This is a genomic window from Bradyrhizobium ferriligni (assembly GCF_056837965.1).
Map to the genome: position 1 here is coordinate 1 of NZ_JBXEJO010000027.1, position 105,408 is coordinate 105,408.

106 protein-coding genes, 1 tRNA gene and 2 pseudogenes are annotated in these 105,408 nt (G+C 64.4%); 40 read left to right on the forward strand and 69 right to left on the reverse strand.

Features of this window, described 5'->3' with window-relative positions:
- On the reverse strand, positions 1-1,015 hold a 1,015-nt coding region (locus AC1VNY_RS17505; protein ID WP_482406106.1), incomplete at its 3' end, for a glycoside hydrolase family 17 protein.
- A gap of 245 nt (positions 1,016-1,260) precedes the next feature.
- Between AC1VNY_RS17505 and AC1VNY_RS17510 the strand changes: the two genes are divergently transcribed.
- The 4 genes from AC1VNY_RS17510 to AC1VNY_RS17525 all read left to right on the forward strand — a co-directional run bounded on the left by AC1VNY_RS17510 (position 1,261) and on the right by AC1VNY_RS17525 (position 6,086).
- On the forward strand, positions 1,261-1,872 hold the full coding sequence (locus AC1VNY_RS17510) for a beta-1-3, beta-1-6-glucan biosynthesis protein (RefSeq protein WP_482406107.1): 612 nt from the start codon (positions 1,261-1,263) through the stop codon (positions 1,870-1,872).
- 194 nt (positions 1,873-2,066) lie between these two features.
- The gene (locus AC1VNY_RS17515; RefSeq protein ID WP_038388784.1) at positions 2,067-4,916 is read left to right on the forward strand and encodes a glycosyltransferase; all 2,850 of its coding nucleotides are present in this window, start codon (positions 2,067-2,069) and stop codon (positions 4,914-4,916) included.
- Between the two features lie 194 nt (positions 4,917-5,110).
- Positions 5,111-5,186 (forward strand) — tRNA-Lys (locus tag AC1VNY_RS17520).
- 768 nt (positions 5,187-5,954) lie between these two features.
- The gene (locus tag AC1VNY_RS17525) at positions 5,955-6,086 is read left to right on the forward strand and encodes a hypothetical protein (protein ID WP_259243485.1); all 132 of its coding nucleotides are present in this window, start codon (positions 5,955-5,957) and stop codon (positions 6,084-6,086) included.
- A gap of 365 nt (positions 6,087-6,451) precedes the next feature.
- Here the strand turns inward: AC1VNY_RS17525 and AC1VNY_RS17530 are convergent, their stop codons facing one another.
- The 3 genes from AC1VNY_RS17530 to AC1VNY_RS17540 form a co-directional block, all read right to left on the reverse strand.
- Complete coding sequence (locus tag AC1VNY_RS17530; RefSeq protein WP_482406108.1) at positions 6,452-6,757, reverse strand: hypothetical protein; 306 nt, start codon at positions 6,755-6,757, stop codon at positions 6,452-6,454.
- Between the two features lie 76 nt (positions 6,758-6,833).
- Positions 6,834-7,739 (reverse strand): ribonuclease Z, encoded by a 906-nt coding sequence (locus AC1VNY_RS17535; RefSeq protein WP_482406109.1) that lies wholly within the window; start codon positions 7,737-7,739, stop codon positions 6,834-6,836.
- 213 nt (positions 7,740-7,952) lie between these two features.
- Positions 7,953-8,147 carry a hypothetical protein gene (locus tag AC1VNY_RS17540; protein WP_482406110.1) on the reverse strand — a complete coding sequence of 65 codons (195 nt, stop codon included), beginning with the start codon at positions 8,145-8,147 and terminating at the stop codon, positions 7,953-7,955.
- A 268-nt stretch (positions 8,148-8,415) separates the two neighbouring features.
- Here AC1VNY_RS17540 and AC1VNY_RS17545 point away from each other — a divergent pair, with 268 nt between their 5' ends.
- Positions 8,416-8,634, forward strand: coding sequence for a hypothetical protein (locus tag AC1VNY_RS17545; RefSeq protein WP_482406111.1), 219 nt, complete (start codon positions 8,416-8,418; stop codon positions 8,632-8,634).
- 39 nt (positions 8,635-8,673) lie between these two features.
- Here AC1VNY_RS17545 and AC1VNY_RS17550 read toward each other — a convergent pair whose 3' ends face one another.
- From AC1VNY_RS17550 to AC1VNY_RS17560, 3 genes are all read right to left on the reverse strand, one after another.
- The gene (locus AC1VNY_RS17550; protein WP_482406112.1) at positions 8,674-9,132 is read right to left on the reverse strand and encodes a hypothetical protein; all 459 of its coding nucleotides are present in this window, start codon (positions 9,130-9,132) and stop codon (positions 8,674-8,676) included.
- A gap of 35 nt (positions 9,133-9,167) precedes the next feature.
- Positions 9,168-9,329 carry a hypothetical protein gene (locus AC1VNY_RS17555; protein ID WP_162832439.1) on the reverse strand — a complete coding sequence of 54 codons (162 nt, stop codon included), beginning with the start codon at positions 9,327-9,329 and terminating at the stop codon, positions 9,168-9,170.
- 88 nt (positions 9,330-9,417) lie between these two features.
- Positions 9,418-9,678 carry a DUF3551 domain-containing protein gene (locus AC1VNY_RS17560; RefSeq protein WP_028340725.1) on the reverse strand — a complete coding sequence of 87 codons (261 nt, stop codon included), beginning with the start codon at positions 9,676-9,678 and terminating at the stop codon, positions 9,418-9,420.
- A 340-nt stretch (positions 9,679-10,018) separates the two neighbouring features.
- Here AC1VNY_RS17560 and AC1VNY_RS17565 point away from each other — a divergent pair, with 340 nt between their 5' ends.
- Complete coding sequence (locus AC1VNY_RS17565; protein ID WP_482406113.1) at positions 10,019-10,810, forward strand: anthrax toxin lethal factor-related metalloendopeptidase; 792 nt, start codon at positions 10,019-10,021, stop codon at positions 10,808-10,810.
- A 156-nt stretch (positions 10,811-10,966) separates the two neighbouring features.
- On the opposite strand, the gene AC1VNY_RS17570 is transcribed toward AC1VNY_RS17565, so the two are convergent.
- From AC1VNY_RS17570 to AC1VNY_RS17580, 3 genes are all read right to left on the reverse strand, one after another.
- Positions 10,967-11,818: a 3-hydroxybutyryl-CoA dehydrogenase gene (locus AC1VNY_RS17570; RefSeq protein WP_018271573.1), complete on the reverse strand. Its 852-nt coding sequence runs from the start codon at positions 11,816-11,818 to the stop codon at positions 10,967-10,969.
- 137 nt (positions 11,819-11,955) lie between these two features.
- A complete protein-coding gene (locus AC1VNY_RS17575; RefSeq protein ID WP_482406114.1) occupies positions 11,956-12,147 on the reverse strand; it encodes a hypothetical protein in 192 nt (63 codons plus the stop codon).
- Between the two features lie 412 nt (positions 12,148-12,559).
- Positions 12,560-12,706, reverse strand: a complete 147-nt coding sequence (locus AC1VNY_RS17580) for a hypothetical protein (protein ID WP_482406115.1) — start codon at positions 12,704-12,706, stop codon at positions 12,560-12,562.
- Between the two features lie 53 nt (positions 12,707-12,759).
- On the opposite strand from AC1VNY_RS17580, the gene AC1VNY_RS17585 reads away from it, so the two are divergent.
- The 6 genes from AC1VNY_RS17585 to AC1VNY_RS17610 all read left to right on the forward strand — a co-directional run bounded on the left by AC1VNY_RS17585 (position 12,760) and on the right by AC1VNY_RS17610 (position 16,730).
- Complete coding sequence (locus AC1VNY_RS17585) at positions 12,760-12,975, forward strand: hypothetical protein (RefSeq protein ID WP_028340727.1); 216 nt, start codon at positions 12,760-12,762, stop codon at positions 12,973-12,975.
- Positions 12,976-13,104: 129 nt separating this feature from the next.
- Positions 13,105-13,362, forward strand: a complete 258-nt coding sequence (locus AC1VNY_RS17590) for a hypothetical protein (protein ID WP_028340728.1) — start codon at positions 13,105-13,107, stop codon at positions 13,360-13,362.
- A gap of 305 nt (positions 13,363-13,667) precedes the next feature.
- A complete protein-coding gene (locus AC1VNY_RS17595) occupies positions 13,668-14,957 on the forward strand; it encodes a hemolysin family protein (RefSeq protein WP_482406116.1) in 1,290 nt (429 codons plus the stop codon).
- Between the two features lie 121 nt (positions 14,958-15,078).
- Positions 15,079-15,678 (forward strand): formyltransferase family protein, encoded by a 600-nt coding sequence (locus AC1VNY_RS17600; protein WP_018271570.1) that lies wholly within the window; start codon positions 15,079-15,081, stop codon positions 15,676-15,678.
- A 193-nt stretch (positions 15,679-15,871) separates the two neighbouring features.
- Positions 15,872-16,231 (forward strand): hypothetical protein, encoded by a 360-nt coding sequence (locus tag AC1VNY_RS17605; RefSeq protein ID WP_245288714.1) that lies wholly within the window; start codon positions 15,872-15,874, stop codon positions 16,229-16,231.
- A 121-nt stretch (positions 16,232-16,352) separates the two neighbouring features.
- On the forward strand, positions 16,353-16,730 hold the full coding sequence (locus AC1VNY_RS17610; protein ID WP_482406171.1) for a hypothetical protein: 378 nt from the start codon (positions 16,353-16,355) through the stop codon (positions 16,728-16,730).
- Between the two features lie 70 nt (positions 16,731-16,800).
- On the opposite strand, the gene AC1VNY_RS17615 is transcribed toward AC1VNY_RS17610, so the two are convergent.
- On the reverse strand, positions 16,801-17,199 hold the full coding sequence (locus AC1VNY_RS17615) for a RidA family protein (RefSeq protein WP_482406117.1): 399 nt from the start codon (positions 17,197-17,199) through the stop codon (positions 16,801-16,803).
- Positions 17,200-17,341: 142 nt separating this feature from the next.
- Here AC1VNY_RS17615 and AC1VNY_RS17620 point away from each other — a divergent pair, with 142 nt between their 5' ends.
- On the forward strand, positions 17,342-18,217 hold the full coding sequence (locus tag AC1VNY_RS17620; protein ID WP_482406118.1) for a DMT family transporter: 876 nt from the start codon (positions 17,342-17,344) through the stop codon (positions 18,215-18,217).
- A gap of 87 nt (positions 18,218-18,304) precedes the next feature.
- Here the strand turns inward: AC1VNY_RS17620 and AC1VNY_RS17625 are convergent, their stop codons facing one another.
- Positions 18,305-18,544 (reverse strand): BrnA antitoxin family protein, encoded by a 240-nt coding sequence (locus tag AC1VNY_RS17625; protein ID WP_018271567.1) that lies wholly within the window; start codon positions 18,542-18,544, stop codon positions 18,305-18,307.
- 18 nt (positions 18,545-18,562) lie between these two features.
- Entirely contained in the window at positions 18,563-19,537 is a 975-nt protein-coding gene (gene cysK, locus AC1VNY_RS17630; RefSeq protein ID WP_482406119.1) for a cysteine synthase A, read from the reverse strand.
- 226 nt (positions 19,538-19,763) lie between these two features.
- On the opposite strand from cysK, the gene AC1VNY_RS17635 reads away from it, so the two are divergent.
- Complete coding sequence (locus tag AC1VNY_RS17635; protein WP_028332087.1) at positions 19,764-19,979, forward strand: hypothetical protein; 216 nt, start codon at positions 19,764-19,766, stop codon at positions 19,977-19,979.
- Positions 19,980-19,988: 9 nt separating this feature from the next.
- Here the strand turns inward: AC1VNY_RS17635 and tgt are convergent, their stop codons facing one another.
- Positions 19,989-21,122: a tRNA guanosine(34) transglycosylase Tgt gene (gene tgt / locus AC1VNY_RS17640; protein ID WP_482406120.1), complete on the reverse strand. Its 1,134-nt coding sequence runs from the start codon at positions 21,120-21,122 to the stop codon at positions 19,989-19,991.
- A gap of 248 nt (positions 21,123-21,370) precedes the next feature.
- On the opposite strand from tgt, the gene AC1VNY_RS17645 reads away from it, so the two are divergent.
- The 4 genes from AC1VNY_RS17645 (at position 21,371) to AC1VNY_RS17660 (ending at position 25,584) form a co-directional block, all read left to right on the forward strand.
- Positions 21,371-22,504, forward strand: coding sequence for a patatin-like phospholipase family protein (locus AC1VNY_RS17645; protein WP_482406121.1), 1,134 nt, complete (start codon positions 21,371-21,373; stop codon positions 22,502-22,504).
- A 96-nt stretch (positions 22,505-22,600) separates the two neighbouring features.
- Positions 22,601-23,350 (forward strand): TetR/AcrR family transcriptional regulator, encoded by a 750-nt coding sequence (locus AC1VNY_RS17650; RefSeq protein ID WP_482406122.1) that lies wholly within the window; start codon positions 22,601-22,603, stop codon positions 23,348-23,350.
- 262 nt (positions 23,351-23,612) lie between these two features.
- Positions 23,613-24,230 carry a PepSY domain-containing protein gene (locus tag AC1VNY_RS17655; RefSeq protein WP_051003186.1) on the forward strand — a complete coding sequence of 206 codons (618 nt, stop codon included), beginning with the start codon at positions 23,613-23,615 and terminating at the stop codon, positions 24,228-24,230.
- A 316-nt stretch (positions 24,231-24,546) separates the two neighbouring features.
- Positions 24,547-25,584, forward strand: a complete 1,038-nt coding sequence (locus tag AC1VNY_RS17660) for an aspartate-semialdehyde dehydrogenase (RefSeq protein WP_482406123.1) — start codon at positions 24,547-24,549, stop codon at positions 25,582-25,584.
- A gap of 193 nt (positions 25,585-25,777) precedes the next feature.
- On the opposite strand, the gene queA is transcribed toward AC1VNY_RS17660, so the two are convergent.
- The 5 genes from queA to coaD form a co-directional block, all read right to left on the reverse strand.
- The gene (queA, locus tag AC1VNY_RS17665) at positions 25,778-26,854 is read right to left on the reverse strand and encodes a tRNA preQ1(34) S-adenosylmethionine ribosyltransferase-isomerase QueA (RefSeq protein WP_482406124.1); all 1,077 of its coding nucleotides are present in this window, start codon (positions 26,852-26,854) and stop codon (positions 25,778-25,780) included.
- A 135-nt stretch (positions 26,855-26,989) separates the two neighbouring features.
- Positions 26,990-27,454 carry a peptidylprolyl isomerase gene (locus AC1VNY_RS17670; RefSeq protein ID WP_028340742.1) on the reverse strand — a complete coding sequence of 155 codons (465 nt, stop codon included), beginning with the start codon at positions 27,452-27,454 and terminating at the stop codon, positions 26,990-26,992.
- The gene (locus AC1VNY_RS17675; RefSeq protein WP_028340743.1) at positions 27,430-27,870 is read right to left on the reverse strand and encodes a hypothetical protein; all 441 of its coding nucleotides are present in this window, start codon (positions 27,868-27,870) and stop codon (positions 27,430-27,432) included. Before AC1VNY_RS17675 ends, AC1VNY_RS17670 begins: the two co-directional genes overlap by 25 nt.
- A 6-nt stretch (positions 27,871-27,876) precedes the next feature.
- Positions 27,877-28,440 (reverse strand): peptidylprolyl isomerase, encoded by a 564-nt coding sequence (locus AC1VNY_RS17680; RefSeq protein ID WP_028340744.1) that lies wholly within the window; start codon positions 28,438-28,440, stop codon positions 27,877-27,879.
- 46 nt (positions 28,441-28,486) lie between these two features.
- Entirely contained in the window at positions 28,487-28,984 is a 498-nt protein-coding gene (gene coaD / locus AC1VNY_RS17685) for a pantetheine-phosphate adenylyltransferase (RefSeq protein ID WP_482406125.1), read from the reverse strand.
- A 267-nt stretch (positions 28,985-29,251) separates the two neighbouring features.
- Between coaD and AC1VNY_RS17690 the strand changes: the two genes are divergently transcribed.
- The 3 genes from AC1VNY_RS17690 (at position 29,252) to AC1VNY_RS17700 (ending at position 32,664) form a co-directional block, all read left to right on the forward strand.
- Positions 29,252-29,509, forward strand: coding sequence for a hypothetical protein (locus tag AC1VNY_RS17690; RefSeq protein WP_038387125.1), 258 nt, complete (start codon positions 29,252-29,254; stop codon positions 29,507-29,509).
- A 165-nt stretch (positions 29,510-29,674) separates the two neighbouring features.
- The gene (locus AC1VNY_RS17695) at positions 29,675-31,573 is read left to right on the forward strand and encodes a potassium transporter Kup (RefSeq protein ID WP_482406172.1); all 1,899 of its coding nucleotides are present in this window, start codon (positions 29,675-29,677) and stop codon (positions 31,571-31,573) included.
- Between the two features lie 119 nt (positions 31,574-31,692).
- Positions 31,693-32,664, forward strand: a complete 972-nt coding sequence (locus AC1VNY_RS17700) for a phosphotransferase family protein (protein ID WP_482406126.1) — start codon at positions 31,693-31,695, stop codon at positions 32,662-32,664.
- Between the two features lie 107 nt (positions 32,665-32,771).
- On the opposite strand, the gene gyrA is transcribed toward AC1VNY_RS17700, so the two are convergent.
- The 3 genes from gyrA to AC1VNY_RS17715 all read right to left on the reverse strand — a co-directional run bounded on the left by gyrA (position 32,772) and on the right by AC1VNY_RS17715 (position 36,860).
- The gene (gene gyrA / locus AC1VNY_RS17705; protein WP_482406127.1) at positions 32,772-35,498 is read right to left on the reverse strand and encodes a DNA gyrase subunit A; all 2,727 of its coding nucleotides are present in this window, start codon (positions 35,496-35,498) and stop codon (positions 32,772-32,774) included.
- A 213-nt stretch (positions 35,499-35,711) separates the two neighbouring features.
- Positions 35,712-36,110: a DUF2306 domain-containing protein gene (locus AC1VNY_RS17710; protein ID WP_482406128.1), complete on the reverse strand. Its 399-nt coding sequence runs from the start codon at positions 36,108-36,110 to the stop codon at positions 35,712-35,714.
- A gap of 258 nt (positions 36,111-36,368) precedes the next feature.
- Entirely contained in the window at positions 36,369-36,860 is a 492-nt protein-coding gene (locus AC1VNY_RS17715; RefSeq protein ID WP_028332103.1) for a single-stranded DNA-binding protein, read from the reverse strand.
- Positions 36,861-37,307: 447 nt separating this feature from the next.
- On the opposite strand from AC1VNY_RS17715, the gene AC1VNY_RS17720 reads away from it, so the two are divergent.
- The gene (locus tag AC1VNY_RS17720; protein ID WP_482406129.1) at positions 37,308-38,054 is read left to right on the forward strand and encodes an outer membrane protein; all 747 of its coding nucleotides are present in this window, start codon (positions 37,308-37,310) and stop codon (positions 38,052-38,054) included.
- Here AC1VNY_RS17720 and AC1VNY_RS17725 read toward each other — a convergent pair.
- Positions 38,048-38,386, reverse strand: a complete 339-nt coding sequence (locus AC1VNY_RS17725; protein WP_482406174.1) for a hypothetical protein — start codon at positions 38,384-38,386, stop codon at positions 38,048-38,050. The two genes, AC1VNY_RS17720 and AC1VNY_RS17725, sit on opposite strands and share 7 nt — an antisense overlap.
- Between AC1VNY_RS17725 and AC1VNY_RS17730 the strand changes: the two genes are divergently transcribed.
- Both AC1VNY_RS17730 and uvrA read left to right on the forward strand, forming a co-directional pair.
- A complete protein-coding gene (locus AC1VNY_RS17730) occupies positions 38,313-38,972 on the forward strand; it encodes an outer membrane protein (RefSeq protein ID WP_461191386.1) in 660 nt (219 codons plus the stop codon). The genes AC1VNY_RS17725 and AC1VNY_RS17730 overlap by 74 nt on opposite strands.
- 351 nt (positions 38,973-39,323) lie before the next feature.
- Complete coding sequence (uvrA, locus tag AC1VNY_RS17735; RefSeq protein ID WP_028340754.1) at positions 39,324-42,311, forward strand: excinuclease ABC subunit UvrA; 2,988 nt, start codon at positions 39,324-39,326, stop codon at positions 42,309-42,311.
- A gap of 3 nt (positions 42,312-42,314) precedes the next feature.
- On the opposite strand, the gene AC1VNY_RS17740 is transcribed toward uvrA, so the two are convergent.
- The 9 genes and pseudogenes from AC1VNY_RS17740 to AC1VNY_RS17780 form a co-directional block, all read right to left on the reverse strand.
- On the reverse strand, positions 42,315-43,073 hold the full coding sequence (locus AC1VNY_RS17740) for a hypothetical protein (protein ID WP_482406130.1): 759 nt from the start codon (positions 43,071-43,073) through the stop codon (positions 42,315-42,317).
- Complete coding sequence (locus AC1VNY_RS17745) at positions 43,073-43,672, reverse strand: hypothetical protein (protein WP_482406131.1); 600 nt, start codon at positions 43,670-43,672, stop codon at positions 43,073-43,075. Before AC1VNY_RS17745 ends, AC1VNY_RS17740 begins: the two co-directional genes overlap by 1 nt.
- Entirely contained in the window at positions 43,669-44,160 is a 492-nt protein-coding gene (locus tag AC1VNY_RS17750) for a hypothetical protein (RefSeq protein ID WP_482406132.1), read from the reverse strand. Before AC1VNY_RS17750 ends, AC1VNY_RS17745 begins: the two co-directional genes overlap by 4 nt.
- 343 nt (positions 44,161-44,503) lie before the next feature.
- The gene (locus AC1VNY_RS17755) at positions 44,504-44,872 is read right to left on the reverse strand and encodes a VOC family protein (protein ID WP_482406133.1); all 369 of its coding nucleotides are present in this window, start codon (positions 44,870-44,872) and stop codon (positions 44,504-44,506) included.
- A 118-nt stretch (positions 44,873-44,990) separates the two neighbouring features.
- Positions 44,991-45,323 (reverse strand): PRC-barrel domain-containing protein, encoded by a 333-nt coding sequence (locus tag AC1VNY_RS17760; RefSeq protein ID WP_482406134.1) that lies wholly within the window; start codon positions 45,321-45,323, stop codon positions 44,991-44,993.
- 439 nt (positions 45,324-45,762) lie between these two features.
- On the reverse strand, positions 45,763-46,701 hold the full coding sequence (locus tag AC1VNY_RS17765) for a YVTN family beta-propeller repeat protein (RefSeq protein WP_482406135.1): 939 nt from the start codon (positions 46,699-46,701) through the stop codon (positions 45,763-45,765).
- A 2-nt stretch (positions 46,702-46,703) separates the two neighbouring features.
- Positions 46,704-47,243, reverse strand: coding sequence for an SRPBCC family protein (locus tag AC1VNY_RS17770; protein ID WP_482406136.1), 540 nt, complete (start codon positions 47,241-47,243; stop codon positions 46,704-46,706).
- Between the two features lie 157 nt (positions 47,244-47,400).
- On the reverse strand, positions 47,401-47,943 hold the full coding sequence (locus AC1VNY_RS17775; RefSeq protein WP_482406173.1) for an AAA family ATPase: 543 nt from the start codon (positions 47,941-47,943) through the stop codon (positions 47,401-47,403).
- Positions 47,941-48,045 (reverse strand): annotated as a pseudogene (locus AC1VNY_RS17780) (AAA family ATPase); the annotation flags it as partial. The gene AC1VNY_RS17775 and the pseudogene AC1VNY_RS17780, both read right to left, overlap by 3 nt.
- Positions 48,046-48,329: 284 nt before the next feature.
- On the opposite strand from AC1VNY_RS17780, the gene AC1VNY_RS17785 reads away from it, so the two are divergent.
- Complete coding sequence (locus tag AC1VNY_RS17785; protein ID WP_482406137.1) at positions 48,330-48,770, forward strand: hypothetical protein; 441 nt, start codon at positions 48,330-48,332, stop codon at positions 48,768-48,770.
- 172 nt (positions 48,771-48,942) lie between these two features.
- Here AC1VNY_RS17785 and AC1VNY_RS17790 read toward each other — a convergent pair whose 3' ends face one another.
- The 4 genes from AC1VNY_RS17790 to AC1VNY_RS17805 form a co-directional block, all read right to left on the reverse strand.
- On the reverse strand, positions 48,943-49,818 hold the full coding sequence (locus tag AC1VNY_RS17790) for a PCC domain-containing protein (RefSeq protein WP_482406138.1): 876 nt from the start codon (positions 49,816-49,818) through the stop codon (positions 48,943-48,945).
- 4 nt (positions 49,819-49,822) lie between these two features.
- On the reverse strand, positions 49,823-51,463 hold the full coding sequence (locus tag AC1VNY_RS17795) for an acyl-CoA synthetase (protein WP_482406139.1): 1,641 nt from the start codon (positions 51,461-51,463) through the stop codon (positions 49,823-49,825).
- 210 nt (positions 51,464-51,673) lie between these two features.
- Positions 51,674-52,075, reverse strand: a complete 402-nt coding sequence (locus tag AC1VNY_RS17800; RefSeq protein WP_304495310.1) for an SPW repeat domain-containing protein — start codon at positions 52,073-52,075, stop codon at positions 51,674-51,676.
- Between the two features lie 180 nt (positions 52,076-52,255).
- Complete coding sequence (locus AC1VNY_RS17805) at positions 52,256-53,200, reverse strand: tetratricopeptide repeat protein (RefSeq protein WP_482406140.1); 945 nt, start codon at positions 53,198-53,200, stop codon at positions 52,256-52,258.
- A 100-nt stretch (positions 53,201-53,300) separates the two neighbouring features.
- Here AC1VNY_RS17805 and AC1VNY_RS17810 point away from each other — a divergent pair, with 100 nt between their 5' ends.
- A complete protein-coding gene (locus tag AC1VNY_RS17810; protein WP_461191241.1) occupies positions 53,301-53,573 on the forward strand; it encodes a GNAT family N-acetyltransferase in 273 nt (90 codons plus the stop codon).
- Positions 53,574-53,689: 116 nt separating this feature from the next.
- Here the strand turns inward: AC1VNY_RS17810 and AC1VNY_RS17815 are convergent, their stop codons facing one another.
- Positions 53,690-54,481, reverse strand: a complete 792-nt coding sequence (locus AC1VNY_RS17815; protein ID WP_482406141.1) for a fumarylacetoacetate hydrolase family protein — start codon at positions 54,479-54,481, stop codon at positions 53,690-53,692.
- A gap of 104 nt (positions 54,482-54,585) precedes the next feature.
- Positions 54,586-54,999, reverse strand: coding sequence for a DUF3597 domain-containing protein (locus AC1VNY_RS17820; protein ID WP_482406142.1), 414 nt, complete (start codon positions 54,997-54,999; stop codon positions 54,586-54,588).
- Between the two features lie 289 nt (positions 55,000-55,288).
- Between AC1VNY_RS17820 and AC1VNY_RS17825 the strand changes: the two genes are divergently transcribed.
- Positions 55,289-56,200 (forward strand): DUF2189 domain-containing protein, encoded by a 912-nt coding sequence (locus AC1VNY_RS17825; RefSeq protein ID WP_482406143.1) that lies wholly within the window; start codon positions 55,289-55,291, stop codon positions 56,198-56,200.
- Positions 56,201-56,431: 231 nt separating this feature from the next.
- Positions 56,432-57,247, forward strand: coding sequence for a lytic murein transglycosylase (locus AC1VNY_RS17830; protein WP_482406144.1), 816 nt, complete (start codon positions 56,432-56,434; stop codon positions 57,245-57,247).
- Positions 57,248-57,381: 134 nt separating this feature from the next.
- Here the strand turns inward: AC1VNY_RS17830 and AC1VNY_RS17835 are convergent, their stop codons facing one another.
- Positions 57,382-57,666, reverse strand: a complete 285-nt coding sequence (locus AC1VNY_RS17835; RefSeq protein ID WP_482406145.1) for a hypothetical protein — start codon at positions 57,664-57,666, stop codon at positions 57,382-57,384.
- A gap of 733 nt (positions 57,667-58,399) precedes the next feature.
- Between AC1VNY_RS17835 and AC1VNY_RS17840 the strand changes: the two genes are divergently transcribed.
- The 4 genes from AC1VNY_RS17840 (at position 58,400) to AC1VNY_RS17855 (ending at position 61,578) form a co-directional block, all read left to right on the forward strand.
- The gene (locus AC1VNY_RS17840; protein ID WP_016846063.1) at positions 58,400-58,552 is read left to right on the forward strand and encodes a DUF1127 domain-containing protein; all 153 of its coding nucleotides are present in this window, start codon (positions 58,400-58,402) and stop codon (positions 58,550-58,552) included.
- A 110-nt stretch (positions 58,553-58,662) separates the two neighbouring features.
- Positions 58,663-60,096: a methylenetetrahydrofolate--tRNA-(uracil(54)-C(5))-methyltransferase (FADH(2)-oxidizing) TrmFO gene (gene trmFO / locus AC1VNY_RS17845; protein ID WP_482406146.1), complete on the forward strand. Its 1,434-nt coding sequence runs from the start codon at positions 58,663-58,665 to the stop codon at positions 60,094-60,096.
- 5 nt (positions 60,097-60,101) lie between these two features.
- Positions 60,102-61,205: a serine/threonine protein kinase gene (locus AC1VNY_RS17850; RefSeq protein ID WP_482406147.1), complete on the forward strand. Its 1,104-nt coding sequence runs from the start codon at positions 60,102-60,104 to the stop codon at positions 61,203-61,205.
- A gap of 88 nt (positions 61,206-61,293) precedes the next feature.
- Entirely contained in the window at positions 61,294-61,578 is a 285-nt protein-coding gene (locus AC1VNY_RS17855; protein WP_461191244.1) for a DUF1488 family protein, read from the forward strand.
- Here AC1VNY_RS17855 and AC1VNY_RS17860 read toward each other — a convergent pair.
- From AC1VNY_RS17860 to yajC, 5 genes are read right to left on the reverse strand one after another with little or no spacing between them, the layout of a single operon-like run.
- Positions 61,575-62,438 carry a phytoene/squalene synthase family protein gene (locus AC1VNY_RS17860; RefSeq protein ID WP_482406148.1) on the reverse strand — a complete coding sequence of 288 codons (864 nt, stop codon included), beginning with the start codon at positions 62,436-62,438 and terminating at the stop codon, positions 61,575-61,577. The two genes, AC1VNY_RS17855 and AC1VNY_RS17860, sit on opposite strands and share 4 nt — an antisense overlap.
- Complete coding sequence (locus AC1VNY_RS17865) at positions 62,435-62,818, reverse strand: Mth938-like domain-containing protein (RefSeq protein WP_038387097.1); 384 nt, start codon at positions 62,816-62,818, stop codon at positions 62,435-62,437. Before AC1VNY_RS17865 ends, AC1VNY_RS17860 begins: the two co-directional genes overlap by 4 nt.
- A gap of 6 nt (positions 62,819-62,824) precedes the next feature.
- Entirely contained in the window at positions 62,825-63,859 is a 1,035-nt protein-coding gene (gene secF / locus AC1VNY_RS17870) for a protein translocase subunit SecF (protein WP_038387096.1), read from the reverse strand.
- Positions 63,860-63,869: 10 nt separating this feature from the next.
- The gene (gene secD / locus AC1VNY_RS17875) at positions 63,870-65,471 is read right to left on the reverse strand and encodes a protein translocase subunit SecD (RefSeq protein ID WP_028342067.1); all 1,602 of its coding nucleotides are present in this window, start codon (positions 65,469-65,471) and stop codon (positions 63,870-63,872) included.
- 40 nt (positions 65,472-65,511) lie between these two features.
- On the reverse strand, positions 65,512-65,868 hold the full coding sequence (gene yajC / locus AC1VNY_RS17880) for a preprotein translocase subunit YajC (protein WP_026192737.1): 357 nt from the start codon (positions 65,866-65,868) through the stop codon (positions 65,512-65,514).
- A gap of 190 nt (positions 65,869-66,058) precedes the next feature.
- Here yajC and AC1VNY_RS17885 point away from each other — a divergent pair, with 190 nt between their 5' ends.
- Positions 66,059-67,042 carry an ATP-binding protein gene (locus tag AC1VNY_RS17885; RefSeq protein ID WP_482406149.1) on the forward strand — a complete coding sequence of 328 codons (984 nt, stop codon included), beginning with the start codon at positions 66,059-66,061 and terminating at the stop codon, positions 67,040-67,042.
- Positions 67,043-67,285: 243 nt separating this feature from the next.
- On the opposite strand, the gene AC1VNY_RS17890 is transcribed toward AC1VNY_RS17885, so the two are convergent.
- On the reverse strand, positions 67,286-68,677 hold the full coding sequence (locus AC1VNY_RS17890; RefSeq protein ID WP_482406150.1) for a peptidoglycan DD-metalloendopeptidase family protein: 1,392 nt from the start codon (positions 68,675-68,677) through the stop codon (positions 67,286-67,288).
- Between the two features lie 110 nt (positions 68,678-68,787).
- Positions 68,788-69,444 (reverse strand): protein-L-isoaspartate(D-aspartate) O-methyltransferase, encoded by a 657-nt coding sequence (locus AC1VNY_RS17895; protein ID WP_482406151.1) that lies wholly within the window; start codon positions 69,442-69,444, stop codon positions 68,788-68,790.
- Between the two features lie 377 nt (positions 69,445-69,821).
- Between AC1VNY_RS17895 and AC1VNY_RS17900 the strand changes: the two genes are divergently transcribed.
- A complete protein-coding gene (locus tag AC1VNY_RS17900) occupies positions 69,822-70,199 on the forward strand; it encodes a response regulator (RefSeq protein WP_482406152.1) in 378 nt (125 codons plus the stop codon).
- A gap of 102 nt (positions 70,200-70,301) precedes the next feature.
- Here AC1VNY_RS17900 and surE read toward each other — a convergent pair whose 3' ends face one another.
- From surE to AC1VNY_RS17960, 12 genes and pseudogenes are all read right to left on the reverse strand, one after another.
- Positions 70,302-71,069 carry a 5'/3'-nucleotidase SurE gene (surE, locus tag AC1VNY_RS17905; protein ID WP_482406153.1) on the reverse strand — a complete coding sequence of 256 codons (768 nt, stop codon included), beginning with the start codon at positions 71,067-71,069 and terminating at the stop codon, positions 70,302-70,304.
- 82 nt (positions 71,070-71,151) lie between these two features.
- On the reverse strand, positions 71,152-72,222 hold the full coding sequence (locus AC1VNY_RS17910) for a hypothetical protein (RefSeq protein WP_482406154.1): 1,071 nt from the start codon (positions 72,220-72,222) through the stop codon (positions 71,152-71,154).
- 16 nt (positions 72,223-72,238) lie between these two features.
- Positions 72,239-73,570: a serine--tRNA ligase gene (gene serS / locus AC1VNY_RS17915; RefSeq protein WP_482406155.1), complete on the reverse strand. Its 1,332-nt coding sequence runs from the start codon at positions 73,568-73,570 to the stop codon at positions 72,239-72,241.
- A gap of 204 nt (positions 73,571-73,774) precedes the next feature.
- The gene (gene tatC / locus AC1VNY_RS17920; protein ID WP_028342074.1) at positions 73,775-74,581 is read right to left on the reverse strand and encodes a twin-arginine translocase subunit TatC; all 807 of its coding nucleotides are present in this window, start codon (positions 74,579-74,581) and stop codon (positions 73,775-73,777) included.
- Positions 74,578-75,078, reverse strand: coding sequence for a Sec-independent protein translocase protein TatB (tatB, locus tag AC1VNY_RS17925; protein ID WP_482406156.1), 501 nt, complete (start codon positions 75,076-75,078; stop codon positions 74,578-74,580). Before tatB ends, tatC begins: the two co-directional genes overlap by 4 nt.
- Before the next feature lie 160 nt (positions 75,079-75,238).
- Positions 75,239-75,472: a twin-arginine translocase TatA/TatE family subunit gene (locus AC1VNY_RS17930; protein WP_016846882.1), complete on the reverse strand. Its 234-nt coding sequence runs from the start codon at positions 75,470-75,472 to the stop codon at positions 75,239-75,241.
- Between the two features lie 153 nt (positions 75,473-75,625).
- Positions 75,626-76,519 (reverse strand): annotated as a pseudogene (gene scpB / locus AC1VNY_RS17935) (SMC-Scp complex subunit ScpB); the annotation flags it as partial.
- 22 nt (positions 76,520-76,541) lie between these two features.
- Positions 76,542-77,363, reverse strand: coding sequence for a segregation and condensation protein A (locus AC1VNY_RS17940; protein WP_482406157.1), 822 nt, complete (start codon positions 77,361-77,363; stop codon positions 76,542-76,544).
- A complete protein-coding gene (gene nagZ / locus AC1VNY_RS17945) occupies positions 77,360-78,382 on the reverse strand; it encodes a beta-N-acetylhexosaminidase (protein WP_482406158.1) in 1,023 nt (340 codons plus the stop codon). Before nagZ ends, AC1VNY_RS17940 begins: the two co-directional genes overlap by 4 nt.
- Positions 78,383-78,428: 46 nt before the next feature.
- Positions 78,429-79,895 carry an SPOR domain-containing protein gene (locus AC1VNY_RS17950; RefSeq protein ID WP_482406159.1) on the reverse strand — a complete coding sequence of 489 codons (1,467 nt, stop codon included), beginning with the start codon at positions 79,893-79,895 and terminating at the stop codon, positions 78,429-78,431.
- Positions 79,896-80,013: 118 nt separating this feature from the next.
- Entirely contained in the window at positions 80,014-81,810 is a 1,797-nt protein-coding gene (argS, locus tag AC1VNY_RS17955; protein ID WP_482406160.1) for an arginine--tRNA ligase, read from the reverse strand.
- A 9-nt stretch (positions 81,811-81,819) separates the two neighbouring features.
- Entirely contained in the window at positions 81,820-83,028 is a 1,209-nt protein-coding gene (locus AC1VNY_RS17960; RefSeq protein ID WP_482406161.1) for a deoxyguanosinetriphosphate triphosphohydrolase, read from the reverse strand.
- Between the two features lie 138 nt (positions 83,029-83,166).
- Between AC1VNY_RS17960 and erpA the strand changes: the two genes are divergently transcribed.
- A complete protein-coding gene (gene erpA / locus AC1VNY_RS17965; protein WP_016846874.1) occupies positions 83,167-83,496 on the forward strand; it encodes an iron-sulfur cluster insertion protein ErpA in 330 nt (109 codons plus the stop codon).
- A gap of 63 nt (positions 83,497-83,559) precedes the next feature.
- On the opposite strand, the gene AC1VNY_RS17970 is transcribed toward erpA, so the two are convergent.
- Both AC1VNY_RS17970 and AC1VNY_RS17975 read right to left on the reverse strand, forming a co-directional pair.
- Positions 83,560-86,688, reverse strand: coding sequence for an efflux RND transporter permease subunit (locus tag AC1VNY_RS17970; protein WP_482406162.1), 3,129 nt, complete (start codon positions 86,686-86,688; stop codon positions 83,560-83,562).
- A gap of 3 nt (positions 86,689-86,691) precedes the next feature.
- Positions 86,692-87,825, reverse strand: coding sequence for an efflux RND transporter periplasmic adaptor subunit (locus tag AC1VNY_RS17975; protein WP_482406163.1), 1,134 nt, complete (start codon positions 87,823-87,825; stop codon positions 86,692-86,694).
- 162 nt (positions 87,826-87,987) lie between these two features.
- On the opposite strand from AC1VNY_RS17975, the gene xth reads away from it, so the two are divergent.
- Positions 87,988-88,779, forward strand: a complete 792-nt coding sequence (xth, locus tag AC1VNY_RS17980; RefSeq protein WP_411779958.1) for an exodeoxyribonuclease III — start codon at positions 87,988-87,990, stop codon at positions 88,777-88,779.
- A gap of 22 nt (positions 88,780-88,801) precedes the next feature.
- Here xth and AC1VNY_RS17985 read toward each other — a convergent pair whose 3' ends face one another.
- The 3 genes from AC1VNY_RS17985 to AC1VNY_RS17995 all read right to left on the reverse strand — a co-directional run bounded on the left by AC1VNY_RS17985 (position 88,802) and on the right by AC1VNY_RS17995 (position 93,463).
- Positions 88,802-89,638, reverse strand: a complete 837-nt coding sequence (locus tag AC1VNY_RS17985; protein WP_482406164.1) for a tetratricopeptide repeat protein — start codon at positions 89,636-89,638, stop codon at positions 88,802-88,804.
- Positions 89,625-91,349 (reverse strand): dihydroxy-acid dehydratase, encoded by a 1,725-nt coding sequence (gene ilvD / locus AC1VNY_RS17990; protein ID WP_482406165.1) that lies wholly within the window; start codon positions 91,347-91,349, stop codon positions 89,625-89,627. The genes AC1VNY_RS17985 and ilvD overlap by 14 nt, the downstream gene beginning before the upstream one ends.
- A gap of 497 nt (positions 91,350-91,846) precedes the next feature.
- Positions 91,847-93,463, reverse strand: coding sequence for a sensor domain-containing diguanylate cyclase (locus AC1VNY_RS17995; RefSeq protein ID WP_482406166.1), 1,617 nt, complete (start codon positions 93,461-93,463; stop codon positions 91,847-91,849).
- A gap of 231 nt (positions 93,464-93,694) precedes the next feature.
- Here AC1VNY_RS17995 and AC1VNY_RS18000 point away from each other — a divergent pair, with 231 nt between their 5' ends.
- Positions 93,695-93,877 carry a hypothetical protein gene (locus AC1VNY_RS18000; protein ID WP_016846867.1) on the forward strand — a complete coding sequence of 61 codons (183 nt, stop codon included), beginning with the start codon at positions 93,695-93,697 and terminating at the stop codon, positions 93,875-93,877.
- Positions 93,878-94,129: 252 nt separating this feature from the next.
- On the opposite strand, the gene AC1VNY_RS18005 is transcribed toward AC1VNY_RS18000, so the two are convergent.
- The 4 genes from AC1VNY_RS18005 to AC1VNY_RS18020 all read right to left on the reverse strand — a co-directional run bounded on the left by AC1VNY_RS18005 (position 94,130) and on the right by AC1VNY_RS18020 (position 99,976).
- Positions 94,130-95,044 (reverse strand): hydroxymethylglutaryl-CoA lyase, encoded by a 915-nt coding sequence (locus tag AC1VNY_RS18005; protein WP_482406167.1) that lies wholly within the window; start codon positions 95,042-95,044, stop codon positions 94,130-94,132.
- Positions 95,041-97,050, reverse strand: coding sequence for an acetyl/propionyl/methylcrotonyl-CoA carboxylase subunit alpha (locus AC1VNY_RS18010; protein WP_482406168.1), 2,010 nt, complete (start codon positions 97,048-97,050; stop codon positions 95,041-95,043). Before AC1VNY_RS18010 ends, AC1VNY_RS18005 begins: the two co-directional genes overlap by 4 nt.
- A 14-nt stretch (positions 97,051-97,064) precedes the next feature.
- Positions 97,065-98,669, reverse strand: coding sequence for a carboxyl transferase domain-containing protein (locus tag AC1VNY_RS18015; RefSeq protein WP_038386820.1), 1,605 nt, complete (start codon positions 98,667-98,669; stop codon positions 97,065-97,067).
- 134 nt (positions 98,670-98,803) lie between these two features.
- Positions 98,804-99,976: an isovaleryl-CoA dehydrogenase gene (locus AC1VNY_RS18020; protein WP_304495281.1), complete on the reverse strand. Its 1,173-nt coding sequence runs from the start codon at positions 99,974-99,976 to the stop codon at positions 98,804-98,806.
- A 192-nt stretch (positions 99,977-100,168) separates the two neighbouring features.
- Between AC1VNY_RS18020 and AC1VNY_RS18025 the strand changes: the two genes are divergently transcribed.
- Together AC1VNY_RS18025 and AC1VNY_RS18030 are read left to right on the forward strand one after the other, a co-directional pair.
- The gene (locus AC1VNY_RS18025; RefSeq protein ID WP_482406169.1) at positions 100,169-100,822 is read left to right on the forward strand and encodes a TetR/AcrR family transcriptional regulator; all 654 of its coding nucleotides are present in this window, start codon (positions 100,169-100,171) and stop codon (positions 100,820-100,822) included.
- Between the two features lie 2 nt (positions 100,823-100,824).
- A complete protein-coding gene (locus tag AC1VNY_RS18030) occupies positions 100,825-101,319 on the forward strand; it encodes an Lrp/AsnC family transcriptional regulator (protein WP_028332152.1) in 495 nt (164 codons plus the stop codon).
- A 34-nt stretch (positions 101,320-101,353) separates the two neighbouring features.
- Here the strand turns inward: AC1VNY_RS18030 and AC1VNY_RS18035 are convergent, their stop codons facing one another.
- The gene (locus AC1VNY_RS18035; protein ID WP_016846428.1) at positions 101,354-101,659 is read right to left on the reverse strand and encodes an ETC complex I subunit; all 306 of its coding nucleotides are present in this window, start codon (positions 101,657-101,659) and stop codon (positions 101,354-101,356) included.
- Positions 101,660-101,902: 243 nt separating this feature from the next.
- Here AC1VNY_RS18035 and AC1VNY_RS18040 point away from each other — a divergent pair, with 243 nt between their 5' ends.
- Positions 101,903-103,066: an OpgC domain-containing protein gene (locus AC1VNY_RS18040; RefSeq protein WP_304495280.1), complete on the forward strand. Its 1,164-nt coding sequence runs from the start codon at positions 101,903-101,905 to the stop codon at positions 103,064-103,066.
- A 6-nt stretch (positions 103,067-103,072) separates the two neighbouring features.
- On the opposite strand, the gene AC1VNY_RS18045 is transcribed toward AC1VNY_RS18040, so the two are convergent.
- Complete coding sequence (locus tag AC1VNY_RS18045; RefSeq protein ID WP_482406170.1) at positions 103,073-104,893, reverse strand: carbamoyltransferase family protein; 1,821 nt, start codon at positions 104,891-104,893, stop codon at positions 103,073-103,075.
- Positions 104,894-105,408: the final 515 nt, after the last annotated feature.

Consider the following 105,408-nt stretch of genomic DNA (forward strand, 5'->3'; position numbering starts at 1 on the left):
CGAGGAAGGTGGCGACGGACAGCGCCATGCCGCCCGCCATCTGCAGCTTCCAGTCCGGATAGTTCGTGATAGCAACGCCGGGCGGATATTTCACCTGCCGCTTGACCGAATCGAACAGGCCCCAATTGCCGCCTACGGTGCCCTCGAGCTTGCGCTTCCAGGGCTGGTCGTAGGCCTCGATCAGGTTGACCCGAAAGCCCTCGCGCTTGGCGAGGTCGAGGATCTCGGACACCACCCGCGCCTGGTTGGTGCGCGACGGCAATGCGCCCTCCCGCATCCGCCCCTGGCTCGGCCAGCCGGTCTCGCCGATCAGGATCTCCTTGCCCGGGAATGTCACCGCCATCCGCTTGCGGATATCGTCGACATGCGCCGCGGCGTACTTCGCCTTGACCGGGATGTCCTCCCAATAGGGCAGGATGTGGATGGTGACGAAATCGACCGCGTCATAAATCTCGCGGTTCTTCACCCAGTATTCCCAGACGTCGGCATAGGTGACAGGAAGATTGCCCGCCGCCGCCTTCACCGCGCGGATGTTGCCGGCAAGATCGGTGGCGGTCATCTCGCCGCGCAGCAGCACCTCGTTGCCGACGATCAGCGAGGTGACGACGCCGGGATACTCCTTGGCGAGCCGCACCGCGATCGCGATCTGCTGCAAATTCTTGAAGCGGTTGCTGCTGAGCCAGATGCCCTGCATCACCTTCAGCCCGACCTTGGCCGCAACGCCGGGGACCTGGTCGAGGCCGTTTTCGATCGAATAGGTGCGCACGCAGTCGGTGACCTTGGCGAGATCGGTCAGATCCTGCTCGATCTGCTCGACTGGAATCTGCGTGGTGGGATCCAACGGCGTCTGCGCGCCGCGGAACGGCGTATAGGACACGCATTGCAGCTTTGCAGCGGGATCGATCGGCGCGCGCACGAGCGTAATCGGCGTGGCGAGCCACCACCACACGGATGCAATCACGGCGAGCGAGATCAGGAGAAGCGCCAGCGGCGTACGAAGCGAAATCGGTTCCATCCTCCGGGGGACCGTCGAATTAGCCGGTCACAGCCCATCTGCCAAGAGCGGGATTAGGTCAATACCATGGTTGTCCTGCGACAGTTTTGCGCTGGGTCGATAAAGTTGTGAGTTTGCTGGACAAAATACCAAATTCCAGTCATGGGATTCCGCCAGAGTCTCCGCCGCACTGGAGACCTATTTGGACGGCATCACGCGAGCCGTTAGGATGATCCCGCGGGGGCAGGAACATTATCGGGGAATACATGCGTCGACGGCTGCTTGAGTTGAAGAACACTGCTTTGCGCCACCTTGCCGTAACCGGCCTTGTCACGGGCCTTGCGCTCCTCATTGGGGCCGGCGGCGCGTTCGCCCAGAGCGGCACGCCGAATCCGCCGGATCAGGCCAAACAGCAGCCTGGACAGGCCGACGCGAACGCCAATGCGGCGCGCGAGGCCAACCAGCGCAAGGTCGAGGAATTCGTCGAGGCCCAGCAGGCCATCAACGGCCCGGCCGGCAACCCGGAATGCGTCTGGCTCGGCCGCCGCGTCGTCCGCCTGATGTGGAACGACGACCTCGACACCGCGTTCCGCCATCTCGACCTCTACGATCGGTTCGGCTGCCCCGGCGGCCACGTCCAGGCGGCGTTCCGCTGCCTGACCCGGTTCGGCGCCCAGATCGACGACAAGGTCCGCGGCAGCCTCGACGGCCGCATCCACGCCTGCTGGATCAACCCGGGCGCGCAGCCCCAGGCCGCGGCGGCCGCCGCGGCTCCCACCCCGGCGCCCGCGACGGCCGGCACCGCGGCACCGGCACCGGCAGCGTCACCCTCGCCTGCACCGACCCCGTCGGCATCACCTGCGCCGGCGTCGAAATAGCCCTATCCCGCGACCGGGTCCGGCCGCGATTTTTTTTCGCGGCTGGAACGGCTTGCGCCCTTAAAACGCCATCGCGGCACACCAGTTGTTAAATCGGATGGCGGAGATATCTTTCCCTCCGCCATCGTATTGGTCGAACCCAGGGGACGGGTTCGCTTAGTCCTCAATCTCAGGCCCCGTATGGTTTAACCGCGATGCGCGCCGTCGTCGCCGTCCTGTTGCTTGTCACCGCCGCCCACGCCGCCCTGTGGGGTCTCTTCCAGGAGAAGCAGTCGGCGCCCGATTTCCGTGGCACGCTGCCGAGCCTGTCCTACGCCCCGTTCGAGTCGGGTCACACGGTCGCCGACGTTGCCGCCGACACCGAGAAGGTGCGCACCGACCTGAAGAAGCTCTCCACGCTCACCAAAGCGGTCCGCCTCTATTCGTCGACGGAAGGCAACGAGCTGGTGCCGCCGGTTGCCGCCGAGTTCGGCATGAAGGTCACGGTTGGCGCGTGGATCGACAAGGACGCCAACCGCAACAACCGCGAGATCGAAGCCGCGATCAATCTGGCCAAGCGCAACAGCAATGTCATCGGCATCGTGGTCGGCAACGAAACCGTGTTCCGCGGCGAGCAGGTGCCGCTGGAAAACCTTGGCTCGGTTCCGGAGATCGGCGTGCCGCCCGAGGAGTCCGAGCGCATCCTTCGCGAGGAAGCGCAGCGCCTTCACGACGCGGAAATGCAGCCGGATGAAAGCGGCAGCAGCGGCTTGAGCAAGCGCGCTGAAGCGATCAAGTGGGCAGTCGCCGAAAACAACGTGCACCGGCTGATCAAGGTGATCCAGCGGGTCAAGAAGTCGGTCAACGTTCCCGTCACGACCGGTGAAATCTGGAACATCTGGCGCGACCATCCGCAGCTCGCCAACTCGTCCGACTTCGTCGCCGCGCACGTGCTGCCCTATTGGGAAAACTTCACCGACAAGCAGGCGGTGGACCAGGCGGTCGACCGCTACAATTTGTTGCGCGACTCCTTCCCCGGCAAGCGCATCCTGATCGCCGAATTCGGCTGGCCGAGCCAGGGCTACAATCTGCGCAGCGCCGTTCCCGGCCCGTTCCAGCAGGCCACCGTGCTGCGCAACTTCGTCACCCGCGCCGAAGCCATCGGCATGGACTACAATATCGTCGAGGCGATCGATCAGCCCTGGAAGTTCTTCGAAGGCGGCGTCGGACCCTATTGGGGCATCCTCAATGCCGACCGCGAGCCGAAGTTCGCCTGGACCGGTCCGGTCACCGATCCGAACTACTGGAAGATCGCGCTGGTCGCCGTCCTCGTCGGCCTGTTCATGTCGCTGCCGATCCTGCGGCTGGACCAGCCGACCGTGATGCAGGCGCTGCTCTTGTCGGCGGCCGCCAACGGCGTCGGCGCGTGGGTCGCGACCGTGTTCTCCTACTGGACCACGCACTACTTCGTCTGGGGTTCGGCCTTCGCGCTCAGCCTCGGCCTGGTGCTGCTGGTTCCGCTGGTCCTGATCGCGATGGCGCGAATCGAGGAGATCGCGGCGGTGGCGTTCGGCCGCGGCCCGCGCCGGCTGATCGGCAAGAGCGCGCCGCTCGCGCCCGCCACGATCGGCGAGAATGTGAAGTTTCCGAAGGTCTCGATCCACATCCCGGCCTATTTCGAGCCGGTCGAGATGCTGAAGCAGACGCTCGATGCCGTGTCGCGGCTCGACTATCCGAACTTCGAGTGCGTCTGCATCATCAACAACACGCCCGATCCCGACTTCTGGCGGCCGATCCAGGATCACTGCCGGCTGCTTGGCGAGCGCTTCAAGTTCATCAATGCCGAGAAGGTGCAGGGCTTCAAGGCAGGCGCGCTGCGCATCGCGATGGACCGCACCGCGGCGGATGCCGAGATCATCGGCATCATCGACGCCGACTATGTCGTGCATCCGGACTGGCTGAAGGATCTCGTGCCGGCGTTCGCCGATCCGCGCGTCGGCCTCGTGCAGGCGCCGCAGGAGCATCGCGACGGCGATCGCTCGCTGATGCACTACATCATGAACGGCGAATATGCCGGGTTCTTCGACATCGGCATGGTCCAGCGCAACGAGTTCAATGCCATCATCGTGCACGGCACGATGTGCCTGATCCGCCGCGCCGCGATGGACAAGGCCGGCGGCTGGTCCTCTGACACGATCTGCGAGGACACCGATCTCGGCCTCTCGATCCAGCAGCAGGGCTGGCTCACGCACTACACCAATGTGCGTTACGGCGAAGGCCTGCTGCCCGACACCTATGAGGCCTTCAAGAAGCAGCGCCACCGCTGGGCCTATGGCGGCTTCCAGATCGTCAAGAAGCATTGGCGGCGCTTCCTCCCCGGCGCCAGCCGGCTGACGCCCGATCAGCGCCGCGAGTTCTCGCTGGGCTGGCTCAACTGGCTCGGCGCCGAGAGCCTCGGCGTCGTGGTTGCGATCCTCAATCTGATCTGGGTGCCGATCGTTGCCTTCGCCGACATCGCGATCCCCGACAAGATTTTGACGCTGCCGATCATCGCCTCCTTCATCGTCTCGCTGGTGCATTTCGTCGCGCTCTACCGGCTGCGCGTGAACATCAAGGCAGGCCAGATGTTAGGGGCCATGATCGCGGCGATGAGCGTGCAGTGGACGGTGTCGCGCGCGGTGGCGCAGGGCCTGATCACCGAGCATCTTGCGTTCGCCCGCACCTCCAAGGGCGGCCTGTCGCGGATGTCGATCGAGTTCCAGGCGTTCTGGGAAGCCGTGATCGGCGTGTTGCTGCTGATCGGCGCCGTCGTGCTTGTCGTCACCAACGGCTACAAGCAGGTACGCGAGATCTACATCTTTGCCGGCGTCCTGGTGTTGCAGAGCCTGCCATTCCTGGCGGCGGTCTCCATCGCGATCCTGGAAAATTCGCGGATCAACGAGTTCGCATTCTGGCGCAACAGCGCGATCCGCACCGCGGAACTGATCGGGTTGCGCCCGGTCAGCCTGCCCTCGGTCGCCGCCCCGTCGCAGCCGGTCGGCTCGGAAATCCGCCGCGACAACTAGCGACGGATCTAGCCGACTTCAAGAAACGGCCCTAACCGCAGGCGCCGGAACGGCAAATCCGGCGCAGCGGTGCACAATTGACCGCCCCTCGGCTATTGACCCGATCGGCCCTGCCCCCTACACAGCGCGGGCTGGAGCACGATCCCGAGATGCGGGTTAACCCGCTGACGTCCGGATCCGCTGTTCAGGTGAGTGAGCGCGTAGCTCAGGCGGTAGAGCACGTGACTTTTAATCATGGGGTCGAGGGTTCGAGTCCCTCCGCGCTCACCAAGCAAATTCAGATATTGAAGCCAGAAATACAGCCTCCAAGCCGGTTTCAAAGCTTCGTCTTGCACATGCGTTGCACACAGTAGTGCGGCAATGGCGATAGCCCTCATGGTGCTCGGCGCAGCTGCGCCGGCGCCGTTCATGGCCGCGGGGACCGCGATCGCCAAGATCAACAGCTTCGGCAAGCCCGGTTAGCAGATCGGTAACCGTACCCGTGGACGCTTCTCACGGGACGGGACCGATTGGGATGCAGAAGACGGTCACCGTTTCACGAGGAGCTGGCGCCCGGGCCCTGGCGCCGGCTCTTCTTAATTTTGTGTGAACCAAGCCACAGTTGTTCGGCGTGATCTTTAGTAGGTTTTCGGCGCTGGGGATTTCAGGGCCCAGAGGCTGGAAGAACAGGGCGCCGCCGGGACAAACCATTTCGGGCCCGGCGGCGTAATTTTTGGGAATGGTCACCGCAACCCCAATGCTCGGATCAGACGCATTCGGACGCCAACGGCTCGTTGCTCTCCCTGTCGCGGTCATCATGCTCGGCGTCGCCCACGTCGGGCCCGCCTGCGGTTCTCCGGACCGGTCGGCGGCGGGTGTATTGCGGCATAAGCCTTGCTCTTTACGTGGCGCAGGGAATTTCAGTGTCCCGGTTCAGGAACAAGCTGTCGCCGGATGTGTCTTTTGGAGACGGCCAGCTGGATTCATTGGGAGGTATCGTTGAGATACGCAGCGCCCCTACCGTCAAGGTTTATCGTTCGGAGAGGAAGCACCGACTGGATGGTCTATGATCGAGAGCTCAAGGGGCCAGCGCAGTTGAAGAAAGACGGCCGCTTCGCCGAGAAGCTGACGAAGGAACAGGCCGAACACATCAAGCAGGCATTGACGGACGCCCTGAAGCCCGAGCCGTAGGCAGAGCTAGCTCGAATACCCCGATCGGCGACGACACAAACCGCGAACAGATGACATCTGTGTTACCTCGTAAGGTATATGAACAGAGTTGGGCAAAGCGAACGAGGCGCGGCAAAACCGCGGCGCATCAGTGGAGCAAATTAGGCCGTTGCGGAATTCAGCTTTGACTACCGGCCATTTAGTCGAGCCACCGCGCGTCGCCGCGAAGGAACGATCAGTGAACAGCTCAAAGGCATAGCGGAAGCCGCCCGCGCCGGTGAAGACCACCTGCGCACCAAGAGAGCGTGAACGCAGGATGCCGAAAGCGCACGAAGCTCAGCGGCCAATTCGGAGCGAACATTCGGAGCGCTGCAAGAGTTCAGCCATCAAGCCAACGGCAATTCGCCCTGACCGCCTGTCCAGTCGATGATGTCGATCTGAAGTCCTCGCTTCAACATCTCGGCCTCGAGACTGCCGGCATGCCGTTTCCATTCGGGCGTTGCGCGGACGCGGAATCTTGGATCTTCGCCGGCTGCCTCGAATTCGTCGTCGGCCTTGAGCGCGCCGCGGACGGCTTCGTACATCATCTTCAGGCTGGCGTCGGTGAAGGCGCCGTAGTCCATCGGTCGTCTCCCTTGGCACTGTGACACGCAAAAGGCCGCCACGTAGTCACTCGTGGCGGCCTTCTGCAAGCGGCCCATCCAGACGGCCTAGGACAACGTTGCGTGAGTCGGGTTAATGAAACGTTGTTCGTGCGGCGGCGCGCACTCAGATCGCGATGCGGTCGAAGTCGATGGCTATCCGGCTGTTCGGGAAAATCCTCGTCGCCTCCGCCAGAATGTCCTCGTCCGGGTAGCGGCCGGAGATGTGCGTGAGGATGAGCTGCTTGACTCCGCTCCGCGCCGCAAGCGCGGCGGCTTCGCTGGCCGTCAGATGCCCGTAGTCGCGCGCGATGGCCGCATCACGCTCGAGAAACGTCGCTTCGATCACCAGCAGGTCGGCGTCCCCGACGCGTTCGGCGAGCCCGTCGGTGGTTTCGGCATCACCGACGATGACGAGCTTCCTTCGCCCCTGCGCGCGGCCGAGCACCTGCTCCGGATCGATGGTGCGACCATCGTCCAACTTCACCTGCCGTCCCTCCGCCAGCTCCCGCCGAACCGGCCCATCGGGCACGCGCAGCGCGAGGAGCCGGTCCGGGAGGAGATGCCGGCGCATCGCGCTCTGAAACGAGAAGGCGAAGCTGTCCGTATCCCGGTGGCGGACCGGAAAGCAATCGATGGTGAATTCGCCGGCGTCGAGCACTCGCCCCTCGCTCAACGGCACCAGATCAAGCGGGATCGGCGCTCTGCCTTCGCCCCAAAGGCCTGCCAGCATGCGGACGACGACGTCGAGCGTGCCAGGCCCGGCATGAATCGTCATCGCATCCGAGCTTTGCCGCAACCGGAGGGTCGAAAACAGCCCGGGGATGCCGAGCACATGATCGAAATGCCCGTGGGTCAGCAGCAGGCGATCAAGCCGTCGAAAGCCGGCGCCACTCCGCAGCAGCTGGCGCTGCGTTCCCTCGCCGCAATCGACCAGAATACGACTGCCGGCTGCGTCGACGAGGATGCCCGGGTGATTGCGCTCGGGAGACGGCACGCTTGCCGACGTTCCCAGAAAAGTCAGCGAGAACATCGCAGCACCTCGCCTTCCGACTGCCGACGGCGCCATGCCGCCGAGACCGCGCAATCTGATGGCAGCGTCGCCCGGTGTGTTCAAGCATTTCGACGCCGACGACGCGGGACCAAAGCGTCCCGAAGCCGGTGGCTTAAAGGGCAAGCCGCATCTGCGCCATCGGGATCGGTTGTCGTGACCGGCGCACGCGGCGCCTGTCACGCCATCAACCGGTCACAGCCTCAAACATCGAAAGATCTGCGCGAGCGCGGTGTTGGCGGATTGCGCGCGCCGTTCGACGATTTCGGCCGCAGCGGCATAGTTGCGTGCGAGGATCTGGAGCGCGCGGCGGGCATCCGGCAGCGTGGATTGCTCCGCCATCTCCAGGCACTGATGCTCGAAATATCTGAGCTCCTCAAGTTCGGTCATTCGCGAATCGTCCGATCGGTTCCTGCATTTTCGAACTCAGTGCGCCGGCGGCCTAGTGAAAGTTTGGCAAGTTTGTTGCGGGGGTCGGGCAATCTGGTCGGAGTGTTTCTGGACGCATGATTTGATAGTCACCGCTCCGTGACCGATGCGAGGATGAGCTGCGCGGATCGACAACCGCGTGCAATCGTTTCACAATGCGGCTGTCTCGCTTGGCGAGATTTGGAACATGCGCCGTTGATGCGGCATCGAATTGGCTTTGTTGGACCAGATGAGGAAACGCGATTGGGCTTTCGTGGCGGCCTGTGTGGCAGGCGCGCTGCTGTTCGGTGTCTGGAGTTTCCAGATGGGTATCGCGTTTCATCGATCCCAGCACGGCGCGACCGACCTCTCCAGTTCGCATCGGCGGAGCCAGGACGGCGCTTCCGCGCGCAGCCCGGCCGGGCTCCAGGCGGATGACGGCGATCAGCAGGCCGGACTGCCGCGATAGGCGCCGTGATCACGTTCGTCACCACCACATCGCTTCGGACTAGGCCCACGCCAGGCCTGCCATGCCGGCGGCGCCATCGTCATCTGTCTTGGCATGCGTGAGCCGCCTGCGGCGCGGACTGTCCTTGGCGCGACGGTGACGAGCGCCAAATCTGTGCAGCGCCATCGGCACCTGCCGCATCACGCCGCGGACGAGATCGATGGCCTGCCTGACGACGGCCACCACCGTCGCAACGCGGGTAAAGAAGCCGATCAGGAAGATCATCGAGAAGATGTCCATATAGGCCAGCACATCGCCAACCAGCATCAGCTCGGGAGGAAGCGGAATCCGGTGCCAATAGGCGCCGATCACGATGGCAACCGGGATCAGCGCGATCAGCTTCCGTAACGTCAGCCGATCGAGCAAGGCGGCGAGCTCAACGACCAGGATCTGCCACAGCCAATCGCCAAGCGCGGCCGGCTTGTCGATCGTCCAAGTCTGCCACAAACGCTGCCACATCGCCGCTCCGCCTCCCCTTGCGCGCATGACCTGCGCTACGGCTTCGACGACGCCTCGCTGCTGCCTTCGTCTGCGGCGCCTTGCGCATCAGCCGGATCGGCCGATGGAAAGATGCGCTCATAGTTCGCACGCGCCTCGCGGATCAGACGCGCGCGCTCGCGTTCGGACTTCGAGATGAACCTGATGATCTCGCCCATGTTCGCTCCAAGGCAAAAAAAATGATCCGACCGTCAGCTATGCAACCATCGTGCCCGACGGTCGCTTGGCCCGACCTTCTCGCACCGCTCAGCGGAACGCCCGCGGCGCCATCCGCTGCTGGCTGAAGGCAACGCGCGGATTGATGCCGCAATAGGCGTCGCGGCCCGACGCGGATGCCTGGCACTGCTGATAGGTCTGGTAGCCGCAATAGCCGGGATATCCCTCCTGCCGGCCCTGGATGCACCAGGGATACTCATAGGGATCGGCCGCCGCAGGCGACGCGGAACCGACAATCCAGCTCGTTCCGAGCGCCGCGAACGCCAGAATTGCCCAATTCGTCCTGCGCATGATCGTGTTTCCTTGCTCAATCGGCACCCAGCCGCTGATTTAGGTACGCCGGCAAGATCTGCGAGGTTTCCGGGCACCGCCTCAAGAAGCTGTGACGATGGTTCAACGCCCGGTCGCGGCACGGTGAGGACCGGCTGACCGGTCATCGGCCCTCGCGGCCTCCAGACCCGCTTGCCCGCTGCCCGCCGGGCCATCCCAGCGCATGTAGTTAACCGACGCCTAATCGGGGATGCGCGGTTGAAATGTACGACTTAAGCACGCCGCAAGGCGGCTGCCCTAGTCTCCCGCGCGGCTCAATGGACGACGACACCCGGAGAGGCTCGTCGCACGGGGGATAATCATGCGCAGCGCGCTCATTGCTTCAACGATCCTGTCACTTGCGGTCGGGCCGGCCGTTGCCGGACCACGAACGTCGGGGCCGTCCGAGGCGGCACCGGGCAGCGTCGAGAAATATCGCGGCTATGTCTTCGATCTCTCCGAGAACGCCGACCGCAAGGACGTCACCAGCATCGCCGATATGGTCCGCCGCCAGCTCGACGTCGTGGAAACCGCAGGCTTCAGCCCGAAGGTGCTGCAGTTCTTCCATCGCGTGCCGATCGTTGCCAGCGAGATGGCGTGTCTCGATGAAGCCGCGGCGGCGGCCTGCTATGGCTTGACGCCGCCGGAATGGGACCGCGGCACGACGCGCGACGTCACCATCTGGGATCACGACAAGCAGCAATGGACCAATTCGGATCCGCTCGCGCTTGCGCTCGATTCCGGCATCGGCATCATCAGGATGCGTCCGAACATGATGCGCTACGCGAAGGAACCGGTGCTGCTGCACGAATTCCTTCATGCCTATCACGCCCGGCTGTTGCCGAACGGCTATGAGAACAAGGGCATCAAGGCTTTCCTCAGCCAGGCGAAGTCGAAGGAGCTGTTCGCCAAGGAGGCCTACGCACTGAAGAACCAGCAGGAGTTCTTCGCGGTGACAGCGAGCATCTTCCTGGCCGGCAAGGATTCCGAGCACGAACCCTATACGCGCGCCACGCTGAAGGAGAAGATGCCGGACTACTACAAGTATCTCGTCGGCCTGTTCGGCGCCGATCCCGAGGAAACCAGCGTCACGCCGGTCGCATCGGCCGACTGAGCCCGGTATCCCACAAAAAAACGAGGCCCGGTGTGCCTAGGAGACCGGGCCTCGTTTCTGATGTCCCCCGCCTCGTGGCGGATCAGGTCTTGTCGATACGCGACCTTGTCCGCGCGATCCATCCCGGATGATTACGGGGTCAGGCGCGCGCCGGCCTCACTTGCTGTAGCTGTAGAACCCCTGCCCGGTCTTGCGGCCGAGATGGCCGGCATCGACCATCTCCTTCAGCAGCGGCGCCGGCCGGTATTTGGGGTCGTTGAAGCCGGTGTAGAACACCTCCATCACCGACAGCATCGTGTCGAGCCCGATCAGATCGGCAAGCGCGAGCGGGCCGATCGGATGATTGCAGCCGAGCTTCATGCCGGCATCGATCTCCTCGGCGGTCGCAATGCCTTCCTGCAGCGCGAAGATCGCCTCGTTGATCATCGGGCACAGGATGCGGTTCACCGCGAAGCCGGGGCTGTTCTTCGCCGTGATCGCGACCTTGCCGACCCGCTTGGCGAAGGCTTCGGCCTTGGCGACGGTGTCGTCGGAAGTCTGCAAGCCCCGGATCAATTCGAGCAGCGCCATCACCGGCACCGGGTTGAAGAAATGCATCCCGATGAAGCGGTCGGGACGATCGGTCGAGGCCGCAAGGCGAGTGATCGAGATCGACGAGGTGTTGGTTGCGACCAGCGCGCTCGGCTTCAGCCCCGCACAGAGATCCTTCAGGATCTTGATCTTCAGCTCCTCGTTCTCGGTCGCGGCTTCGATCACGAGATCGCAGGCGGCGAGCTTGGCCTTGTCGGTGGTCGCGTTGATGCGCCCGAGCGTCGCGTCGCGATCGGCCGCGGTCATCTTCTCCTTGGCGACCAGCCGATCGAGACTGCTCCCGACCGTCTTCAGGCCGCGCTGGACCGCCGCGTCGGAGATATCCACCATGGTCACGCCGAGGCCTGCCGCCGCGCAGATCTGCGCGATGCCGTTGCCCATGGTCCCGGCGCCGATAATGCCAACCGTCTCAATCATCGCATTCGTCCCTCGTCGCTTGCGCGGCCGCGCGGCCGCATCGTCAAAAACGGCGGACCGGAGGGGTCCGCGGATGGGGCATGAATAGCAGTCCGGCCGCGCGGCCGATACAGCGGAAGCCGGTATTCCGGTGGGGTCTATTCGGGCCGCGGCGAGACAGGTCGCCGTGGCGGAACGGCCGGCCGCGGCGGCAATTGGGTGCGCGGTGGTTCGGCCGCGCGCGACGGTTCGAGCACGCGGTTAAGTCGTACGATCCACCAGGCCAGCCGCCCGTAGCTGCGGCGCAGCGCCGATCCGAATCCCTCGTCGATGTCCTGATCACGATCCATACCCCTATCATTAACGTGCATCCTTGAAGGAACGGTGAGCGCCATCACGTGCTGCGCCGGCAATCGTTAGGAGCTCGGCAACCATCCACGCGCAGGCTGTACGCGGGTGCCGGTAGTCTCCCGGATTGCGCCGGGAAGTCCCCGCGCTGCAACATCACAGTGCCGGTCCGACTCGCATTTTGTTGATCGAATTTTTCCGCCGAGCGCCGCGACATAAGGACATTAGACGACGAGGGCTACGCCCATGCTTGCCGAGAAATTCATTCTGTTGCTCGAGACATTGCTTAACGGCCAGACCCATTCCGACGGAAGTCCCCGCGTGGTGAGCACCTCGCCCCACATTCCGGTGAAGCTTCCCGGTGGAAGCCAACCGCAAGGCAGCCTGCCTCGCTAGGCCCCTGCTGCCGGCAGATTAGGTCGCCGCGAGACTTTCGAGGGCGTCGCAGCCACGTCGCTGCGGAATGCTGGTCGCCAGATTGCCGCGCGTGCTGACCAGATGATCGTCGTGACGCACGAAGCCATTTGGCCGGCGCAACCCCTTGCCCGTGATGCAGCTCATAGGTGGTGAAGCCGAGCCACGCTACACCGCTCCGGCAACGACGTGGTGCCGCCGTGGACGATAAGACCGACAGCAAGACCGATTTCGGAAGCATCGCCGTCGCAATCTGCGTCGCCGCCTACATCGCGATCATGCTGGCCTATCTCGCCCAATACGATCTCGGCCTGACCGCCGCGCAGACGCGTCATCTCTCGATGCTGGCAGCGCTGTTCCTCGCGCTGCCCGTCGCGCTGGATTTGCTGCGCACCGGACCCGGCGACGCTCGCTGACGCGGACACGAACGCGCCCGCCGCCTCCGATCTCCCCCTGCCGCAGACACGCCTGCGCAACATAGCGCTAGGTGAAGCGACGCGAATCAGCGTTACTTTGCAACTGATCGCTTCGTGGGATTTGGCGGCATGACCCAGCCCGACGTGTTTGATCAAAAGGTTCTGGATCAGAACATTCGCGAACTGCAGGAATGGCTGCGCAGGGCCTGGCAGCAACTCGCGGACCCCTCACTCACTGCCTTCTCCCGCCGCGAATTGCGCAACCAGATGAAGCAATGCAACGCCGATTTGCGCGTGCAACTGCAAGCCGCCTCCAAACGAATGCTGGTGCAGCCCGCCTCATCGGGCAGGACGTTCGCCAAGCCGGCGCTGCGGATCCTCGCCTAGAGCATGATCCGGAAACGTGCGAAGCGGCTTTCCCTCGCGACAAACGCAGGGCGCTTGCGCGGAGATTTATGCTCAAACAATGGGCTGAAGCGCGATGACGATTCAAGCCAATCTCATCGCGCTTCAGCGTTTGTCTGGCTGTCACACATGCCAGCGCGCCAAAATGCCGCGATCTCCTGCTGCATGCTGGCCATACGCACCCTCTGCTTGTGCAGGAACGCCCGACAAGGCACAGCAAAACCGCTCCGGTATGCCTATATTGGGCGTCGTGTAGCGGCCGACGCCGCCAATGTTTAGGGACTCCCGTGTTATATCTGGAACTTGCGATCGTGGCGATCTTGATCGTCGTCAACGGTCTGTTGGCGATGTCGGAGCTCGCGATCGTCTCCTCGCGTCCGGCGCGCCTTGCGGCGCTGGTCGAACGAGGCGTCAGCGGCTCGCGCCGCGCACTTGCACTGGCCTCCGATCCCGGCAAGTTCCTCTCCACGGTTCAGATCGGCATCACGCTGATCGGCGTGCTGTCGGGCGCCTTCTCGGGCGCAACGCTTGGCCAGCGTCTGACCCAATGGCTGCTTGAGCTCGGCGTGTCCGCAAGCATCGCCGACGCGGTCGGCGTCGGCCTCGTCGTCGGCGTGATCACCTATGCCTCCCTGATCGTCGGCGAGCTGGTGCCGAAGCAGATCGCATTGCGCGATCCCGAGTCGATCGCGGTCAAGGTCGCTCCGGCGATGACCATGATGGCGCGGTTGTCGCTGCCGCTGGTGTGGCTGCTCGACCGTTCCGGCAAGCTGCTGCTGTGGGTGCTCGGCCATCGCGAGGATGCGCAGGACCGCGTCAGCGAGGACGAGATCAAGACGCTGGTGGTGGAGGCCGAGAACGCTGGTGTGCTCGAGCCCGGCGAAAAGGAGATGATCGCCGGCGTGATGCGGCTCGGCGATCTGCCGGTCGGCGCCGTGATGACGCCGCGTCACGAGGTCAGCCTGATCGACCTCGCCGCCCCCGCGGCCGAGATCCTGGCGACGCTGCAAAGAAGCAGTCACTCGCGCTGCGTGGTGTTCGACGGCAATCGCGATCATGCGCTCGGCATCGTGCAGGCCAAGGACGTGCTCGACGTCTACCTCGCGGGCCAGACGCCCGACATCCGCGCGCTCACGCGCGATGCGCCGATCATTCCGGAGACCGTCGACGCCCGCGACGTGGTCGCGATCCTGCGCGACTCCAGAGTGCATATCGGCCTCGTCCACGACGAGTACGGCACCTTCCAGGGCGTCGTCACCAGCGCCGACATCCTCGAGGCCATCGTCGGCGCCTTCCACACCGAGGAAGGCCCGGCCGAACCCGCCTATGTCCGGCGCGCCGACGGCTCCTATCTGATCTCGGGCTGGATGCCGGCGCTGGAATTCAGCGAACTGCTCGGCATCGCGTTGCCATCGCCGCGGCCGTACCAGACCGCGGCCGGCTTCCTGCTGCATGAATTCGGCGCGATCCCCGATGTCGGCGCGAAAACCACCGCGCAGGGCTGGGAATTCGAGATCGTCGACCTCGACGGCCGGCGCATCGACAAGGTTTTGGCCAGCAAGCAGCCGGCGGCCTGACATTTGCCACCCGGCCGTCCTGTTGATAAGCGGCAAGACCGCGAAACAGGCGGCTGCGGTGTGCTATCGGCATAGCGGCGGCCCGAGCAATCCCCGAGTGAACCCCACGGAATAGATCCCCATGCGCATTACCCTTGTCGGTTCCCGCCATTTCGGCGTGACGACCCTGAACATGCTGCGCGAACACCACGTCACGCTGGTCAGGGTGGTCGTCCATGACGGCGAGGACCGGCTGGCGGCAGCGGCCAGGGCAGCCGGCATCGAGGTCGTTGTCCAGGCCGATCCCAAGCTGGTGACGGCCGCCGAGATCGCGCCGGACACCGACCTTATCGTGACCGCCCACAGCCACGCCCGGGTCAGCAGGGAGGCGCTTGCCGCGTCCAGGCTCGGCGGCATCGGTTACCACCCGTCGCTGCTGCCGCGCCACCGCGGCATCGCGGCGGTGGAATGGACCATCAAGGAAGGCGATCCGATCGCCGGCGGCAGCATCTATCACCTCGCCGACCGCATGGACGCCGGCGCGATCGCCGCGCAGGACTGGGTGTTCGTCAAGAAGGGCGAGACGGCCCGCGAGCTGTGGGAGCGCGCGCTGGCGCCGCTCGGTTTGCGTCTGCTCGCCCAGGTCATCGACTATGGTAAGGTCAACGGCTCGCTGCCGGCCAAGGTCCAGGATGAGCAGTTTGCGACCAAGGCGCCGAATCTGAGCCCTGGCAAACACTAATCCGAGCTAGGGTATAGAAATACCTCGTTCGGAAAAGCCATGCTCGGATTTTCCGTTCCTGATCCGGAACCGAATTCACCATGATGTGTTTGAGTTCACAGGAACATTTGGGGACTCTCGCGACGCAGCAAATTTTGAACACATTGTGACAGGATAAGCCGCGTCATCACACGAAATTACAGGGATTTGATTCATGCGTTCGATCCGCATTCGCGACCTGATTTTGGTCACTACGGTCGCCTCGGCCGCCGCCCTCACCGCTGCTCCCGTGTCTGCCCAGCAGCCTTATGACGGCCTTTGGAACGTCACCGTCGTCACCAAGACCGGCAGCTGCGAACCGTCGCAGAGCTCGACCGTGACCGTCGCTGAAGGAAAGATCTCGGCCCAGGGCGCGGCGATCTCCGGCACCGTCGGCAGCGGGGGACTTGTGCGAGTCTCGATCAATGGTGCATATGCGAACGGACAACTCAGTGGCAACTCCGGATCGGGGAAGTGGAATGGGGCATCAGCTGGCGTACCGTGCAGCGGCCGATGGGAAGCGTCCCGTCAGTAAGATCACCAGCCTATCAAGTTTCTTCGCCATCGCGCGGCGGCCCGCATTTGCAGCCGCCGCGTTTTTCGTGACCGCACTCGCAAGCACCACGGGCCATGCCCAGTCCGGCCCGTTCGCCGGCATGGCGGGCACCTGGTCGGGCGCCGGCTCGGTCACACTGGACGACGGCTCCAGCGAGCGCATCCGCTGCCGCGCCACCTATCACGTCGGTGGGCCCCGCATGACCATGAGCCTCACCTGCGCCAGCGACGCCTACAAGTTCAACCTGGCGGCCGATGTGCAGGCCGAAGGCAGCGCGGTCAGCGGCAATTGGAGCGAGTCCAGCCGCAATGTCAGCGGCTCGTTGCAGGGTCGCGGCGGCGGCGGCAATTTCCAGGTTGTTGCCAGCGCTCCCGGCTTCAATGCCGACATCTCGATGCGCACCACCGGCAACAAGCAGGCCGTTACCATCAGGGCCGACAGCCAGTTCCGCGGCGCTAGCATCACGCTGTCGAAGTAATCGATCCGCGCTCCAACGTGAAGAGCCCTCGGGTCATCCCCGAGGGCTTTTTGTTTGCGCCCCAGCGGTGCTATGCCGCAGGCACGAATGCCGTGACCTCGATCTCGACCTTGGCCCGCTGATCGACCAGCCCGCCGATATAGAGCAGCGTCGACGGCGGGAAATTGCGCCCGAGCGTCTCCTTCCACGCCGCGCCGATACCGGCGCCCGCGGCCTCGTATTCGCTGCGGCTGGTCAGGTACCAGGTCAGGCGGACGATGTGCTCGGGGCCGGCACCGGCTTCGTTCAACAGCTTGATGATGCGCTTCAACGCGATGCCGACCTGGGCGGCCATGTCGGGGGCGTAATCGCCCTTCTCGTCGCCGCCGGTCTGCCCCGCCAGCACGATCCACTTGCCGGGCGCGTCGAACGCGACACCGTGCGCGAAGCCGCGGGGTTTCGACCATTCGGCCGGTTGCAAGACACGCATGAGCAGATCCTCCTGATTTGATTTCCCGATCTGCTTAGCAGAGATCACGCGGGTGACGCATCACCGCGCAGGCAGAATTGCGCGTTGCAAATTCATGGCAGCTCGCCGATACCGGGCACCCCTCCTCCGCTCGTTCCCCGCCATGGATCGCACGCCCTCAAAGACCCGCGCAGCATTGTGGATGTCCGGCTGGCTCGCGCTGATGTTGATCGTGGCGGTGGCCGGCCGCGAGGCGACGCGCGAGGTCAACGTCTTCCAACTGATGGCCGTTCGCGGCGTGCTCGGCTTCGCGATGCTCTATCCGCTGATCCACATGAATGGCGGGTTTGCGATCGTGAAGACGGCACGGGTGCACGTCCATATCGCGCGCAACCTGATCCATTTTTGCGCGCAGCTCGGCTGGTTCTTTGCGCTGACATTGATCCCGATCGGCCAGGTGGTTGCGATCGAGTTCACGATGCCGATCTGGACCGCGATCCTTGCGGCGAGCTTTCTCGGTGAGCGCATGACGGCGTGGAAGATCGTCGCGATCGTGCTTGGCCTTGTCGGCGTATTCGTGATCGTGCGGCCGGCGGCCGGCGCGATCAATCCGGGCCAGCTGATCGCGCTTGCCGCGGCGGTCGGCTTCGGCATCTCGGTCGCCGTGGTCAAGTCGCTGACGCGGACCGAGCAGACGCTGACGATCATGTTCTGGATGCTGGTGGTGCAATCGCTCGCGAGCATCGGGCCTGCGCTCTACGTCTGGATCTGGCCGCCGCTCTCGACCTGGGGCTGGCTTGCCGTGATCGCGTTCTGCGGCACGTTCTCGCACTATTGCATGGCACGCGCCCTGCTCCACGCCGACGCGACTGTCGTGATCCCGATGGATTTCGTCCGCGTGCCGCTGACGGCGATCGCCGGCTGGCTGATCTATGCCGAAAGGCTCGATGTCTACACGGTGCTCGGCGCGGCCATGATCCTGGCCGGCAACCTCATGAACCTGAAACCGACCGCAAGGAAGCCGGCGCGCGCAAGGTAACGCCCGCGCCGTGCGAGCGTAGCGCCGCCGCGCCCTGCCAGCGAAAGGCCCGGGGAACGTCCCGGGGCCCCTGGTTTCGAAAGCGAGTTACTTTCCGGCGGCCTTGCGCAGCGCCGCGTTGATGCGGTCCTGCCAGCCGGGGCCGCCCGCCTGGAAATACTCCAGCACGTCCTGATCGATCCGCAGCGTGACTTGCTCGCGGACGCCGGGGACAGCGACGGTCTTTGGCACCGCGTCCGCGACCTTGGTGGTGGCGCGCTTGAACGCCGCCTCGGCTTCGCTGCGGGCATCGTTCAGGGTTCGCGGTCGCCTCGGCTGGTCGGCCATATGTCGGATTCCTGTGTCTCAGATTCCTTCAAACAGTACCGTGGAGAGATAGCGCTCCGAGAATGACGGCACAATCGCCAGAATGGTTTTGCCCGCCGCTTCCGGCCGCTTGCCGATCTGCAAGGCGGCCGCGATCGCGGCACCCGACGAGATACCGCCGGGGATGCCTTCGTTGCGCGCCAGCTCGCGCGCGGTCTCGATCGCGGTCGCGCTGTTGACCTTGACGATCTCGTCGATCACGGAGCGGTCGAGGATGTCAGGGATGAAGCCTGCGCCGATGCCCTGGATCTTGTGCGGCGTGTGCTGGCCGCCCGACAGCACCGGGCTCTCTTCCGGCTCCACCGCGACGACGCGCAATGACGGCTTGCGCGGCTTCAGCACCTGGCCAACGCCGGTGATGGTGCCGCCGGTGCCGACGCCGGCGACGAAGTAATCGATGTTGCCGCCGGTGTCGTTCCAGATCTCCTCGGCGGTGGTGCGGCGATGGATCTCGGGATTGGCGAGGTTCTTGAACTGCTGTGGCATGACAGCGTTGGGCGTCGTGCGCACCAATTCTTCCGCGGTCGCGATCGAGCCCTTCATGCCCTGCGCGGCCGGCGTCAGCACAATCTCCGCGCCGAGAAAGGCGAGCATCCGCCGCCGCTCGATCGACATCGATTCCGGCATGACGAGCTTGAGCCGATAGCCGCGCGAGGCCGCGACATAGGCAAGCGCGATCCCGGTGTTGCCCGAAGTCGGCTCGATCAGCACCGTGTCGGCGTTGATGATGCCGGCCTTCTCCATCGCCACGATCATCGCCGCGCCGATGCGGTCTTTCACGCTGGCCGCCGGATTGAAGTATTCCAGCTTGGCGAGGATCGTCGCGTTGGTGCCAGCCGCCTGCGGCAATCTGCGCAGCCGCACGATCGGCGTAGAGCCGATCGCATCGACGATGGAGTCAAAGACGCGGCCGCGTCCGGGTTGCACTGCACTCGTTGTCGACGGCGCGTCCATCAAGCGGCTCCTGTAGCGGGATGTGCTGGAAATATGCGGTCTTGTCTCATTAGAAGCAGCGCATCATGACGCGCAAGTGAGAAACCGCCGTGGCGCGAATTCGTTGCATCGCAAAATAAGAACCTACGCAAATTACGTAAAACCTACGCATTTGTGTTGCGACAAGGTCAAACAAATGCGTCTATATACTTTCGTCAGGTGCAGCTCAGAACGCAAAGGAGGTCACATGCCAGCTCTCGCTGAAGTTCTGTCGACCACAGCGTCCAGGCCCGATCCGCGCGGCTGCGATTTGCCGACCTGTCCGGTGTGTGCTGACTCCATGGTGGCGGCGGAAGCCTCCGCGTACCTGTTCGACAATCTGATCAGCTATCTCTGGACCTGCGACAACTGCGGTTACGGGTTCGTGACCAAACACGCGGTGAAACCGATCGTGTGCAACTGATCACACAGCTCACCTTGGAGCGATGTCACCGCGCGCCCAACCGGCGCGCGTTTTCGTTCTGAAGTCCTCGAACGTGCCGTTCGCCACCGCATCGCGGATGCCCTGCATCAGCTGCTGGTAATAGGCGACGTTGATTTCGGACAGCAGCATTGCCCCAAGTGTTTCGCCCGATCGCACCAGATGATGCAGATAGGCGCGCGAATAGCCGTGCGCCGCCGGCCACGGGCTCTCGTCGTCGAGCGGGCGCGGATCGTCGACGTGCCGGGCGTTGCGCAGGTTGATCTGCCCGAAGCGGGTGAACGCCATGCCGTGGCGTCCGTTCCGTGTCGGCATCACACAGTCGAACATGTCGACGCCGCGCGCCACCGCCTCGAGGATGTCTTCCGGCGTGCCGACGCCCATCAGATAACGCGGCCGATCGATCGGGAGCGCCGGCGCGGTCTCCTCGATCATCGCCAGCATCACCGCCTGCGGCTCGCCGACCGCGAGGCCTCCGATCGCATAACCGTGAAAGCCGATGTCGGTCAGCCCGCGCGCGCTGGCGTGCCGCAGATCCGGGACGTCGCCCCCCTGCACGATGCCGAACAGCATGTAGCCGTCCGGCGCCGCCTCGAAGGCGCGCTTGGAGCGCTCGGCCCAGCGCAGCGACAGCTGCATCGCGCGCTCGATGTCGGCGCGCTCCGCCGGGAGCCGGACGCACTCGTCCATCTGCATGGCGATGTCGGAGCCGAGCAGCCGCTGCACCTCGATCGAGCGCTCCGGCGAGAGCTCGACCTTGGTGCCGTCGATATGCGAGCGGAAGGTCACGGCCTTCTCGGTCACCTTGCGCAGCTCCGACAGCGACATCACCTGGAAGCCGCCGGAATCCGTCAACGTCGGGCCGCCCCAGCCGGTGAAGCGCTGCAGGCCGCCAAGCCCGGCAATGCGCTCGGCGCCGGGCCGCAGCATCAAGTGATAGGTGTTGCCGAGCACGATGTCGGCGCCGGCATCGCGCACCTCGCGCCAATGCATGCCCTTCATCGCGCCCGCGGTGCCGACCGGCATGAAGGCCGGCGTCCGCACAAGGCCGTGCGGCGTGGTCAGGCGCCCGGTGCGGGCGGCGCCGTCGGTTGCCAACAGCTCGAAATGGTTGGGAAGATTCATGCGGCTGCTTATTGCGTGTCGCCGGTGCCCGATCAACCCGTCGGATAACGGCCCTCGCGCGACTTCGTGAACACCGACAACGGGCCGGACGCTTGCCTTGCATCGTCCGCCCCGTTAAACAAAACGAAACAGTGTCGTTTTATGACGACAATATGGCAACCGGCTTCCGCAGCGACGTCAATCCGCGAACGTGACTGGCAGAGATGGTCTCACCCCCTAGCGCCCGGCCCGCCGGCGCCGGCCCTCGGATGACGGCCACCCGCACGATCCGGCACGCGGTCCTGCTGTGCGGCCTCGCCTTGGCGCTGGCTGCCTGCAGCTCGCTGCCGCGGATGCCCTACACGGCCGCCGACGCCGCCAATGCGCGGGTGCTCGACCTCGACGGGCTGCGCCGCTATGCCGACGAGCCCGCGTCAAAATTCAAGCTCGAGAAGAGCGACCTCGCCCCGATCAAGACCTACCTCGCCCTCTCCGGCGGCGGCGCCGACGGGGCCTATGGCGTGGGCGTCCTCAACGGATGGACTGCGGCCGGCAACCGCCCGGCCTTTTCGGTTGTTTCCGGCGTCAGCACCGGCGGACTGATTGCGCCCTTTGCCTTCCTTGGCCCGCGCTACGACGACACGCTGAAGGAGGTCTACACCTCGGGCATCGCGGAAAGCCTGCTGCAGGATCCGAGCCTGATGCGGGTGCTGTTCGGCTCCGGCCTGTTCGGCAACAAGCGGCTGCGCGAACTGGTGGCGCGCTACGTCGGGCCGGACATCCTGAGCGAGGTGGCGCGCGAAAACGCCAAGGGCCGAAAGCTCCTGATCGTCACCACCGATCTCGACACCCAGCGCACGGTGATCTGGGACATGGGACGGATCGCAGCCGTCGGAACGCCCGAGGCGCTGCAGCTGTTTCGCGACGTGATGGCCGCCTCCGCCAGCATCCCGCTGGTGTTTCCGCCGATCATGATCGACGCCGAGGGCCAGGGCCGGCGCTTCCAGGAGATGCATGTCGACGGCGGCGTGACCGCGCCGGTGCTGACGCTGCCGGACGCGCTGCTGTTCCGCGAGCGAGGCTGGCCCGCCAATGGCCGCATGAACATCTACATCCTCGTCAACAAGAAGCTCGAGGGCAACTTCGAGCTGGTGTCGAACTCGACGATCGACGTCGCCTCCCGCAGCATTTCCGCGATCACGCAGGCGCAGACGCGCTCCGTCATCCTCTCGACCTATGACTTCGCCCGGCGCAACCGGCTGGGTTTCCATCTGTCCTACATCGAGCGCGACTATCCGGCGCCGGAAACGCAGGGTTTCGACACCGCCTATATGCGCGCGCTCTACCAGTACGGATACGACAAGGCCGCCGCCGGGCAGGCCTGGACCGCGACGCCGCCTTGAGCGGCCTGCTCCCGGTACCGCCGAATGGACGAATCCGCATCGCGCGGGTTATAGACCGGACAGACCCGTCCGACACACAACGAGATGAATGGGCAAATGGGATTGACGGCAACCAAGGCCAAAGCGGCCAAGCGCAGCGTGATCAAGTCACGCGGCGGCCGGCCGACGCGGGATGCCGCGATCGAGCGCGACCAGCGGCTGATCGAGGTCGCCACCCGCCTGTTCCTCGAGCGCGGCTTCGATGCGACGTCGATCGACGCGGTGGCCGAGGCCGCCCGCGTCAGCAAGCCCACCGTCTACGGTCAGTATGGCGACAAGCGCGGCCTGTTCGCCGCGGTGCTCCGTCGCGAGATCGCCCGCTGGCTGGCCCCGCTCGCCGCCGCGGCGGCCGAAGCGCAGACCGGCGGCAACTGCGACGGTTCGGTCGAGGAACGGCTGACCGAGCTCGGCCGCCAATTGTTGGTGCTGAATTGCAGCGCCGACTCCATCGCCTTCAGCCGGATCCTGACCGCGCAGGCGATCAATTTCCCCGAGGTCGCCAAGCTTGCCGTCGACGAGGGCTGGTCGAAGGCGGTTTCCACCACGGCGGATTTCTTCGACCATCTGGTCGATAAAGGCGTTCTCGACCTCGAGGACACCACGATCGCGGCCGAGACATTCCTGAACATGGTGGTCGGCCACACCCACCGGATGGCGACATTCGGAATTCCGATCGACATGAAGACCGCCGAGACCCGGATGGAAGTCTCGATCCGGCTGTTTCTTGCCGGCGCCGTCGGGCCGCAGGACCGGCTTCGCGATACGGCCAAGGAAACGACGAAGGCGCGCCGCCGCCCGGCCCGCTAACAGTTTTAGGATCGTTGCATCGCCTCACACGTTGTCGTGATGAGCCTTGAAGGAAACAGAACGAAACCGTATTGTTTAGTTGCAATGAGACGCGGAACCCAAGTTCAGCCCCCCAACGGTTTCGTGTCGCCTTGTAACTTCGATCGTCACGACGGAGCTGCCGCCATCGCTCCGTCTGAACGTTCGGCGGCCGACCTCTGACTAACAAAGGTCGGCCGCACTTTCTCTGCCCGGGCGGCGGTTCGACGCGACGGATGCGACCATGACGACGGGACGATTACACGCACTGCGGCATTGGGCATTCGGCACGCGGCTGCTGGCAACCGCGCTCATTGCCCTGCCCTTCGCGACGCCGGCTTACGCGATCACGAGCTCAACGGCCGCGGCGCTCACCCCGCAGGACAACGACACCGCGCTCGACGTGCACGCGGTTCGCCGCGAGCTCGACAGCTTCCAGGCGGCCCAGATCTCGCTGCGCAAGGCGATGGCGATTGCGGAGGCGCTGCACTCGGGCTCGATCACCGCCGACATCAGCTTCGACGGCGCGTCGGAGCCCGCGGTCTACCGGGTCAAGACCATGCAGCAGGACCGCATCTGGCGCCACGCCATTGACGCGGCGACCGGCGAAGTGGTGGGTGGCGAGGCCGCCGCGCCGCTGAAATCGCTTGGCGCCGAAGACCGTGACAACCTCGCCGTGCTCAGGGCGCTGCGGCATCGCCTCGCCGACGCCGTGCGGGTGGCCGAGCGCACGACCTCGGGAAAGGCGATCAGCGGCGGCCTGATGCGCGAACGCGGCAAGCTCAATTTCGTCATCGTCGTGCTCGCCGGCAGCGATCTGAAAGAGGTGATCCTCGAACCGCCCGGCGCGCGCAGGCGCTGAGGCCGGCGCGGGACTCGCCAAGCTTTCCCTTGCCGAGTTTTCCCTCGCCAAGTTTTCGCCCAAAAGCCGTTGACGGACGCCGATCTGTCCCGCATAAGTCCGAGCCATGATCACCGCGACCAAACGCACCAGCAAAACCACCAAGCCCTCCGGGGCCTCGGGAGGCGTGCGCGCGTAGTCGGTCGAACCGCATCATCTCTACCCGAAGCCCCGCCTGATGAAGGTCCGGGGCTTTTTTATTGCCTGCAGCACAACAGCATGATCCGGAAGAGTGGGAACCGGTTTTCCGATCAGATCATGCTCAACCGAGACTGAAATGGAGGACAAAGTGAGTAACGATCCCGTCGTCGCGATTGTCGGCGTCACCGGCGCCGTCGGCGCCGAATTCATCGCCACCATGGACAAGCGCGGCTTCCGCGTCGGCAAGCTGAAGGCGCTGGCGAGCGCCCGCTCGGCCGGCAAGACCGTCAGCTTCCGCGGCAAGCCGGTCGTGATCGAGGAACTGACCGAGCGCGCCTTCGAGGGCGTCGACATCGCGCTGTTCTCGGCCGGCGGCGGCATCTCCAGGAAGTTCGCGCCGCTTGCGGTCAAGTCCGGCGCCGTCGTGGTCGACAATTCGTCGGCGTTCCGGATGGATCCGAACGTGCCGCTGGTGATCCCCGAGATCAACGCCAACCGCATCCGCGACCACAAGGGCATCATTGCCAACCCGAACTGCGCCGCCATCACCGCGCTGGTGCCGCTGTGGCCGATCCACCAGAAGAACCGCATCAAGCGCATGATCATCTCGACCTACCAGGCCGCGAGCGGCGCCGGCGCAGCCGCGATGGAGGAGCTCGTCGAGTCGACCCGCGCCAGTCTCAACGGACAGGTCTACACCCCGAAGGTGATGCCGCACCCCTACGCCTTCAACCTGTTCAACCACAACACCGCTGTCGATCCGGAGACCGGCTACAACGACGAGGAGACCAAGGTCATCAAGGAGACTCACAAGATCTTCGAGGACGAGAAGATCGCGGTCGGCGTCACCTGCGTGCGGGTGCCGGTGCTGCGCGCGCATTGCGAGGCGATCACCTTCGAATGCGAAAAGCCGATCACCGAGGACCAGGTGCGCGCGATCATGGCGCGGGCGCCGGGCGTCAAGGTCGTCGACGATCGCGCCAAGAACTACTTCCCGATGCCGATCGACGCCTCCGGCCAGGACGACGTGCTGGTCGGCCGCATCCGCAAGGATCTCAGCGATCCCAGCGGCCACTCGATCTCGATGTTCGTCGCGGCCGATCAGCTGCTCAAGGGCGCAGCCCTCAACGCGGTGCAGATCGCCGAGCTGCTGCCCGAACGCGCGATGGCGTGAATGCAAGAACCGTCATCCCCGCGCAATGGCGCAGCCATTGTCGCTGGAGGAGCCCGCGCGGCGGGCGTCTCGAAGGATGCATCGGCCCCAGTCGGGCCGTCGCCCTTCGAGGGCCGCTGAAGAAGCGGCCGCCTCAGCGACAAAGGCGAAGCCTTTGCGCGGGGGTGACGGTGAAGCAGCCGTGCTTGCGGAGCTAGCCTCGCGCGCGAAACAGCAAACACGCATCGCCGTACGAATAGAACCGGTAGCCATCCCTGATCGCGTGGGCGTAGGCGCGTTGCATCGTCTCGAGGCCGGAGAACGCCGAGACCAGCATGAACAGCGTCGAGCGCGGCAGATGGAAGTTGGTCAGCAAGATATCGACCGCGCGGAAGCGGTAGCCCGGCGTGATGAAGATCGAGGTGTCCGCCGCAAACGGCTCGATGGTGCCGTCGGCATTGGCGGCGCTTTCCAGCAGCCGCAGCGACGTGGTGCCGATCGCGACGATCCGGCCGCCTCTTGCGCGCGCGGCATTCAAGGCGGAAGCGGTCTCGGCGGTGATGCAGCCCCATTCGGCATGCATCTTGTGCTCTGAGGTCTCCTCGGTCTTCACCGGCAGGAACGTCCCTGCCCCGACATGCAGCGTCAGGCGGTGCAGCTCGACGCCGCGGCTCTTCAGCGCGGCCTCCAGCGCGGGCGTGAAATGCAGCCCCGCCGTGGGCGCTGCGACCGCGCCCTCATTGGCGGCGAACATGGTCTGGTAGTCGCTGACGTCCTGGTCGTCAGGCGTGCGCTTGGAAGCGATGTAGGGCGGTAGCGGCGTGGCACCGACATCGGCGATCGCCTGGTCGAGCACCGGACCATGGAACGAGAATGACAGCGTCACCTCGCCCTCCTGCCCCTTGGCCTCGACCTCTGCATCGAGATTGCCGAGCAGGCAGACCCTGCCCTCATTGCCGAAGCGGATGGTGTCGCCGGGGCTGAGCTTCTTCGCCGGCTTCACCAGCGCCCGCCAGCGCGAGCCGTCGAGCCGCTTGATCAAGGTCGCCTCGATCTTCGGTTCGGTGTCGCGCCCGATCCGGCGGCCCTTGAGTTGCGCCGCGATCACCTTGGTGTCGTTGACGACGATCTGATCACCCGGCTCCAGCCACTGCGGCAGGTCGCCGATCGCGGCGTCGCGCAGCACGCCGTCCGGATGCACCACCAGCATCCGCGCGGCACCGCGCGGGCTCGCGGGGCGAAGCGCGATGCTTTCCGGGGGGAGTTCGAAGTCGAAGAGATCGGTGCGCATGGCGGTGACTAATACTTCAGCGCCGTCATTCCGAGGCACGCGAAGCGTGAACCCGGAATCTCGATATTCCACAATGCGCAATTGCGCATTGGGGTTCGATGCTGCGCATCGCCCCGGAATGACGGAGTGTTTGACTTACGCCGCGTCGACGGCCATGCGCGCCTTGACGATCTTGTCCGGATCCTTCACCGGCTCGCCGCGCTTGATCTTGTCGACGTTCTCCATGCCCTCGGTGACCTTGCCCCAGACGGTGTATTGACCATTGAGGAAGGAGGCGTCGTCGAAGCAGATGAAGAACTGGCTGTCGCCGGAATCCGGATTGGCGGCGCGGGCCATCGAGGCGGTGCCGCGGACATGCGGCTCCTTGTTGAATTCGGCCTTGAGCTTCTTGCCGGAGCCGCCCATGCCGGTGCCCTGCGGACAGCCGGTCTGCGCCATGAAGCCGTCGATCACGCGGTGGAACACGATGCCGTCGTAAAAGCCCTCGCGCACCAGCTCCTTGATCCGCGCGACGTGGCCGGGCGCGAGATCCGGGCGCATCTCGATCGTGACCGGGCCCTGGGTGGTTTCGAGGATCAGAGTATTTTCGGTAGCAGCCATGCTCGCTTCTCCTGGCTTCGGGGTGGATACTTCTTATTCCTGAACGGGATTGCGAATGGGCGGCCGGCCACCGCGCCGCCCAGGCTCTCGGTAAATGGCAACGGCGTGCAGCGTTGCAACGTCTCCATCACCGCGATCCGGTATGCAATCCGGTCGTTGTCGGTCGCCTCCTGCGATTCGTAGCTGATCCTGGGATGTCCGAGGATCGCGCCCTCGCGGTTGAAGCTGACAATGACGGTTATGTCGATCGGGCCGGCCTTGTCCGCCGGCGGCGGCCGCCAGCAGCGGTGGATGGCAAGAACAACGTCCTTGATCGTATTGAGTTGCTCCGGCTCGGCCGCCGCTGATCCGGTCAGCGCGAGCCACACCAGCAGCGGCGCGGCGAACCAGGCACGTGGTTTGCTGCGCGCCGCCATCGCGGATCACTTGATGTCGGACGCGACCTGCACCTTCACCATCTTGTCGGGATCGGTGACGGCTCCGCCAGGAGAGCCCGCAGACGCCTTCTTCAGCTTGTCGACCACGTCCATGCCCTGCACCACCTCGCCGATCACGGTGTACTGGCCATTCAGGCTCGATCCGTCGGCGAACATGATGAAGAACTGCGAATTGGCGCTGTCGACGCTGTCGCCGCGCCGGGCCATGCCGACGATGCCGCGCTTGAACGGGACCTGGGAGAATTCCTGCTTCAGGTTCGGATATTTCGAGCCGCCGGTGCCGTTGAAGTTCTGGCCGTCGCCGGTCTGCGCCATGAAGCCGTCCATCACGCGATGGAACGGCACGTTGTTGTAGAATCCCTCGCGCGCCAGCTGCTTGATGCGCTCGGCATGCTTGGGCGCGATGTCGGTGCGCAGCTTGATGACGATGCGGCCCTTGGTGGTGTCGATCACGATCGCATCGGCCTTGTCGAGATTGGCCGGCAGCGGCTGCGCGACCGCGGGCACGACGCAGAGCAGCGCGGCAACGAATGCGAGAATGCGGATCATGGCAACTCCGGAGCTTTAACGTTCGGGGTGTGGCAGGCCGCCGGGATCAGCCGGCGAACTTGGCCTTCAGGCTAGCGGCGACCGATGACGGCACGAATGAAGAGAAGTCGCCGCCCATCTGGGCGATTTGGCGCACCAGTGTGGCGGTGATCGGGCGGACCATAACCGACGCCGGAACGAACACGGTGTGCACCTCGGGCGCCATCGCCTCGTTCATGCCGGCGAGCTGCATCTCGTAGTCGAGATCGGTGCCGTCGCGCAGACCGCGAATCATCAGCGTGGCCTTGGCCGCGCGCGCCGCCGCGACCGTGAGATTGTCATAGGTCGCGCTCTCGAAGGCGCAGCCCGCTTGCTGGGCGATGGGGCCGAACACCTCATGGACCATGGCCAGCCGTTCCTCGGTGGAAAACAGCGGCTTCTTGCCGGGATGGACGCCAATGGCGACGATCAGGCGGTCACAGAGGAAGACGGCCTGTTTCACCACGTCCAGATGGCCGTTGGTGACGGGATCGAAGGAGCCGGGATAGATCGCGATACGGGACATAGTCCCTCCTAACCCGCCCGGCTCTCCCCGGCAAGCCGCCCGGGTTCCATCGCCTGCTCGAAACAAATTTCCAATCGTCCAGTGAACGAGTCCTGGGATGCCAGCGTCTACGTGGGTGAATGTTTCGTCGGCCGTTGGCGGACGAAACAAAACCGGCCCGCGACGAAACCATTTCCCGCGGTGGCGAAGACACCAGGAAACTTGCGGCCGGTAGAGGTTGGACAACGAAACGACGGGCCCGGGCGGCCCGATCAACTGGGGACCGTCATGATCAAGGCACTTTCCGCCATCGCTGTCGCCGCGTTCATTGCCGCCGCGCTCACCGTACTGCCGGGCTTTGCGCCGCAGGTCGAAGCCTCCACGCCGCAGCCGCTGGCCAAGAGCGACCGTCTCGACGTCCACCCGGTCGGCAAGGACTGCTCGCAGCAGGCCTGGCCGAATTTCGAGGCCTCGTGCCTGCGCACCGCCGGCAACAAGACGGTGGTTCGCGAAGCCCGCCTGGTTACCGCCGACCGTACCCCGTAGCGCATTCAAACGAAGTCGATCGTCAGCCTGGCGTAAGGCCAGGCCGTCACACAAAACCCAATGGTAATTTGCGACGTCCCGTCGCAGACTATCGTCTAAGGCGCCCGGCCGGATAACCCGGCGCGCGCAAGACATCGGGGGATTGCCGTGACGAGTACGCCCGCCATCGTTTCTTCTGGCCACCCCCCGTCCAGTCCGATCCCGGTTGCCGTCACGCTCGGTGCCCTCGGCGTCGTCTATGGCGACATCGGCACCAGCCCCCTCTACGCACTGAAGGAAGCCGCCAAGGCCGCCACCCATGGCGGTCCGCTCACCGAGAGCGCGGTGCTCGGCGTGGTCTCGCTGATCCTGTGGGCGCTGATCCTCATCATCTCGATCAAATACGCGATGCTGATCCTGCGCGCTGACAACCGCGGCGAAGGCGGCATCGTCGCGCTCTTGGCGCTGCTCTCGGCGCGCAACGCGGCGCCCGGCACCTGGCGCGCCCACCTTCTGGTGGTCGGCCTGATCGGCGCCGCCCTGCTCTATGGCGACGGCGCGATCACGCCGGCCATCTCGGTGCTGTCGGCGATCGAGGGCCTCAAGGTCGACGCGCCCTCGCTGACGCCTGCGGTGGTGCCGATCACCGTCGTCATCCTGATCGGCCTGTTCATGATGCAGAAGCAGGGCACCGGCTTCATCGGGAGGATCTTCGGCCCGGTGATGCTGTTCTGGTTCGCCGTGCTGGCAGCGCTCGGCATTCACGGCATCGTCAAGGCGCCCGGCGTGCTGGTTGCGCTGAGCCCGCTCTATGCATTCGATTTCCTGATCCATCAGGATTTTCACGTCAGCTTCGCCATCCTCGGCGCCGCCTTCCTCGCGGTGACCGGCGGTGAGGCGATGTATGCCGACATGGGACATTTCGGCCGCTTTCCGATCCGGCTCGCCTGGTTCGCCATCTGCCTGCCCGCCTTGGTGCTGAACTATTTCGGCCAGGCCGCGCTGTTGATCACCGACCCGACCGCGATCGAAAACCCGTTCTTCCAGCTCTCGCCGGACTGGTCGCATTACCCGCTCGTGCTGCTCGCGACCATTGCCACGGTGATCGCCTCGCAGGCCATCATCTCGGGTGTGTTCTCGCTGACCCAGCAATCGATCCAGCTCGGCTTCCTGCCGCGCATGCACATCGAGCACACCACGAGCGATGCGATCGGGCAGATCTACGTGCCGCTGGTGAACTGGCTGCTCGCCGCCGGGACACTCGGCGCGGTGCTGGCCTTCGGCACCTCCGACGCACTCGCCGGCGCCTACGGCATCGCAGTGTCGCTGTTGATGGCGATCACCACGCTGCTTGCAGCGCTGGTCGCGATCCAGTGGGGCTATTCGCCGATCATCGTGATCGCGGTGAACGGCTTCTTTTTCGTGATCGACGCGATCTTCTTTGCGGCGAACTCGACCAAGCTGTTCGAAGGCGGCTGGTTCCCGCTGCTGCTCGCCGCTGCGGTGGCCTTCCTGATGCTGACTTGGCGCGGCGGCGTGAAACTGGTCGAGACGGCGCGCAGCAAGCTGCGTCAGCCGGAAGAAGATCTGATCGAGACCGCGGTCAACAAGTGCCACAGCCGGCTGCCGGGCACCGCCATATTCCTCGCCTCCGCCCCTAACGGCGTGCCGCTCGCCTTGACCCAGTTCGTCAAGCACAATCACGTGCTGCACCAGCGCGTGCTGCTGGTCACCGTACAGATCGAGGAATCCCCGCGCATCTCGGACGAGGATCGCGTTGTGGTTCACGACGTCACCCCGGGCATCATCCGGGTCATCCTGCGTTACGGCTTCATGCAATATCCGACCGTTTACGAAGGGCTGAAGCTCGCCTGCCGTCAGGGCAAACTGCCCGGTCTCCGTCTGACCGATGTGACCTACTACATCGGTCGCGAGACCATCATTCCGCGGGAAGACATTCCGGGCATGTGGGTGTGGCGGGAATCGCTGTTCGCCTTCCTGCAGCGCAACGCCGAAAGGTCGGCAGCGTTCTTCGGCGTGCCGACCGGACAGGTCGTGGAGTTCGGGACGGAGATCGAGATTTGATCCCGCCGCCTGCGTAGCTGCGTAGCCCGGATGGAGCGAAGCGCAATCCGGGACAATCGAAACCGCACCGCCAGCTCCCCGGATTTCGCTTCGCTCCATCCGGCATATGGCATTTGCAAATGTCCGACGATCCGCCTCTTCAGCTGAAGCCGCGCCTGGCGATTTCGATCGACCAGGCGCAGGCGATCGTCGATCGGGTTGCGCCGGGATCGCGCGTGGCAGGCATCACCGAACTGCGCGGCGGCGAGATCAGCACGATCCTGGAGATCACGCGGGCGGACGCGCCAAGCTGCATCCTCAAGGTCTACCCCACCCAGCTGCAATGGAAGATGGCGAAGGAGGTCCATGTCCTTGGACTTCTGCGCGATGCCGGCATTGCCATTCCGCGCATCCTCATGGCCGACGACAGCCGCGCGCTGATCGACTTCAATTTTGTGCTGATGAGCAAGCTCGACGGCGTCGTGCTCGGCAACCGCGAGGCGGCGCTGACGGATCAGGAGCTGTTTTCGATCTACGCCGCCATGGGCGCGGCGCTCCGCCATATCAATGCCACCACGCTCGACAGCTTCGGCTATATCGGCCCGCACGGCGTCTGGACGTCGTACCCGACCAACCGCGCCTACATGTCCGCGCAGTTCGAGCGGAAGCTGACCGAGTTTTGCACGCGCGGCGGGGACGAAGCGCTGGCCGCGCGGCTGCGGGCCGGCGTCCTGGCGCGCAGCGTCCTGCTCGACGCAGCCGACACGCCCCGCCTCTGCCATTATGACTTCCACGCCGGCAACGTGCTGGTGACACCGGCGGGGCAGCCGCGTCTCACCGGCATCGTCGATTTCGAGAATGCCACCGCCGGCGATCCGCTGATGGACGTCGCCAAGGCGCTCTATTACTTCACGCCGAAGGATGCGCCGAAGCGCGACGGATTGCTCGCGGGCCACGGCACAAGCGAGCGGCCGGACTGGGAGGCCACGATCGCGCTCTACCGGCTGGCCTGCACGCTCGAGCTCTGGTGCTGGTTCGCGCAGATCGGCAACGCGGATGCGCTTCCGAAGATCACCACGGAGTTGGAACGCGCCGCGAATACCCTGGCGTAGCCCGGATGGAGCGAAGCGCAATCCGGGACGACCGACGCCGCGTCAACAGCCCCGGATTTCGCTTCGCTTCATCCGGGGCTACAGGAAATCAAATCGAAACGACGGCGCTAGCCGCCGTTGCCGTTCTCGCCGTTTTCCTCTTCCGGAATGTGCTCGACCGAGACCACGTGCTCGTCCTCGGCGGTGTCGAACACGATCACGCCCTGGGTCGAGCGGCCGGCGACGCGGATGTCGGCGACCGGGCAGCGAATCAGCTGGCCCTTGTCGGTGACCAGCATGATCTGGTCGGCGTCCTCGACCGGGAACGACGCCACCAGGTTGCCGTTGCGGTTGTTGACGCTCATCGCGACGATGCCTTTTCCGCCGCGGCCGGTGGTGCGGTACTCGTAGGACGAGGTCCGCTTGCCATAGCCGTTGACGGAGACCGTCAGCACCACCTGTTCGGCCGCCGACAGTTCGGCATAGCGCTCCTGCGACAGCTGGATCGCATTCGCGGTCTCCTCGCCCTCGGCCTCGACCGGCTCCTCGGCCGCGGCCTCGCCGGCTACGGCGCGGCGCATCTTCAGGTACGCCGAGCGCTCGTCCGAGGTGGTCTCGACATGGCGCAGGATCGCCAGCGAGATCAGCTTGTCGGCCTCGGCCAGCGCAATGCCGCGCACGCCCATCGAGGTGCGGCCGGTGAAGACGCGCACATCGGTGACGGGGAAACGGATGCACTGGCCGCCGGCGGCGGTCAGCAGCACATCGTCACGCTCGGTGCAGATCTGGACGTCGACGATCGCCTCGCCTTCCCCAAGCTTCATGGCGATGATGCCGGAACGGCGCACGTCGACGAAGTCGGACAGCTTGTTGCGGCGAACGGTGCCGCCGGTCGTCGCAAACATCACGTCGAGATTGGCCCAGGAGGATTCATCCTCCGGCAGCGGCATGATCGTGGTGATACGCTCTCCCTGCTCCAGCGGCAGGATATTGATCAGCGCCTTGCCGCGCGCATTCGGCGCTGCCATCGGCAGCCGCCAGACCTTCTCCTTGTAGACCTGGCCGCGCGACGAGAAGAACAGCACCGGCGTGTGCGTGGACGCCACGAACAGGCGCGAGACGAAATCTTCGTCGCGGGTCTGCATGCCGGCGCGGCCCTTGCCGCCGCGGCGCTGCGCCCGGTAGGTCGACAGCGGCACGCGCTTGACGTAGCCCGCATGTGACACGGTGACGACCATGTCCTCGCGCTGGATCAGGTCCTCGTCCTCGACCTCGCCTTCCTGCTCGATGATCACGGTCTTGCGCGGGGTGGCGAACTGCTGCTTCACCTCGGCCAGCTCGGTCTTGACGATGCCCTGCACGCGGGCACGCGAGCGCAGGATGTCGAGATAGTCGGCGATCTCGGCCGCCAGCTTGTCGAGCTCTTCGGAAATCTCGTCGCGGCCCAGCGCGGTCAACCGCTGCAGGCGAAGGTCGAGGATGGCCCTGGCCTGCTCCATCGACAGTCGCAGCGTGCCATCCTCGTTGATGCGATGCCGGGGATCGTCGATCAGCGTGATCATCGCCTCGACGTCGCGCGCCGGCCAGTCACGCGACATCAGCGACTCGCGCGCGGTGTTCGGATCCGGCGAGGTCCGGATGACGCGGATGATCTCATCGATGTTGGCGACCGCGATCGCGAGGCCGACCAGGATGTGGGCGCGATCGCGCGCCTTGCCGAGCAGGAACTTGGTCCGCCGGGTCACCACCTGCTCGCGGAACGCGACGAAGATGGTGAGCAGGTCCTTCAGATTCATGGTCTGCGGACGGCCGGAATCCAGCGCCAGCATGTTGGCCGGGAAATTGGTCTGCAGCGGCGTGAACCGGTAGAGCTGGTTCAGCACCACGTCGGGCACCGCTTCGCGCTTCAGCTCGATGACGACGCGATAGCCGTCGCGATCGGACTCGTCGCGCAGGTCCCCGATGCCCTCGATCTTCTTCTCTTTGACGAGATCGGCGATACGCTCGACCATCGTCGCCTTGTTCACCTGATAGGGAATCTCGGTGATGATGATCGCTTCACGATCTTTCCTGATCGTGTCGATGGTCACCTTGCCGCGCATCACGATCGAGCCGCGGCCGAGGTGGTAGGCGCTGCGAATGCCCTGGCGGCCCAGGATCACGCCGCCGGTCGGGAAGTCCGGTCCGGGAATGATGTCGATCAGCTCGTCGATCGTGAGCGCCGGATTGTCGATCAGCGCCACGCAGGCGTCGACCACCTCGCCGAGATTGTGCGGCGGGATGTTGGTCGCCATGCCGACGGCGATGCCGCCGGCGCCATTAACCAGAAGGTTCGGGAACCGGGCCGGCAGAACCGACGGCTCTTTCTCGGAGTTGTCGTAGTTCGGCTGGAAATCGACGGTCTCCATGTCGATGTCGGCCAGCACGGCCAGCGCCGCCTTGGTCAGCCGCGCTTCGGTATATCGATAGGCCGCCGGCGGATCGCCGTCGACCGAACCGAAATTGCCCTGGCCGTCGATCAGCGGCACGCGCAGCGAGAAATCCTGCGCCATGCGGACCATCGCGTCGTAAATCGACTGGTCGCCATGCGGGTGATATTTACCGATCACGTCGCCGACGACGCGGGCGGATTTCACGTATTTCTTGTCCGGCGTATGTCCCTGCTCATGCATCGAATAGAGGATGCGCCGGTGCACCGGCTTGAGCCCGTCGCGCGCATCGGGCAGCGCACGCGACACGATCACGCTCATCGCGTAATCGAGGTAGGACTTCTTCATCTCGTCGAGAATGGAAACGGGACGAATATCTGAGGGTCCCGGCGGCTCGCCGGGCTTGTGGTCGTCGTTATCGGACAAAGGGGAAATCCGGTCAGTTCTACTGGGGAATCATATAGCCCATCGGGGCCCTGATAACCACCCTTGCGCGGCTCCCGCAAGCCGTTTTTCCCTTCGTTTTTTCATGCACTTACCGGCCGCATTGCAGGCCTGCGACGGGCCCGCTCCCACTGCGATCGCTAGGTGGCGAAGGCCCGACGGAACCGGCTCTTCAGAACGCCGTCGATCCCCCATTCAGTGGCCGAAAATCACCGCGTGCATAATCCGCCCCGGCATGAAGGTGAACAGCCCGGCAATGACCAGCGCGCCGAAGAAAATGCCGATCATCGTGAACCTGTGGCGGCGGACATCGTGGCTCCGCGCCGCCGTCACGCCGAGCACCAGCATGGCGAGCGAGAAGATCGACAGCAGGTGGATCGGGCTCCAGGGACCGACCAGCTGGATCTGATGGATCCAGAACGAGCTTCCGGCGACCACCAATATCAGGACCACCCAGAGCCAGCCCAGGGTCCGGTGCGGCAGCGTGCCCTTGGGGGCGGCGAGCTGGATGGAGCCGAGCACGAAGGCGGCCATCGCGGCAAAGGCGTGAAGCGGGATCGCAGGCGCTGCGTCGAGCAATGGCGCGAGGCTCATGATGGCGGCCCTCGAGTAAAGCTCGCGGCCAGACATCAAATGCCGCAGGCAAATGTAAATACCATTTACATCGGCCTGTGTCAAAGTTCAGGGAACCCGCATCCCCGCACGTCGGATCGCCACCATTTTTGCAGACGGTTACGGGGTTATCCTCATAGTCCACACGAAGAGATTGCCGCTCCGGATCGCAACGACCATTCCGGGAAATGATCTTCACGGAACGGCGCCTGACGGCATCGGTGGAAGCGCGATCGCTGCTCAGAACGGGATGTCGTCGTCCATGTCGCTGTTGCGGCTGCCGCCGCCCGCAGCGACGGCGCGGCGCGGCGCCGAGCTGACCGGTCCGGCCGAGCCGAAATCGCTGCCGCCATCATCGGAGAAGCTGCTGCCTCCGCCGCCGCGCCCGTCGAGCATGGTGAGGTTGGAGTTGAAACCCTGCAGCACGACTTCGGTCGAGTACTTCTCGACGCCGCTCTGGTCGGTCCATTTGCGGGTCTGCAGCTGACCCTCGATGTACACCTTGGCGCCCTTCTTCAGATACTGCTCGGCGACCTTGCAGAGACCCTCGTTGAAGATCACGACGCGGTGCCACTCGGTCTTTTCCTTGCGCTCGCCGGTGCCCTTGTCGCGCCAGGTTTCCGAGGTGGCGATGGAAAGGTTTGCGATCGGACGGCCGTCCTGCGTCCGCCGGATTTCCGGATCCTTGCCGAGATTTCCCACCAGGATCACCTTGTTCACGCTTCCTGCCATCGCATCATCTCCACTCAAAAACCGGGCGTCCGGACATCGGCCGCCACTCTCAACCTTCGCCACTTACGTCGCAGGCGTCGTGGATGACCCTATACGCCGGTGCCGGCTCGCCGCCTTTGCCCTCGCGCCGGTTATCCACGATATTCGAGATATAGCATCGCGTCCGGAATTGTTCCAGTTTTGTTCGCACAACCAGCCGTAGAAGCCGTCCAGTGCCGACCGAGCGGCAGTCGCTCTCGGCACCGGCCGACGCCCGGCAGCGAGATTTGGAAAACAACAAACAAATCAGTGCCTTGCATCATCACCACTTCTCCCGGGAGTGTTGCATTTGGGAGACTGCGTTTCCGGTTGAATCAGCGTATAGCTCCAACCATGGCGCGGGCGCTCGCGTCTGGGATCGTGCTTCGGGACCGTTTGGAAGCCGATCGGGGAATTGGGGGACTGATAATGAAGAAGTTTTTGCTCGGTACGGTTGCTCTGATTGCGTTTGCTGCGCCTGCCGCGGCCGCCGATCTCGCTGCGCGCCCCTACACCAAGGCGCCGCCGCCCGTGGTTACCCCGATCTATGACTGGACCGGTTTCTACATCGGCGCCAACGGCGGCTGGGGCTCGAGCCACAATTGCTGGGACCAGCTCCCGGCCGGCATCTTCCTCGCCTCGGACGGTTGCCATGACGCAACGGGCGGCGTCGCCGGTGGCCAGATCGGCTATCGCTGGCAGGCCGGCGCCTGGGTGTTCGGCCTTGAAGCGCAGGGCGACTGGGCTGACCTGAAGGGAAGCAACGGCAGCGCGATCTTCCCGGGCCTGTTCACCAACCAGTCCAAGATCGACGCGTTCGGCCTGTTCACCGGCCAGATCGGTTACGCCGTCAACAACGTGCTGCTCTACGCCAAGGGCGGCGCGGCGTTGACCGACAACCGCTTCAACACCTACTTCACCCCGACCGGCGTGCTGGTCGGCAGCGCAAGCGATACCCGCTGGGGCGGCACCGTCGGCGCCGGCATCGAAGTCGGCTTCGCGCCGAACTGGACCGCTGGCATCGAATACGATCACCTGTTCATGCAGGACAAGACCTACAACCTGATCGCCCCCAACGGCACGCTGAACAGCACCATCCGTGATCGCCAGGACGTCGACCTCGTCACCGTCCGCGTGAACTACAAGTGGGGTGGCCCGGTCGTTGCGCGCTACTGATCGCGCGAAGCCGATTGATCCAGACGAAAGGCCGGCCTCGCGCCGGCTTTTTTGTTTATGCGCCGGCTTTTTCGTTGCGTGTGCGCGTGCACCTCACCGCGGCCGTTTTCGGTGCATTGTGGTTTCGCGGATACACAACTTCCGGCATTTCTCTGTAGAAGCACCGGCACGTCACGCGACACTGCTGTGACGCTCTCTTCAAAAGTTTGAAGGGACAACAAGAAAATGGGCAAGAAAAACGGGACTCGGACTTTGAAAATCAGGAATGTTTTGCTGGCATCGGCCGGCTTGTTTGCACTGAGCGCTTTTGCACCTGCGATGGCCGCCGACATGGCGGCTCGCGCCCCCTACGTGAAGGCTCCGCCGCCGGCCGCGATCTACAACTGGACCGGCTTCTACGTCGGTGGCTTCGGCGGCTACGCCAGCGAGAACTCCGGCACCCCGAGCATGGAAGGCGGCTTCGGCGGCGGCACTATCGGCTACAACTGGCAGGCCGGCAACATCGTGTACGGCCTCGAGGTCGACGCTGCAGGCGCTGACATCGACGCATCGGTCTCGACGCTGGGCGTCACCGCCCGGAGCAAGATCGATTCGCTCGGCACCGTGCGCGGCCGCTTCGGCTTCGCCGTCGACAAGGTGCTGTTCTACGGCACCGGCGGCTACGCCTGGGCCAACAACGAGGTCAGCGTCACCGCGCTCGGCGTGACTGCCTCGCAGAGCAACTTCCACTCGGGCTGGACCGTCGGCGCCGGCGTCGAGGCGTTCATCGCCCCGCAGTGGTCGATCAAGGGCGAATACCTGTATCGCAGCCTCGACAGCGAGAACTATTTCGGCGTGCCGTCCGGCACGCTCGAGCTGCACAGCGCCCAGTTCGGCGTGAATTATCACTTCGGCGGCCCGATCGTCGCCAAGTACTAAGAGATCGATCTGCGATCAGATTGCACCGAAAGGCCGGCCTCGCGCCGGCCTTTTTGCGTAAGAGCGTTTCGAGCGAAGTGGATTCCGGTTCGCGTAAAGAAAGCGCGTCAAAGCAGGAATCTGGAGCCCCCGTTCCGATTCCGTCGGAACGGGAAAAGGCTCTCGCGGAACCGGCGCTGCTGACGGCTGCTGCCATCAGGCAAACTATCCGTTGATGGACGCGACTCAGCACTGGAAATTGTCGACCGTTCTTCCTACGTTCCAGTCTTCACACCCCATCGGCGCAAGGTCCCGGCATCACCGGCGATGCGCGCCCAAAAGGCGCCCAAGCATGCGCCCGGAACTGTCGCTATGGATGAAGTGCTCAAGGCGAAGCGCCAACAGAACGCCGGCTCCTCATCGCGCGCCATCACGATCCGTGGCGCGCGCGAACACAATCTGAAGAACATCGACGTCGAGATTCCCCGCGACAAGCTCGTGGTGTTCACCGGCCTGTCCGGCTCCGGCAAGTCGTCGCTCGCGTTCGACACCATCTATGCCGAGGGCCAGCGCCGCTACGTCGAATCGCTGTCGGCCTATGCGCGCCAGTTCCTCGAGATGATGCAGAAGCCGGACGTCGACCAGATCGACGGCCTGTCGCCGGCGATCTCGATCGAGCAGAAGACCACGTCGAAGAACCCGCGCTCCACCGTCGGCACCGTCACCGAGATCTACGACTACATGCGCCTGCTGTGGGCCCGCGTCGGCGTGCCCTATTCGCCGGCCACCGGCCTGCCGATCGAGAGCCAGATCGTCTCGCAGATGGTCGACCGCGTGCTGGCGCTGCCGGAAGGCACCCGCCTCTACCTGCTGGCGCCGGTCGTGCGCGGCCGCAAGGGCGAGTACAAGAAGGAGCTCGCCGAGTATCTCAAGAAGGGCTTTCAGCGCGTCAAGATCGACGGCACCTTCTACGAACTGTCCGAGGCGCCCGCGCTCGACAAGAAATTCCCGCACGACATCGACGTCGTGGTCGACCGCATTGTGGTGCGTCCCGACCTCGCCCAGCGCCTCGCGGAAAGCTTTGAGACCGCGCTGAAGCTCGCCGAGGGCCTCGCCGTGATCGAATACGCCGACGCGCCGGCGGCGGCCGCCCAGGACGACAAGAAAGAGGACAAGAAGAAGACCGCGAAGATTCACGACAAGAGCGGGCCCGAGCGCATCCTGTTCTCGGAGAAATTCGCCTGTCCGGTCTCCGGCTTCACGATCCCCGAGATCGAGCCGCGCCTGTTCTCGTTCAACAACCCCTATGGCGCCTGCCCGGCCTGCGGCGGCCTCGGCGTCGAGCAGCATATCGACGAGGATCTGGTCATCCCCGACAAGGAGCTGACCTTGCGCAAGGGCGCGATCGCGCCCTGGGCGAAATCGTCCTCGCCCTATTACATCCAGACCCTGACCGCGCTCGGCAAGCACTACAAGTTCACGCTCGACACCAAGTGGAAGGACCTCACCAAGAAGGTCCAGAACGCGCTGCTGCACGGCTCCGGCGACGACGAGATCAAGTTCTCCTATGAGGACGGCGTCCGCTCCTACGACACCAAGAAGCCGTTCGAGGGCGTCATCACCAACATCAACCGCCGCTACCGCGAGACCGAGAGCGAGTGGGCGCGCGAGGAGCTCGGCAAGTATTTCTCCGACGTGCCCTGCGCCGGCTGCAACGGCCACCGGCTGAAGCCCGAGGCGCTGTGCGTCAAGATCGGCGGCAAGCACATCGGCGAGATCTCCGAGCTCTCGGTCAAGCGCGCCGGCGAATGGTTCGAGACGGTGCCGGAGGCGCTGAACGCACAGCAGAACGAGATCGCGACGCGGATCCTGAAAGAGATCCGCGAGCGCCTGACCTTCCTGCTCGACGTCGGCCTGAACTACCTGACGCTGTCGCGCTCCTCCGGCACGCTGTCCGGCGGCGAGAGCCAGCGCATCCGCCTCGCCTCGCAGATCGGCTCCGGCCTCACCGGCGTGCTCTACGTGCTGGACGAGCCGTCGATCGGCCTGCACCAGCGCGACAATGCCCGGCTGCTCGACACCCTGAAGCGGCTGCGCGACCTCGGCAACACCGTGGTCGTGGTCGAGCATGACGAGGACGCCATCCGGCTGGCCGATTACGTGCTCGATATCGGGCCCGGCGCCGGCATGCATGGCGGCCACATCGTCGCCGAGGGCACGCCCGACCAGATCATGCGCAACCCGAAGTCGCTGACCGGCAAATATCTGACCGGCGAGCTTTCGGTCCCCGTGCCCGACCGGCGGCCGCCGAACCACCGGCGCACCATCAAGGTCGTCAACGCCCGCGGCAATAACCTCAAGAACGTCTCCGCCGAGATCCCGCTCGGCCTGTTCACCTGCGTGACCGGCGTGTCCGGCGGCGGCAAGTCGACGCTGCTGATCGACACGCTGTACCGCGCCATCGCCCGCAAGCTCAACAACGCCAGCGAAGGCGCGGCGCCGCACGACCGCATCGAGGGCCTCGAGCACATCGACAAGATCATCGACATCGACCAGTCGCCGATCGGCCGCACGCCGCGCTCCAACCCCGCGACCTATACCGGCGCCTTCACGCCGATCCGCGAGTGGTTCGCCGGCCTGCCCGAAGCGAAGGCGCGCGGCTACGAGCCCGGGCGCTTCTCCTTCAACGTCAAGGGCGGCCGCTGCGAGGCCTGCCAGGGCGACGGCGTCATCAAGATCGAGATGCACTTCCTGCCCGACGTCTACGTCACCTGCGACACCTGCAAGGGCAAGCGCTACAACCGCGAGACGCTGGAGGTGCTGTTCAAGGGCAAGAGCATTGCCGACGTGCTCGACATGACCGTCGAGGAAGCCGCCGAGTTCTTCAAGGCGGTGCCGCGCGTGCGCGAAACCTTCCAGACCCTGCACCGCGTCGGCCTCGACTATATCCATGTCGGCCAGCAGGCGACGACGCTGTCGGGCGGCGAAGCCCAGCGCGTCAAGCTGGCGAAGGAGCTGTCAAAGCGCGCCACCGGCCGCACGCTCTACATCCTGGACGAGCCGACCACCGGCCTGCACTTTCATGACGTCGCAAAACTGCTCGAGGTGCTGCACGAGCTGGTCGCCCAGGGCAACACGGTCGTCGTGATCGAGCACAATCTCGAGGTCATCAAGACCGCCGACTGGGTGATCGATCTCGGCCCCGAAGGCGGCGACGGCGGCGGCGAGATCGTCGCCTGGGGCCCGCCCGAGGACATCGTCAAGGCACCGCGCAGCTACACCGGCAAATTCCTGGCGCCGGTGCTGAAGAAGGCGAACAGCAAGCCGAGGAAGAGCTCAGCGAGCGAGGCGGCGGAGTAGTCGTCAGTATTTCGAATAGACATTCAACATGAGCAATTCGATGTGGTGCGCCACCGTGTGCTCCGCGATGACAATCGGGTTCGGATGACCGCACTGATTTCGAAGATCTAGCCTCTCCTGGAGGACTTGCTTTTCAGCTTTGTGGAGTACTCCCGCGTCCTGGCAAAGTTGAAGCATGTCCGCTTCGCCGATTACACCGAAGTCCCTGACACTTTTCACGGGCGTAAAGTTGTATTTGTTCCCGTTTGAGACTGCTTTTGCGACTCTCGCCAAACCAGCTGAGTTGAATGCGGTTCGATGATTTGAAACAATGTGATCTTGAATGATGTGCGCTGCGCCGACCCATGAAAGAACAATGGCCGACCGATACGCCTTCACATCGAATGATCTAATCGCCTCTTCCACAAAAGCTTTGCGCTGATCATCGGAAATCTTGACCAAGTGCGCCCTTAGAGAATGTCGCGTTTCTTGGATTATCGCGGCCTCCGGCCTGTACTGAGCTTCAAAAATCCTATAGCCGGGGCCGAGTAGCTTCCAGCCGCTGGCAAGCTGAGCAACTTGCCCATCTCTTGCTGCCGCTTTCAGAATATCGGTCACATTCCACTTACTAATCTTACGGAAGCCGATCTGCACGCCCTTTTCTCGAACTTTCACGGTAGGCGCGGGTTGATCAATCTGAGATAGTATCAGTAGGACCGGCGCTCGTTGTCCTATGCGAGCTAGCTCGTGCACTGCCAGTAGCAACGCTTCGTCAGTCAACATTACCGCTCTCCAACCAGCTCCTTCACGATGGATGCTGCATGCTTCAAGCCAGGCGCCGTGAGCTTCCAACCCCTCTCCTTGTCTCCCACGAAATAATTACTCTTGTCCTTCATATATTTCGAATGATTAGTGCTGTCGTAATAGCCTAGGCTCTCGCATAGATCACGCGCGGTTCTGTCATCGAAGACCGGTTCGCCCGAGGACAGAAAGCTAGCAACGCCTGCCAAAATATAAGTCTTTATCGTCTTCTCGGAGTTGTTCTTGCCGTAAATTTCGGAAGCGATCACCGACACGACACCATTCGTTATGTCAAACACATGCAAAAGTTGATCTTCGGTCAGACCATTCTGTCTCATCCAGACATTTGCGCGCGATGAAATAGCACTGGATTGGCCTCCAGTACCCTCAGCTTCGCTTTGCTGAAGGCTTCCGCCTCCCCGCACAATCGTTTCCCGCAGGATAACCAGCGCGCCTTGGATAACTCGCTGCCTTTCGTCGGATGGCAATGGGCCGAGAATACGCACCACATTCTCAATGGCGGACATCGTTCTTTCGACTTCAACCATCACTGTTGAATTCTGGATGTTGTCCTCTTTCATTGCGCAAGCTTCACTTCAACATCAGCGAGAGCGTCGTCCGAAAGGCTGAAGACATTCTTAGCCTTTTCAAACAGCACACCTGCATCGGACATTCGCTTGATATTCACCGAATTTTGGCTCGAGTAATTGGACTTCCAATTTCGAGCATCTTTAGCGCAAGCAATCAGCTCGTCCCTTGTAAAGCTGTCTTTGCCTTGATGGCTGCTGAGGTGAAAAGCCGCCGCAAGAAGAAGCTCCCGAGCCGATTGAGCGCCCATCTTTTGCGCAACCACGCTAACGGTGCCCTCACGGGTGCCATTGCTGCCACGGCGAGGCTCGGCGACCTTGAGTTCTGCCGGAGCCGTTTGTGACCCGATCTGCTTGATGCCAAATTGAACAGCAACCCAAGAAAGAACGGATTCTCTTGCCGCCTTGTCCAAAGGGCCAAGCGCTTCCATTACGGTTCGCATTGCCGTCAACTGGACTTCATAATCAACCGCGTCGGCCATTCCAAAAACCTCCCAAGAAAACGATCGGAACATATCATAAACGCACGAATACCGTCAATTAAGTAGGATGCGCGTTGGCGACACTGTGGATATATGGCTGATAATGCGTCATTTTTTCGCACGCATAGTTTTTGTACTGTAGTAACGGATATTGCCTCGAGACCCAGTAGCGCAAGCGATTAGGCTGTATGGCGCGTCATTTGCAACCGAGGTGGTATTACCCCCTCGATACATTGGGCGGCGAGTAGCCCGGATGAGCGAAGCGACGTGCGGGACTTTGTCGGCCGCATGCGCTGCCGGCTCCCGCATGTCCTTCGCTCATGCGGCCTACAACTAGCTCTTCTCACCTCCCGCGGTAAGTCGCTATCTGCCAGACGTTTCCCCAGCCATCCCGAACCATCGCCCGCTTGTCACAATAAGGCGCGTCCGCAGGGCATTCGATCACTTCAGCGCCTGCCGCGATCGCCCGCCGATAGGTCTCGTCCGCGTTCTCAACATACACATAGAGAAAGGCCGGCATGGCCTCGCGGACGCCTCCGCCATCGCTGATCAGGATGATCGAATCTCCGATGCGAATTTCCGTTGGCGCGCCGGACCTGACGTCGCCTTCCGCACCGAATACGTCTCTCAGGAATCCGGTCAAGCTGCTGAGGTCGCGCGTGACAATTCTCGGTATGACGGAAGGCCAGCCGGCGGGCTTGAATTGGGGCATGTGCCTGACTTAGTAGCCCGCATGAGCGGAGCGATATGCGGGGTCTATCAGCCGAACAATTTGACCGCTCCCGCATGTCGCTCCGCTCATGCGGGCTACGGCAGGCCTCAACTGCGCACTACACCGCCCAATAATTCGGGTGCGTATACGATTGCGAGCGGTCGCCCCAGTCGAATTCGTCGCCGTCGAACTCGGACGGCCCGGCGCGCAGATCGTCCAGCGTCACCTCGACCTCGAAGGCCTGGCGCACGGGATCGAATTTCAACGCGGTCCACTTCACCGGGTAATGGTGGTGGGTGCTCAGCACGCCGCCGGTCTTGATGATGGCGTAGGCCACCGTGCCGCTCACTTTGTCGAGCATCAGCCGCTCGATCGAACCGAGCTTTGCGCCGTCGCGGCCGAACACGCAGACGTGCTCGACCCGATCGCTGGGCACCAAGGTATGATGCATGGCATCCTCCCTGTTTCCTGGTGTTTGCCTGATAATATATGCCTGCCGCGCTGGTGAGCCAATGGGTCGCAGCTCGGCGACAGGTCGCAGGCGCGTTGGGCAGACTTCGTCATTCCGAGTCAACGGGTCCCACGAACGTCCGCCGATGAAGGGCTCCTCGAAGCAATCGATCTGGCCGCAAACGCAGCTGCTAGATGATAGCTTCGTCGCTTCAACGCAAAATTGCTTTGCAATTTTGTCACGAGCTCCTCGCAATGACGACGAAGGTAGCTCCTGGCAAAGAAGGCTGATCGCGCGGCGGCGGGCGCCTGCGCAATTTCGGAATAATAAAAATGTATCATTGATTTGGCCGACGCGTCAAGTCGCTGTTCCGAATGCCGGCGGCATCCTGCTACTTTGCATGGGGTTGTTTTCGATATTTTAGCACGCGTACCTTTGCCTACTCCGTCCGCCTGAGAAACGCCCCGAACGCTCTTGGCCCGTCGCCGACCTTGACCTCGCCAATCACCTTCAGCTCGGCGGCGTCGATCACGCTCAGCGTGTTGCTCTCCCAGTTCGCGACCAGGATGCGCTTGCCGTCGGCGGTCGCCTCGATGCCTTCGGGGTAATCGCCGACCGTGATGCGCTTTACGGGCTGCAACGTCGCGAGGTCGAACACGCTGACCTTGCCGTCATACTGGTCGGTGACGAAGCCGCGGCCCTGCGCCAGCGCCACCGCGTAGGGGCGCAGGCCGACATGGACGCGGCCGATCTCGCGGGCGGTCGCGATGTCGATCACCGAGACGTCGTTGGTGCCGACATTGGCGGTGTAGGCGCGCTTGCCATCGGCATCGATCGTGACGCCGAACGGCCGCGTCCCGACCTTCACGATCCCCCTCCGCTCGCGCGAGGCGGTGTCGATGATGGAGACGCTGTCATCGTCGCGATCGGCCGACAGCAGCAGCAGCCCATCGGGCGTCACCGCCAGCCCGGACGGCGAAGCCCCGACCGCGATACTCGCGGCGACACGCCGCTCTCTGGCGTCGATCACCCGCACCGCGGCGGCGTACCAGTCGGCGACATAGACCGTGGCGCCGTCGGGCGCGACCGCAATGCCGAGCGGCCCGCCGCCGACATCGACCCGGCCGACGACCTTTCGCGTCGACGCGTCGACCACCGTGACCGCCTTGGCATCCGGGCTGGTCACATAGGCGAAGCGGCCGTCATTGCTGACGGCAATGCCGGCAGGCTTGCCGCCGATCGCGATGATCGCGACCGGCTTCGAGGTCGCGAGATCGACCACCGTGAGGTCGTCGCTGAGCTGGTTGGTGACGAACGCCTCCTCGGCGCGCGCGGCGCCGAGGCTGGCAAGCAGCGCGAGGAGCGCAATCGCGCGCACGCTCAGGTCCCGCTCTCGATCTTCTTCTTCAGTGCCTCGAGCCCGGCCTTGTAGAGCCCGCTCACCGCCTTCACCGCGGCCTCGTCGCTCAGTTCCGGCGGCGGATCATTGTTGGGAAATCCGCGGTAGAACGCGCCGGCCCATTCCAGCTTCGACTTGCCGTCCGGCGCCGGCGACACCGTCAGCGTCGAGGAATAATTGGTGACCGGCAGCACCTTCACGTCGACCGCCGTGATCCGGTACGAATAGCTCATCATCTCCGGCTCGTATTTGTAGAGTTCCTCGTCGACGGTGGCGCCGGGCCCCAGCGTCAGCCGCCGCGAGGCGCCGATCTCGTTGCCCCTCTCGCCCTCGGTCTTGGTGACGCCGGCGAGCCAGCTCATGTCCTGGAAATTGCCGATCACCGCCCACACCTTGGCCTGCGGCGCGTCGATCTCGATCGATTCCCGCACCTTCTGGCGGGTCGGCCCGTGAGCCCACGCGGCCCCCAACACGGCCAATGCCGCCACCACGACGCAAGCTCGCGCGATCGTTCGCCTCATCCTTGTTCTCTCCCGATATGTATCGGCCATCCGCCGCCTGGCGCATGCCGCAGTTTATGGTCCGGGTTCTAGACTAGATCGGGGACCGGCTTCTTGCACCAGAGCGAAGTCGCCGCCGGCGGCTTCTCCGGGAGGCAAGCCCGCCCGGGCGGCGGTCTCACCCCTCGATCGCCGCCTCGACGAACCCTTTCGGATCGTCGCAGAACTCGCGCATGACCTTGTAATGATCGGTGTCCCTCAGATTCACCGGCTCCAGCCCGTATTTCGTCAGCCGAAGCAACGTCGCATGCGGATAGGCCATCAGCACCGGTGAATGCGTGGCCATGATCACCTGGCAGTGGCCGGTGCCGTTCATCCGGTGCAGCAGCTTGAGGAATTCAATCTGGCGCGACGGCGACAGCGCTGATTCCGGCTCGTCGAAGATGAAGATGCCTTGCCGCTGGCAGCGCTCCTCGAAGAAGCGCAAAAAGCCTTCGCCATGCGAATGCGACAGGAAGTCAGCGTAGGGGCTGGCGACGGAGTCGAGATATCTGGCGACCGAGAAGAAGCTCTCGGCGCGGAAGAACCAGCCATTGGTGATTTTCGGCAGCCAGCTCGCGCGGAGCGCGGTCGCAAGCGAGCCGCCCATTTCCTCGACCGCATTGCTGTGATCGACCGGCATGTAGCCCTTGCCGCCGCCGGCATCATCATAACCGGCCATCACGGCGATCTCCTCGAGCAGCGTCGACTTGCCGGTGCCGTTCTCGCCGACAATGATGGTGATTGCCTTGTCGAAGCTCAGCTCGAAATCGTCGCGCAGCAGCGGCAGCACGAATGGATAAGCCTCGCGGTCCGGGATCCGCGCAGGCTCGAGCCAGACCCGCCGCAGGTATGGCGCGGGCATATTGATCGGGCGGTTTCGTCTGGCCATCGGTCCAACCTTTGGGGCTCGCGCCTCGGAACGCACAATCCCAGATCGACATGAACCCGTCAAGAACGTAACAAGAACAACAAACCCGGGCCAGAACCAGAAGTTGTCGATGCATCATGCTAGCGGATGGGCAAGCGCCCGCTGCCGCCACCACCCTTCAACCGAGACCCGCGCCGATGCCCAGCCGCAGTTATGACCTGTTCCGCAAGGCGATCCTCACCGAGCAGCAGGTCGTCTGCATCTATGACGGCCGGCCGCGCGAGCTCTGCCCGCACATCATCGGCCACAACAAGAGCGGTGAAGAGGTCGTGCTGGCCTGGCAGTTCGCCGGCGAGAGCTCGGGCAGGCTTCCGCAATGGCGCTGCTTGCGGCTCGCCAATGTCAGCGACATCAGCCTGCGCAAGGGCACGAGGGCGGTTCGCACCGCACCGAGCAGACCTGCGTCAGCGAGATCGACCTCGACATCAACATCCATGTCCGCAAGCGGCGGTGAGCGGCCCATACATCTGAGTTTGCCTGACGGCGCAAGCACCGCTTTCCCTGCGCCCTCCGCTCAAGCGAGGGCGGAGCGAAATGCAAAGCTCGGGCAAACATGTCGCGAGAATGCGGATGTGTGACGCGCAGGCGGCATGACACACTCCCTGTCGTCCCGGCGAAGGCCGGGATCCATAACCACGAATGACTATTGTTGCTCGACGCTTGAACGACGAGTCCGTCTCACAACAACTGCTGCGGAGTATGGGTCCCGGCCTTCGCCGGGACGACGCGGGGATGGGGTATGCCATGCCCCTACGGCTGCTCCGCCTCCGCCAGCACCTCCAGCGCCAGCTCCATCGTCATCAGGACCGGGTTGTCGCCGCGCACCAGGCGTCCCTCGGCGATGCCGCCGAGATAGTCGACCAGCGCGATGTCGAGTTCGGCATGCAGCCGGCCATCCGCGTCCGGTGCGATGTCGCCTGCGGTCACCGCGAGCTCGGTCGCGAACGGCACGACGCTGTGGCCTTCGGTGAAGACGGCGCCGATGGTCGAGCCGACGCCGCCATGCAGCCGCGCGCGCAGGATGCCGTGCTGGCGGCAGAAGCCTTCCAGCGCGCAGGCAATATCCTGGTTCGGCCGCAGCCGCAGCGCGTAGGCATGGCTCGTGGTCCTGGCTCCGCGCGGCGCGCTGGCGACGGGACCGAACAGCTTGAAATTGGTCTCGCTGTCCGCCTCGGCCAGGAATGTCGCGCCGTCGATCCCGAATACGTTGACCTCGAACGGCTCGGCGACAATGGTTTCATCCGGCAGCATGTGGCCACCGTTGAAGCGGCCATCGGCCTCAGTCCACAAGCCGTGGCAATGAAAGAACGGCGCGCCGTCGCGTTCGCCGAAGGTCAGCGCCGCGAGCTTGAGTCGCGTCACGCCGTCGGGACGGAACGTGTCGCTGTAGAACGCGGCGTTGACGCCATCCTTCGACAGCGCCGGCATCACATAGGCGAACGGCCCGAGCGCGCCGCCCCTGGCGCTCAGCACGCCGCCGGAAAATCCTTCCGCCGCAAAGCCGCGGCGCACGGCTTCGAGCAGCGGAATACCGGCCTCGAGCACGAATGAAAAGGCGCGGCCGCGCGCGCTGACCCATTGGATGCGCTCTGGATGCGGAGCGCCAGGCTGGGCGATGCTGCGCATCGCCTCACGCGCCCGTCGATTTGGCGATCACCTCGAGCAGCCCGCGCGCCTCGAGCTCGTCGCGGATCAGTCGCTTCGGCACCTTGCCGTAGCCGGACTTCGGCAACGCCTCCCAGAAGAAGAAGCGTTTCGGCATCTTGTAGCGCGGCACTTTTGGCGCGAGATAGGCGGCAAGCTCCGCCTCCGCGACCGCCTCGGTGCCCTCGCGCGCGACGCAGACGGCGACGCCGACCTCGCCCCAGAAGGGATCGGGGACGCCGAGCACCGCGACCTCGCCGACCGCGGGATGCGTCAAGAGCTTCTCCTCGATCTCGCGCGGATAGATGTTGGAGCCGCCCGAGATGTACATGTCGGAGGCGCGGCCGGTGATGTAGACGAAGCCCTCCTCGTCCATGTGGCCGAGGTCGCCGGTGCGGAACCAGCCGTTGCGGAACGCCTTCGCGTTGGCCTCGGGATTGTCGTAGTAGCCGGCGAACACGCCGGGACCGATCACGCAGATCTCGCCGGTCTCGTGCGCCTTCAGCTCGCTTCCATCGTCGCCCTGGATCGAGACCTGCATCCCGGTGCGTTCGAAGCCGCAGGTGCCGATCCGCGCATGCGGGCCGTCCTCGGGATCGTGCAGGCCGGGCGGCAGCACCGTGATGTTGCCGGTGACTTCGCCGAGGCCGAAATACTGCACCAGCACGCCGCCGAGCTTGTTCAGCGCCGCCTTCTGGTCCTCGCGATACATCGGCGCGCCGGCATAGATGATGTAGCGCAGCGAGGAATGGTCGTGCTGGTCGGCGGCGGGATGCTCGACCATCATCTTCAGGATAGTCGGCACCGTGAACATGTTGCTGACGCGATGCTTGGCGATCAGCCAGAAGGCTTCGGCGATGTCGAACTTCTCTGACGGCAGCAGGATGGTGGGCACGCCGCGCGCGGTCTGCACCAATTGATGCACACCGGCGCCATGCGACAGCGGCGCCACCACCAGCGAGGCGTCTTGCTCCGTCGTGCCGGGCATCAAGTCGGCGAGATGGTTGGTGATGACGAAGGCCATCTGGCCATGGGTCAAGACGGCGGCCTTGGAGCGGCCGGTGGTGCCGGATGTGAAGAAGAACCAGCAGGGATCGTCGTAGTCGACGGCAACGTTCTCGACCACAGCGCTTGCGTGTTTGGCGATGACGTCACCGAGCGTCGCCTCGCCGAACCTGCCCTCCTCGCCGATCCGCCAGACGAATTCGAGCGCGGGATTGGCGGCCGCCCTGGCATGCTCGGGGAAGTCGGCGTGGCAGAGAAACGCCTTGGCGCCCGAGGCCGCCGCGAGATAGGCGACCTCGTCCGGCATCAGGCGGAAATTGGTCGGCACCCAGACCGCGCCGAGCCGGAAGGCCGCGAACATCGACCAGAACATCTCGTCGCAATTCTTGGAATGCACCAGGATGCGGTCGCCCTTGACGATGCCGCGCGCGGCCAGTGCCGCCGCCAGCGCCGAGACGTTCTGGTCGATGTGACGCCAGGACCAGGCCTTCTCGTTCCAGATGAAGCCGGGGCGATCGCTGTGGCGGCGGGCGTTCTGGGTCAGGATGTAGGCGAGGTTCATCACCCGGCGCGACACCCGCGCGATCCCGCCGCGCGGCGCGGCAGCAGCCGTCCCGCTCATTGCCGCCCCGCCGATACGCACAACAGACAGGGCAAGGTCAGGACGGTCATCGGGTATTTCCTCGGTCAGAACCGGGCGTCTTCAAGCGCCGCAAGGGGTCGGTACCACCCGGTTTATCGCCAAGCCGCCGCCTTCGGCAAGGCCCGCCGGACGCAGCGCGATGATACCGCGCGCCGGCGGCGGCCAACCCGTTGTTTTCTGCCCAGGCCGCTACTGCGGGTGCTTGGCGAGTTCCTGCTCGCTCAGGTTCCAGTCCTGCCACAGCTGCAACGCGCCTATAAAGGCGACCACCGCGCCGAGCAGGATGTGCCAGAACTGCAGCCAGTGGTCCTCGGCGTAACCGAAGACCAGGGGCGATGCCATCAGCCAGAGGCCGAGCAGGATGCTGGCCACCTCCTCCCAGCGGTGCAGCGCGACATATTCGAGCTGGGCGATACCGAGCACCAGCATGCCGACCATGAAGCTGTTGAGGACGAGGTGGCTGCGCTCGATATCGACGGCGCCGCTCACTTGCATCGGAAACCAGGGCGAGACCATGATCAGCACGCCGAGCAGCATGCCGAACCAGTCCTCCCAGGGACGGTGTGTGTTGAAGAAACGATTGTCAGACATGACGAACCTCCTCCGACAAGAGGCATACGTCGGCGGCCGGCTCCGCCACTCCGTACCAGACGACCATCCGGCCGCATCAGGGGCGTATGTCTGACATCAAACGTAATCGAACTGCATCCATCCGCAAGGCCCGTCCCGCGCGTGTGCGACGCGGCAGCGGCGATCGTGGCCGGCAGCGTGTCACCGCGCCCCGCCGAGCCGCGCCAGTGCCCCCTTGGCGCTCTGCAGATCTGGCTGCAGCTCGAGCGCCTTGCGGAAGTCGGCCGCCGCGCCCTTCTTGTCGCCGAGCCGCAGCTTGGCCTGGCCGCGATTGTTCCAGGAATAGACATCGTTCGGATCGTATTGCAGCGCCTTGTCGTAATCGGCGAGCCCGCCCTTGTTGTCACCCTGATAGAGACGGATCATCCCGCGGTTGCGCCAGCCGCGCGCATCGGTCGGCGCGATCCTCGCCGCCTCGCCATAGTCGGCGGCGGCACGATCGAGCTGCTCGGTATCGCGATAGACATTGCCGCGGTTGATATAGGCGAGCACGTTGGGCTCGAGCCTGATCTCAGTGGTGAAGTCGGCGATCGCATGCGCCGCGTCGCGCTTGCGGTAGTAGACGAAGCCACGATTGCCGTAGGCGGTGGCGAGCTGCGGATTGAATTTGATGGCGAGGCTGAGATCGGCCAGCGCGCGGTCGAGATCGCCCTTGTTGAGCCAGGCATCGCCACGATTGTTGTAGGCCAGCGCGAACGCCGGATCGATGCGGATCGCCTCGTCGTAATCGGCAATCGCATGATCGAGATCGCGCTTGAAGGCGTAGACGCGGCCCCGATTGGTGTAGGCGCAGGCATAGGCGGGATCGAGCTTGACGGCCTCGTTGAGGTCGGCGAGCGCAGCGTCGAGCTCGCGCTTCTCGGTCAGCCCATGGCCGCGATTGCAATAGGCGCCGGCCAGCCGCTTGCCGCTCTCGGTCTTGCCGTCGATCACCGTGGTGCAGGCGGCCACTCGGTCGCCGGGCGCTGTCGTCAAGCCGACGCAGGTCTGCCAGCTCGGATCGTCGCCGGCGGCGGCTCTCGGCGGGTTTGGAAGCGTCAAGGCGGCGCCGAGCAATACGGCGGTCAGGCAGGCCGAAATGCGCATATCGTCAATCCACAAATGTCAATTTGCGGGTTGGTCGCCGCTTTGCACCGGCCGGTTCACACGCTTACATCAGGGCCTGTGAATCAACCGGGATTTTGCGATGGCCGCCGTGCGCGACAACAGGGACCAAAACCGCTTCGAGCTCGACACCGAGGGCGGCCTCGCCTTTGCGAACTACCGGCGGACGCCCGCGGCCGTCATCATCACCCATACCGAGACACCGCGAGCACTGCGCGGCCGCGGCATCGCATCGGAGCTGGTCAAGGGTGCGCTGGAGCTGATCCGCGCCGACGGCCGCAAGGTGATCGCCGGCTGCGGTTTCGTGGTGGATTACCTCGACAAGCATCCGGAATACGCGGACCTTGCCGGCTAGAGCCCTTTCAGGTCCGATGGAATCGGAACGGGGCTCCAGCTGCTTCTTTTGACGCGTTTGCCTTACGCGAACCGGTACCCACTTCGCTCGAAAACGCGATTGCGCCTCACCCGGCGTCAGACGATCTTGATCGACATGTCGGGCAGGCCCTCGAGCTTGCACAGCAGCACGTCGCCCTTGACGACCGGGCCGACGTTCTCCGGCGTACCGGAATAGATGATGTCGCCGGCCTTCAGCTCGAATGCCTCGGACAGCTTTGCGATCTGCTCGGCGACGCTCCAGATCATGTTCTTCAGATCCGAGCTCTGTCGCACCGCGCCGTTGATCGCGAGCGAGATGGCGCCTTGCGTGAAGTGGCCGGTCTTATCAGCCGGATGGATCGGCCCGAGCACCGCGGCATGGTCAAAGCTCTTGCCGATCTCCCATGGCTTCTTCTCCGCGGCCATGCCGTTCTGCAGATCGCGCCGCGTCATGTCGAGGCCGAGCGCGTAGCCATAGACGTGATCGAGCGCCTTGTCGGCCGGAATATTGGTGCCGCCGGACTTCAGCGCGGCGACCAACTCGACCTCGTGGTGATAGTTCTTGGTCAGCGACGGATAGGGATGATCGGCGATGGTGCCGATCGCGACATTCTGGATCGCATCCGTCGGCTTCTGGAAGAAGAACGGCGGCTCGCGCGTCGGGTCCGAACCGCGCTCGATCGCGTGCGCGGCGTAGTTGCGGCCGATGCAGTAGATGCGGCGAACCTGAAACACCTCGCTGGCGCCGACGATCGGGATTGTCACGGCCGGGACCGAAAACATCGCCTTCGGCGCGGCCTCGGCATGGGCCGGCGCGGATTGCGCGGCGGCGCCGGCCAGCGCGAGGGCGCCGCTCGCAAGCATCGTCCGGCGATCGAGATCAGTCATGGGCGTTCTCCTTGTTGTTGTTGGGCGATCTATAGATGTTCGCCGGTCGATAAAAAAGGGCCCGCGCTGGCGCGGGCCCTTTCTATGCGCGGGAGGATGATCCCTCAGTGCTTGATGTCGGGGGGCAGCTTGCCGCCATTGGCCGCGAGCTTGGTCATCACCTGCTTGTGCAGCCAGATGTTCATGCTGGCGGAATCGTTGGTGTCGCCGGTGTAGCCGAACTCCTTGGCGAGCTCCTTGCGGGCCGACAGGCTGGAGTCGATGTCGAGCGCCTTCATCAGGTCGACGATCGAGGTCCGCCACTCGAGCTTCTCGCCCTTCGCGGCAACCGCCTTGTCGAGAATCGGGGCAACGTCAACCGACTGCGCCGGCGCCGCGCCGGCGGGCACCGCGGCAGGAGACGACGATGCGCTGCCGGATCCACCGGCGGGAGCTGCGCTTGTGGCCGTTCCGCCGGCGGGCGCGGCGCTGGCGCTACTGCCGAAGATCGCGCCCATGATTTTTCCGAAAATGCTCATCGTTCGCTCCCAAGAGAGTTGAGATGTGAAGGCCAGACGGCCTTGGCGCGCCTGACCGAGGTCGCAGTTCAAGTCTATCGCCCCCTCCATAGCTTGCCAATGCGACATTCACTTAAGCGTGAGTGCTTTTGGCACAGTTTGGGAGTAGCCTCATTCTACAGTTCGCGACACGGCCAGTTCCCTGCTCTGTCTTTCGCGTCTGGCTTGATCGTGATCGTTTCGAGAGGCGGTACGTTTGTGCCCGCGTGCCGGGCGCTGAATGCGACCGGCCCAGAGGGAGACAACGACCATGGCCACGTCATACCAAGGCAATGTCACATCGATGACGCAGAGCGGACAAGGCACCGCGTCTGCGCCTGTCATCCGCACCATCGGCCTGTCCGACTTGCATCATGCGCTGCGTCTCGGCTGGGAAGACTTCAAGGCGGTGCCAAGTCACGCCATCATCCTCTGCCTGATCTATCCGGTGCTCGGCCTCGTGCTCGCGCGCACCGTGCACGGCTATTCCGTGTTGCCCCTGCTGTTTCCGCTGGCCGCGGGCTTTGCCCTGCTCGGCCCGTTTGCCGCCATCGGCCTCTACGAGATGAGCCGCCGCCGCGAGGATGGCGGGGAAGCATCTGCATGGGATGCCATGGAGGTATTCCGCTCGCCGTCATTCGGCGCGATGCTTGGGGTCGGAACGCTGCTGTTCGCGCTGTTCGTGACCTGGATCGCCACCGCCCAGGCGATCTACACGGCGGTGTTCGGCTATGAGACCGCAGCCAACATTCCCGATTTCGCCACGCGCGTGCTGACCACTCCGCAAGGCTGGTGGCTCATCGTGGTTGGCTGCAGCGTCGGCTTCCTGTTCGCGCTCGTCGCACTTTGCATCAGCGTGATCGCCTTCCCCATGATGCTCGACCGCCAGGCAACCGCCGGCGAAGCCATGGTGACGTCGATGCGCGCCGTCGCACAGAACCCGGTGCCGATGGCGGCCTGGGGTCTGATCGTCGCGGTGCTGCTGGTGCTGGGCACGATCCCGTTCTTCCTCGGGCTTGCCGTGGTGATCCCGCTGCTCGGTCACGCCACCTGGCATCTCTATCGCGAGGTCATCGTCAAGGATCCGAATGCGCGGCCGGTAACCCCCGAACCGCGCGAGCGCAAGCCCGCCGCGGACTTCCCGGCCAATCTGTTTCCGTGGCGGCGGAGCGATCGCGGCTAAGCGCCGCTAACCCGGATTCGTAAACGTCAAAGCAACCGCCGGCCGATATGTTCGGCCGGCGGTTTGTCGTCCCGGACCGTCAAGAGGATGTGAAATTGGCGTGGCACTTGCAGCGCGGCCTGAGAAAAAGCGGCTCGGTCACGAGCCTTGTTTTGGCCGCTGTTGCCGCGAACATACCCGCCGCCCTTCACGACCAATCGACGACATCGCAGACTCCGGAGTGAATTGCCTATGACCTCTCGCTTTTGCTTTCGCACGCTCGCCATCGGCGCGTGGCTCCTGACCTCGACGGCGTCGGTGCTGGCCGCCCAATGCGGCACGGGCACGTTCGAATCCTGGCTCGACGATTTCAAGAAAGAGGCTGCGACGAAGGGCATTTCGCAGAACGCGATCCAGGCCGGGTTGACTGGTGTCACGCAGGACAAGGCGATCATCGCCCGCGACCATTCGCAGCAGGTGTTCAGCCAGACGTTCGAGCAGTTCTCGGGCCGCATGGTACCGCCGCGGCTCAATCGCGGCTCCGACATGATGAAGCGCTACGGCTCCGTGCTGTCGCGGATCGAGGAGGCCTACGGCGTACCGGGCGAGATCCTGGTTGCGATCTGGGGACTGGAGACCGATTTCGGCGTCAACACCGGCAAGTTTCCGACCATACGTTCGCTGGCGACCCTCGCCTATGACTGCCGCCGCTCCGACATGTTCAAGGCCGAGTTGATGGATGCCTTGCGCATCGTCGAGCGCGGCGATCTGCCGCCGCAGGAGATGCGCGGCGCCTGGGCCGGCGAGATCGGCCAGACTCAATTCATGCCGTCGTCCTACATCAAGTTCGCGGTCGACTTTGACGGCAACGGCAAGCGCGACCTCCTGCACAACGTGCCCGACGTGCTGGCGTCGACGGCGAACTACCTGAAGAGCTATGGCTGGAAGAAGGGCAAGGGCTGGGAGCCCGGCAGCGAGAATTTTGCGGTGATCCAGCAGTGGAACAAGAGCGAGGTGTACGCCAAGACGATCGGCTACTTCGCCACCCAACTCGCCAAGGCTCCATAGCGCCTTCACACCAGATTGCGTGGCGCAGCGAGGCCAACCTTCCGCTCTGACTCGATCAACGCTGCTCCAGCTACGGGTGAATCAAAAAGGGCCGATCGCCCCAGGCAATCGGCCCTTATCGCAATGATCAAAGCTTACTTCGCCATGCTGGCTTCGGCAGCCTTGCTGAGGTGCGCGCCGCATACGCCCCACTTGTTGTTCAGCATCGCGTCCTGGGCGAGCGAGACTTCCTTCTCCGCCGCGAATTTGACCTCATTGTCAGCCATGGCTTCGACTGCAGCTTCGGTCTTGCCGAGATTGGCACCGCTGCAGCCGAGGCCCGCTTGATGACGATGCGCAGCCTGAGCGGGAGCGACAGCGTAGGCAACGGCAGCCACGGTGGCTGCTGCGATCAATGTCTTAATCATGGGATGATCCATCTGTTGTTCTTGGACAGATCCCTGCGTGATTGCGGAATCTGCGGAACGATTATTCGCTGTTCCCGGCACCGTTCAGAATGAACTTCGCGCGATTCAAATGTGATGAGCGCTGCGCGCGTATCGCGCATGCGTTGCATAGTGTTTTGATTACAAGGCAGTAAGGAAGCAGCGCCGCAATAGCTTTGCTCGGCGCGTTCACTTCAATCGACACCCACTTCCGATAATCAGCAGCACATTCCGCGCGACATGCGCCCCCGCGACGGAAATCCGTTGCGGCACAGGATCGAATTACCGCTTACGTCAATGCGACTGATTGACGCGACACCATCTCCTGTCCGAGATCGCAATAGAGTGAGTTTACGTTCATTTTAACGACAACCGCTTGCATGCGAATCACGCATGGAACACATCGCTGTGATCCCTCCCGTAACGAGGGACCTCGGCTTGAATAAACGGTCCGTAATTACCACATAAATAACGCAATCACGCCTGCCGAGATTTCAATAACTAACTGATTTCAGGAACGTTTTGTTGGAATACTCGGCCTTGATGGAACTTCCGTCTACGGGGCAGTTCTCCATGCGCCAAACGGTTAACCGGAACTTACCAGCGCTATGCGTTTTGAGCCTAGCTGCATCGCAACATCGGAACTACCGCACTGCACTATATCATCTATATTCACTTCAACGATGAGGCTTTGGAAAAGCTGAATCTGAATTACTAGGAGACTACCATGTTGCTCTCGCTCATCCGCATGATCCAGGCTTTCCGGGATTATCAGCGCAATGTCAGCGAACTGTCCCAGCTTAGCGATCGTGAACTCGCCGATATCGGCCTCGACCGCTCGGACATTCCGCGCGTTGCCGCCGGCACCTACAACGGCTAATCGGCCGCAGGCCATCTGCTGAACGGATAACGCCCGCTTCCACAGCGGGCGTTGTCGTTTGTGGTGCGGTTTCAGATGCATATGAGATCAAAACGCGCTAACGCTGCGCGATGACACCGCATCAATCCTCTTCCCAACCCGTGCACATCGTGGGCGCGGGGCTCGCCGGCTCGGAAGCCGCCTGGCAGGTCGCCAATGCCGGCGTCCGCGCCGTGCTGCATGAAATGCGCCCGCACCGGATGACCGAGGCGCACCGGACCGAAGGCTGCGCCGAACTGGTTTGCTCGAACTCCTTCCGCTCCGACGATGCCGCGAATAACGCGGTCGGGCTGCTGCACGCCGAGATGCGGCGGCTGGGCTCCCTGATCATGCGCTCGGCCGACGCCAATCAGGTGCCCGCCGGCGGCGCGCTGGCGGTCGACCGCGACGGCTTTTCGGCCGCCGTCACCAAGGCGCTCAACGAACATCCGCTGATCGAGATCAGCCGGGAGGAAGTCGCAGGGCTGCCGCCGGCCGACTGGAGCAACGTCATCGTCGCGACCGGTCCCCTCACCTCGGCACCGCTTGCCGACGCCATCAGGCAGCTGACCGACGAGAGCGCGCTGGCATTCTTCGACGCGATCGCGCCGATCGTGCACAAGGATTCCATCGACATGTCGGTGGCCTGGTTTCAGTCGCGCTACGACAAGGTCGGCCCCGGCGGCACCGGCGCGGACTACATCAACTGCCCGATGACGAAGGAGCAGTATGACGCCTTCGTCGCGGCGCTGCTCGACGGCGAGAAGGTCGACTTCAAGGACTGGGAGACCAACACGCCCTATTTCGACGGCTGCCTGCCGGTCGAGGTGATGGCCGAGCGCGGTCACGAGACGCTGCGCCACGGGCCGATGAAGCCGGTGGGATTGACCAATCCGCACAACCCGACGGTCAAGCCGTATGCGATCGTCCAGCTGCGGCAGGACAACAAGCTCGGCACGCTCTACAACATCGTCGGCTTCCAGACCAAGCTGAAGCACGGCGCGCAGCAGCGCGTGTTCCGGACCATTCCTGGCCTTGAGAACGCGGAGTTCGCGCGCCTCGGCGGCCTGCATCGCAACACCTTCCTGAACTCGCCAAAGCTGCTCGACGGTCAGCTGCGTCTGCGCGCGCAGCCGCGGCTGCGCTTCGCCGGGCAGATGACGGGCTGCGAGGGTTATGTCGAGTCGGCCAGCGTCGGCCTGATCGCCGGCCTCTGTGCCGCCGCCGACATGCGTGGTGCCGCGCTGACGCCGCCGCCGGCCACGACCGCGCTCGGCGCGCTGCTCGGCCACATCACCGGTGGCCACATCGAAACGATCCAGGCCGGTTCGCGCTCGTTCCAGCCGATGAACATCAATTTCGGTCTGTTCCCGCCGCTGGCCAGTGCGCCGACCAAGAAGCCGGACGGCTCGCGGCTGCGCGGCAACGAGAAGACCGTCGCCAAGAAGCAGGCGATCAGCGCGCGCGCCCTCGCCGATCTCGACCACTGGATCGCAGAGCATCTGCGCGTTGCGGCAGCGGCCTGACAGTCATGAGCTTGCCGAAAGACGATGACGCCACCCTGTCGGTGCGGTGGAGCCAGGGCGTGCTGCTCAAGCGCGACGTGTTCTCGACCGTCGAGCGCGGTCGCTTTCGCGCCGATGACGGCGAGGTCGACGGCGTGCTGCGCCGGCTCGATCAGGTGCCGTTCTGGTCATTCGGCCTGGCGCTGCATCTGTTCTCGCGCGAGCGCCGCGCGCTGACCCTGGCGCGCGACCTCGACGTCGGCCCAAAGCTGTTGTGGGCCGGCCGGCGCGCGCTGGTGCGCGGCTTCATCGACGGCGCGGCGCTGCATCTGGCGAAGCCGCATGGCGACGTCGCGTATTTTCGCTCCGCCAAGGCCGCGTTGCGCAAGCTGCATCGCGCCGGCATCTGCCACAACGATCTCGCCAAGGAGCAGAACTGGCTGGTCGGGCGCGATGGCCGCGCCTACCTCACCGACTTCCAGCTTGCCGCCTGCTTCAAGACCCGCAGCCGGCTGTTCCGCATCGCCGCCTATGAGGATCTGCGGCATCTGTTGAAGCACAAGCGCAGCTACGCGCCGGAGGCGTTGACGCCGAAAGAGCGCAAGGTACTCGCAAGGAAATCCGCGGTCGCCAGCATCTGGCTCAAGACCGGCAAGAAGGTCTATCAGGCGATCACCCGCGGCATCTTCAATTTCACCGACCGCGAAGGCGGCGGCCGCAGGCTGGTCAACGACGCCCCGGTATTGATCGATCTGATCCGCAAGAATCCGCAGGTGCGCGACACCGCGATCGTCGCCTTTGCCGATCGGCGCGTCGGCGTCGGACTCTACGCCTTCGTCGAGGCGGACCAGTCCGCGCTGGAAAAGACGCTGCGCAATGAGCTTGCCGCGGCAAGGGGCATCAAGCCGCCCGAACACATCCAGATCGTGCACGCGCTGCCGCGCGATGCCGCCGGCAAGCCGCGCACCGAAATCCTGCAGCTCGTCGCCATGAACCAGATCGACCTGATCGAGCCGATGATGCGCAGCGCCGCCGATCGCGAGTTCCTCAAGGACATCCTCGAGCAACGCAAGAATCTGCGCGACCGCTTCAATTTTGAAGTCGCCGAGATGGACCGGCCGACGGGTTAGAGCGCGCTTCTCGGCGCGTGGCCCTCGACAAACGCGCCGCGAAGCTTCACTCTTTGCGAGGGGTAGCGCGCTCAAGGGACAAAGTTTAATGCCACTCACCCGTGGCCGGATCGGGGGATACGATTCCGAACGACTGGCGTTCGGATTCACCATGATGAACGGCGACCAGGAAATCGAATGCCAGATCAGCGACGCCGCGTTGGACGAGCTGGCCGGCACGCGCGGAACGGCGAGCATGGCGCGGCAAGCCCAGTTCGTTGCGCTGCGCGACGCGGTGGAGCAGATCGCATCCGACATCTATGACAGCGGCCCGATGGTCAGGGGCACAACAATCCGGATCTTCACCAAGCACATCCCGAAAGAGCAGAGCTAGCGACCGAACTCCTCCGTGCGCGCGGCTCGCCACAACGTCCAGAGCGTGCGCAGGCGCGAGACCGGTTTCGGCAGGAACGGGTCGTAGTCCTCCCTCCTCGCCCGGTTCAACTCGCGCCTGACCCAAGCGAGCGGCAGAAAGATCGGCCTCACGCCGGACGGGACATCCGCAAGCAGCCCGAACGAGGTCTTGAGATGGCCCTGGGCCTCGTCCGCAAGCTGATCGATCGCGGCACGGATGTTCGGCGTCACCTTGCCGGCAAACACCTCCTCCTTGCTGCCGCCGTACTGCTGCAGCAGCTGCAACGGCAGAAACAGCTGCTGCCGTGAGGCGTCGCGGCCGAGCGAAGCGATGACCTGCGCCATGCCCTGGGCAAGACCCGCATGACGGGCCAGGTGATCGATCGCCTCCGACGGCCGCGCCACCACGCGCGTGGCCTGCGAGAACAGCACTGAGGCCGTGGCGTCGAGATAGCCCTCGAGCGCGGTCAGCGAAGGCATCGGGTCGTTGTAGAGATCGAACTGGTGCTCCTCGACCAACAGCGAGAATGGCGAGACCGGCAGACGGTGATTGCGGATCGTGTGCAGCAGTTCCGCCGCGACCGGATTGCCCTCGACGCCGCCATGGCCCGTGCCGGCGAGCATGTCGGTCCACCATTGCAGCCGCATCTCGCCGGGCAGCGGCTGGCTGACCTGCTCGTGCACGCGCGAGACCTCGATGTTGAAGGCATAGATCGCAAGCATCGCCCGTCGTTCCGGACCCGGCAGGAACAAGGTCGACGCGTAGCGCACGAAGTCATGGCTCCGCACCAGATCGGCGCAGAAGGCCACGCCGTCCTGCGGTGCCTCCGTCGCGCTCATGGCACCGCGATCAGCGCCGCCGCGACGCGCCGCCGCTCGCCCAGCATGATGTTGTAGGTGCGGATCGCGGGTCCCGTCTGCATCGGATCGAGCACCACCCGCACGGCCCGCAGGGCCTCGCGCAGGCCCTTTGGCGGAACCCAGACGTCGGTGCCGGTGCCGACGATCAGCGTGTCGATCGCATTGGCGGCGGCGAACACCTTTTGCAGCGAGTATTCGTCGATCTCCTGCGGCCTGGTCACCGGCCAGGCCCAGATCGAGTCAGGCAGGCACAACAGCGAGCCGCGGTGCGACATATCGGCAAACGCGAAGCCGCCCTTGCCGTAGGCCTCGATCGGCGCCGACCTCGGAAGATGGGGAGCGTCCGAGGGGTTGCTCATGACCAGCTACTTCTTGGCTGCCGCCGTGTCCGGCTTCTTGGCCGGCGCGTCCTGCGCCGCCTCTCCACCCCGCGTGGTATGAACACCGAGATAGATCAGGATCGGCGCCGCGATGAAGATCGAGGTGTAGGTGCCGACCAGCACCACGCCGAACATCATGACCGCGGTGAAGCTGTGGATCGCCTGGCCGCCGAACAGCAGCAGTGCGAGCAGCGCCAGCGTCACGGTGACGTGGGTGATGATCGAACGCGACAGCGTCGAATTGATCGATTCGTTCAGCAGCTGCGGCATCGGCATCTTCTTGTAGCGCCGCAGCATCTCGCGGATACGGTCGTAGATGACGACAGTGTCGTTGAGCGAGTAGCCGAGAATCGTCAGCAGCGCCGCGATGCTGGTAAGGTCGAAATCGACCTGGGTGATCGACATGAAGCCGATCGTGAGCACGATGTCGTGGACGTTGGCGATCATGGCGCCGAGCGCGAACTGCCATTCGAACCGGAACCAAAGGTAGATCAGGATACCCATGATCGCGAACATCAGGCCGATCATGCCGTAGGCCAGCAGTTCGCCGGAGACGCGCGGTCCCACCACCTCGACGCGACGGTAGTCGACGGATTCGCCGAGCGCGCCGCGCACTTTCGTCACCGCATCCTGCTGCGCCTTGTCGCCGCCGGGCTGCTCGGCGACGCGGATCAGGACTTCCGCCGGACCGCCGAACTGCTGCAGCTGCACCTCGCCGAGGCCAAGGCCGTTCAAGGTCGTGCGCATCGCGGCGATGTCGGCGGTGCCGGACTTGGCCTGCACCTCCAGCAGCGTGCCGCCCTTGAAGTCGATGCCGAAATTCAGGCCGTGGGTAAAGAAGAGCGTGATGGCGAGGATCGAGAGCAGCGCCGAGATCGGGAAGCTGATGCGGCGGAAGCGGGTGAAGTCGAAATGCGTGTCGTCCGGCACGATGCGCAGCGCCGGCAGCAGGCCGAGCGCCGCGACCACGGTCAAGACGGCGATCAGGATGCCAAGGCCAATGAGAACGGTATGAGTCACAACAGGCCTCTCAGATCGGCACGGTTTGCGGCCGCTTCCACCGCACCCAGCCGGCGACGATCAGGCGCGTCAGGGTAAAGGCGGTGAACACCGTGGTGATGATGCCGATGCCGAGCGTCACGGCAAAGCCGCGCACCGGTCCGGTGCCGATGTAGAACAGCACGGCGGCGGCGATGAAGGTGGTGATGTTGGAGTCGAGGATGGTCGCCAGCGCCCGCTTGAAGCCGGCGTCGATTGCCGAGATCGCGTTGCGGCCGCCGCGCAATTCCTCGCGGATGCGCTCGTAGATCAGCACGTTGGAATCGACCGCGATGCCGACGGTCAGCACGATGCCGGCGATGCCGGGCAACGTCAGCGTGGCGTTGAGCAGCGACAGCAGCCCGAAGATCATGGCGACGTTGATCGCCACCGCGATGTTGGCGAACACGCCGAACAGCCGATAGGTGATCAGCATGAACACGATGACCAGGATCGAGCCGACATAGGCCGCGAGCTCGCCCTTCTCGATCGAGTCCTGTCCGAGGCCGGGACCGACGGTGCGCTCCTCGATCACCGTCAACGGGGCCGGCAGCGCGCCGGCACGCATCAGGATCGCCAAATCGTTGGCCGACTGCACGGTGAAGCTGCCGGAGATCTGGCCCTGTCCGCCGGTGATCGGCTCACGGATGACGGGTGCCGAGATCACCTTGTTGTCGAGCACGATCGCAAACGGCTGGCCGACGTTTTCGGCGGTCGCCTGCGCGAATTTGCGCGCGCCCGACGTATTGAACTTGAAGCTGACGATCGCCTCGCCGGTGCGCTGGTCGAAGCCGGGCTGGGCATCGGAGAGCTCGCCTCCGGAAACCAGGACCTGCTTCTTGACGACATACGGAACCGGCGGCGGTGACGCGCTCATCAAGAGCTCGGAGTCCGGCGGCAGGCGGCCCTGCTGGGCCTGGTCGGGCGACACCGAGCTGTCGACCATGCGGAATTCCATCTTGGCGGTCTTGCCGAGCAGTTCCTTCAGGCGCGTCGGATCCTGCAGGCCCGGCACCTGGACCAGGATGCGGTCGGTGCCCTGACGCTGGATCACCGGCTCGACCGTGCCGAGCTCGTTGACGCGCCGTTCGACGATCTGGATCGATTGCTCGATGGTCTGCCGGATGCGCTCGGTGATCGCGGCCTGCGGGACCGTCAGGCGGATCAGGCCGCCGCCGGCATCGGCAACCTCGAGGCTGCGCTGGCCGCTGGAGCCGAGCAGGCCGCCGAGCGGCTGCGACAGCTCGCGGAGCTTCGACAATGCCGTCGACTGGTCGCCTTCCTTGGAGATGCGGACTTCCACCGCGTCGTTGCGTGTGTTGAGGCCGGTGTAGCCGATCTTGGCTTCACGAAGCACTTTCCGAACATCGTCGCGAATCTGGTCGAGCTTCTCCTTCTTCACGTAGTTGGAGTCGACCTCGAGCAGCAGATAAGAGCCGCCCTGCAAATCGAGGCCGAGGACCAGGCGCCGCTGCGCCCAGGCCGGCCAGGTCTTCACCTGCGCTTCGGGGAAGAAATTGGGCACGGCGCACAGGCAGACCACCAGCGCTGTCAGGATGATCCCCAGCGCTCGCCACCGCGTGAAATACAACATCGAGTTGACCTGTCAGATTCGGCAAGAGGCTCCGCGGCGATCAGCTCGCGGACGCCTCGTCCTTGGCGTCGCCCTTCGCCGGCTCACCCTTGGTACGCACACCCGAGATCATCTGGCGCATCTGGCGCACGCGCACGCCGTCCGAAATCTCGAACTCGATCTGGTCGTCGTCGACCACCTTGGTCACCTTGCCGACGAGGCCGCCCGAGGTCACCACGGTGTCGCCGCGGCGGATGTTCTTCACGAGGTCCGCATGGTCGCGCACCTTCTTCTGCTGCGGGCGCAGAATCAGGAAGTACATGATGACGAAGATCAGCGCGAATGGCAGCAGCGACATCAACATGCTGTTGGTGTCACCAGTCGCTCCAGCCTGGGCAAACGCAGGAGTAATCAGCATTCGGACGATCCTCGGATAAGACGGGAAAGAACCGGCAGCGCCCTCGGATTCGGGGCGGTATGGCGGTCCGGACAAATTCGCGCGGACTATAGCGGCCGCGGTCCCAATTGCAACGTTAACGGACCTTCATTTAGGGCGCTTGCGGGACCGCCGCCAGCCCGATAAGGCTGCGCCGTCAGGAACTGGACAAATGCCGAAAAAAGCCAAGAAAACGACCAGTAAAACAACCCGCAAAACCACCCCCAAGGCTGCCGCCAAGCGTGCTGAAAACGCCGCGACAAAACGCCCGGTAACGGCGCTCGACGGCGCAGCGGCCGAGCGGATCGCGAACGCCCTGGAGGTCATCGCGAGCCGCCTCGCTGACGCCTCCCCGGCCCTCGATCCGGCCGAGACCTTCGGCGCCGCGGACGCCTTTGTCTGGCATCCGGACGGGCGCCTGGCCCCGGTGCCGCGCGTCAGCCGCGTCGAGATCGGCCTGCTCAAGGGCGTCGACCGGATGCGCGATATCCTGATGGAGAATACCGAGCGCTTCGCCGACGGCCTGCCCGCCAACAATGCGCTGCTCTGGGGCGCCCGCGGCATGGGCAAGTCGTCGCTGGTCAAGGCCACCCACGCCAGCATCAATCTCGACCGCAAGCCGGCCGACCGGCTGAAGCTGATCGAGATCCACCGCGAGGACATCGAGAGCCTGCCCGGCCTGATGGAGCTGCTGCGCAGCTCCTCCTTCCGCTTCATCGTGTTCTGCGACGACCTCTCCTTCGACGGCAACGATGCCTCGTACAAGTCGCTGAAGGCCGTGCTGGAAGGCGGCATCGAGGGGCGCCCCGACAACGTCATCCTCTATGCGACCTCGAACCGCCGGCATCTTTTGGCGCGCGAGATGATCGAGAACGAACGCTCGACCGCGATCAATCCCGGCGAAGCGGTCGAGGAGAAAGTCTCGCTGTCGGACCGCTTCGGCCTCTGGCTCGGCTTCCATCGCTGCAGCCAGGACGAATACCTCGCGATGGTGAAGGGCTATTGCGACCATTACGGCATCAAGATCGCCGACGACGAACTCGAGCGCGAGGCGCTCGAATGGTCGACCACCCGCGGCTCGCGCTCGGGCCGCGTCGCCTGGCAGTACACGCAGGAGCTCGCAGGCCGGCTCGGCGTGCGGCTGAGCGGCCAGTAACAGGCGATGGGAGGCCTAGCTCCTCCCGTCATCGCCTGTGTAGCCCGGATGGAGCGCAGCGCAATCCGGGATCGGTGCACTCCGCGGGTGAGCTCCCGGATTTCGCTTTGCTCCATCCGGGCTACGCGGCTGAGCGGCAAGTAATCACCGCGGCAATCGACAAAACAAAACGGGGGAGGCTTGCGCCTCCCCCGCTGTCTTTGTTGTGAGACTTGGAAGTCCCTTGAAGTCCCGACGCGTAGCTTACGCGCCGTTGAGGAACTGGAGCGGATCGACCGGCGACGATCCCTTGCGGATCTCGAAATGGAGCTGCGGCGAGCCCGCCTCGCCGGACTGGCCCGACTTGGCAATCACCTGCCCGCGCTTGATGGTATCGCCGCGCTTCACCAGGATTTCGCTCGCATGGGCGTAGGCGGTGACGTAGCCGTTGGAATGGCGAACCAGCACGAGATTGCCGTAGCCCTTCAGCTCATTGCCCGAATAGGCGACGACGCCGTCTTCGGCAGCTTTCACCGGCGTGCCCTCGGGCACCGCGACGTTGATGCCGTCATTGACCTTGCCGTTGGTCTTCGAGCCGTAGGCGGTGATGACCTTGCCGCGCACCGGCCAGCGGAAGGTCGGCAACGCGCCGGTGGCCTCGCTCGACTTGGTGACGACGGGCGCTTCAGCGGCAGCCGCCGGCTGTTCGACGGTCGCGGTCGGCTGGACCAGCCGCGCGCTCTGCTGCGGCAGCGCGGTTGCAACGACCTTCGGGGCTGCGACCGCCGGTGCCGGAGCCACCGCAGCAACCGGCGCGGCAGCAACGGGTTGCGCAACGGGCGCAGGTGCCGCCATCGCCGTCTTGGCGCCGGGCACCACGAGCTTCATGCCGAGGCTCAGCCGGGCCGACTGGTCGAGATTGTTGGCGCGGGCGAGCTCGGCCACGGGAATATGGTGCTGGCGCGCGATACTGTGCAGCGTGTCGCCGCGATTGACATAGTGGACGCCGGCAGGCGCCGCTGCCACGGCGACCGGGCGTGCGGCCGGCGCGGCCATCGCCGGAGCCGCGGCTGATGCGGTCGGGCGCGGAATGACCAGCTGCTGGCCGGGCGACAGCGCGCGCGGTCCCTTGTAACCGTTGGCGCGCAGGATCTCCGCGGTCGAGACGTTGTAGCGGCGCGCCAGCACTTCCAGTGTGTCGCTGGTGCCGACGATGATCGTGGTGCCGTTATGCCCGGCATGGGCTGCTGCGACCGAATGCGGAACGGTGCCGGTGGATTCGATCTGCGGACGCGCGGGCGGCGGTGTGTAGGACGAAACCCCGCGCCCTCCTCCGGAGACACCGGCATTGGCATTGGCGACCGGATAGGACTGCGGCGCTGCTGCGACCGGCGGCGGCAACGGCTGTGACTGATATTGCGAATATTGCGGTTGCGTTCGCGGCCGCGCGTATTGCGGCAACTCGCGCGGTGGCGGCGCCTGCTGCAGGGTGCCGGTCGGCTGCGGATCAAACGCAAACGGATTTTGCGAATAGGAGTTTTGCGAGAAGCGCGACGACATATCGGCGCTGCAACCGGCAAAAGCCATGGACATCAGCGTCAGCACCGCAACCTGCGGCACGCGACGCGAGCGAAGCAACTCGACAACCCCAGACATGGTTACTCACTCGTACGCAACAAAAGACTGTTTTGAGTAAACACGTACCGAGTAAATAACCGCTTAACCCTGCGAATAAGGCGTTGGTGCCAAGCAGCAAATCGCCAAATCTACAATTCGCGCGCGATTCCCGGCAGCGCCGGCACAAAGCGGACGTCGACCAATTCCTTGCGGTCGAAGCCGTTCTCGGTCCGCACCACGCGGACGAGGGTCTGGGTACCCTGATGCGGCCCGACCGGGGCGATCAGGATGCCGCCGGGTTCGAGCCGCTCGAGCAGCTTCTCCGGGATCTGCTCCATCGCCGCGGTGACGATGATGCGGTCGAAATCGCCTGCCCCGGCCGGAACGTCGAAGCCGTCGCCGAGCAGCACCTCGATATTGTAATAGCCCAGCTTTTCGAGGCGCTTGCGGGCGCCGTCGGCCAGCGTCCGGTAGCGCTCGATGGTCAGAACCTGCTTGCACAACCGGGACAGCACGGCCGCCTGGTAGCCCGAGCCGGTGCCAATCTCGAGCACGCGATGGTCCTTCTGCAGCTGCAGCTGCTCGGTCATGTAGGCCACGACGAAAGGCTGGCTGATGGTCTGCCCGCATGCGATCGCAAGCGCGCTGTCGCGATAGGCCTCGTTGCGATCGCGCGGATCGACGAAGACCTCGCGCGGCACCTCCTCCATCGTACGCAGCACCATCTGATCGCTCACCCCGCGCCGCCGCAGGGTCAGCTGAAACATCATCTTCTCGGTCGGATCGGGGTTCACGGCCATGTTCATCAGCGTCTCTGGGCAGCAGCGCGGAATCTCCGCCCTCTTGATGCCATTGAAATCCGAAATACCGCGTTAAGGAAAAATTTCCCGTCGCGTTTTGTTCCCGGCCAGGAACCATCCGCCCGGTTTCGCATTGGCGCCGGCCCGGTTGCATCACATATAATCGCGACGATGCGCGGGTTAACGTCTGGGTGGTGCAGACCGGGGCTCTGGTAGAGCCAACATACCTCGTCGGCTGTTGGGCAAATCTTGCGCAACAAGGTCAGCCAAGGCGATGCGGCAAACCCTGCTGCGCGCTGGAAAAGGACCAATTCCCAAACGTTTGCATTGCGCGCTGTAATGTTATTTGCGAGCCTGATTCAGGGAAGGGCAAGGATTCCATCATGACAGCGATACGGCCGGCGGGCTGTTCAGTTTTCCTCGTAGAGGACGAGGTCATGATCCGGATGATGGTCGCCGATATGCTGGAGGAACTCGGCCATAGCGTCGCGGCCGAGGCCGGCGAGATCGGCGAAGCGGTCAAGCTTGCCCAATCGACCGAATTCGACCTCGCGATCCTCGACGTCAACGTCAATGGCAAGGTGATCACCCCGGTCGCCGAGCTGATCAACGCCCGCAACCGCCCCTTCATCTTCGCGACCGGCTATGGCTCCTCCGGCCTGCCTCCGGAGTATCGCAACCGTCCGGCGCTGCAAAAGCCCTTCCAGCTGGAAACGCTGGCCCAGGTGATCTCCAGCGCAATGAAGGGTGCGCCGGTTTAACGGCAAGTTGGGTGCGTAGCCCGGATGGAGCGAAGCGTAATCCGGGAATCTTGCACCCATTGCGAGCGGACCCGGATTTCGCTTCATCCGGGCTACAAGGGCTCACTTCAGCGTATTAAGCAGCGTTTCCGAAAATGCTTCATCGGTGCGGTCGAGCCGCAGCGGCGTCACCGAGACGTAGCGCGCCGCAAGCGCGGCGAGATCGGTGCCTTCGGCCGGCGCATCCATCATCGCCGCGCGCTCGAAGCCGATCCAGAAATACGGATTGCCGCGTCCGTCGTGACGGCGATCGATCTTCAGGAAACCCTGATTGCGCTTGCCCTGCCGCGTGATCCGGATGCCCTTGACGTCATCGGGCATGCAGGACGGGAAGTTGACGTTGATGACGGTGTTCCTGGGGACGCCGGCGCCGATCACCTTGCGGATGATGTCGGGTCCGAATTTCAGCGCAGTGTCCCACAGCGGCGCATTGCGCGTCTCGATCGAAAATTCCTGCGACAGCGCGAATGACGGAAAGCCCAGAATGGTGCCTTCGAGCGCACCGGCGATGGTGCCGGAATAGACCACGTCCTCGGCGACGTTGCGGCCCTTGTTGACGCCGCTCAGCACGAGATCGGGCAGCTTGTCTCCGAGAATGTGGCGCGCGCCCATGATGACGCAATCGGTCGGCGTGCCGCGCACCGCGAAATGACGCGGGCTGACCTCGCGCAGACGCAGCGGATCGTTGAGCGACAGCGAATGCGAGACGCCGGACTGATCGAGCTCGGGGGCAACGATCCAGACGTCGTCGGACAACGCGCGTGCGATCTGCTCGACGACCTGCAGGCCTGGAGCGTGGATGCCGTCATCATTGGTGCAGAGAATTCGCATCCGTCAAAGTGCCTCTTGTTCCGATTCGACGCGGGTTCTTTACGCTGCCGCTTCTTGAGTTGAACTTTGCCGTCTTAACCGGCTAGGGCCGTGGAGGCAAACCTGGCGATGGCCCGCGCCATCGCGCCGACGTCACGCGCCATGGACGGACAAATCGCGCGCTGCCGGCAATCTTGCGCTCGAACACCGGCCAGGCCGGTCTGGCCGGCCGCCGAACAACCGCGATAACGGGCGCTGGCGGCGGCGCCCCTGGCATTTTGACCCGCGGGGCCTGACGCAGTTCGGCCCCGAGACCCCGGGACGTGACAGCTTCTGACCTTGGAGGCTCGGGCTTGGCAGGTTCAGGCTTTGGCGCTTCAGCCTTGGGAGCTTCAGCCTTGGAAGCTTCAGACTTGGAAGCTTCAGACTTGGGAGCTTCAGATTTGGGCGCTTCAACCTTGGGCGGTTCAACCCTCCGCGCTTCCGGCCTGGCGGGCTCAAGAGCAATTGGTGCGGTTTGGCGAGGCTCGGGCTTGGGAGGCTTTGGAAGCTCCGATGTGGGGAGCTCGGACTTGATGGAATCGGCCGTGATGGGATCGGCCTTGGCGGGTGCGGTCGTAAGCGACTCAGCCTTCGGAGCTTCAAACGCACGAGGCTCAGCCTTGGACGGTTCGGGGACGACCGAAGCCGCTTGGGGGAGCTCTGACCTCGCCGGCTCGACCTTTCGAGGCTCAATCCTGAGCGGTTCGGGTTTGGGCGGCACCGGAGCGAGCGCCTCAGCTCGTCTTGCGACCGGCGCCGTCGCAGCCGATTTCGATTTCAACCGGGCCAGCAGCTCCTCGATCGAGGGCACCGATGTCGCGTCAAGCGGCGCGCGCGGCGCGGCCGGCGGCGTCGCCCGGACCGGCGGTGGCGGTGACGCAATCGGCGCCGGTGGTGGCGGCAGATCTGCCGGCGCCAACTGGGCGAACTTGCCGCGCGCGATCTCCAGCGCCTTGTCGAAGTCGGGCCTGTCGATCCAGGCCTTCGATTGCACCTCGGTCACGCGCGCATCCCACAGGCGCGCCGCCTCGATGTCGTAATAGCCCATCTGCTTCTGATTGATCAGCTGCAGACCGTGGCCCGTGACGGCCCATTGCCGACCAAGCCAGTGGATGTCACGGTGGAGCGGCATCACACTGGCCCTCGCCTCACATCCCGTGCTCGATGACCTTGAGCCCACCCATATAGGGCTGCAGCACATCGGGCACCGCGATCGAACCATCCTGCTGCTGATAGGTCTCCATGACCGCGATCAAGGCCCGCCCGACCGCCGTGCCGGAGCCATTCAGCGTATGCACGAAGCGCGGCTTGCCGTCGGGGCCGCGATAGCGCGCGTCCATGCGACGGGCCTGGAAATCGCCGCACACCGAGCAGCTCGAAATCTCGCGATAGGCGCCGCCGTCGCCCTGCCCCGGCATCCACACCTCGATGTCGTAGGTCTTCTGCGCGGAGAAGCCCATGTCGCCGGCGCACAGCGTCATCACACGATAATGCAGGTCGAGCTTCTGCAGAACCTGCTCGGCGCAGGACAGCATGCGCTCCAGCTCATCCTTGCTGGCTTCCGGCGTCGTGATCGATACCAGCTCGACCTTTGTGAACTGGTGCTGGCGGATCATGCCGCGCGTGTCGCGCCCCGCTGCGCCGGCCTCGGCGCGGAAGCACGGCGTCAGCGCGGTGAGCCGCATCGGCAGCTCCTTCTCGTCGAGGATGGATTCGCGCGCGAGGTTGGTCAGCGACACTTCCGCGGTCGGGATCAGGCCGAGGCGCTCGCTGCGCAGATCTGCATTCGGTGCCGCGAGCAATTCGCCCTTGATCGCCCAGAACTGATCGTCCTCGAATTTCGGCAACTGGCCGGTGCCGAACATCACGGCGTCGCGCACCAGCAGCGGCGGATTGATCTCGGTGTAGCCGTGCTCGCCGGTGTGCAAATCGAGCATGAACTGCCCGATCGCACGCTCGAGCCGCGCCAGCCCTTTCTTCAGCACGACGAAGCGTGCGCCGGACAGTTTCGCCGCCGCTTCGAAATCCATATAGCCGAGCGCGGTGCCGAGATCGTCATGCAGCTTCGGCGCAAAGCCGTAGTCGCGCTTCTTCCCGTACACATGGTGCTGGACATTGCCGTGCTCGTCGGTGCCGTCGGGCACCTCGTCGAGCGGCAGGTTCGGAATCGACGACAGCTCCTTGGTCAGCTCGTCATCGGACGATTTCGCCGCCGCCTCGAGCTCCGGCATCGTGGTCTTCAGCTCGGCGACTTCGGCCATCAGCTTGGCCGCACGCGCCTCGTCCTTGGCCTTCTTGGCCTCGCCGATCTCCTTCGAGGCCGCATTGCGCCGCGCCTGGGCCTGCTCAGACGCCAGGATCGCCGCACGCCGCTTCTCGTCGATCGCCAGCAGCGACGGCGACAACGGCCCAAGCCCGCGGCGCTTCAGGCCGGCGTCGAAGGCTGTCGGGTTGTCGCGGATCGCTTTGATGTCGTGCATGGGTCAGTCCTGGCAGGCTATGCGTATGCAACCAACTATTGCGTTGGCAAACTACGGCTATGTAGTTCCACTATCACGACCCTCATCGTCAGCGAAAGCGGGTGATCCAGCATTCCGGAGGCGTCGGTGTGTCACCGGGAAGCCGCGGCGTACTGGATACCCCGCTTTGGCGGGGTATGACGCCGAGTGTGAGGTGAAATCACCTTATTCGGCGGGATTGGTCGCCGACGGCGCCCCGGACGAGGCGGTCGAGGTGGCAGCCTTCTTCTCCACGATGCGGACCGCGATGATCGCGCCCTCGTAGAGGGCGAGCAGCGGGATCGCCAGCGAGGCCTGGCTCAGCACGTCGGGCGGCGTCAGCACCGCGGCGATGATGAAGGCGATCACGATGAAGTAGCGCCGCTTCTCCTTCAGCATCTTCGAGGTGACGATGCCGATGCGGCCGAGCAGCGTCAGGATCACCGGCAGCTGGAACGCGATGCCGAAGGCGAAGATCAGCGACATCATTAGCGAAAGATATTCGCCGACCTTGGGCAGCAGCTGGATCTGCGCGGTCTCCGCGCCGCCGGCCTGCTGCATGCCGAGCGAGAACCGCACCAGCATCGGCAGCACGACGAAATAAACCAGCGCCGCGCCCATCACGAAGAACACCGGGGTGGCGATCAGATACGGCAGGAAGGCGTTGCGCTCATGCCGGTAGAGACCGGGCGCGACGAATTTGTAGATCTGGGTGGCGACGATCGGAAACGAGATGAAGCCCGCGCCGAACAATGCGAGCTTCAGCTGGGTGATGAAATATTCCAGCAGCGCGGTGTAGATGAATTTCGAATTTTCCGGCCCGGCGATCCAGACGAACGGCCAGACAAGCACATTGTAGATCTGCTTGGCGAAGAAGAAGCAGATGATGAAGGCCACGCCGAAACCGAGCAGTGCCTTGATCAGCCGCGAGCGCAGCTCGATCAGGTGATCCATCAAGGGGGCCTTGCTGGCCTCGATGTCTTCGGCGCTCATGACGCCCTCGCGTCCTTGCGCACATCGGGCTGTGCCGGCGTCACGTCCTGCGGCGTCGGCTCACCCTTCACCTCATTGGTGATCGCGAGCGGCTCGCTGGCGGCAACATGCGTCTCGGCCTCGACGAAGGTTTCCGGCGTCGGCTCGGCGGGAGTCGTGGGCGTTACCGGTGCGTCACTTGCGGACGCGACCTGCGCATCGACCGGCTTGTCGATCTGCAGGGCGTCGCCGACGTCCTTCTGCAGCGAGGTCATGATGTTGCCGCTGGTGATGCCGGTTGCGGCCTCCCTGACCTCGTCAAAGCTCTTCTTGAGGTCGGCCATCTCGGCCTCGCGCATCGCTTCCTGGAACTGGCCCTGGAATTCGGAGGCCATCTTGCGGGCCTTCCCCATCCATTGCCCGACCATGCGCAGCACGCCCGGCAGTTCTTTCGGGCCGATGGCGATCAGCGCGACGACCGCGATGACGACCAGTTCACTCCACCCGATATCGAACATGAATTCTTCCGCCTAAGCGCGCCGCCATCGGCCCCATCGCTCCTAACAGGATCTGGGGCTGCCGGCGCCTTTTCTCAATCGGCGTCCATAGCGCGTCTGTGCGACGGCGTCACCGTTTCGCGCAAGAAAAAACGTCGAAATATGCGTCAGTACAAGCGCGTTAGACGGCCTTGCTGCCGACGTCCTGGCGCGCGGCCGACGTCGCCGCATTGTGATCGATCGACTTGGTGGGCTCGGTCTTCTCGGCGACCTTGTCGTCGTCCTGCATGCCCTTCTTGAAGGCCTTGATGCCCTGAGCGACGTCACCCATCAGATCCGAAATCTTGCCGCGTCCGAACAGCAGCAGGACCACTGCGATCACGACGATCCAGTGCCAAATGCTCAACGAACCCATCCTGCAACCCTCCAGAAATGGCCGGCGGACCGGCCTGAACTTTGCTGGAAGGTAGGCCCGCGGGGTGTCAAAAACAAGGACCTCGGCCGCGGCAAATCGCTGTCGCGGCTACGTAATATTGCTAGGCTTAACCGGGAATATTCAGGCTTATTCGCCCTTGTCCTCGGCGTCGGCGTCATCACCCGCGTGGTCGGCCCGGTCTTCAGGCTCGCCAGCGTCAGGTTCGGCCGCATCCGTGTCGGAGGCAACGTCCGCCTCGACCTCGGCCTCAGCGGTGGTTTCAACCACCGCAGTCGCTTCGGCCTCAGTCTTTTCGGCCTCAGTCTTGGGTTCCTCGGCTTCCGGCTCGACGGCCGGCGCCAGCAGCAGTTCCAGAGTATCACCCGGCTCGAGCGGCTCCTCGTCCTCCCGCAGCGTCGCGTCATCCGACGGCGACGGAACGGAAAATCCGGTCGGCAGACGCGAGTCGAGCAGACCCGTGCCCTTCAGCTCCTCGAGCCCCGGCAGGTCGCCGAGCGCTTCCAGGCTGAACTGCGACAGGAACGCGTCGGTGGTTCCGAAGGTCAGCGGACGGCCCGGCGTCTTGCGGCGGCCGCGCGGGCGGATCCAGCCGGTCTCAAGCAGCACGTCGATCGTGCCCTTCGACGTGACGACGCCGCGAATCTCTTCGATTTCGGCGCGGGTCACCGGCTGGTGATAGGCGACGATCGCCAGCACCTCGATCGCGGCGCGCGACAGCTTCCGGGTCTCGGTGCTCTCGCGCGTCATCAGCCACGACAGATCGCCCGCGGTGCGGAACGTCCACTTGTTGGCGACACGCACCAGGTTGACGCCGCGCGGCGCGTATTCCGCCTGCAACTGCGCCAGCGCCGCCTTGATATCAACGCCGTCGGGCATCCGCTTTGCCAGCGTTGCCTGATCGATCGGCTCGGCCGACGCAAACAACAGGGCTTCCAGGAGCCGCAATTCCTCAGGACGCGCCACCGGATCCATAGGAGAAACCTCCTCCTCGGGCTCTTCTCTGCGCACTTCCGCCAAGCTTGCCATGGGCTTGCTCTCCTTCTTCCACTTACTCAACCGACAGGTCCGGCGCGGCCATTGCAGCCTGCGCTTGACGCTTTCGGAAATAGATCGGCGCGAACGCCTGCTTCTGGTTGATCTCCATCTCGCCTTCGCGAACCAGTTCGAGGGCGGCCGCGAAGCTCGAGGCGAACACCGTCGCCTTCTGCTTGGGATCGGCGACGTACTTCATCAGGTACTCGTCGAGGCAGCTCCATTCCTCGGCGAGGCCGACCAGCCGCTCCAGCGACGCGCGCGCTTCGGCGAGCGACCACACCGTACGCTTCTGCAGATGCACCGAGGTCAACACGCGCGACGCGCGCTGCGTGGCATAGGCCGACAGCAGGTCGTACAAGGTCGCGGTGAACTTCGGATGCTTGATCTCGGCGATCGATTCCGGATTGCCGCGCGGAAAGATATCGCGCTGGAACTGCGGCCGGTTCATCAGCCGGTTCGCCGCCTCGCGGATCGCCTCCAGCCGGCGCAGCCGGTTGGCGAGCGCGGTCGCCATTTCCTCGGCGCTCGGCCCCTCCGCGCTCGGCGGCTCGGGCAGCAGGAGCCGCGACTTCAGGAACGCCAGCCACGCCGCCATCACCAGATAGTCGGCTGCAAGCTCAAGGCGAATCTTGCGCGCCGCCTCGATGAACGAAAGATACTGGTCGGCGAGCGCGAGAATCGAGATCTTCGACAGGTCGACCTTCTGCTGCCGCGCCAGCGTCAACAGCAGGTCGAGCGGACCCTCATAGCCCTCGACGTCGACCACCAGCGCCGGTTCGCCCTCGGCGAGGTCGGCCGGCCGCCCGGTATCAAACGAAAGAATTTCAGCGGTCATGCCGTCCCTACCCGATCCAACAACGCATCCAGTTCAGCCCGTGCCGCCTGCCGGTCGAGCGGCTGAGGCGGTTTGCGCGCGGCGAGCGTCGCCTTGGCGCGCTCAAGCGCCTTGCCGGTCAGTTCCGGCGTTTCGCGTGCGACCTCGCGCATCTCGTCAATATTGCCGTTGCAGTGCAGAACCATGTCGCAACCGGCGGTGACGATGGCGCGGGTCCGCTCGGCAATCGATCCGGCCAGCGCATTCATCGACACGTCATCACTCATCAACAAACCCTGGAACCCGATCAGGCCGCGAATCACCTGTCCGACGATTGTCGCAGAAGTCGTCGCCGGATGGACGGGGTCGAGCGCGCTAAACACAACATGTGCAGTCATGGCCATCGGCAGATCGGCAAGCGGCTGGAACGCAGCAAAATCGGTCCGTTCCAGCTCGTCCCTGGCGGTATCAACCGTCGGAAGCCGGAAATGGCTGTCCGCCGTGGCCCGGCCATGGCCGGGAATATGCTTGAGAACCGGCAGCACCCCGCCCTGTTCCAGCCCGTCCGTGACCGCGCGGGCGATCGCCGCGACCTTGTCCGGCTCGGTTCCATAGGCCCGGTTGCCGATCACCGCATCCGCCCCGGCCACGGGAACGTCGGCCAAGGGCAGGCAATCGACGGTGATTCCGAGATCGATCAGATCCGCCGCAATCAGCCGTGAGCTGAGCCGGGCTGCTGCAAGCCCGAGCTTCGGATCAATGTCGTAGAGCGCCCCAAAGCTCGCGCCCGGCGGATAGGCCGGCCAATGCGGCGGGCCGAGCCGCTGCACCCGCCCGCCTTCCTGGTCGATCAGGACCGGGGCATCGGCGACGCCGACCGCGGACCGGAGTTCCCCAACAAGAGCCGCCACTTGGGCAGGACTCTCGATGTTGCGCTTGAACAGGATGAAGCCCCATGGCCGCTCGGCGCGAATGAATTCGCGTTCGGCGTCGTTGAGGATCAGCCCGGATATGCCCGTGATGAATGCGCGGTTCGTCATTCGGCCGATTAGGCCGTATGCAGCTCACGGGTCAAGGAAACGGCCTTTAATTTCTTTGGATGAGGCACTGCGGCCCACCCGCCGACATCAGGCTCTTGCACACTTGGCTCGCCTCTTCTGAGGACGCGAACGGGCCGGCAAAGGCGCGGTAGTAGACGCCCTTCTCTCCGAGATCGACGCGCTTTACCACCAAGGGCTGCGAACCGAGCACGTTGCGATACTTGCCCTGCAGCGTCCGGTACGACGCCTGGGCGTCCGCCTCGTTCTTCTGCGAGGACACCTGGACCAGATATCCGCCGCCACCAACCGGAGCCGCCGAGGTCGACGCGACCCGGGTCGGAGGCGCGGCCGGAGCCGCTTCAGCCTGGCCGGGAACCAACGACATTGGCGAGTTGACGCTAGCATTGGCCGCAGCCGGGTTGCCGCGCGACACCGGAGGCTTCGCCGCCGCCGGAGGTTTTGCCGGCACGGTCGCGGTGGCCTGCGTTCCATCGGGCGTATCGCTCTTGACCGAGAGGGTACGGACCTTGCGCGGCTCGTTGTTCGGCAACGTGCCGTTCGCGGTGAGCGGCGCCGGCGCCGGCTGCGCCGTCTGCACGCTGGCCGCCGGCGGCGGATTCGCATTGGCGTTCAGCGGCGGAAACACGACGCGCGGTCCGGCGGTCTTTGAATTGACGTCGACCGGCGTCTCTTCACGCGACACGATCTTCTCGGTGCCGTCGCCCGTCGCCATCCGGTCCGGCGTCTTGGCCGGCGCGTCGGCCTGGGCCGGGACCACCTTGGTCGGCGTGTTGTCAGCCTTGATGATCGGCGGCTCACCGCTGCGGGGCGAACCGACATAGGTCCGGTAGGCATACGCGCCACCGACACCGAACACGCCAAGCGCCAGCACCGCGGCGACCGTTATCAGGCCGCTGCGCCGCCGACGGGGCTCGGGTTCTTCCTCGTAGGCCTCCTCATAGGCATAGGGATCGTCCGGATAGGCGGGATCGCGCTGCAGATCCTGCTCGCCGGCTTCCAGCTGGCCGTAGAGCGCGTCGTCATAACGGGACGGATCCTGACTCTGACCGCCACCCTGATAGTGCGGCTCCTCGTCAAATGCCTCCGGCTGCCGAGGGGTCTCGACCGGCCGATATTGCGCCACCGGCGCGGGCGCGGGCTGCGCCTGCTGGGCCGCATAGCGGTGCAACGGATGCACCGGCTTCGGCTGGTAGTCCTGCTCGGGCTCTTCGTCCTCGGTGTGCTGCACGGGAGGCGGAGCGACCGCCTCCTGCCGCGCGCGCTGCATCCAGGGCGGCGGGCCCGCGGGCGGCGCATCCTCGTCCGCGGCCTGCGGCTCGTATTGTTGCGGCCGCGCGTTGGCGCGCGACTGCAGCGGACGCGGCGGCGGCTTGTTGGAGGAGCCGAACGGATCCGTCTGGCCGATCAGCCGTGCCAGTTCGGCAAGCGGATCGCTGTCGGCCTTGGAAGCCGTGTCGGCGGGAAAATGTCGGTCCTGATATCGATCAGCCATTGTGATGATGCATCCCCTTCGGGACAGCGCCAAGATCGCCGGCACAGCCGGTCCGTACGAGTTGGCCTCTGCCAGATGCCCTCACAAATCCCCACTCGTGAGGGCCTAATGCCCCTGCCTACCGCATCTCGGTCGGAGCGTGGACGCCTAGAACAGCTAAGCCCGATGCCAGAACCGAGACGACGCCCTGAACCATTGCCAGTCGCGCCCTCGTGATCTCTGCATCATTATTGATAATGAAGCGTAAATAGGGCAAATCGCGCCCCTTGGTCCAAAGCGCATGAAATTCACTGGCCAAATCATAGAGATAAAAAGCGATTCGGTGCGGCTCATGTGCTACCGCGGCAGCCTCGATCATCCGCGGATAAAGCGCAAGCCGCTTGAGCAGGTCGAGCTCGGCCGGGTCGGTCAGCCGCTCGACCGTAGCATTACGGAGATAGGCCAGCCGGGCCTCATCAGTCTCGGGCAGATCGGGAACCGCTTCCTCCCGCGCGTTGCGGAAGATCGAATGGCCGCGGGCGTGGCCGTACTGGACGTAGAAGACCGCATTGTCCTTTGACTGCTCGATCACCTTGGCGAGGTCGAAATCGAGCACCGCGTCGTTCTTGCGGAACAGCATCATGAATCGGACAGCGTCGGAGCCGACCTCGTCGACCACCTCGCGCAGCGTGACGAATTCGCCGGACCGCTTCGACATCTTTACCGGCTCGCCGTCGCGCAGCAGCTTCACGAGCTGCACGATCTTGACGTCGAGCACAGCTTTGCCCGCGGTCACTGCCTTCACGGCGGCCTGCATGCGCTTGATGTAGCCGCCGTGATCGGCACCGAACACGTCGATCAGATTGGTGAAGCCACGCTCGAACTTGTAGCGGTGGTTGGCGATGTCGGATGCGAAGTAGGTGTAGGATCCGTCCGACTTGATCAGCGGACGATCGACGTCGTCGCCATAGGCGGTGGCGCGGAACAGGGACTGCTCGCGGTCCTCGTAGTCCTCGACCGGCTTGCCCTTCGGCGGCGGCAAACGGCCTTCGTAAATATCGCCCTTGGCGCGCAGGAAATCGATGGTCTCGGCGACCTTGTTGTTGCCTGACGTGATCAGCGAGCGCTCGGAGAAGAACACATCGTGATGGATGTTGAGCGCGGCGAGATCGCCCTTGATCATCTCCATCATCATGGCGATCGCCTTGTCGCGCACGATCGGCAGCCACGCGGCTTCGCTCATGTCGAGCAGCTTCTCGCCATATTCTTCGGCGAGCACCTCGCCGACCGGCACGAGGTAGTCGCCGGGATAGAGCCCTTCCGGGATCGCGCCGATGTCCTGGCCGAGTGCCTCGCGGTAGCGCAGGAACGCCGAACGCGCGAGCACGTCGACCTGGGCGCCGGCGTCGTTGATGTAATATTCGCGGCAGACGTCGAAGCCCGCGAATTGCAGCAGGCTGCACAGCGCGTCGCCGAAGACGGCGCCGCGGCAATGGCCGACATGCATCGGCCCGGTCGGGTTGGCCGAGACGTATTCGACATTGACCTTCTCGGCCTTGCCGATGTCGCTGCGCCCGTAAGCCGAGCCGGCGGCCAGCACGGCGCGTAGCGCGTCCGACCAGACCTGCGGCTTCAAGGTCAGGTTGATGAAGCCGGGCCCGGCGACATCGACCGACGCCACCAGCGCATCGGCGCGCAGGCGCTCGGCGATCCTGTCGGCAAGCTCGCGCGGCTTGGCCTTGGCGTCCTTGGCGAGCACCATCGCGGCATTGGTCGCCATGTCGCCATGGCTGGCGTCGCGCGGCGGCTCCACCACGACGCGGGACAGATCGATGCCGGCGGGCCAATTGTCCTCGGCTGCGACCGCGGCACAGATCGCGTGCACGCGCGTCAGCATGTCGGCAAAAAGGTGTGGTGAAGCAGTGGTGTCGGCCATGGCAGGGCGCTAACGCAAATCCGGGGTCGAGTCAAAAAGCCTTTGGTGCTCGATCAGGGCGAAACGGTCGGTCATCCCGGCAATGAAATTGCCGATCCGCCTGTTCCGAGCGCTCCCGGTCTCCTGCACGCTCCCCTCGATCCATTCCGCCGGCAGGTCTTCAGGCGATTGCTGGTAGCGGTCGAACAGATTGCGGACCACCTCCTCCGCCTCCCCCATCACCAGCATCACCCGCTTGTGGCGATACATCCGCCGGAACAGGAACGCCTTGATCGCCGCCTCCTGCTCCGCCACCTCGGACGGAAACGCAATCAGCGCGGCATTGTGGTGGCGCACGTCGTGCGCCGATTGCGGCTGGGCGGCCGCGAGGCGCCGGCTCGCTTCGTTGAAGACCGCGCTGATGAAGTGTGAGATCAGCTCTCGCACCAGTTCGGCGCCGCGCCGGACCTCGTCGAGCCCAGGATAGTGGCGGTCGATCTCGGCGATGATGTCGGCGGTCAACGGCATCTCCTTGAGATCGTCGACCGCGAACAGACCGGCACGCAGGCCGTCATCGATATCGTGCGCGTCATAGGCGATGTCGTCGGCGAAGGCCGCGATCTGCGCCTCGAGCGAGGCATAGCTCCAGAGCTCGAGGTCGTAGCCCTTGTTGTAGTCGGCAATTCCGATCGGGATTCCACTCTCCAGGTAGCGGCCTGCGGGCGCGCCATTGCGCTCGGTCAGCGGACCGTTGTGCTTGACGATCCCCTCGAGCGATTCCCAGGTCAGGTTCAGCCCGCCGAATTCGGGGTAGCGATGCTCCAGCGACGTGACGACCCGCAGCGCCTGCGCATTGTGGTCGAAGCCGCCGTCATCCCTGAGGCATTCGTCGAGCGCTCGCTCGCCGGCATGCCCGAACGGCGGATGGCCGAGGTCATGCGCCAGCGCCAGCGTCTCGGTCAGGTCCTCGTCGACCCCGAGCTGGCGGGCCAGCGCCCGGGCGATCTGCGCGACCTCCAGCGAATGGGTCAGCCGCGTGCGGTAGTGATCGCCTTCGTGGAAGACGAAGACCTGGGTCTTGTGCTTGAGGCGGCGGAACGCGGTGGAATGGATCACCCGGTCGCAGTCGCGCCGGAACGGGCTGCGGGTCCGGCTCGGCGGCTCCGCGACCAGCCGGCCGCGACTGCGATCGGGGTCGCAGGCATAAGGCGCGCGGGGGGCAGCCATTCCGACCGACACTGTATTTTAGTCCTTATCCATTTGATTCCATGGTCCGACGCACTTAACTATGACTGAGGCGGCCGACCAAATGAATTGGGGATGACGCCGGGCCTGATCCGGATCAGATCATGCCCAAAAAGGGTTTCGGAGACCGACATGACTGCTGCCATCACCGTCAGCGAACGGGCCGCCCGCCGGATCGGGCAGATCCTCAGCAAGGAAGGCGAAGGCGCCAAGCTGCGCATTTCGGTCGAGGGCGGCGGCTGCTCCGGTTTCCAGTACAAGTTCGACGTCGAGCGCACCCAGGCCGATGACGACCTCGTGATCGAGCGCGACAGCGCGGTGGTACTGATCGATCCCGCCTCGGTCCCGTTCCTCGCGGGCTCCGAGGTCGACTTCGTCGACGACCTGATCGGCGCCTCGTTCCGCGTCGTCAATCCAAACGCCACCGCCTCCTGCGGCTGCGGCACCAGCTTCTCGATCTGACGCCCCACGCTCTGACGCGTTTCCCCAGCGCGATCCGAAATCCGGTTCGCGGGGAACGCTACGCTATTCCGCCGCGACCACCTGCGGCCGCTCGACGTCGCCGCCCGCTTCCGCCTGCGGATCGAGCTTGCGCCGCAGCCTGCGATCGATGCGGTCGAGATAGATGTAGATGACGGGCGTGATGAACAGCGTCAGCAATTGCGAGACGCAGAGGCCGCCGACCACGGCGACGCCGAGCGGCTGACGCAGTTCGGCGCCGGCACCCGCGCCGAGCGCGATCGGCAGCGTGCCGAAGATTGCCGCGAACGTCGTCATCATGATCGGGCGAAAGCGCAGCAGCGCCGCCTCGCGGATCGCGTGCTCGGCGCTCAAGCCGACGCGGCGTCGCTCGAGCGCGAAGTCGACCATCATGATCGCGTTCTTCTTGACGATGCCGACCAGCATCACGATGCCGATCATCGCGATGACAGACAGCTCCATCCCGAACATCATCAGCGTCAGGATCGCGCCGATACCGGCCGACGGCAGGCCGGAGATGATCGTGATGGGGTGGATGAAGCTCTCATAGAGAATGCCGAGAATCACGAAGGCTGCGAACACCGCGGCGAGGATCAGGACGCCCTGCCCGCGCAGCGAATCCTGGAACACCTGCGCGGTGCCGGAGAAGCCGGTCACAATCGTCGGCGGCAAATTCGCGGTCTGCTCGAGTTCGGTGATCTTGTCGACCGCGTAGCCGAGTGAGGTGCCCGGCGCGAGGTTGAACGAGATCGTTACCGCCGGCTGCTGGCCCTGGTGGTTGATCTGCAACGGCCCGACCGTCGGCACCAGCCTCGCCACCGCATCCAGCGGAATGGTCTGGTTGTTCGCGGTCTTCATGTAGAGCTTCGAGAGGTCGGACGGATCGACACGGAACTGCGGCTGCACCTCGAGGATGATCTGGTAGTCGTTCGACGGCATGTAGATGGTGCCGACCTGCCGCGCGCCATAGGCGTTGTAGAGCTGGTTGCGGACCTGATCGACGGTGACGCCGTAGACCGCCGCCTTCTCGCGGTCGATGTCGACCGTCATCTGCGGGTTCTTGATGTAGAGGTCGGTGGTGACGTCGAGCAGCCCCGGGATCTTCTCGATCTTGTCGCGCATCTCGGGCGCCAGCCGGTACAGCGCCTCGGTATCGCTGCTCTGCATCACATACTGATACTGGCTCTTGGAGATACGCCCGCCGATGCTGAGGTTCTGGATGCTCTGGAAGAACGCCTGCATGCCCGGGATCTCGCGCGCCTTCTGGCGGAGCCGGCCGATCACCACGGTGGCGTTGTCGCGGGTCTTCTGCGGCTTCAGCGCGATGAACAGCCGGCCGTAATTGGTGGTCGGATTGGGACCGCCGGAGCCGACGGTCGAATTGATGTAGTCGATCGCCGGATCGGTCCGCATCACCTCGACCAGCGCCTGCTGGCGCACCTTCATCGCCTCGAACGAGGTGTCGGTCGCGGCTTCCGTCACGCCGATCAGGAAGCCGGTGTCCTCCTGCGGGAAGAAACCCTTCGGCACGATCATGTAGAGATAGATGGTGCCGCCGAGCGTCGCGAGCGTCACCACAAGCATCAGCGCCTTCTTGGCCAGCACCCAGTCGAGCGCCCATTCATAGGCGCGCAGCCAGGCCTCGAACATCGCCTCGAACGCCCGCAGCACGACGTTCGGCCGCTTGGTTGCGTCATGCGCGCGCAGCACGCGGGCGCACAGCATCGGCGTCAAGGTCAGCGACACGAAGCCGGAGACGATGATCGCAACCGAGATCGTCACCGCGAATTCGCGGAACACGCGGCCGACGATGCCGCCCATCAGCAGCACCGGGATGAACACGGCGATCAGCGAGAAGGTGATCGAGATGATCGTGAAGCCGATCTCGCGGGCGCCCTTGAGCGCCGCCTCGAACGGCTTCATGCCGTGCTCGATATGCCGGACGATGTTCTCCAGCATGACGATGGCGTCGTCGACCACGAAGCCGACTGAGAGCGTCAGCGCCAGCAGCGTCATGTTGTTGATGGAGTAGTCCAGCGCGTACATCGCCGCGCAGGTGCCGAATAGCGAGATCGGCACCGCGAGCGCCGGAATGAAGGTGGCAGAGGCCGACCGCAGGAACAGGAAGATCACGAGGATGACGAGCCCGATCGCGATCAGCAGGGTCTCCTCGACGTCGCTGACCGCCTGGCGGATCGAGACCGAGCGGTCCATCATGACCTGCATGGTCACCGAGGGCGGAATGGCGGCGCGCAGCGACGGCAGCTTGGCCAGCACGGCGTCGACCACGGCAACGGTGTTGGCGTCGGGTTGCTTCTGGATCGCGAGCACGATCGCCCGCTCGTCGTTCATCCAGGTCGCGATCTTGTCGTTCTCGACGCTGTCATAGACCTTGGCGATCTCGTCGAGCCGGACCGGCGAGCCGTTGCGCCAGGCGACATAGATCTGGCGGTAGTCGGCCGCCTTGTCCATCTGGCCGGAGGCCTGCAGCGCGACGTCCTGCTTGGGGCCGTTCAAGGTGCCGACCGGCGTCGAAGAATTGGCGCGCGACACCGCGGCGCGGATATCCTCCATCGAGACGCCGCGGGCAGCCGCGGCCTCCGGATCGGCCTGGACGCGGATGGCAAATTTCTGCGCGCCGTAGATCAGCACCTGGGCGACGCCCGGCAGCTGCGATAGCGCTTGCCCGATGGTGATGTCGCCATATTCATTGACGCTCGACAGCGGCAGCGTCGCCGAGCCGAGCGAGACGAACAGCACCGGGAAGTCCGCCGGGTTCACCTTCCGGAAGCTCGGCGGAATCGTCATCTCGATCGGCAGCCGGCGCTGCGCGATCGTCAACGCGGTCTGCACGTCGAGCGCGGCGGCGTCGATGTTGCGGTTGAGGTCGAACTGGATGGTGATGACGCTCGTGCCCTGCGAGGAGTTCGAGGACATCGAGGAGATGCCGGCAATGGTCGAGAGCTGGCGCTCGATGATCCCGGCGACCGAGGCCGCCATGGTGTCGGCGCTGGCGCCGGGCAAGGTTGCGGTCACCGCGATGGTCGGGAAGTCCACCTTGGGCAGCGCCGAGACCGGCAGCAGGCGGAAGCCGAACACGCCGAATGCGATGATCGACGCCGTGATCAGCGTCGTCATGACCGGGCGGCGGATGCAGAGCTCGGAGAGCGTCATCGGTCAGGCTCCGGCCTTGCGCGCCCGCGGCTCGACCCGCGATCCTTCCGACAACAGGAGCTGGCCGTCGACGACGACGCTTTCATCGCCCGCCAATCCGTCCGAGATCACCGAGCTGCCCTGGAAGGTGCGATCGACCTTGACGGGTTGGACCTTGGCGACGCCGTCCTTGACGACGAAGACGAAATTGCCGTTCTGGCTGCGCTGCACCGCGACCGTCGGCACCACGACCGCGTCTTCGCTGCGGATGATCAGCTTGGTCTGCACGATGGTGCCGGGCCACAGTGTCTCGCTCTCGTTGTTCATGATGCCGCGCACGGTCACCATGCCGGTGGTCGCGTCGACGGCGTTCTCGACCATCGCGACCTTGCCGCGCTCGGAACGCTGGTGGCCGGGAATGGTCGCGATCACCTTTGAATCGCCCTTGCCCATCGCGTCGCGCAGATCGACCAGCGCCCGCTGCGGGATCGCGAAGGTGACATAGACCGGCGCCATCTGGTTGATGACCGCGAGCGGCTGGGTGTCGGCGGGGCGGACGAAGTTGCCGACCTTGACGTTGGCGGCGCTGATCCGTCCCGCGAATGGTGCGCGGATGACGGTGTAGCTCTTCTGGACGCGGAGGTTTTCCAGCGCGAACCGGTCCGCCTTGATGGTGCCGATCAGGACGTCGGACTGGGTCTTTGCGTTGTCGAGGTTGACCTGGGTGGTCGCGCCCTTGCCGACCAGCTCGGTGTAACGGCGGAGGTCGCGCTGCGCGCCCTCGAGCTGGGCCTGGTCGCGGGCCAGCACGCCCTCGGCCTGCTCGATCTGCGCGTCGATCTGCCGCGCGTCGAGCGTGAACAGGAGATCGCCTTCATTGACCTTGGCGCCGTCCTCGAAATGCACCGAGACGATGGTGGTCTCGAGCCGCGACTTCAACGCCACGCTGGAGATCGGCGTGACCTGCCCGATGGCATCGACATCGATCGGAACCGATTTGCGTTCCGCCTTGGCGAGATCCACGGACACCACGCGCGGCCGCGGAGTCCCTTGCGCGGTGGCGGCGCCGCCACCCATCCATGAAGTGCGGGTCACGTAAGCCGCCCCGGCCGCAATGCCGAGAACAGCGACAGTCAGAACCAAATTGCGTTTTTTCATAAGTTTTGCACGTGCGCCGCCGACGTCCCTTGAAGGCCGGTGCGCGTCGTCACTCCCCCGTCGGCAATTGTTGCGCCTTGTTTCCGGAGAGGGTTAGCACAGGCGGACCGCCCATGGTATGCCACCTAAGTGAAATAGTGCGGCTTCAATCCGGTCATTTGCATGCGCATCGCTACGTGGAACGTCAACTCGGTCCGGCAACGGATCGAACTTCTGGTCAGCTGGCTGAAGGAGTGTTCCCCCGACATCGTCTGTCTGCAGGAGATCAAATGCGTCGATGATGCGTTTCCCCGGCTCGAGGTCGAGGCGCTCGGATATAACGTCGTCACGCACGGCCAGAAGACCTTCAACGGCGTCGCGCTGCTCTCGAAGCTGCCATTCGACGAAACCAAATCGGGCCTCGCCGGCGACGACGAGGACGCCCATGCCCGCTTCCTCGAAGGCGTCGTCACGCTGAAACAGGGCGTGATCCGGGTCGCGTGCCTCTATTTGCCCAATGGCAACCCCGCGAATACCGACAAATATCCGTACAAGCTCAAGTGGATGTCGCGGCTTCTTGAGTATTCGAAGGAGCGGCTGAAGGCCGAGGAGCCGTTGATCCTGGCCGGCGATTTCAACGTCATTCCGGCGGCCCGTGACGTCTACAATCCCGCCGCCTGGGCCGATGACGCCCTGTTCCGCCCCGCCACCCGCGAGGCCTTCCAGTCGCTGCTCGGCCTCGGCCTGACCGACGCGCTACGGGCGGTCAATGACGAGCCCGGCCAGTACACCTTCTGGGACTACCAGGCCGGCGCCTGGCAGAAGAACTGGGGCTTGCGCATCGACCATCTGTTGATGTCGCCGCAGGCGAGCGACCGGCTGATCGACGTCGGCATCGACAGCTATGTCCGCGCCTGGGAGAAGCCGTCCGACCACGTCCCGGTCTGGGCCGATCTCGATTTCGAGACCACCTGACCCCGCCGGCTTGGCCGGGAGATCAATCCCGGCGGCCCTGCACCCAGTGCTCGAGCATCTGCAGCGCCATCGCGCGGTCGTCCTCGGACGCCTTGGCGATCGCCCGGTTGTAGCTTTCCTTGATCCAGGCCTCGTCCGGCGTCGCGCTGTCGCGCGCCAGCGTCAGCCACATCAGGCCGCGTGCCCGCTGCGGCGGCAGGCGGTCGCCGTTGAACAGCATCTGGCCGAGCAGCGCCTGCGCCTGATGCTGGCCCTTCTGGGCGGCAAGCCCGAGCCAGCGCGCGCCATAGCGGAAGTCGTCCCGCGAGGCGTCCGGTGTCTTCAGGTACAGCCGGGCAAGGTCGTACTGGGCGTCGGCATTGCCGAAATAGGACGCGGCATAGGAGAACATCTCCCGCGCCCGCTCGGTGTCCGCCTTCACCTTGGAATTGGGAATGCCGCTCAGATAGTAGCGGCCGAGCGCCACGAAGGCATTGGCCACGATCGAGGCCTGCGGCGCCGACGGCGAATCCTCGGCATGCGCATTGGCGATCCGGCTGAAATACTCGAAGGCGCGCATGTCGTCCTGGATGACGCCGTCGCCCTCGGCGTACATCTTGCCAAGCTTCCACTGCGCCACAGGGTGACCGCCCTCGGCCTGGTACTGCAGCGAGTTGAACGACGAGGTCGGCGAGGTCGCCGCAGGCGCCACCGGAGTCGCGGCCCGTTTCAGCGCGCCGGCCGTCCCCGGCTGTGGAGAAACCACAGGAAGAACCGTATCTTGTGGGTTGACCGGAGCGCCGTCGAAACCGAATCCGGGGCCCGCCACCGGGATGGCCCCTAACGCAAACGCCAATATCGTACGCCTAAACGTCCGCATAACACTGTTTCTCGTACGCGCCACCCGGATGGGTGACTGCGCCATCCACCGCCGGCCCCACTTGCTCGGCGTACTTCCACAGCGCACCAGATGTATGGTTCGTCGCGCGAGGGGCCCATTTGGTCTTACGATTTGCGAGTTCGGCGTCGCTCAAATTTACGTTAAGGGTGCCGGCGACCGCATCGATCTCGATGATGTCGCCGTCTTGCAACAACCCGATCGGCCCGCCGACGGCCGCTTCGGGTCCAATATGTCCGATGCAGAAGCCACGAGTGGCGCCGGAGAACCGGCCATCGGTGATCAGGGCAATCTTGCCGCCCATCCCCTGCCCGGTCAGCGCCGCCGTGGTCGCCAGCATCTCCCGCATGCCGGGACCGCCCTTCGGCCCCTCGTAGCGGATCACGATAACCTCGCCTTCCCTGTAGGTGCGCTTCTGCACCGCCTCGAAGGCGTCTTCCTCGCGGTCGAAGCACCGGGCCGGACCGGTAAACCTCAGGTTGGACATTCCCGCGACCTTCACGATCGCACCCTCCGGAGCGAGATTACCCTTCAGCCCGACAACGCCACCTGTGACGGTGATCGGATTGTCGGCGGGCCGCACCACATCCTGGTGCGGATTCCATTTCACGCTTTTGAGGTTTTCGGCGATCGTTCGGCCAGTGACGGTCAGGCAATTCCCGTGCAGGTGGCCATTGTCGAGCAGCGTCTTCATCAGCAGCGGAATGCCACCTACTTCAAACATGTCTTTGGCAACATAACGGCCGCCCGGCTTCAAATCCGCGACGTAAGGAGTCTTTTTGAAGATTTCGGCGACGTCGAACAAATTGAATTTAATGCCGCACTCATGGGCGATCGCCGGCAGGTGCAGCGCAGCATTGGTCGAACCACCTGAGGCTGCAACCACCGCCGCAGCATTTTCAAGGGCTTCGCGGGTGACGATGTCGCGGGGCCGGATGTTTTTCTCGATCAGCTCCATCACCTTCTCGCCGGCGGCGGCGCAGAAGGAGTCGCGGATCTCGTAAGGCGCCGGGGCCCCGGCAGAATACGGGAGCGCGAGGCCAATCGCCTCGGAGACGGTCGCCATGGTGTTGGCGGTGAATTGGGCGCCGCAGGCGCCGGCCGACGGGCACGCCACCCGCTCGATCTCGTCGAGGTCCTCGTCCGACATGGCGCCGACCGAGTGCTTGCCGACCGCCTCGAACATGTCCTGCACGGTCACCGGCTGCCCGCGGAAGTTGCCGGGCAGGATCGAGCCGCCATAGATGAAGATCGACGGCACGTTGAGGCGGACCATCGCCATCATCATGCCCGGCAGCGACTTGTCGCAGCCGGCGAGCCCGACCAGCGCGTCATAGGAGTGGCCACGGACCGTCAGCTCGACCGAATCGGCGATGCATTCACGCGACGGCAGCGACGAGCGCATGCCGTCATGGCCCATCGCGATGCCGTCGGTGACGGTGATGGTGCAGAACTCGCGCGGCGTGCCGCCGGCCGAGGCCACGCCCTTCTTCACCGCCTGCGCCTGGCGCATCAGCGAAATGTTGCAGGGAGCGGCTTCATTCCAACATGAAGCAACGCCGACAAAGGGTTGATGAATCTGGGCTGTCGTCAGCCCCATCGCATAGAGATAGGACCGGTGCGGTGCGCGCTCGGGGCCCTCCGTCACGTGACGGCTGGGCAGCCTGCCCTTGATGTTCGTCTTAACGTCCATCGCGATCCTGTTCCCGGCGCTCTTTCCTGCATCAACGCCGGAACCCGAAAAAATGTCCCACCGTCGGATTCAGCTACGTGAATATCCTTTCATGTCGGGGTGTGGCTAAAAAGCGGCGCGACTACGGACCGGGTGTTTTTAAGGTTAAATGTTCAAGCACCGTTGCAGCGCCGCAACAATCGTGGCCGCCGTGCAACCATGTATTACCAGTCCTTATGGGAACCTGACGCGGGCCTGACCACATAGCCGATCGATTGCTGCCTTGTGACGGAGCACGCTTGAGTAGCGGGATTGAAGGACAGCCGCTGTCGTCCCGGCGAAGGTCAGGACCCATACTCCGCAGCGGGTGTTGTGGAGGGGACTCGTCGTATGAGCATCGCGCAATAATCGGCATTTGTGGTTATGGGTCCCTGCTCCCGTGCGCAATTGCGCACTAGGCAGGGACGACGCCGAATGTGTGGGTGTCGCTTGTGAGTCAAATATCCGCATCCTGCAATTTACCCGGCGGCCAGCTTCGGTGGCGACGGAGGTGACCAGCACTCCGTGCGATTCCGGCCGTGCTCCTTGGCCTGGTAGAGCGCCGCATCGGCGGCCTTCATCAGGGCATCAATCCCGGGCATGCTTGTGAGGGCCTCGGCAACGCCGATGCTCACCGTGAGTGACACCGCCCGATCATCCGCGCCCACCGTCAGCGCTTCCGCCCTCTTGCGGATGCGTTCGGCGACGGTTCGGGCGCGCGACAATGTGGTCTCCGGCAGCAGGACCGCGAACTCCTCGCCTCCGACGCGGCCGACGACGTCGGACTTGCGCTTGCCCCGAATGCATATCCCGGCAACAGCCTTGATGGCCTCGTCACCGGCCGCATGTCCAAAGCGATCATTGATGCTCTTGAAGTGATCGATATCGACCATCAGCACGGATACGGAACGATAGTAGCGCTGGAACCGGCTCCACTCCGCATCCAGCGTCGTCAGGAAGTGCCTGCGGTTGAACAATCCGGTAAGCGGATCGGTGGTCGCAAGCACCTCCAGCTGCCGTGCGTTGCGTACGAGATCGGTCACGTCGACGAAGGTCAGCATGCGACCGCCGTTAGCCATCGTCGAGCAATGGATCCTGATATGGCGACCGTCCGGCGTCTGCACGTCGCGCTTGTGGTCGCCCGCCTTGATCTCGGCGATCCGCTTTGCGGGAAAGGCCCTGACTTGCTCCGGGGTCGCGTCCGCCGGAACGGCGCGGCGGTTGCGCGTGAGCAGCGTGATGTATGCCGGATGCCGCGCGACCTCCTCCTCGCTCACCTCCCAGAATTCCCGCATTCGCCGATTGAGGAAGATCGCATTGAGATCGCGGTCGAGCAGGACGACGCCGTCCTCCACGTTCTCGAGCGCACCGGTCAGCACCTTCAACTTGTCCGATGCCCGCACGATGTCGGTCACGGGCGTGTAGCTCACCATCCGGCCGCCGTCGGGCAGCGGCGTGCACTGACATCGAACCACATCACCATTGCTGCGCCTGAGATCGATCGGGTTCGGGTCCCCGACGCTCACGAGGCGGACGCGCTCGGCAAGGTAGGCATGAAGCTGCTCAGCCGGCAGCTCATAGGCCATGGTCTTGCAGCCGTGCTGCATCAGATCGGCGAAGGTGGGGTTGCGGTCGGCCACCGCGTCCGGAAGCGCCCACATGCTCCGAAACGCACGATTGATGAACAGGGCTTTCAGCTCCGAGTCCAACAGCAGGATGCCGACGGGGATCTGATCGAGCGCCGCGCGCAGCGCCAGCATGTGCCCGCGCAGAATGTCGCCGCTGCGCCGCTCCGGAATGGCGGCCGGTGCGGGAGCGGCAGGCGCGGGCGCCGCAGCGCTCGCCTGCTGCTCCTCAAAAACCAGGCCGAGCTGGCGGTCCGATTGCCAGAGCCGTTTGCATGGCTTCACCTGATTGCTGCCGACGAGCAACAGTTGAATGTGATCGGGAATGCCAACGACACTTTCGAGTTCCACGGTGGCGCCCGTCTCCGTGAGCTGGCGGACCGTGCAGTCGAAGGCCGACCGGCCGAAGTTGAAGACGATTTTTCCGGCCAGAAATGTTCGGCCGCGGGAAGCTGACACCTGTCCGGACATGGCGAGAATCCACCTGGAGCAATTGCGAGCCCCTCACCTCAGCACGTTTGAGTCACCAAGCCATGAACGCTTTCGGGAGGGTTTAATCGGGCGCCGCGCCGATGACGGCGGCTGTGTGCGCCGCAAAACTGCCGGGAAGAATTTAGTTCTACCCTATAATTATGCTGCGCTAGACGCAGTCGGAGTAGTAGCGTCGCAACTCCCTCAGTAACAGTCAGGGAAATTCCCGCCATGTCTGCTCTTCAAGCGAAGCTGGAACGATTTGAGATCCTCGCCGACGAATGCGAGCTGATCGCTAGCAGGACGCTGGATGGGAGCAACCGCGAACTGTACCAGCGGCTGGGCGGGCACTATCGCGAGCTGGCGACCGATATGAGGGCCGTGATCGCGACGATCAACGCTCCGGCAGCGTAAGAAAAAGGGCCGCTCGAAACAACAAGCGGCCCAAGTCTAGGGAGGAAACGCCCTCAAGGAGGGCGGCGATAGCGCAAGGCGCTGTCGCACCATACGCATATGGGTTGAGAGTCCAGCTTCGGGAGCCCAGACTGCGCAAGCCGGGGGTGCGACTATGTGCCTTGAATCTGCGCTTCGCAGCGCATAAGTCCGAGCGCGACCGCCGAAGATTGAGGCGGCTACAATCCCAAATCGCTCCAAGCATCCCACAATTTACGATTTGGGGAGCCGCTTGCGCTTCGCGTTGAGCGCGGACGCAACACGGCTCACCGGCGGACGGCCGAGCAATCCAGCGACCTCGTTCGTCGCGGCGAGCAGCTTGTCCATATCGATCCCGGTCTTCACGCCCATGCCTTCGAGCATGTAGACGACGTCCTCGGTCGCAACGTTGCCGGTGGCGCCGGGGGCGTAGGGGCAGCCGCCGAGGCCGCCGGCGGCGGCATCGATCACGCGGACGCCTTCTTCCATGCCGGCATAGAGATTGGCGAGCGCCTGGCCGTAGGTGTCGTGGAAGTGCATCGCGAGCTTGCCGACCGGCAACTCAGAACCGACCGCACGCAGCATCTGCTTGGCCTTCAGCGGCGTGCCGACGCCGATGGTGTCGCCGAGCGATATCTCGTAGCAGCCGAGATCCCAAAGCGTCACCGCGAGGTCGGCGACCGCCTTCGGCTTGATCTCGCCGTCGAACGGACAGCCGAGCACGCAGGAGATATAGCCGCGCACCTTGACGCCGTCGGCCTTGGCGCGGGCCAACACCGGCTTGAAGCGCTCGATCGATTCCGCGACCGAGCAATTGATGTTGGCGCGGGAGAAGCCTTCGGAGGCCGCGGCGAACACCGAGACCACCTGGGCGCCCGCCGCGCGCGCCGCGTCATAACCCTTCTCGTTCGGCACCAGCACATGGAATTCGGCGTCCTTGATGTGGCTGACGCCGCGCAGCACCTGGTCGGAGCTTGCCATCTGCGGGATCGCCTTCGGCGACACGAAGGCGCCGACCTCGACCGTATCGAGCCCGGCCGCCACCAGCGCCTCGACGAACGCGATGCGCGCCTCGACGCTGACCGGCGTCTTTTCGTTCTGCAGGCCGTCGCGCGGCCCCATCTCGATGATCTTGATCTGATCGCTCATGACGCGGCCGCGGGCTCGACTTCGGCAAGCTCGACGCCCTCGCCGACGATGTCGCCGACCTTGCATTTGAGCTTCTTCAGCACCCCGGCATAGGGCGCGCGCAGGGTCTGCTCCATCTTCATCACTTCCAGGGTCAGGATCGGCGCGCCCTTCTCCAAGGTCGCGCCCTCCTCGGCCAGCAGCGCGACCACGGTGCCCGGCAAGGGAGCCACGATCTTGTCCTCGCCGACCTGCTCCTCGCTCTCGCCGCCGAACGGATCGACCCAGTGCAGGTCGAAGCGGCCGTTGCGGGTGCGCAAGTAAAGCTCGTGGCCCTCGACGACCGAAGCAATGCGCGACTTGAGGCCGTTGAGCGTCAGGTCGACGCCGTCATCGCCGGCTGACGAGATCGCAAAGACGAGTTCCCGGCCGCCGACGGAGAGCGTCGACGGTCCGTTGCCATAGTGCAGCGTGATGGTCTGGGCGGGCTCATGGCCCTGCCGGAACGAAAACACCCGCTGACGGCGGCCGACCGGCATCCAGCCGAAGGCCTGCCAGGGCGAGTTGGCCTCACGCCGCGCCGCCTTCTGCTCGTTGTTGACGATCGCGGCCACTGCTGCGCAAAGCTCGAACTCGCCGGCCGTGCCCGCGCCCGATGTCAGGTTCTTCAGCTCGCGCTCGATGAAGCCGGTATCGATCGCATTGGCTCGCGTATCCTTATGCGTCACCAGCGACGACAGGAACGGGATGTTGGTGACGATGCCGCGGACATCGGTTTCCTCAAGCCCGCGATTGAGCTTCTCGATCGCGCCCTCGCGCGTCGGCGCCCAGGCGATCACCTTGGCGAGCATCGCGTCGTAGTAGGGCGAGACATTATCGCCGCTGCGATAGCCGGCATCGATGCGCAGGCCGTCGCCTTCCTGTGGCGTGCGCCAGGTCTTGATGCGGCCGACCGAGGGCATGAAGTTCTTCTGGGGATTTTCGGCGTAGACGCGCGCCTCGATGGCATGCCCGTTCAGCCTGATCTCGTCCTGCTTCAGCGGCAGCGCCTCGCCGAAGGCGACGCGGAGCTGCCATTCGACGAGATCGACGCCGGTGATCAGCTCGGTGACGGGATGCTCGACCTGCAGGCGGGTGTTCATCTCGATGAAGAACACGTCCTTGCCGTCGGAGACGAACTCGATGGTGCCGGCGCCGATATAATTGACCGCGCCGGCAGCCTTGCGGGCGGCCTCGCAAACCGTCTCGCGTTGCGCGGCGTTCAGCGTCGGCGACGGCGCCTCCTCGATCACCTTCTGGTGGCGGCGCTGCAGCGTGCATTCGCGCTCCCACAGCGAAAGCAGATTGCCGTGGCTGTCGCCGATGATCTGCACCTCGATATGGCGCGGGTTCTGCACATATTTCTCGATCAGCATGCGGTCGTCGCCGAATGCCGCCTTGGCCTCGCGCTTGGCGCTGGTGATCGCGGCCGTGAGCTCAGCGGCCGAGTTGACAACACGCATGCCGCGGCCGCCGCCGCCGGCCGACGCCTTCACCAGCACGGGGAAGCCGATCCGGTTGGCGGCCTCCGCCAAGGTCGCCTCGTCCTGGGCCTCGCCGTGATAGCCGGGCACCAAGGGCACGCCGGCCTTCTCCATCAGCGCCTTCGAGCCGGACTTCGAGCCCATCGCCGTCATCATCTCGGCGGTCGGGCCGACGAACACCAAACCTGCTTCAAGACAGGCCTGCGCGAACTCCGCATTTTCAGACAGGAAGCCGTAGCCGGGATGCACCGCCTCGGCGCCGGTCTCCTTGGCGGCGGCGATGACGCGCTCGATGCTGAGATAGCTGTCGCGGGCCCGGGCCGGACCGAGCAGCACGGCCTCGTCGGCGAGCGCGACATGCATCGAGTCGCGGTCGGCCTCGGAATAAACCGCGACGGTGCGCAGCCCCATGGCGCGCGCCGAGCGGATGACGCGGCAGGCGATCTCGCCGCGGTTGGCGATCAGAAGCGTGCGGAAACGCCGGGTGAGTTTTGAGCGGTCCATGGTCAGTTCCTGGGTCACATCCTGAACAGGCCGAATTTCGTCGGCTCGATCGGCGCGTTGGCGGCGGCCGACAGGCCAAGTCCGAGCACCAGGCGGGTGTCGGCGGGATCGATCACGCCGTCATCCCACAACCGCGCCGTCGCGTAATACGGATTGCCCTGCTTCTCGTACTGCGCGCGGATCGGCTCGCGGAACTTGTCTTCCTCTTCCGCCGACCAGCTCTCGCCCTTGGCCTCGATGCCGTCGCGGCGCACTTGACTGAGCACCATCGAGGCCTGCTCACCGCCCATCACCGAGATGCGCGCGTTCGGCCACAGCCAGAGGAAGCGCGGGCTGTAGGCGCGGCCGCACATGCCGTAATTGCCGGCGCCGTAGGAGCCGCCAATCACGACGGTGAATTTCGGCACCCCCGCGGTGGCAACCGCCGTCACCAGCTTGGCGCCGTCGCGCGCGATGCCGCCCGCCTCGTATTTCTTGCCGACCATGAAGCCGGTGATGTTCTGCAGGAACACCAGGGGAATGCCGCGCTGGCAGCACAGCTCGATGAAATGCGCGCCCTTCAGCGAGCTCTCGCTGAACAGGATGCCGTTATTGGCGATAATGCCGACCGGATAGCCAAAGATATGGGCGAAGCCGCAGATCAGCGTGGTGCCGTAGAGCTTCTTGAATTCGTCGAACTCGGAGCCGTCGACGATCCGCGCGATGATGTCGTGCACGTCGAACGGTTTTCTGCCGTCGGCGGAGACCACGCCATAGATCTCCTCGGCCGGAAACAGCGGCTCCTGCGCAGGGCGCATGTTGAGCTGTGCCTTCACCGGCTGCTTCAGCGTGCCGACGATGCGGCGCGCGATCCCGATCGCGTGGGCGTCGTTTTGCGCATAGTGATCGGTCACGCCCGACTGCCGGGAGTGCACATCGGCGCCGCCGAGCTCTTCGGCGGTGACGACCTCGCCGGTCGCCGCCTTCACCAGCGGCGGACCGCCGAGGAAGATCGTGCCCTGGTTGCGCACGATGATGCTCTCGTCGGACATCGCCGGCACATAGGCGCCGCCCGCGGTGCAGGAGCCCATCACGATCGCGATCTGCGGGATGCCCTGCGACGACATCTGGGCCTGGTTGTAGAAGATGCGGCCGAAATGCCGCTCGTCGGGAAATATCTCGTCCTGCAGCGGCAGGAAGGCGCCGCCGGAATCCACCATGTAGACGCAGGGCAGATTGTTCTGCCGCGCGATGTCCTGGGCGCGCAGATGCTTCTTCACCGTCATCGGGTAATAGGTGCCGCCCTTGATGGTGGCGTCGTTGGCGACGATGATGCACTCGCGCCCTGCGATGCGCCCGACGCCGGTGATGACGCTGGCCGAGTGCACGTCACCGCCATAGAGCCCGTTGGCGGCCAGCGGCGACAGTTCGAGGAACGCGGTACCGGGGTCGACCAGGAGATCGACGCGATCGCGCGCCAGCATCTTGCCGCGCGAGGTGTGCCGCTTGCGCGAGGTCTCGCCGCCGCCACCGGCCACCTGGTTGAGCTTTCCGCGGAGCTCCGCGACCAGGCCGCGCATCACCTCGGCGTTGCGGGCGAATTCAGAAGATGTGGGATCGATCGTCGAATGAAGCGGCATCGGTGTTGCACGTTTCGTTGGAGTATCGGTGGGGTTCAAGGTCAATCATCGTGCCGGGGTGAGTTGCCACCGTCGATGCGGTGACAGGCCTCACCCCGCCCCTCTCCCGCAAGCGCGGGGCGAGGGAGAAGACATCAGGCCGTCTTGGCGAACAGCTCGCGGCCGATCAGCATCCGGCGGATCTCGCTGGTGCCGGCGCCGATCTCGTAGAGCTTTGCGTCGCGCAGCAAGCGGCCGGTCGGATAGTCGTTGATGTAGCCGTTGCCGCCGAGCAGCTGGATCGCATCCAGCGCGCACTGGGTGGCCTTCTCGGCGGCATAGAGGATGGCGCCGGCGGCATCCTCGCGCGTGGTCTCGCCGCGGTCGCAGGCTTTCGCGACGGCGTAAACATAGGCGCGCGAGGCGTTCATCGTGGTGTACATGTCGGCGACCTTGCCCTGCACCAGCTGGAACGAACCGATCGGCTCGCCGAACTGCTTGCGCTCGTGGACGTAAGGCAGCACCACGTCCATGCAGGCCTGCATGATGCCGATCGGCCCCGCCGCCAGCACCGCGCGCTCATAGTCGAGACCACTCATCAGCACATTGACGCCGCGGCCGACCTCAGAGAGCACGTTCTCCTCCGGCACCTCGCAATCCTCGAACACCAGTTCGCAGGTGTCGGAGCCGCGCATGCCGAGCTTGTCGAGCTTCTGCGCGGTGGAAAATCCCTTCATGCCCTTTTCAATGATGAAGGCGGTGATGCCGCGCGGGCCGGCGTTCGGATCGGTCTTGGCGTAGACCACCAGCGTATCGGCGACCGGGCCGTTGGTGATCCACATCTTGTTGCCGTTCAGCACGAAGCGGTCGCCCTTCCTGTCGGCGCGGGTCTTCATCGAGACCACGTCCGAGCCCGCGGACGGCTCGGACATCGCGAGCGAGCCGACGTGCTCGCCGGAGATCAGCTTCGGCAGATATTTGCGCTTCTGCGCCTCGCTGCCGTTGCGGCGGATCTGGTTGACGCAGAGGTTGGAATGCGCGCCGTAGGACAGGCCGACCGCGGCCGACGCCCGCGAGATCTCCTCGACCGCGATGCAGTGCTCGAGATAGCCGAGGCCCGAGCCGCCATACTCCTCCTCGACGGTGATGCCGTGCAGGCCGAGCGCGCCGATCCGGGGCCATAGGTCGCGCGGAAACTGGTTGCTGCGGTCGATCTCGGCGGCGCGCGGAGCGATCTCGTTGGTCGAGAAGTCATGCACCGTCTCGCGGATCGCATCCGCGGTCTCGCCAAGGTCAAAATTGAAGATTGCCGCCTGGTTCGAGGCCATGATCCCTCCCGTGAGATTCATCTTGCAATTAAACGATCATACGTTTTTTTCTTGGCTTCGCAAGCAATCGTGCTATGGTTTGGGCATGAAATCGGCAGTGCATTGAATTCACTGGGATTTCATGCGATATACATACGGTCGTTCGCTTGTTTCCTGGTCCGTCCTGGCAAGCCAACACCCTCCGAGGCCCCGATGGCACGCACGATCGGCTCACACGGTCCCACCACGCTGGAGGCGATCCGCAAGGCCGGCGTGCGCCTGATCTTCGAGCACGGTTACGAGGCCATGAGCCTGCGCCAGCTTGCCGCCGAGGTCGGCATCCAGGCGGGCTCACTCTACAACCATATCTCAACCAAGCAGGACCTGCTGTTCGATCTGGTGCAGGACCATATCAACGATTTGCTGCGCGAGCTTGATCTTGCGCTCGAGGGCAAGGCCGATCCGGTCGAGAAGCTGCGCGCCTTTGTCGCGTTCCACGTCACCTATCACATGACCCGCAAGCGCGAGGTCTTCATCGCCAATTCCGAGCTGCGCAGCCTCGATGCGAAGAATTACGACGCAGTGGTGGCGCTGCGCGGCGCCTATGAGCAGCGGCTGGCGCAGATCCTCACCGACGGGGCGTCGGACGGCGTGTTCGAGGTCGTCGACATCCAGGTCGCGACCTTCGCGATCCTGGCGCTGCTCACCGGGCTCTGCACCTGGTACCGCCCCGGCGGCCGTCTGACCCGCGACGCTATCATCGCGGCGCACGAGAAGCTGGTGCTGTCGGGCGTCGCGCCGCGGGCCGCGATCGGCCAGGCGAGCCACGGCAGCGACAGCCGGCGCGCCGCCGTCGCGGGCTCGTGACCGTGACCGAGCGCCCACAGCTCGATGACATCGATCTGCGGATCCTGTCCGAGTTGCAGCGGGACGGCCGGATCAGGATCAACGAGCTCGCCGAGCGGGTCGGCATCACTGCCCCGCCTTGCCTGCGCCGGGTTCGCGCCCTGCGCAGCCGCGGCGTGATCCAGGCGATCCGTGCCACGCTGGACGAACGGCTGCTCGGCTATGAGGTGACGACCTTCGTGCTGATCCAGCTCGACAGCCAGACCCTGAGCGCGATCGAGGCGTTCGAGGCTGATGTGGCGGCCGTGCCGCGCTTCCTGCAATGCTGGCGGATCTCGGGCGATGCCGACTTCATGCTCCGATGCGTCGCGCCCAGCGTCGACGACATGCGCCAGCAGCTGCTGCAATTCGCCGGCCTGCCCAATGTGCGCAAGATCAGAAGCTTTCCGGTGCTCGGCGTCTCCAAGGACGCGCCGCTGCCGATCCCGGGCGCCCTCGCCGCGCCCGCGGCGAGCTGATCCGGGCGCTAGTCAGGGCTTAGTGGGTCCAACCTTAGTGGGTCCAAGGCTCCCAACGGCGGAACGCGAAATTGTCGGCATAGGCGATCTGGCGGTGCGCCGAATCCTTCGGCTCGATCACCTGGTAGGCGATGCCCTTGCGCTCGCAATAGGCGACCGCCTCTTCCTTGGTCTCGAACTGCAGCGTCAGCTGCTGCTTCATGTCGGTGGACGAGGTCCAGCCCATCAAGGGCTCCACGGAGCGCGGCTGCTCCGGCTCGTAGTCCAGTTGCCACTCTTTGGTCTTGGCACGTCCCGATTGCATCGCGTTTTTGGCGGGCTTAAAAATGCGTGCGGTCATGGATGGTCGGCCCCGTGGGATGTGCGACATGGAAGCGATTTGAAGGAAACCGCCGGGATAGTATAGAGACACCTATCAACGATCTGATCGGTGATTCCTCGGATCTCGGAGGCAGCCTTCGCCGGACCGGTATAGTCATTCTACCGCGCTGTGACAATCTGGCCCCGGGAGGCTCCCTTAGCAGTCCCCTGGGCCCGCGGCGCGATCTTCTCGACAAGCATCACCTCGAGGAAGCGGCGCCCCATGGAAATCCACGCTACCCTGCCCGAAAAAGGACGTGACCTCCGGCTCGACCTGTTCCGCGGGGTCGCGAACTGGGCGATCTATCTCGATCACATCCCCGACAATGTCGTGAACTGGATCACGACGCGGAATTACGGCTTCAGCGACGCCGCGGACCTGTTCGTCTTCATCTCCGGCTACACCGCCTCCTTCGTCTACGCCCGCATGATGCTGGAACGCGGCTTCATCGTCGGCGCCACCCGGCTGACCAAGCGGGTCTGGCAGCTCTACGTCGCCCACATCATCCTGTTCGTGATCTACATCGCCTCGATCAGCTATCTGGCGCTGCGCTTCGGCGATTCCGAGATCATCAACGAGTTCAACGTCGCCGGCCTCGTCGACAACGCCACCGAGACGCTGCGCCAGGGCCTGTTCCTGAAATTCAAGCCGGTCAATCTCGACGTGCTGCCGCTCTATATCGTGCTGATGGGCCTGTTCCCGCCGGTGCTGTGGTTCATGCTGCGGCGGCCGAACTGGACCATGGCAGCCTCGCTCGTGCTGTGGCTGCTGTCGCGCCACCAGGGCTGGAACCTGCCGGCCTACCCGGCCGGCAGCTGGTACTTCAATCCGTTCGCCTGGCAGGTGCTGTTCGTGTTCGGCTCGTGGTGCGCGATGGGCGGCGCACGCAACAACATGGGCATCATCAACTCGCGCTACACGTTGTGGTTCTGCATCGCCTATATGATTTTCGCGCTGATCATGACGATGGCCGGACGCTTCCCGGACTTCGGCGCCATGTTCCCGGACTGGCTCTATTCGGCCTTCAACCCGAACGACAAGACCAACCTTGCGCCGTATCGCTTCCTGCACTTCGTGGTGATCACGGTCCTGGTGATCCGCTTCATCCCGAAGGACTGGGCGGCGCTGGAGTGGAAGGTGTTCGATCCCCTGATCGTCTGCGGCCAGCAGTCGCTGGCGGTATTCTGCGTCGGCGTGTTCCTGTCCTTTGTCGGACATTTCGAGCTCTCGATGAGCTCGGGCTCGCTGTTCGCGCAGATCTTCGTCAGCATCTCCGGCATCGCGATCATGACGATCGTGGCCTACTACATCTCGTGGTCGAAGCGGCAGGACAAGCCGGTCAAGCCGCCGGCGGCAAAGCCCGCGGCACCGGCGACACCCGCGTAATAAGTTTCAGCCGCCGCCGCGACTGGTGTCCTGCGTCGTCGAGGAGACGATGGTGGCGACGTCGCCGAACGTCGTCATGACAGGCGTGACGACCTTGTGCATGGCGGTCTTCGACACTAGCGTGTCGTGCATCACGAGGTGGTCGATCCCGGTGGTGAGGAAGCAGCTGACCGCGTCCTGCGGCGTCTCGATGATCGGCTCGCCCTTGACGTTGAACGAGGTGTTGATCAGGACCGGCACGCCGGTCAGCGCCTCGAACTCCTTCAGCAGGCGATAGAGCATCGGGTTGGTCTCTTCCCGCACGCTCTGCACCCGTGCCGAACCGTCGACATGCACGATCGCCGGAATCCTGTCGCGCCATTCCGGCCGCACCGGCTTTGCGATCAGCATGTAGGGCGAGTCCTCCTCGCCTTCGAAGATCTCCTTCATGCGCTCGGCCAGCACGATCGGCGCGAACGGCCGGAAGGCCTGGCGGTGCTTGACCCGGCTGTTGAGGATGTCCTTCATCTCGGCCTTGCGCGGATCGGCGATCAGGCTGCGGTTGCCGAGCGCGCGCGGACCGAATTCGGAACGGTCCTGAAACCAGCCGATCACGCGCTGGTCGGCGAGCAGCTTTGCGGTGTCGCGGCAGATATTGTCGCTGCGCTTCGCGTCGATCTGGATGCGCACCAGGAAGCTTTGCAGCGCGGCGGCCACCTCGGCGTCGCTGTAGCGCCGCCCGACATAGGCGTGGTCCATCACGAACGAGCGGCGCTGCTTGAGCACTTCGAGCCAGCCGTAATAGGCGCAACCGATCGCGATGCCGTCGTCGCCGGCGGCGGGCTGGATCCAGATGTTTTCGAAACCTGACTCGCGCGCGATGCGCCCGTTGGCCACGCAGTTCAGCGCGACGCCGCCGGCGATGCAGAGATTTTTCGCCCCCGTGGTCTCGCGCAGCCAGCGCGCCCGCGCCAGCAACACGTTCTCGGTGTCGTCCTGCACCCGCCAGGCGATGTCCTCCCAGTGCCGCATCGCCGGACTCTTGTCCCAGCTGCCGCTGTCGAGCACGAAGGGCTGCTGGTTCTCGGCGCCCCAGAACGGCACGTGCAGCTTGCCGTCCTTCATCTCGAGCAGATGGCCGACCTGCTCCCGGCGGCCATAGGGCGCAAGCCCCATCAACTCGCCGCACTTGTTCCAGTCGCCGAACACATAGGTCGAGACCCGGCTGTACAGCGCCCCCAGTCCCGGCATGTTGTAGAACTCGTCCGACAACAGCCCGCGCGACGGCTCCATGAAGACCTTCTTCAGGCATTCGAGCCTGGTGTCGTCGAACCTGTAGTAGCTCTCGGACTCGCGGGCCAGCGGCGATGCCTCATCCTCGGAGTAGGACTCCATCGCGTCGGCCCGATAATTGCCGACGCCGTCGACGATCATCACGACGCCGTCCCTGAATGGCGACACCGCGAACGCGCTGTAGGCATGCGCGAGGTGGTGCGAGATCGACACCACCTTGTCGGATTTGGAACGAAACAGCGGGTGCTTGATTGCCTCGTTGCGTTCGGCGATCGGCAGGAAGCCCGGCATATCCTGGTGGAGCATCCGCTCCTCCATCTCGGGCACCGGCAGGATGTAGCTGTTGCGCACCACGAGATCGACGTCGTCGAGGGTGATGCCCTCGGCCGACAGGCAGTAGTCGACGACTTCCTTGTAGAAGCCGGAGGCGTGCTTCTCGCGGGTGATGCGCTCCTTGGAGATCGCGTAGGCGATCGCGCCGTCACGCAGCAGGCAGGCGCTGACGTCATGGTCGTAGACGTTGAGACCAAGGACGTAAGTGTGTTGTTTCGGCATGGGCACTCTTTGGAAGGATACTGCAACGCTGAGAGAACAGGATCGTGTCGACTTCAAGTTCTCGCCGGCATTTTCCGAGGTTCTCAAATCTCTGCTTCTGCGATGCACAAATCAAATCGGCGCAACACAAGATGAACAGAATGAACGGCGGATGAACGACAAGATGAGCGCAGCAACGACAGTATCCTTTGCAGGCGGGACTGTAACTTGACCTTACCTGTTGGTCTCAATAGAGTCGTTAAAGCTCGCAAGAACCTTAGTGAAAATATTGTCTTAGCATGCACGAACCGAATGCCGGTGTCGCGCGTCTAAGCGAGACAGCCAGCATCAGTTCAGATGTTTGGAAGTGGACTGGAGATCTTCAGAATGACTAAACGCTACAATATCCTGACTCGTTGCCTAGCAGCAGTCGCTTTGTTGTTCGTCTATGTCGCAAGCACCTCTGCCATCCTGGTCGGCGTCACCACAGCGCCTGCGCAAGCCTGGCGCGGACGCGGCGGTGGCTGGGGCTATCG

Bases quoted from the DNA above. Each gene is read 5' to 3' on its own strand.
- AC1VNY_RS18040 (WP_304495280.1), top strand. From the start codon at position 101,903: ATGGAAATCCACGCTACCCTGCCCGAAAAAGGACGTGACCTCCGGCTC.
- AC1VNY_RS17800 (WP_304495310.1), bottom strand. From the start codon at position 52,075: ATGTCTGACAATCGTTTCTTCAACACACACCGTCCCTGGGAGGACTGG.
- AC1VNY_RS17785 (WP_482406137.1), top strand. From the start codon at position 48,330: ATGCCCAGCCGCAGTTATGACCTGTTCCGCAAGGCGATCCTCACCGAG.
- AC1VNY_RS17655 (WP_051003186.1), top strand. From the start codon at position 23,613: ATGACGACGGGACGATTACACGCACTGCGGCATTGGGCATTCGGCACG.
- AC1VNY_RS17690 (WP_038387125.1), top strand. From the start codon at position 29,252: ATGATCAAGGCACTTTCCGCCATCGCTGTCGCCGCGTTCATTGCCGCC.
- AC1VNY_RS17675 (WP_028340743.1), bottom strand. From the start codon at position 27,870: ATGGCGGCGCGCAGCAAACCACGTGCCTGGTTCGCCGCGCCGCTGCTG.
- AC1VNY_RS17590 (WP_028340728.1), top strand. From the start codon at position 13,105: ATGACCCAGCCCGACGTGTTTGATCAAAAGGTTCTGGATCAGAACATT.
- coaD (WP_482406125.1), bottom strand. From the start codon at position 28,984: ATGTCCCGTATCGCGATCTATCCCGGCTCCTTCGATCCCGTCACCAAC.
- AC1VNY_RS17510 (WP_482406107.1), top strand. From the start codon at position 1,261: ATGCGTCGACGGCTGCTTGAGTTGAAGAACACTGCTTTGCGCCACCTT.
- AC1VNY_RS17540 (WP_482406110.1), bottom strand. From the start codon at position 8,147: ATGACCGAACTTGAGGAGCTCAGATATTTCGAGCATCAGTGCCTGGAG.
- AC1VNY_RS17855 (WP_461191244.1), top strand. From the start codon at position 61,294: ATGCCACTCACCCGTGGCCGGATCGGGGGATACGATTCCGAACGACTG.
- tgt (WP_482406120.1), bottom strand. From the start codon at position 21,122: ATGAATCTTCCCAACCATTTCGAGCTGTTGGCAACCGACGGCGCCGCC.
- AC1VNY_RS17775 (WP_482406173.1), bottom strand. From the start codon at position 47,943: ATGGCCGGTTATGATGATGCCGGCGGCGGCAAGGGCTACATGCCGGTC.
- argS (WP_482406160.1), bottom strand. From the start codon at position 81,810: ATGGCCGACACCACTGCTTCACCACACCTTTTTGCCGACATGCTGACG.
- AC1VNY_RS18010 (WP_482406168.1), bottom strand. From the start codon at position 97,050: ATGGACCGCTCAAAACTCACCCGGCGTTTCCGCACGCTTCTGATCGCC.
- trmFO (WP_482406146.1), top strand. From the start codon at position 58,663: ATGACACCGCATCAATCCTCTTCCCAACCCGTGCACATCGTGGGCGCG.
- AC1VNY_RS17620 (WP_482406118.1), top strand. From the start codon at position 17,342: ATGGATCGCACGCCCTCAAAGACCCGCGCAGCATTGTGGATGTCCGGC.
- AC1VNY_RS17600 (WP_018271570.1), top strand. From the start codon at position 15,079: ATGCGCATTACCCTTGTCGGTTCCCGCCATTTCGGCGTGACGACCCTG.
- tatB (WP_482406156.1), bottom strand. From the start codon at position 75,078: ATGTTCGATATCGGGTGGAGTGAACTGGTCGTCATCGCGGTCGTCGCG.
- AC1VNY_RS17805 (WP_482406140.1), bottom strand. From the start codon at position 53,200: ATGCGCATTTCGGCCTGCCTGACCGCCGTATTGCTCGGCGCCGCCTTG.
- AC1VNY_RS17835 (WP_482406145.1), bottom strand. From the start codon at position 57,666: ATGGATCATCCCATGATTAAGACATTGATCGCAGCAGCCACCGTGGCT.
- AC1VNY_RS17985 (WP_482406164.1), bottom strand. From the start codon at position 89,638: ATGCGGACGTTTAGGCGTACGATATTGGCGTTTGCGTTAGGGGCCATC.
- AC1VNY_RS18025 (WP_482406169.1), top strand. From the start codon at position 100,169: ATGGCACGCACGATCGGCTCACACGGTCCCACCACGCTGGAGGCGATC.
- AC1VNY_RS17895 (WP_482406151.1), bottom strand. From the start codon at position 69,444: ATGAACATGGCCGTGAACCCCGATCCGACCGAGAAGATGATGTTTCAG.
- yajC (WP_026192737.1), bottom strand. From the start codon at position 65,868: ATGCTGATTACTCCTGCGTTTGCCCAGGCTGGAGCGACTGGTGACACC.
- tatC (WP_028342074.1), bottom strand. From the start codon at position 74,581: ATGAGCGCCGAAGACATCGAGGCCAGCAAGGCCCCCTTGATGGATCAC.
- AC1VNY_RS17825 (WP_482406143.1), top strand. From the start codon at position 55,289: ATGGCCACGTCATACCAAGGCAATGTCACATCGATGACGCAGAGCGGA.
- AC1VNY_RS18005 (WP_482406167.1), bottom strand. From the start codon at position 95,044: ATGAGCGATCAGATCAAGATCATCGAGATGGGGCCGCGCGACGGCCTG.
- AC1VNY_RS17710 (WP_482406128.1), bottom strand. From the start codon at position 36,110: ATGAGCCTCGCGCCATTGCTCGACGCAGCGCCTGCGATCCCGCTTCAC.
- nagZ (WP_482406158.1), bottom strand. From the start codon at position 78,382: ATGACGAACCGCGCATTCATCACGGGCATATCCGGGCTGATCCTCAAC.
- AC1VNY_RS18000 (WP_016846867.1), top strand. From the start codon at position 93,695: ATGTCTGCTCTTCAAGCGAAGCTGGAACGATTTGAGATCCTCGCCGAC.
- AC1VNY_RS17900 (WP_482406152.1), top strand. From the start codon at position 69,822: ATGACAGCGATACGGCCGGCGGGCTGTTCAGTTTTCCTCGTAGAGGAC.
- AC1VNY_RS17555 (WP_162832439.1), bottom strand. From the start codon at position 9,329: ATGGGCGAGATCATCAGGTTCATCTCGAAGTCCGAACGCGAGCGCGCG.
- ilvD (WP_482406165.1), bottom strand. From the start codon at position 91,349: ATGGACGTTAAGACGAACATCAAGGGCAGGCTGCCCAGCCGTCACGTG.
- AC1VNY_RS17525 (WP_259243485.1), top strand. From the start codon at position 5,955: ATGGTCTATGATCGAGAGCTCAAGGGGCCAGCGCAGTTGAAGAAAGAC.
- AC1VNY_RS17610 (WP_482406171.1), top strand. From the start codon at position 16,353: ATGGCGGGCACCTGGTCGGGCGCCGGCTCGGTCACACTGGACGACGGC.
- AC1VNY_RS17995 (WP_482406166.1), bottom strand. From the start codon at position 93,463: ATGTCCGGACAGGTGTCAGCTTCCCGCGGCCGAACATTTCTGGCCGGA.
- cysK (WP_482406119.1), bottom strand. From the start codon at position 19,537: ATGGACGCGCCGTCGACAACGAGTGCAGTGCAACCCGGACGCGGCCGC.
- secD (WP_028342067.1), bottom strand. From the start codon at position 65,471: ATGTTGTATTTCACGCGGTGGCGAGCGCTGGGGATCATCCTGACAGCG.
- AC1VNY_RS17680 (WP_028340744.1), bottom strand. From the start codon at position 28,440: ATGATCCGCATTCTCGCATTCGTTGCCGCGCTGCTCTGCGTCGTGCCC.
- AC1VNY_RS17635 (WP_028332087.1), top strand. From the start codon at position 19,764: ATGCCAGCTCTCGCTGAAGTTCTGTCGACCACAGCGTCCAGGCCCGAT.
- AC1VNY_RS17580 (WP_482406115.1), bottom strand. From the start codon at position 12,706: ATGAGCTGCATCACGGGCAAGGGGTTGCGCCGGCCAAATGGCTTCGTG.
- AC1VNY_RS17950 (WP_482406159.1), bottom strand. From the start codon at position 79,895: ATGGCTGATCGATATCAGGACCGACATTTTCCCGCCGACACGGCTTCC.
- AC1VNY_RS18045 (WP_482406170.1), bottom strand. From the start codon at position 104,893: ATGCCGAAACAACACACTTACGTCCTTGGTCTCAACGTCTACGACCAT.
- AC1VNY_RS17970 (WP_482406162.1), bottom strand. From the start codon at position 86,688: ATGACGCTCTCCGAGCTCTGCATCCGCCGCCCGGTCATGACGACGCTG.
- AC1VNY_RS17840 (WP_016846063.1), top strand. From the start codon at position 58,400: ATGTTGCTCTCGCTCATCCGCATGATCCAGGCTTTCCGGGATTATCAG.
- AC1VNY_RS17930 (WP_016846882.1), bottom strand. From the start codon at position 75,472: ATGGGTTCGTTGAGCATTTGGCACTGGATCGTCGTGATCGCAGTGGTC.
- AC1VNY_RS17850 (WP_482406147.1), top strand. From the start codon at position 60,102: ATGAGCTTGCCGAAAGACGATGACGCCACCCTGTCGGTGCGGTGGAGC.
- AC1VNY_RS17645 (WP_482406121.1), top strand. From the start codon at position 21,371: ATGACGGCCACCCGCACGATCCGGCACGCGGTCCTGCTGTGCGGCCTC.
- AC1VNY_RS17790 (WP_482406138.1), bottom strand. From the start codon at position 49,818: ATGCGCAGCATCGCCCAGCCTGGCGCTCCGCATCCAGAGCGCATCCAA.
- AC1VNY_RS17885 (WP_482406149.1), top strand. From the start codon at position 66,059: ATGCCGAAAAAAGCCAAGAAAACGACCAGTAAAACAACCCGCAAAACC.
- AC1VNY_RS17605 (WP_245288714.1), top strand. From the start codon at position 15,872: ATGCGTTCGATCCGCATTCGCGACCTGATTTTGGTCACTACGGTCGCC.
- uvrA (WP_028340754.1), top strand. From the start codon at position 39,324: ATGGATGAAGTGCTCAAGGCGAAGCGCCAACAGAACGCCGGCTCCTCA.
- AC1VNY_RS18020 (WP_304495281.1), bottom strand. From the start codon at position 99,976: ATGGCCTCGAACCAGGCGGCAATCTTCAATTTTGACCTTGGCGAGACC.
- AC1VNY_RS17830 (WP_482406144.1), top strand. From the start codon at position 56,432: ATGACCTCTCGCTTTTGCTTTCGCACGCTCGCCATCGGCGCGTGGCTC.
- AC1VNY_RS17810 (WP_461191241.1), top strand. From the start codon at position 53,301: ATGGCCGCCGTGCGCGACAACAGGGACCAAAACCGCTTCGAGCTCGAC.
- AC1VNY_RS17755 (WP_482406133.1), bottom strand. From the start codon at position 44,872: ATGCCCCAATTCAAGCCCGCCGGCTGGCCTTCCGTCATACCGAGAATT.
- AC1VNY_RS17720 (WP_482406129.1), top strand. From the start codon at position 37,308: ATGAAGAAGTTTTTGCTCGGTACGGTTGCTCTGATTGCGTTTGCTGCG.
- AC1VNY_RS17625 (WP_018271567.1), bottom strand. From the start codon at position 18,544: ATGGCCGACCAGCCGAGGCGACCGCGAACCCTGAACGATGCCCGCAGC.
- AC1VNY_RS17715 (WP_028332103.1), bottom strand. From the start codon at position 36,860: ATGGCAGGAAGCGTGAACAAGGTGATCCTGGTGGGAAATCTCGGCAAG.
- queA (WP_482406124.1), bottom strand. From the start codon at position 26,854: ATGCGCACCGATCTCTTCGACTTCGAACTCCCCCCGGAAAGCATCGCG.
- AC1VNY_RS17515 (WP_038388784.1), top strand. From the start codon at position 2,067: ATGCGCGCCGTCGTCGCCGTCCTGTTGCTTGTCACCGCCGCCCACGCC.
- AC1VNY_RS17815 (WP_482406141.1), bottom strand. From the start codon at position 54,481: ATGACTGATCTCGATCGCCGGACGATGCTTGCGAGCGGCGCCCTCGCG.
- AC1VNY_RS17750 (WP_482406132.1), bottom strand. From the start codon at position 44,160: ATGGCCGACGCGGTTGATTATGAAGTCCAGTTGACGGCAATGCGAACC.
- AC1VNY_RS17575 (WP_482406114.1), bottom strand. From the start codon at position 12,147: ATGGATCGTGATCAGGACATCGACGAGGGATTCGGATCGGCGCTGCGC.
- AC1VNY_RS17560 (WP_028340725.1), bottom strand. From the start codon at position 9,678: ATGCGCAGGACGAATTGGGCAATTCTGGCGTTCGCGGCGCTCGGAACG.
- AC1VNY_RS17650 (WP_482406122.1), top strand. From the start codon at position 22,601: ATGGGATTGACGGCAACCAAGGCCAAAGCGGCCAAGCGCAGCGTGATC.
- AC1VNY_RS17865 (WP_038387097.1), bottom strand. From the start codon at position 62,818: ATGAGCAACCCCTCGGACGCTCCCCATCTTCCGAGGTCGGCGCCGATC.
- AC1VNY_RS17565 (WP_482406113.1), top strand. From the start codon at position 10,019: ATGCGCAGCGCGCTCATTGCTTCAACGATCCTGTCACTTGCGGTCGGG.
- AC1VNY_RS17860 (WP_482406148.1), bottom strand. From the start codon at position 62,438: ATGAGCGCGACGGAGGCACCGCAGGACGGCGTGGCCTTCTGCGCCGAT.
- AC1VNY_RS17550 (WP_482406112.1), bottom strand. From the start codon at position 9,132: ATGTGGCAGCGTTTGTGGCAGACTTGGACGATCGACAAGCCGGCCGCG.
- AC1VNY_RS17770 (WP_482406136.1), bottom strand. From the start codon at position 47,243: ATGAGGCGAACGATCGCGCGAGCTTGCGTCGTGGTGGCGGCATTGGCC.
- AC1VNY_RS17615 (WP_482406117.1), bottom strand. From the start codon at position 17,199: ATGCGTGTCTTGCAACCGGCCGAATGGTCGAAACCCCGCGGCTTCGCG.
- erpA (WP_016846874.1), top strand. From the start codon at position 83,167: ATGACTGCTGCCATCACCGTCAGCGAACGGGCCGCCCGCCGGATCGGG.
- AC1VNY_RS17740 (WP_482406130.1), bottom strand. From the start codon at position 43,073: ATGTTGACTGACGAAGCGTTGCTACTGGCAGTGCACGAGCTAGCTCGC.
- xth (WP_411779958.1), top strand. From the start codon at position 87,988: ATGCGCATCGCTACGTGGAACGTCAACTCGGTCCGGCAACGGATCGAA.
- AC1VNY_RS17535 (WP_482406109.1), bottom strand. From the start codon at position 7,739: ATGTTCTCGCTGACTTTTCTGGGAACGTCGGCAAGCGTGCCGTCTCCC.
- AC1VNY_RS17570 (WP_018271573.1), bottom strand. From the start codon at position 11,818: ATGATTGAGACGGTTGGCATTATCGGCGCCGGGACCATGGGCAACGGC.
- AC1VNY_RS17545 (WP_482406111.1), top strand. From the start codon at position 8,416: ATGAGGAAACGCGATTGGGCTTTCGTGGCGGCCTGTGTGGCAGGCGCG.
- AC1VNY_RS17660 (WP_482406123.1), top strand. From the start codon at position 24,547: ATGGAGGACAAAGTGAGTAACGATCCCGTCGTCGCGATTGTCGGCGTC.
- AC1VNY_RS17820 (WP_482406142.1), bottom strand. From the start codon at position 54,999: ATGAGCATTTTCGGAAAAATCATGGGCGCGATCTTCGGCAGTAGCGCC.
- AC1VNY_RS17760 (WP_482406134.1), bottom strand. From the start codon at position 45,323: ATGCATCATACCTTGGTGCCCAGCGATCGGGTCGAGCACGTCTGCGTG.
- AC1VNY_RS18015 (WP_038386820.1), bottom strand. From the start codon at position 98,669: ATGCCGCTTCATTCGACGATCGATCCCACATCTTCTGAATTCGCCCGC.
- AC1VNY_RS18035 (WP_016846428.1), bottom strand. From the start codon at position 101,659: ATGACCGCACGCATTTTTAAGCCCGCCAAAAACGCGATGCAATCGGGA.
- AC1VNY_RS17910 (WP_482406154.1), bottom strand. From the start codon at position 72,222: ATGCCGCTCCACCGTGACATCCACTGGCTTGGTCGGCAATGGGCCGTC.
- AC1VNY_RS17745 (WP_482406131.1), bottom strand. From the start codon at position 43,672: ATGAAAGAGGACAACATCCAGAATTCAACAGTGATGGTTGAAGTCGAA.
- AC1VNY_RS17975 (WP_482406163.1), bottom strand. From the start codon at position 87,825: ATGAAAAAACGCAATTTGGTTCTGACTGTCGCTGTTCTCGGCATTGCG.
- AC1VNY_RS17725 (WP_482406174.1), bottom strand. From the start codon at position 38,386: ATGTCGGCGGCCATCGCAGGTGCAAAAGCGCTCAGTGCAAACAAGCCG.
- AC1VNY_RS17795 (WP_482406139.1), bottom strand. From the start codon at position 51,463: ATGAGCGGGACGGCTGCTGCCGCGCCGCGCGGCGGGATCGCGCGGGTG.
- surE (WP_482406153.1), bottom strand. From the start codon at position 71,069: ATGCGAATTCTCTGCACCAATGATGACGGCATCCACGCTCCAGGCCTG.
- AC1VNY_RS17700 (WP_482406126.1), top strand. From the start codon at position 31,693: ATGTCCGACGATCCGCCTCTTCAGCTGAAGCCGCGCCTGGCGATTTCG.
- AC1VNY_RS17890 (WP_482406150.1), bottom strand. From the start codon at position 68,677: ATGTCTGGGGTTGTCGAGTTGCTTCGCTCGCGTCGCGTGCCGCAGGTT.
- serS (WP_482406155.1), bottom strand. From the start codon at position 73,570: ATGCACGACATCAAAGCGATCCGCGACAACCCGACAGCCTTCGACGCC.
- AC1VNY_RS17940 (WP_482406157.1), bottom strand. From the start codon at position 77,363: ATGACCGCTGAAATTCTTTCGTTTGATACCGGGCGGCCGGCCGACCTC.
- AC1VNY_RS17670 (WP_028340742.1), bottom strand. From the start codon at position 27,454: ATGGCTGCTACCGAAAATACTCTGATCCTCGAAACCACCCAGGGCCCG.